Genomic DNA, 115,343 nt, shown 5'->3' with positions numbered 1-115,343 from the left:
GCGACGGTAACAACCTTTACTGTGAAGTGCCTATTTCCTTCGCCAAGGCAGCCCTGGGCGGAGAAATCGAAGTGCCGACTCTGGATGGCAAAGTCAGCCTGAAGATCCCGGCCGAAACCCAGACTGGTCGCATGTTCCGTCTGCGTGGCAAGGGTGTGAAATCGGTTCGCAGTCACGCCGTTGGTGACCTCCTGTGTAAGGTGGTGATGGAAACGCCGGTTAATCTGTCCGAGCGTCAAAAGGAACTGCTGCGCGAGTTTGAAGCCAGCCTCACTGGCGAGTCGAAAAAACACAGCCCAAAGGCTGAAGGCTTTTTCGATGGCGTGAAAAAGTTCTTTCAGGATCTGAATAACTGATCCCATCCTGACACTGAAAAGCCCGGCAAATGCCGGGCTTTTTATTACCTGTGTGCATCGCACTTTTAAACGGCAGCTTACAGAGGCAAGGGGGGCAGTTCGCCCATGGCCTGCAATCTGGCTATCGCCGGACGTGACACACAGCGCTTGAGATAAGGCAGAAGCTCAGGCTTCAGCGGTAAATCGGTTTTAAAATGCATGAGCAGCCCAACACAAATATGGATATCGGCGAGGCTGAAACCCGTTGGCAGCAGATAGTCCTGATGTTCCAGCGCCAAGGCCAGAATTCCCTGGGCGCGCTCGCTCTCCCATACCATGGTGCTTCGAAGCGCCTCTGGGTCCAGTCGTTGTTCTGATGGATAAATCAGCTGATTTTTCAGCAGCATCCAGGGGGCAACTTCCAGCTCTGACAGGGCAAAATCATTCCACTGACGTACCTTGGCCCTGGCCTTTACATCCTCCGGCAGTAAACCGGTTCCCAGCTCGGCGATGTAATGACAGATGGCGTTGGTTTCCAGCAGAGTCAGATCCCCATCCACCAACGCGGGCACCTTGCCGTTGGGGTTGATGGCAAGATACTCCGCTTGCCGGCATTCGCCCCCTTTAAGATCCATCTTGCGGTATTCATAGGCGATGCCTGTCTCTTCCAATGCCCAGAGTACGCGCACAGAGCGGGTATTGGGGGTGCCATAGAGGGTAATCATACAAACTCCTTGTTGATGGTTTCGCCCAGTGTAGTGCTTGCGCTGGCAGCGATTAATGGTCATATTTGCCCAAATAAATGCGAGAAGTGACAAATGCCCAAAATATTGCTGCTTGCCATGCCAGGCTGTATGGCGTCGTCGGTGCAGGTTGCACTGGATATGTTTTATGTGGCGAACCGCTGCCTCGAAAAACGCGTTGGCAGTGCGCTTATGGATAATGAGCATTTCATCGCTCAGGTCGTTTCTCCCGATGGCAGGGCTGTCCAGTCAGCATCCGGCCAATTAATACAGCCGGAGCTGGCCATGAATGAGGCGACGGCAGCTGATATCGTTCTGGTCACCAGTTTGTTTGCCGCATCAGCCTCCCACTCTGAAGTCGACAATTACCTCGCGGCGCAGCAAGAGGCCGCAGCCTGGCTTAAAGCCCAGTCGGATGCGGGCGCCCTGGTGGCCAGTGCCTGCAGCGGTACCTTTCTGCTGGCTGAAGCCGGGATAATGGATGGCCGTGAGGCGACCACCCATTGGTTACTCGAAGCCGTGTTCCGCCGTCGTTACCCCCGTGTTCGCTATCATGGCGAGCGGATGCTGCTCGAGTACGGCAATGTGATTTGCGGCGGCGCCTTTTTCGCCTTTACTGACATACTGCTCAAGTTGCTGGAGCGATATGGCGGACGGGAGCTGGCGCTGATGTGTGCCCGCGTGATGCTGCTTGAGCCCAATCGCGAGCTGCAACAACCCTTTATGCAGCCAAGTGGTAGAAACCATGAGGATGAGGCGATTCGCAAAGCCGAGCAGTGGCTCAAGCACCATTTTGATAAACAGATCAGCGTCGATTCGGCAGCCAACGCCATTTCCATGGGCACCCGCAATTTCAAACGGCGCTTCAAAGCGGCCACAGGCGTTACCCCCATCGAATACCTGCAACGATTGCGTGTGGACGCTGCCAAGCGCCAGCTGGAGCAGTCCAGCCGCGCCAGTACAGAGGTGATCTGGTCGGTGGGTTATGAGGATGCCAGTTCCTTCAGGCGATTGTTCAAGCGCCAAACCGGTGTAACCATGGAGCAATACCGGCGCCGCTTTGGCCCTGCCAGTGCCAGTGGATGAACCGGTGCGGTTGGCTTGGTGAGGTGCCGGGGGTAAAATGTGGAATAAACAGCGTTCTTCACGGCTTTAAAGGATTAATAAACATGAAAAAACTACTTGCTCCCCTGGTGTTGATCGGCCTGGTGAGTGGCTGTGTCACTACCCAATCTCCCACGGGGCGCAGCCAAACCTTATTGTTTTCGGCCGCAGAAATGAACCAGCTGGGCGCTGCCTCTTTTGAGGAAATGAAGAAACAGCAAAAAATCAGCAAAGACACCAAACTCAACGCCTATGTTTCCTGCGTTGCCATGCGGGTGACAGCGGCCCTGCCGGATCAGACTCAGGGATGGGAAGTGGTGGTGTTTGATTCGCCGCAGGTGAATGCCTTTGCGTTGCCGGGTGGCCACATTGGGGTGTATTCCGGCTTGCTGAAAGTCGCCGAAAACCAGGACCAACTGGCGGTGGTACTGGGTCATGAAGTGGCCCACGTGCTGGCGCAGCACAGCAACGAGCAGGTATCCCGCACTCAGCTGACCAACACCGGCTTGCAACTGGCCGATGTGGCACTGGGGGCCGGCGGCGTGTCCAATCGTAACCTCTATATGGCCGCACTCGGCCTTGGCACTCAGGTGGGCTACATACTGCCCTACGGCAGGGCTCAGGAATCTGAAGCCGATGTCATGGGGCTTGAGCTGATGGCTCGCGCCGGATTCGATCCCCGAGCCGGTACTCTGCTGTGGCAAAACATGGCCAAAGCCGGAGGTGACCAGGGGCCAGAGCTCTTGTCTACCCACCCATCCCACGGGACCCGAATTGCGGAATTGGCCCGGCTGGAACAAAAAGTAATGCCACTTTACGAGACAGCCAGGGCCTCCGGTGTGAAGAACTGTCAAATTACTAAATAAGCCAGACCTTTTTCGCCGCGTGGGCGCATTTTGTGATAGAATGCACGCCGATAATTTCACGTACGTTCAAGAGAAACCGAATTATGTCTGATAAATTCAGCACTGTTGAGCTGCAGGCGAGCTACGGCGTAGGCCGTCAGCTGGGCGAGCAGCTGGCTGCCAACTCCTTTGAAGGTCTGGATATTCCAGCCGTACAGGCCGGTTTGGCCGATGCATTCGATGGTAAAGAAAGCGCCGTTTCCATGCAGGAACTGCAAATCGCTTTCACCGAAATCAGCCGCCGCCTGCAAAAAGCGCAGGAAGAGGCCGCCGAAGCTTCTATCGCCGAAGGCGAGCAGTTTCTGGCTGACAACGCCAAGCGTGACGGCGTGTTTGTGACCGAATCCGGTCTGCAGTACGAAATTCTGACCGAAGGTAATGGCGACAAGCCAACCTACGAGTCAACTGTACGTACTCACTACCATGGCTCTTTCATCAGCGGTGATGTGTTCGACAGTTCTGTTCTGCGCGGTCAGCCTGCCGAGTTCCCGGTTTCAGGCGTTATCGCCGGTTGGACCGAAGCACTGCAACTGATGAATGTTGGTGCCAAGTACAAGCTGTACGTGCCTTTCCACCTGGCCTATGGCGAGCGTGGTGCCGGTGCCTCTATTCCTCCATACTCAACCCTGATCTTTGAGGTTGAGCTGCTGGATATCGTTTGATGTGAAACGCCTGAGCAATGCTCGGGCGTTTTTTTGCAATCAGGGAGCAAGAAATGACAGGACAAGTAAGGGTAGCCGTAATTGGTGCCAGCGGTCGTATGGGCCGTGCACTGCTTGAAGCTTGTGACAATCATGACGGCATCGTCCTTGGTGCCGCCATTGAGCGTGCCGGTTCGACCCTGGTTGGCGTCGACGCCGGTGAAATGGCTGGCATTGGCCACCTTGGTTTGGCACTGGTCGATAATCTTGATGTGGTTGCCGAGAAGTTTGATGTACTTATCGACTTCACTTCACCGGAAGGCACCTTGGCCAATCTCGAATGGTGTGCCCGGCAAGGAAAGGCGATAGTGATTGGTACCACCGGCTTTAACCATGCTCAAAAAGAGCAGGTAGTGGCTTTTGCCGAAGAAACGCCTGTGGTCATGGCGCCCAACATGTCTGTGGGTGTAAACCTGATGTGGAAGCTGCTGGAACTGGCGGCCAAAGTCATGGGTGATTACACCGATATCGAAATCATCGAAGGGCACCACAGACACAAGAAAGACGCGCCCTCCGGTACCGCACTCAAGATGGGTGAAGTGATTGCCCAGGCTCTGGGGCGCGATCTGGAAAAAGTGGCCGTCTATGGCCGTGAAGGCATTACCGGTGAGCGCGAACGCGACACTATTGGTTTTGCTACCATCCGCGCCGGCGATCTGGTGGGTGAGCACACCGCCATGTTTGCCGATATCGGTGAGCGACTGGAAATTACCCATAAAGCATCCAGCCGTATGACCTTTGCCAATGGCGCCATGCGTGCCGCCAAATGGCTTGCTGAACAAAAACCTGGTCTTTACGACATGCAACAGGTGTTGGGACTCAATTGATCGAAAAAACCGCCGTTAGGCGGTTTTTTTTAGGTTGGTTGCCCCGAATGTATAGACGAAATGCAGGTTTTCCTATAAAATCATCGGAATTTGTCAAAATTTCGTGTTTTAGCGGAAACTTGGTAATTTAATCGAAAAAAATCCACACATAACAATAACTTGGCTCTTTCGGAGGTCGCGTTGACAAAGTCTGCCTTACTCGTACTCGAAGATGGAACCCTGTTCTCAGGCACTGCAATCGGTGCTGATGGAATTGCTGTCGGAGAAGTCGTTTTTAACACTTCCATGACAGGCTATCAAGAGATATTGACGGATCCCTCTTATTCCCGCCAGATAGTCACACTGACTTATCCGCACATCGGTAATACAGGTACCAACGATGAAGACACTGAATCCAGTGCTGTTCATGCCTGTGGTCTCATCATTCGCGATCTTCCTTTAATCGCCAGCAGTTTCCGTTCCACCCAATCCTTAAGCGATTACCTGAAAGCCAACAACGTGGTGGGTATCGCCGACATCGACACCCGCAAGTTGACCCGTATTCTGCGTGAAAAGGGTGCTCAGGCCGGTTGTATTCTGGTGGGTGACCTGGACAGCGACAAGGCACTGGCTGCGGCCAAAGCCTTCCCTGGTTTGAAAGGCATGGATCTGGCGAAAGAAGTGACCACCGCCGAGCGCTACCAATGGCGCAGTGGCAGCTGGCGTCTGGAAGGCGGTCTGCCTTCAGATACCCCAGAATCTGAACTCAAGTTCAAAGTGGTTGCCTACGATTACGGCGTGAAAACCAACATCCTGCGCATGTTGGTAGACCGTGGTTGTGACGTGACTGTCGTGCCTGCCAAGACACCAGCCAGCGAAGTGCTGGCCATGAATCCGGACGGTGTATTCCTGTCAAACGGCCCTGGTGACCCAGAGCCATGTGACTATGCCATTGCCGCCATTCAGGAAATCCTCAAGACAGACATTCCTGTATTCGGTATCTGTCTGGGTCATCAGCTGCTTGGCCTCGCCAGCGGTGCCAAGACCCTGAAAATGAAGTTTGGCCACCACGGTGCCAACCACCCTGTGGGTGATGTGGAAAAGGGCACTGTGATGATCACCAGCCAGAACCATGGCTTTGCGGTTGATGAGGCGACTCTGCCTGCCAACCTTAAGGTGACCCACAAGTCACTGTTCGATGGTTCTTTGCAGGGCATTCATCGCACCGACAAGCCTGCGTTCAGCTTCCAGGGTCACCCTGAAGCCAGCCCAGGTCCACACGACTGTGCCCCGCTGTTCGACCATTTCATCGAACTGATTGAAGAGTATCGCAAGAACGCCAAGTAAGCCGAGCTGGAGAAGATAGAAACAATGCCAAAACGTACCGACATAAAAAGTATTCTGATCCTGGGTGCTGGCCCCATCGTTATCGGCCAGGCCTGTGAATTCGACTACTCTGGCGCCCAGGCCTGTAAAGCCCTGCGCGAAGAAGGCTACCGTGTCATCCTGGTGAACTCCAACCCGGCCACCATCATGACCGACCCTGAGATGGCCGATGCCACCTACATCGAGCCTATCCACTGGGAAGTGGTGCGCAACATCATCGCTAAAGAGCGTCCTGATGCGATTCTGCCCACCATGGGTGGCCAGACTGCACTGAACTGTGCCCTGGAGCTGGAAGCCAAAGGTGTTCTGAAAGAATTCAACGTTGAGATGATTGGCGCCACCGCCGATGCCATCGACAAGGCTGAAGACCGCGCCCGTTTCGACAAGGCCATGAAGAAGATTGGCCTGGAGTGTCCACGCGCCGGTATTGCTCACAGCATGGAAGAGGCCTACGCAGTACTCGACCAGGTGGGCTTCCCTTGTATTATCCGTCCATCCTTCACCATGGGTGGCTCCGGCGGCGGTATCGCTTACAACAAGGAAGAGTTCGAAGAAATCTGTTCTCAGGGCCTCGAACTGTCGCCTACCAATGAGCTGCTGATTGACGAGTCACTCATCGGCTGGAAAGAGTACGAGATGGAAGTGGTCCGTGACCGCAACGACAACTGCATCATCGTCTGCGCCATCGAAAACTTCGACGCCATGGGCGTGCACACAGGTGACTCCATCACTGTGGCTCCTGCCCAGACCCTCACCGACAAGGAATACCAAATCATGCGTAACGCCTCCATGGCGGTACTGCGTGAAATCGGTGTGGAAACCGGCGGCTCCAACGTACAGTTTGGTATCAGCCCGACAACCGGCCGTATGGTGGTTATCGAGATGAACCCCCGTGTATCCCGCTCTTCAGCACTGGCCTCCAAAGCAACCGGTTTCCCGATTGCCAAGGTTGCCGCCAAGCTGGCCGTGGGTTTCACCCTCGATGAGCTGATGAACGATATCACCGGTGGTCGCACTCCTGCGTCCTTCGAGCCGTCCATCGACTACGTGGTGACCAAGGTGCCACGCTTTAACTTCGAAAAATTTGCCGGCGCCAATGACCGTCTGACCACTCAGATGAAGTCAGTGGGTGAAGTGATGGCCATCGGCCGTACCTTCCAGGAGTCGGTGCAAAAGGCCCTGCGTGGCCTCGAAGTGAGCCGCAACGGATTCGATCCTATCGTTGACCTGAGCGATGCCGACGCACTGCAGAAAATCCGCCACGAGCTCAAAGAGCCGGGCGCAGATCGCATCTGGTACATAGGTGATGCCTTCCGTGCCGGCCTGTCGGTGGAGGATATCTTCGCTCTGACCAACATCGACCGCTGGTTCCTGGTGCAGATTGAAGAAATCATCCAGCTGGAAGCCAAAGTCAAAGAGCTGGGCGTAACCGGTATCGATGAAGATTTCCTGCGCAAGCTCAAGCGTAAAGGCTTCTCCGATGCCCGCATGAGCGCACTGCTGGGGATCAGCGAAGGCGAAATCCGCAAGCTGCGTGAGCGCTTCAACGTGTTCCCAGTGTACAAGCGCGTGGATACCTGCGCCGCCGAATTTGCCACCGACACTGCTTACATGTACTCCACCTATGAGGAAGAGTGCGAAGCCAATCCGTCTGACAAAGACAAGATCATGGTACTGGGCGGTGGTCCAAACCGTATCGGTCAGGGCATCGAGTTCGACTACTGCTGCGTACACGCAGCCCTGGCGCTGCGTGAAGACGGTTACGAGACCATCATGGTGAACTGTAACCCTGAGACTGTGTCTACCGACTATGACACTTCAGACCGTCTGTACTTCGAACCTGTGACTCTGGAAGACGTGCTGGAAATCGTCCGTATCGAGAAGCCAAAGGGCGTTATCGTGCACTACGGTGGCCAGACGCCACTGAAACTGGCCCGTGCCCTGGAAGCCGCCGGCGTACCTATTATCGGTACCAGCCCGGACGCCATCGACCGCGCCGAAGACCGTGAGCGTTTCCAGCAGGCCATCAAGCGCCTGAATATGAAGCAGCCGGAAAACGACACCGTGACCACAGTGGAAGGTGCTGTGATTGCCGCCGAGCGTATCGGTTACCCACTGGTGGTTCGTCCATCCTACGTACTGGGTGGCCGCGCCATGGAAATCGTTTATGACGAGCAGGACCTGCGCCGTTACTTCAACGAAGCCGTGAGCGTATCCAACGCCTCGCCAGTACTGCTGGACCGCTTCCTGGATGATGCCACCGAGGTGGATATCGATGCCGTGTGTGATGGTGAAACCGTGGTTATCGGTGCCATCATGGAGCACATCGAGCAAGCCGGTGTTCACTCTGGTGACTCTGCCTGTTCGCTGCCGCCATACACCCTGTCCAAGGCGATTCAGGACCAGATGCGTGAGCAGGTCAGCAAGCTCGCCTTCGAGCTTGGCGTAGTGGGTCTGATGAACGTGCAGTTTGCCGTGAAGGATAACGAAATCTACATGATTGAAGTTAACCCACGTGCCGCCCGTACCGTGCCATTCGTGTCCAAAGCCACCGGTGTGCCACTGGCCAAAATCGCTGCCCGTGTGATGGCAGGTCAAAGCCTGAAAGAGCAGAACTTTACCAAGGAAGTGATCCCACCTTTCTACTCAGTGAAAGAAGTGGTACTGCCTTTCAACAAGTTCCCGGGCGTTGACCCGCTGCTCGGCCCTGAAATGCGCTCTACCGGTGAGGTAATGGGTGTGGGCGATACCTTCGCCGAAGCCTATGCCAAGTCTGAACTGGGCTCTATCAAGGACGTACCACGCTCTGGCCGCGCCCTCTTGTCTGTGCGTAACAGCGACAAGAACAAGGTTGCCGACCTTGCAGCCAAGCTGCTGGAGCTGGGCTACGAGCTGGATGCTACCCACGGCACTGCGGTTATCCTCGGTGAAGCCGGTATCAACCCACGCCTGGTGAACAAGGTGCACGAAGGCCGTCCACACATTCTTGACCGCATCAAGAATGGTGAGTACGCCTATATCGTGAACACCACCGAAGGCCGTCAGGCCATCGAGGATTCACGTCAGCTGCGCCGCGCCGCGCTGCGTTACAAGGTGAACTACACCACCACCCTGAACGCTGCCTTCGCCAACTGCATGGCTCACAACGCCGATGACCGCAACAAGGTTGCGTCTGTGCAAGAGCTGCACGAACGCGTGAAGCAGTCTCAGGGCTGATAGCCAAGCGGTGATAAACCATTAAAAAAAGCCACCTCAGGGTGGCTTTTTTCTATTCGGTTTCTTGAGCTTTATTTAGGCTCTTGATGCCAGACTTCTCAAGCAAGGTCAGAGTTTCTATATCACACCTAAAGTGCCTGCAGGCCGCATATCTTCCCACGGGTTTTGTCACTTGGCTGAGTGAGGTCAGGCAGCTAAGTGGCGTTAATGTTGAGGAACAACTGAGCACGTATTATCTGGTGTATGTTTTCGCCTATGTTAGGGTGTTGATTTTATTTTACATCTGGTCAACTATATTGAAACGAGGATTGACGGGTTGTTGCGGTGCTGCGGCGGGCTTGGATGGTAAATTCTCTTTGTTGTGCAGTGCTTAACCAGTCCGGCTGTCAGGGAAGAATGTGCGGATTCTTATAACTCAAAAAACGGAGATCCCATATGTTTTCCAGCCTCAGGCTTTCTCAGCAACTCTATTATTCTTTCGGTGTCGTGATTGTTCTCTTATTGGTTGTCACTGTGGCCGGATATCGGGGATTGACTGAGGGTTTTAAAAACTTTACCGAATATCGGTTACTGGCCAGTAGCTCAAATGCAGCCAGTGAAGCTGAAACCACCTTACTCCGAGCTCAAGTCGACGTATTCAGATACCTTAATACACCCGATAACACGACATACCAGTCATTTCAGAAAAATATAGCTGAGCTTAATCAAGATATTACCCATGCCAAGGAGCTGGAGCTCGATGCCGGTCGAGATAGTCTTCTGGCGCAGGCTGATGGGCTGGTAAAAAACTATGCATCCACCTTTGAGGCCGTAACCGGCGATTTTGCCGCTCGCGACCAGGTGGTGCGGGATTTGCTGGACCCTGCCGGGCTGAGCATGCGCGAAAACGTAACCGATGTGATTACTGCCATGTATCAGGAAGGGGACCCTGACGGCTTGTTTGTCGCAGCAAGAAGCCAGGAAAAACTGATGCTTGCCCGGCTTTTTGCCTCCAATTTTTTGATTTCCAACAGAGAAGAAGACTATAAGCGGGCGTTGCAGGAACTCTCGGCCCTCGACGGCACCATTAATGGTCTGAAAAGTGTTGATAGCGCGGCTGTCATTGCTGACAAGGTGAAAGGTATTGATACAGGACGGACTCAATATCGTGATGCGCTCAAAGCGGTTTACGGCATTATTCAAAACCAGAACGGGCGCATTAATGAGGGGCTGAATGTTATCGGCCCCAAAGTGGCCGCTGTACTCCAGGAATACAATAAAGCGATTGAGCAGCAGCAGGATGAACTTGGGCTATACGCCCAGCAGAAAAGTGAAAACGCCATCGATACGGTTGTCGTGGTCGCCATAGCGGCGTTGCTGCTGGCTATTTGGCTGGCCATTACCGTAGTGCGCGCTATTCGTCGACCAGTAGGGGGGGAGCCCAGAGAAATGGCATCCATCGCCCGTGAGATTGCCGCTGGAAACCTGGGGCAGAATTTTCGACGTGAGGGCAGTACAGGTATTTATGCGGCCATGGCGGAGATGAATGACAATCTGCGTCGTATCGTTAGCGAGCTTAACGATGCATCCCGTACTCTGGGTGATTCCTCCAGTGGCATGCTCGGGGTAACCCAAGAGAGCCGGAGGAACTCAGAATCCCAAGCCGATCAGTTGGCGCACACCGCATCGGCTATGCAGGAGATGACACACACCGTAGATGACATTGCCCGAAACGCCCAACGCGCGTCTGAAATGGCATCTGAGGCCGATCACCACGCCCAGGAAGGCATGGGCGTGGTGGAAGATACCCGTCGCAGCATCATGGTGTTGGTGGATAACATCAGGGATGTGAGCGGTATTATTGAGAATCTCGAGAAAGAAACCGAAAACGTTGGCTCTATCCTGGACGTGATCCGGGGCATCGCCGAGCAAACCAACCTGCTGGCGCTTAATGCGGCTATCGAAGCGGCCCGGGCCGGTGAGCAGGGACGCGGCTTTGCGGTGGTAGCCGATGAAGTCCGTAATCTCGCCAGTCGTACCCAAAACAGCACCGAAGAAATCCAGGCACTCATTGGGCGCTTGCAGGGGGAATCTCGCCGTTCGGTTGAGTCCATGAAATTGAGTGTCACCGAGGCCACTCAAACGTCAGATAAGGCCAATAAGGCCATTGCCGCCCTTGGGGCGATTGCAGATTCAGTCATGGCCATTCGTGATATGAACCATCAGATTGCTGTGGCAGCTGAAGAGCAGGCAACCGTGGTGAGCACCATCAATATAAGTGTGGAAGAGATAAGTGGACTGGCCCGGATGAATGCCCAAGGTAGTGAACAGGTGCAAAATTCGGCCAATGGCATCAGCGGAATATCCAGTAAACTCAGTGGTATAGTAGGTCGATTCAAGCTCTGATTATCCAAGCTCCGACATTGTATGGCTGGTCTGTCCTTTGGGATATCGGGGCTTTTGTTATTGGCGCACTGCATTTGGCGTGCTATCAAAGCTCTGTTAATCACAAACATTATTGATTATTCACTGGCCGCAGGTTTTGCTTGGACCAAAGCAGTTTCTGGAGGAGCGTCGGCCCCTATAAACGGGTCCCACTGACAGGGATACCCAAGAAGAGGAATCGCCATGAGTCTCAGTAAACTTGCCGAAGCAAAGCATCTGCTTGAGCAGCCCATGACCCTGGGCAACTTGAAACGTTTTCAGGTGCTTTGCCAGGGCGCCGATGATGAAACCGCCGCTGTGCGGGAACTGCGTGAGCCATTGAAGGCTCGCCTTGCCGATGATGAAGACCTCTTTTTTACCGCGCTGGAGCAGGGGCTGCTCTAGCAGCTGAGATGTCTTGGCCTGCATCTGAATGTATTCAGTTGCAGGCTTGATTAATCCCACTTCGCCCCCATATCTGAGCCATGAGTGCCATTCACGCCGTGTTTAAATGGATGTTTTTATGCCTGCTTTTGTCGCTAAGCTGGGCATCGTTTACGCACGCGTCTGCGGTATCTGAGATGTTTGAGAGAGCGGAAGGCGTGATTGAGGCGAACCCGCCCATCATGGCTGAGCAGGTGTCGACCAGCAACGCGTTTAATCGAGCGCTAAACAGTGCGTCAATCAGCGCATCAAACAGTGCATCAGAGTGCGACTGTCCTGCCGACAATCAATCCCAGCTGCAGGCTTCCACGAGCCAGCCCATCAGCAAGCCCATGAGTCAGTTCATGAGCCCGGGTGAGCCAAACCCTTTGCACTCCTGGTCACAGGCTGGGGCCGATAGCAAGGCGTCGATTTCAACGGCTTTATCATCGGGTATACAGCCATCACCGCTCGATAATCATGTTTTCAATATCCCCCGGGGATACAGATGGCAGCTACTCTCGGCCCAGTGGCTCAGGGACTTTACCCCCGAATATGTGTTGGCGCTGGAACTTCCCCAGCCCGAGGTGCCCGCTCTCTTACCCAGAACCGATATAGATTTCCCGCCTCAGCTGGATTGGCCGTTGACCTATCAACGCGGCGCAAGCCTGCGTCCCGGTGGCTGGAAAGAGTCCAACCTGCGTTTTCGTTTTCTCCAAAGCCGCGACCTTTCTTTTCCTGTCATGGCCTGAGTGCCATAGCCGTCTGACCTGCAAAGGCGGACTGTAACTGAGCTTTTCCGGAAGAGAACATTATGCTGACAGATCAACTGCTTCACAGCGGGCGGCGTAGCAACGCCCGCAAAACCCTGAATCGTACTTCCCCCTGGCTGGCGCTGACCTTTTTGGTGGCGCTGATACTCCTGGCGCTTTCTGCACTGCCGAGCTTTTTTGGTGAAAAGGCGGCCCTGACTCTGGGTAAAGACGCCTGGATAGCGCCAGAGCAAGCCGGGCAAATCCTCACAGAGGCCCACATAGGCGTGGTTTCCATTAAGCCAGGTGACAAGGGCTTTCAAATCACCCTCAGCGATGAAAATCAGCAGATGGCGGCACGCCAGTTATTGGCAGAAGAAGCCCACGACCCCGCCTCCATTACGCTTTCTATGGTACCTGCGGCGCCCCAGTGGCTCGGCAGGCTGGGTTTATCCCCCATCAAGCTGGGGCTGGACTTGCGTGGTGGGGTGCAATTTTTGATGCAGGTCGATACGGCGCCAGTCTTCAAGGCGCAGGGCGATGCCCTGAGCGGGGCTATTCGCCAGGCAATCAGAGAAAAGGGGCTGAGATCGGTTGCCGTACTGAAAGACGAAAGCAAACTTGCTGCAAATCCCGAGGCCATTAAGTTATCCGGCGCCGAAAAGAGTATTGCTGAGCTTAAAAGCTACCTGGTGCGGAGTTATCCCCAGTGGCAGACCGAGTCTGTGGACGGCGCGCTTTTTTTGCGCCTGAAAGACACTGAACGGGCCGCTATGGTGTCGCAAACCCTTAAAGAAAATATCAGCATCATGCGCGGACGTATTCAGCAGCTTGGGATCACTGAGGCTGTCGTGCAGCGCCACGGGGAAAATCGCATTCTGGTAGAGTTGCCCGGCGTGCAGGACCCGGTTGCAGCCAAACGGGTCATAGGCGCTACGGCGAGCTTATCCTTCCATGAGCTCAGTGAGAGCGGCAATGCGCTGCAAACAGTCTTTGGAGAAGGTCGTATCGGGCTTAACCCTGCGCCGGTTCTCGGCGGTGAACACATAGCCGATGCCCGCTCCGGCAGTGATGAAATGGGGCGCCCTTCGGTGAATATTGTGCTGGATACCGAGGGTGGCAAACGCATCTCTGACTTTTCCCGCGGCCATATCGGTGAGCCAATGGCCACCCGTTACAGTGAGTACCGCGCCAGCGCCGAAGGCACGGTAAAAGACAGTCGGGTGATTTCAGTCGCCACCATCAACAGCCAACTGGGTAACCGTTTCTCCATCACTGGACTTGGCAGCCATGAAGAGGCGCAGGAACTTGCCATGCTGCTGCGGGCAGGGTCGATGACGGCGCCCGTAACCATTCAGAAGGAGCGTACCATAGGCCCAAGTCTCGGCGCCGAGAATATTCACAATGGCTTTGCTGCGCTGGCGCTGGGTATGGGGGCAACCCTGCTGTTTATGGCGCTTTGGTATCGCCGCCTCGGTTGGGTGGCCAATGTGGCGCTGCTGGCCAATCTGGTGATGCTGCTTGGGCTGCTGGCGCTTATTCCCGGCGCAGTGCTCACCCTGCCGGGTATTGCGGGTTTGGTGCTCACCGTTGGTATGGCAGTGGATACCAACGTCCTGATTTTTGAGCGTATCCGCGACAAGATGAAGGAGGGCAGAAGCCTGGCTCTGTCCATAGACAAGGGGTTTGCCAGTGCCTTTGGCACCATAATGGATGCCAACCTCACTACCATGATCACAGCACTGGTGCTGTACGCCATCGGTAACGGGCCCATTCAGGGATTTGCCCTGACGTTGGGGCTGGGGCTTATCACCTCGATGATCACAGGTATTTTTATGTCACGGCTCATCATCAATTGGGTTTATGGTCGCGACGAGCGTAAGGCAGTGAGGATATAACCATGAAAACATTGAATTTGACCCGGATGAGACACCTGATGAGCCTGATTTCCATCGTGGCCTTACTGCTGTCGGTGCTGGCGATATCCACCCGGGGATTTAACCTCGGGCTGGATTTTACCGGCGGCGCCTTTGCAGAAGTCGCCATGGCAACCGACACCCGCATTGACCAGGTCGAAACTGCCCTGGCACATCTTGGTGATGGCAGTATCTCTGTGGTCGCCACTGAGCCGGGGCGCTTTTTAATTCGCATGGGGGCCACCCTGGATACTCAGACCCTTGCCGACTTCAATCAATCTTTGTTGCAGCTCGACCCCACAATGCAGGTGCTTGACCGGGACTCAGTGTCACCCCAGGTAGGGCAGGAACTGTTTGAGCAGGGTGGACTTGCGCTCCTCATCGCCATGCTCTGTATCCTTGGCTATCTGTCGCTGCGCTTTGAGTGGCGCCTCGCGGCCGGGGCGCTCTTTGCACTGGTGCATGACGTGGTTCTGGTGCTGGGGGTATTTGCCCTGACGGGGATGGAATTCAATCTCACTGTGCTGGCGGCCGTGCTGGCGGTGCTGGGTTACTCCCTCAATGACTCAATCATTATCGCCGACCGGATAAGGGAGCTTTTGATAGCCAGGCCCAAATCCAGGCTCACCGAGGTTAACGATGCGGCCATAGTGCAGACTTTCTCCCGCACCATGGTGACATCGGGCACCACGCTTATCACAGTTGGCGCTTTGTGGCTGCTTGGCGGCGCGCCGCTGGAAGGCTTTGCGGTGGCCATGTTTGTTGGCATAGTCACTGGCACCTTCTCCTCTGTATCCGTGGGGACTGTATTGCCTGAGCTTTTGGGGTTGAGCCCTGCGCACTACCGCAAAACGCCCGATAGTGAGCTTTTGGCTGAAAATGCCAGCCAGCCCAGGCGCTGATTAGCTTTGTCTCTTAACGCCGGGCTCTGCCCGGCGTTCATTTGTGTGCGCTTGAGCCAGCAATTTAGTTGCCTGGAGCCGCTTTAACAGCATCCCGGTTGGCCAATTGACGATTTGCAATAGCCGATTTGTAATAGCCGAAATGTCGCTGGCTTACTCCTTCAGATTCACGCTGGCACCTTTGGAGCTTTCTCAATCTAATTGAGCTTTGATGATCGCTTTGCGCCGCTGTTTCGTAATCAGAGCTGACTGCCACGGCAACTGCGGCTTGTAACCATCATTCGCAGCAATGCATTCAAAGCGAATGTAGCCGTGGCCTTTCCCAGCCAGCCGGAATGAGCCATAACCTGATGTTACTCCAAAGCCCCAAGGGCGATTTTCAGTTCCATACACTGCGATTACTCCTTGGCGACCAGCTTAACAGCCAGCATTCCTGGTTCAGTGAGCGCGATGATGGCGTGCTCTATCTCATCGCTGAGCTGAAGCAGGAAAACAGATACGTCACCCATCATATCCAGAAGGTGTGCGCCTTTTTCGCGGCCATGGCGGACTTTGCCACAAGCCTTAAGGCAGGGGGGCATGAGTTGCTGCACCTTACCCTGGACGACACCTCCGATTTTGCCGACCTGCCAGCGCTCTTAAGTCATGTGCTGCAAATAACAGGCGCCGGCCGCTTTGAATATCAGCGCCCGGATGAATATCGGCTGCTTTCACAGTTAGGCAGCTTTCAGCCGACTGGGGTGCAAGTCGAGATGGTGGAGAGCGAGCACTTTTTACTGCCGTTCGATGAGATAAGTACGCTCTTTCCAAAAGGCAAACATATTCTTATGGAAAGCTTTTATCGGCGGATGCGAAAGCGATTTCACATACTGATGGATGGCGCCAGGCCAATGGGTGGCCAGTGGAATTTCGATGCCAGTAACCGCAATAAATTAAAAGCGGCGGATATTGCAAACTTGCCGCAGCCTTTGCTGTTTACAAATGATATCAGCGAGATAGTCTCGCGCCTGCAGCGCCACGGCATTGTTACCTTCGGTCATCTTGAGACCGGAGCGAAGCAAACCTTCGTAAAAGGAAGTGAGTTCTACGCCAGCGGTGGCCTCTTTGCCCCGTTAACTCAACCTGAACTTGAGCATGATATCGACAGTGCATCCCAGACCACAAAAAGCACACTTTTGTGGCCCATCAATCGCCAGCAGAGCTTGGCGCTGCTGGCCCATTTTTGTCGTCATTGCCTGCCGCTGTTCGGCCGCTTTCAGGATGCGATGACGGCAAACCACCCATCCGCCTGGAGCCTTTACCACAGCCGCTTATCCTTTTCGATAAACAGCAAAATACTGCATCCAGCCGAGGTGATAGAAGCTGCCATCAGCGCCTGTGAGGCCAGCGGCAAAGATGGAATAAGCAGCGCAATCGATATGGCGCAGGTAGAAGGATTTGTGCGGCAAATCCTTGGCTGGCGGGAATATGTGCGCGGCGTCTATTGGGCCAATATGCCGGATTACGCCGGCCTTAACGCCCTTGGCGCTCAAAAGCGGCTGCCGCACTATTTCTGGGGCGGTGATACCCGCATGAAGTGTATGAGCCGCGCCATAGGGCAGTCGCTGGATTACGCCTATGCCCATCATATCCAAAGGCTTATGATCACCGGCAACTTTTGCCTGCTCACCGACATCGACCCCGCACAGGTAGACGAGTGGTACCTTGGCATCTATGTGGATGCCATCGAGTGGGTCGAGATGCCCAACACCCGTGGCATGGCGCTGTTTGCCGATGGCGGTATTGTGGGCACCAAACCCTATGCCGCCAGCGGCGCCTATATCAACAAAATGAGTGACTACTGCCAGGGCTGCTATTACAACGTCAAGGCCAAAAGCGGTGCGGGTTCGTGCCCCTTTAACAGCCTGTATTGGCGCTTTATGCATAAACATAAAGAGCGCCTTGGTGCCAACCATCGGCTGGGGATGATTTTCGCCAGCTGGTACAAGCTGGCTGAGTCGCAGCGCAGCGCGATTCTGGCTACCGCCGAGCAGTATATTGCCGATTTGGAGCGGCTATGATGAAGATTCTGATAGTGGGTGGCAGCGGCGGTATCGGTAGCGCCATGGTCAAAGAGGCGTTGGCTAGTTTTCCCGATGCCGAAGTGCACGCAACCTTCTACACAAGAAACATCATGGCCAGCAGCGCACATATTCCCGGCGTCAGCTGGCACAGGCTCGATGTGACCGATGAGGCCGCGATAAAGGCATTAAGCGAAAGCTTCGAGAGTCTGGACTGGCTTATTAACTGCGTGGGCATGTTGCACACAGCCAGCAAGGGGCCGGAAAAATCCCTTTCGCAGTTTGATGGGGAGTTTTTCCTGCACAATATGAGGTTGAATACCTTGCCCACTTTGCTGCTCGCCAAACACTTCAGCGCCAAATTGAAGTCCAGCGCTTCGCCGCGACTTGCCGTGCTTTCTGCCCGGGTTGGCAGTATCAGTGATAACCGCCTGGGCGGCTGGTACAGCTACCGGGCGTCCAAGGCAGCCCTCAATATGCTGATTAAAACCCTGGCAGTGGAGTGGCAGCGCAGCCTGCAACGGGGCGTGGTGCTGGCCCTGCATCCCGGCACCACCAAGACCCGCTTATCTGCGCCGTTTCAGGCCAATGTGCCCGAAGATAAGCTGTTTTTACCCGAGCGGGTAGCCGCTGATTTAATGGGTATTATTGCTAGGGCAGAGGTAGGTGACAGTGGCAGCTTCCTTGCTTATGACGGCGCTACTATTTCCTGGTAAAACTTCCTGGTAAAACGCTGCCCTTGGTAACGCGCTGCCCTGGTGAACGGCACTGTGCAAAGGCTTCAAGGTCAGAGAAAGTCTTCAATAAACCAGGCGGCAAATCCGTGCCTGCCGACTACGCCGGCTTTTTTATAGATGGCAGAGGCCTGTTGGCGAATGGTCTTTTCGGCGGTGCCTCTGAGCAGGGCAATCTCTTTTAACGATAATCCTTTCAGCAGCAGCATGCCCACTTCTTTTTCGCTGGGTGAAAGCTCCCAGGTTTCAAACTGAATAGCCATCACATCAGCGAGGCGATGACGGGCTTCCAGCAGTGCCGCATCCGTAGGCTGAGCCTGATTGCGGGCTTCCAGCAACTCCTGAGACAACTCCTGTATCTGGCGCTTCTGGCGTTTGTAGCTCAGTGAAAACCAGCTCAGCAGCAGGGTTGCCAGGCCTAATACTATGGCTTCCTCAATCAGGTGCATCATGGATGCTCCCTGGCTCAGGTCCATATAAATATCGCTGCCGCTGGCAATAATCACGAGCAACAGCACGACTAAGGTAATAGTGTCCCGGTTCAAGGGGCCTCCGGATTTATTCAGAAAAACGGCTATTGGGCATATGTCCTAACACCATGTGTTTCAGGCGTTTGCCCACTTCTTCATAGCCTTGCACGCCCCATAATAGGCCTAAACCGGCGTAAGGCCAATCGATGGGGATGAAAGAGATGAATGGCAAAGTATATGTATGGGACAGGGTGGTTCGGGGTTTTCACTGGCTCTTGGTTGCAGCCTTTCTTACCAGCTACCTCAGCGGGGACGAATGGGAAAGCCTGCATGTATACAGCGGCTACCTGATAGTGACGCTGCTGCTGGTACGTATTCTGTGGGGCTTTATCGGCAGCAAGCATGCCAGATTCAGCGACTTTGTGCGCTCTCCTGCAACCGCCATCGCTTACCTCAAGGGATTGGCAGGTGGAAAGGCAACCCATTACCGCGGCCATAATCCCGCTGGTGGACTCATGGTGATAGCGCTGTTGTTAAGCATTGCCATGACTGGATTTTCCGGGCTTAAAACCTACGGTTTTGAAGGCAAAGGGCCGCTTGCCGTAGTTAGCCTGACCCAGGCCGAGTCTTTGCCTGCCGCGGGTTTGGAGGATGGCTACGACAACGAAAGCTCTCATGAAAAAGAGCATGGCAACAAGCATGAAAAAGAAAACCCGGATGAAGAGTTTTGGGAAGAAATTCATGAGTTTTTTGCCAACTTCACCGTCTTTCTGGTGCTGCTGCACATAGCCGGTGTAATTGTATCCTCCCGTGTGCACAGGGAAGATCTGGTCGGGGCCATGGTCACAGGCTACAAGGTTGAAAAGGAGTAATCTGTTATGGCGGCTGTATCTTCAAGCCGCCTTTAGTGCAGAGTCTTACTGGTCCTGAGCCTACCCAATTCCCGGTTTTGCAGACGGCGAAGAGTCGTTTGCAAACTGGCGAATCTACTACTTCAGACCTACCTTTAATCTGATTTAACGGAAGCTGATATAAATGGAGGTCAAAGATGAAAATGGCAAAACTGATGGGCTTGTCGGCGGCGATGATTTACGGATTGTCCGCCACCGCAGCGCTGGCTGAAGATTTTGATACCGAGGACTTTCCTCTGGTATTTCTGGAGATAAACACCACCAGTGCAGATAAGTACCTGCAGTACCACGGTAAGGCTCTCACCAAGATATCCTCGGGTGTTTATGAGGAATACCGCTGGGGTGGTGCGTCTTGCGGCAGTCGGGTATTGAATGATGATCAGGTTGCTGTGCTGCAAAGAGCCTTGGATAACCCGAATGTGAAGGTGGCATTCAGGTATCAGCCTGGCCAGGGGGAATTCACCAAGTGTGTGGTTGGTTTCTCTTTGGTGCGTAAAGGCTATACGGAGTAACAATCAAACAGGCGTGCCCCGACGTATGGGGCCGTATCGCCGACGGCAGGGCGGCTTTGTTTGCGGTTTCTTCTCTGCACTTACCTGCATTCATTCACGTTTCATTTCATCTGTTTTCCGTTCTCTCTTGTGTTCTGTGTATGCCCTACCTTTTCAATCGCATTGCTGCCAGAGCTTGCCGGTTATTTCGCCATGCTGTAGTGTGTCTTTAGCTTTATATTGCAAATTAAAACAATGGCTAAGGTGTTGCTTGTGTAATGCTTTTTCCACTGTGGCGTCAGTGGATTTGATGCGCGGCAGCAAGGGATTGCGGGCTTTTCTCCCATCCTTTCTTCCTCTGCAGAGTTTATCCAAGGCGTTGCCTTGAACCGGGTTTGGGTAGGAGACCCACGACCTTAAGTCGCTGGCAAAGCGACACTCTCAATAAAACCCGCAGGGTTTAAACTGAAAAATTCCGCAGGATTTCACCTGCATCCAAGTTCGCAGATAGCAAAAAGGCCCGTGAGGGCCCTTATTCGAGTGACACCATAGTGGAGATGGCATCAGGAAGGATGTTACCGATTCATCCCTGAATCATTCAGGTTTCGGTGGAACGTAACCTTCAATCTGCACATCCTTGCCTTCGAACAGGAACAGCTGCATTTGCTCTTCGAGCAGCTTGCGATGGTCCATGTTCATCATGTTCAATTTTTTCTCATTGATAAGCATGGTCTGCTTTTTCTGCCACTCGCCCCAGGCTTCTTTGCTGATGGTGTCGAAAATGCGCTTGCCGAGTTCGCCGGGGTAAAGCTGGAAATCCAGACCTTCGGCTTCTTTACCCAGATACACACACTGAACTGTACGGGCCATGTTTTACTCCTTGTGGGCGGCAGTGCTGCCGCCGGGTTCTTGCTTAAGTTCGCTTACAAGGCTTGCCAGAATGCGCTCGGTGGCGGCGGCAAGCCCAAGATTTTCGCCTTGGAGGAGGTTATACCAGAGACTCAGGTTATCTTCCATGATAAGCGCCTCTGTGTGTGTGCTGCCAAGGCGCAGTTTGACCGGCTGAATATCCAGATGGAAGTGGCTGAAGGTGTGACGAAAGCCATCCAGCAGGGTGAGATGTTCTGTATCCAAACCATTGGCTTCGACAAAGGCATGAAGCGCTTGCCGACTGTCAAACTGGGGGAAGCACCAGAGCCCGCCCCAGATGCCGCTGGGGGGGCGCTTGATAAGCTTGACCGTATCAGCTTGCTGCAAAATAAGCATCCAGCCTTCCCGGGCAGGAATGGTCTTTTTGGGCTTTTTACCGGGGAATTCGCTCTGACGCCCGGCAAGCTGAGCCTTACAGTCGATGGCAACCGGGCACTCGCCACACTTGGGGCGGCTGCGGGTGCAGATATTGGCCCCCATATCCATCATGGCCTGATTGTACTTTTGTATGTCTTCCCTGGGCGTGAGCGCTTCGGCGAGCTGCCACAGGGCGGTATCGACCCGTTTCTCACCGGGCCAGCCTTCAATGGCACCGTGGCGCGCCAGCACCCTTTTTACATTGCCATCGAGAATGGGATGATGCTGCCCCAGAGACAATGACAGTACAGCGCCCGCGGTGGAGCGACCAATGCCCGGCAGTGCCAGCACGGCGTTGAAGTCGGTCGGGAACTCGCCGCCGTGCTCGTCTCGGATGAGCTGTGCTGCCTTGTGCAGGTTACGTGCACGGGCATAGTAGCCAAGGCCGGTCCAGTGGTGCAGCACTTCATCTTCATGGGCGTTGGCAAGGTCGTTCACCGTGGGGAAGCTTGCCATAAAGCGCTCGAAGTAGGGGATAACGGTGGCTACCTGGGTTTGCTGCAGCATGATTTCCGACACCCATACCTTATATGGCGTCTTGTGTTGCTGCCACGGCAGGGTCTTGCGGCCGTGTTTGTCGTACCACTGGACGATGCGCTGACCAAAAGGAATGCGGGCTGTTTGCTCGGGCATGGAGAGAGTGAACCAATCTGAAACTGATGGCTCGGCAGTGTAGCCGTGAGTGATGGCAGTCACAAGGGTTGGCGCCAAGTTGCGCCATGACGCTGGCAGCTTGGGCTGCGACTGGTATACTTTTTCAGCTTCGGGGCTTGCGCTCAAAGAATAACTTTGGATAATGCCCCTTCTTTTTGATTTGTCTGTTTTTAGAAGCCTGCTTTTTGCGCCTGCGCGCAGCACAGTGGCGGGCCATGCGAGGCGAGAATGAGTGAAGTAACCACCGCAGAATTTAACGAGGATGGCGTTTATCTTCGCAAGGTACGCAGCTTTGTTCTGCGTGAAGGACGTCTTACTACCGGGCAAGCCAAGGCGCTGGAAAGCTTCTGGCCAACCATGGGTCTCGACTACAGCCCACAGGCGATTAATTTTACTGAAGTATTTGGCCGCGAAGCTGGTACAGTGCTTGAAATCGGCTTTGGCATGGGTGCCTCTCTGGTAGAAATGGCCGCCAATGCCCCTGAGCTCAACTTTATTGGGGTTGAGGTACACAAGCCGGGTGTGGGTGCCTGTTTGGGCGAGGCCGGAAACGCCGGGATCTCCAACCTGCGGGTTTACCACCACGATGCGGTTGAAGTGCTGGAAAACGCCATTCCCGATGGCTCTTTGGCGCGGGTGCAGCTGTTTTTCCCCGACCCATGGCATAAAAAGCGTCACCACAAGCGCCGTATAGTTCAGCCCGAGTTTGTTGAGCTTTTGCGCCGCAAGCTCAAGATTGGTGGTGTGTTCCATATGGCCACCGACTGGGAAAACTACGCCGAGCATATGCTTGAAGTGATGAGCGCTGCCCCGGGTTATAAGAATCAATCTGATACCCAAACCTATGTGCCACGCCCAGACCATCGTCCTCTGACCAAGTTTGAGAACCGTGGTCAGCGCCTCGGTCACGGTGTGTGGGATCTGATGTTTGAGCGTGTTGAATAATTTTATCCATCCATGAAAGAGGAAATAACCATGGCCAAAAACCGTAGCCGTCGTCTTCGTAAAAAGCTGCGTGTGGACGAGTTTCAGGAACTGGGTTTCGATGTACGCTGGGTGTTTGATGACAGTGTTGCTGAGGCTGAAATTGATGCCCTGGTGGATAAGTTTATCGACGAAGTGATTGAGCCCCGTAAACTGGGCTTCCACGGCGGCGGTCATAAGGATTGGGAAGGTATCATTGCCACCCAGTCACTGGGCAAGTGCACCGATGAAGACCGCGCCGCTGTGAAGGCATTCCTTGAAGGCCAGAAAGTGACCAAAGTGGAAGTATCCGACCTGTACGATCTGTGGTGGGATTAATCCATGCTTGAGCAGGCTCTGCTTGACGACCTGGTCGCCAAAGTTAGACCCTTGCTTGGACAGGGCAAGGTGGCGGATTACATTCCGGCCCTTGCCCGGGTCTCCCCCCATAAGTTGGGTATTGCGGTAACCACCATCGATGGTACCACTCTGGGGGCGGGCGACTGGCAAGAAGCCTTTTCCATTCAAAGTATTTCCAAAGTATTCAGCCTCACCGGCGCCATGATGCTCTATGAAGAGAGCGAGATCTGGTCCCGGGTTGGCAAAGAGCCGTCTGGCCACTCTTTTAACTCGCTGGTTCAGGTTGAGCTTGAGCGGGGCATTCCACGTAATCCCTTTATCAACGCCGGCGCGCTGGTCATAGCCGATTTGTTGCAAAGCCGCCTGGGTGCGCCTAAACAGCGGATGCTGGAAATAGTGCGTATGCTGAGCCAGAACCACAAGGTCTGTTACGACAAGGTGGTGGCAGACTCTGAATACCAGCACAGCGCCCGTAATGCGGCCATCGCCTTTTTGATGAAGTCCTTCGGCAATTTCCATAACGATGTGGACAAGGTGCTGCGAAGCTACTTCCATTACTGCTCGCTCTCCATGAGCTGTGCCGATCTTTCCCGTGCCATGGTGTATCTGGCCAATCAGGGAATAAGCCTGGATGGCACTGAGGTGGTATCGCCCACCCAAACGCGGCGTCTGAATGCGCTGCTGGCCACCTCAGGGCTCTATGATGGGGCAGGGGAGTTTGCCTACCGCGTGGGTATGCCGGGTAAAAGCGGTGTGGGTGGCGGCATTATTGCGGTGATCCCCGGCGATATGTCGGTATGTGTGTGGTCGCCAGCCCTCGATGCCAGTGGCAACAGCTTAGTGGGTACCCGTTTGCTTGAGTTGTTGGCGCAGGAACTTGGCCGTTCAATATTTTGATCTTGAAGCCTTTTTGATTTGCTCTATCCCCGTGGCCTTTCTGATATGAGGAAGGCCATTTCCTTATTTCGGCAACTTATCTCCCGCATTTCCAATCCTTCCCAACATCAATTGGTGAAAAGCTTCACTTTTTGGTGATATCTCACACTTTCAAGCCTGATGCTCCCCAGGTAAAACTACGTCTTTATCCGGTGATGGTATTTATTTTATTTTAAATTAATCACTTAGCAAAGTTGGCACATCCTTCGCAATATCAAGACATATAAATCAAGATGCAAGGATAGATGCGATGAAAACCAAAAACCTTATCACCGGTGTAGCCCTGGCCACTCTGATTGGCGTGACAGTAGCTGTTCCTGCAAAAGCGCAGGGGATCAGTACCGACAGCTGTGACGTTAACCTCAACTACGACATTGCTGTCGAGCCAAAAAAACTGGTGCTGAGCCAGAAAGGTGATGAGTTTTATCGCTTCGAGCCGGGCAAACTCTTTGTGGATGGCAAGGAGGTCAAACTCAATGCCGAGCAGCGTGCCCTGGTAGACAACTATGCCGACTCACTGGCCAATCAGGTGCCCGAATTTGTTGCCCTGGTGACCGATGCCATCACCCTTGCCAGCAACGCGGTAAATACAGCTCTTACACCGCTGCTGGGCGATGAGACCAGCGCCCGTGTGGCAGAGCTGATGGACAATGTGAACGAGCGCCTCGGCGAAGTTATGCATAAGGATGGCGACAGCTATTACGTTGGCGTAACCGACGGCTCCATCGATGAGGTGTTCGACAAGGAATTCGAGCGTGAAATTGAAAATCTGGTGCAGGACTCCGTGGGCACTCTGATGATTAAACTCGGTACCGAAATCCTGTCGTCAGAAGGCGATAGCTTTGAAGCCAAAATGGAAGCCTTTGGCAAGAAAATGGAAGCCATGGGCGAACAGATTGAGCGCGAAATGGAAAGTCAGTCAAAGACCCTGGAAGCGCGCGCCACCAAAGTATGTGACCAGTTTGAAACCTTGCTGGCACTGGAATCTGAACTTCGCACCAAGGTACCTGCGCTGTCAGAGCTTGAGATTTCTGACCGTAAAGAAGCTCAGCTTCGTGAGTAAGTAACACCCGGGCCTGCCTTTGGCTCACTCAAGGTAAATCAGGCCGCACCCATGCAACACCCAACCTACATCCCTTTGGTTCTTCCTTGAACGTTTGGCCCCATCCCCGGGGCCCTTTTTTTATTTGTAGTTTAATGAGCCGCCACATTAAGGCGAAACTGGAGACTCGGCGGCGATTTTTGTTATACTGCTAAAAAATAACAAAAAAACCAGACTCAAACTGGCTTCCTGACTCTACCCTAACGTGCTTTTTTGGTATATCTGATTGATTATCATTGGTTTGTCCCGTTTTCCTCCCTTGGCGAGGACAGGCTGAACATAGCTTAAGGCCACCTTCATGTTAGAACTGTTAGAACCCATTGCTATTTTTACCCATGTAGCCAGAGCCGGCAGCTTCAGCGCCGCGGCAAGAAAACTCGGGATTTCCAAATCCAAGGTGAGTACCCAGGTGGCCGATTTGGAACATAAACTGGGGGTTCAGCTTATTCAGCGTACTACCCGCAGTTTGAGCCTGACCGAGGCCGGACACCTGCTGTATGTACAGGGTGAAGAGTTGCTGCGCGATGCCGATCAGGCCGTTGCCAGCGTTCACAACCTCAATGATGCCACCCGTGGGGTGTTGAAAGTCGGTATCTCCCAATCCTTCGGCACCATGCACATTATTCCGGCCTTGCCCGAGTTTATGGCAAGACACCCGGAGCTTGAGCTGCAGGTGAGCCTGCTGGACCACAAAGTGGATGTGGTCAGTGAAGGCCTGGACTTGCTGCTGACCATGTCTGAGCAACTGCCCCTTGGTATGGTCGCCAGACCCCTGATGAAGTGTCAGTTCTTGCTGGTGGCTTCTCCCGAGTATATTGCCCGCCATGGCGAGCCAAGCCGCCCCGAGCAGCTGGTTGACCATAACTGTCTTGTGTATCACGGTGAGTGGCATGAACACAGCGTGTGGCAATTCAAGCGTGGTGACGATTACTGTGAAATCGGCGTCTCGGGTAATTTCCGGGTAGACAATGCGCCGGCGCTCAAGTCGGCAGCGGTCAGCGGGCTCGGCGTTGTGTATCTCGCCAGTTATCTGATGGAAGATGAAATCAATAAGGGCACTCTGGTGCCTCTGCTGCGTGATTGGCAGCTGACTCACCATCTGCCACTGCAGGCGGTTTACCCGCGCCGTAAACATCTGGCACCCAAGGTAAGCTCCTTTATCGACTTCATTAAAAATCACATAGGTACGCCGCCTTACTGGGATGCGCCTTATCAGTCTCTCTATGACGAGCGGCGATGATTTTAAAATTCATTGTTTGTGATAATGGATAATTGTGTGATCTCTGTATTGAAATTTGATATTTCATTTTTAAATTCAGTGCTTTAGAAATAATAAAAAACCGGCTGGAACAGCCGGTTTTTTAGTGCTTGCTTAAGCACTTTTTCTAAGCCTGCTTGAAGTCTGTTCGTAAATTCATACAATGGTCAGCAATTGGATTGAGATGATCTGAGTCCGTGTTGACAGGGGAAATGACCCCTTCCGCTGTTGATGCGCAGGTCTGCGAAGAGCAAGTCTCAAGACAATGCCGGCAGAGTTTATTATTAAAACCGGTCCGGCCTTGAAACCATCATCCTAGTTTTTTGGTTTACCCCGGACATAGTACCGGGGTGATTTTTTTGGATGAAAAAAAATTTCGGATGCCCTGTACCCTACATAAACCGCCATTAAATTACCAAGTGCGGTCTACAGGCAGCCAATTTGGGGAGAGCCCCAAGAAAAAAAGCCACAACCCCGAGGTTGTGGCTTTTTTTCGTCTTAAGCGAGTTACAGCCTGGCAGACTGCTGTTTGCTGTCTTTCACCCATTCCTGCACCTTGGACTCAAGCACGTCCAATGGCAGTGGGCCGTTTTTCAGCAGCAGGGTGTGGAATTCGCGAATATCAAAGGCGTCTCCCAAGGACTTCTGGGCATAGGCTCGCAGATCCAGAATTCGGTTCATACCTACCTTGTAGGCGGTCGCCTGGGAAGGCATCACAATATGGCGCTCGACCATTTTCACCGCATCTGATTCGGCGTTGGGGGTGTTGTCCTTGTAGTAGGCAATGCCCTGTTCGCGGGTCCACTTCTTGGCGTGGATACCCGTGTCCACTACCAGACGGCAGGCACGCCACAGCTCCATGGCCAGGCGGCCAAAGTTGGAGTATGGGTCGCGGTACAGGCCCATTTCCCTTGGGAAATATTCGGTATAGAGACCCCAGCCCTCAATGTAGGCGGTGTAACCACCGAAGCGGCGGAATTTGGGGATCCCTTCCAGCTCCTGGGCAATAGCAATCTGCATATGATGGCCGGGTAAGCCTTCATGGTATGCCAGTGCTTCCATCTGGTATTTGGGCATGGCCTTCATGCTGTACAGGTTGGCGTAGTAAGTGCCAGGGCGACTGCCATCCGGAGAAGGCTGATTGTAGAAGGCCTTGCCGGCGCTTTTCTCGCGGAAAGACTCAACAGGTTTAACGATTAACCCTGCCTTGGGCTTGATGGCGAAGACCTCATCCAGACGGGCAGACATATTGTCAATCAATGCCTTGGCATCGTTGATATAGGCAGCTTTACCATCGTCGGTGTCGGGGTAGTAAAACTGCTCATCGTTGCGCATAAAGATAAAGAAGTCGTTCAGGCTACCTTTGAAGCCCACTTCTTTCATGATGTCGCGCATTTCGTTATGAATGCGTGCCACTTCCTTCAAGCCCAGTTCATGGATGGCGATGGCATCCATGTTTGTGGTGGTGGTGCGCTTGAGGGCATTGTTGTAGTAGTCGTTGCCGTCGGGCAGTTTCCACACGCCATCACGGGTGTCGGCCTTTTGCTCCAGGGTATTGAGGTAAGCAATCAGGTCGTCGTAGGCGGGTTTGACTGCAGTGTTCAGAGCGGTTTTAGCTTCGCTGTACAGCCTCTCTTTGGTGGCTGAGTCCAAATTCAGGGCTTCGACTTTGCGCTTGAAATCTGCCCACAGGGTGCTGTCTTCACCGGCTTCAAAGGGCGCGCCCTTGATGATATTGCGGCTGTCGTTAATCACGTGGGGAAATACAAACTTGGGCGCAATAATGCCCTTGGCGACTCTGAGTTCCAGTGCGTCTTTCAGCTCCCTGAAACGCTTGGGTACGGCATTGAGGCGGCTGATATAGGCCTTGGCATCATCCAGATTATCAACGGTGTGCTGGTTGATAAGGATGGAGGCTGTCATCGAGTGGACGCCATACATCTGATTGACCGGGTAGCTGTGCAGGCGCCACTTGTGGTCGGCAATCTTATTTTCGAGGCGTTGCACTGCCAGTGTCAGGCTGAGCGCCGTTTGCGAATCCAGGGCACTGGCATCAATGGCCTTGAGCTCCACCAGGTGGCGTTTGGCACGGGCCAAATCCTCGGCATCGGCCGCCTCACTGATTTCATCCCATTTGCCATAGTCTTCGCCCTTAATACCCATCATGGTTTGGCTGATAGGGCTTGCCATGACGTTTTCCATAAACTGGGTCTCGAACAGGGCATTGGCTTTGGCGGATTCGCTCATCGTTTGCTGCGCAGTGTCTTGCTGGGCTGCGCCCAGAGGCTGTGCCTGTGCGGTAAAACCGGGGGCTACGCCCAGCGCAAGCAACAGGCTGGCCGCGATGAGAGAGGTTTTATTTTTCTTGTTATACGGATTTGGCATGACTTGGCTTCCTCGTGTTAATGGGAACATCCTAAAGAAGCCATGGTTAAATTTCAGAGTTTAGTGTTAGTAAATGTTTCCCGGCTTACACAGGCAGGCATTTATAGGCCTGCCTGTGGAACAATCCAGGTGATTGTGCGGATTAGAGGAAATGGGACAGTAAGTCGTTAACGAACATATGGCCCTTGGGGGTCAGGGTCCAGCTATCTTCACTATGCCTGATAAGGCCTTTTTCGCTGGCCTGCGCCATACCTTCATCGAGCAAGCTGGCATCAAGGCCTGTGCGGGACTCAAATTCGCCTTTGGCGATGGGAGTCATCAGCCTCAAACGGTTCATCAAAAATTCGAGTGGGCGGTCCTCTTCCTGCACTTCAGTCAGTTCAAACAGATAATCGCTGGCCGCCAGGTAGCCCTTGGGGTGCTTTATTTTAACCGTTCTCAGTATGCGGTTTTCAGCAGGAACCGTGACCTTGCCGTGTGCGCCGCAGCCAATGCCGAGGTAGTCACCAAACTGCCAGTAATTGAGATTGTGGCGGCATTGAAAGCCCGGTTTGGCGTAGGCCGAAATCTCATACTGCTCATAACCCAGGGCTGCGAGCTTTTTCTGGCCCTGCTCATAGATATGCCAGAGCGCTTCGTCGTCCGGCAGTTGCGGCGGACGGGAGTGGAACAGGGTATTTGGCTCGATGGTGAGCTGATACCAGGACAGATGGGGTGGGTTGAGACTCGCCGCCGTGTCTATGTCGGCCATTGCCTCATCAAACGACTGATTGGGCAGACCGTGCATCAAATCCAGGTTAAAGCTCTGATAGCCGGCGGCCGTGGCAAGCTCTGCGGCACGGGTTGCCTCATCGCGGCCGTGAATGCGGCCAAGGAGGTTAAGCTTGTCCCTGCTGAAGCTTTGCACACCCACCGACAGGCGGGTAACACCAGCCTCGCGATAAGCTTTGAAGTCATCATGCTCCAGGGTGCCCGGATTGGCCTCCATGGTGATTTCTATGTCATCACAAAAGGGGATGCGGGCCTTTACGCCTTCGAGGAGACGGCCAATGGCACTGGCATCAAACAGCGACGGGGTACCACCACCAATAAAGATGCTGTAAAGCGCGCGCCCCTGAACATAACGCAAATCGGCATCGAGATCGGCCTGCAGCGCATCCACGTAGGCTTCCTGGGGTAAATCGCCCTGTTTTCCATGGGAGTTAAAGTCGCAATAGGGGCATTTTTGTACACACCAGGGGATGTGGACATAAAGGCTCAGAGGAGGCAGTTCAAGCTTCACGGTCTTTCCTCAGATAATGCCTTTGTTTCTGAACTCAGCCAGCAGCGCGTTAAGCGCCTTGCCGCGGTGGCTCACGGCATTTTTCGCATCCGATGACATTTCAGCAGCGGTCAGCTCGCCGCCTTCGGCAATGAACACAGGGTCGTATCCATGGCCGTTATCGCCCCGGGCTTCGAGGCCGATACGTCCTTCCCAGGCGGCCTGGCAAATGATTGGGGTTGGGTCTTTGGCGTGGCGCATATATACGAGTACACACTGGAAGCGGGCACTGCGCTCTGTTTTGCCTTCGAGGGCACAGAGCAGCTTTTGCCAATTGTCTGTATCTTTGGCGCCGCTACCTGCGTAGCGGGCAGAGTAAATACCGGGAGCGCCTTCGAGGGCGTCTACTTCCAGCCCCGAGTCATCGGCAATGGCGGGTAAGCCGGTAATGGCCGCGGCGTGGCGGGCTTTGATGATGGCATTTTCAACAAAGGTGGTGCCTGTTTCTTCCACGTCCGGCACCTGAAACTCGCTCTGGGCCACTACCGAGAGTGAATATTCGGAAAACATCTCATTGAATTCTTTCAGTTTGCCCTTGTTGCCACTGGCGAGAACCACTTTCTTCATCATTACCCCCTGACCACTGTGCTGTTGGCGCACTGCGCCCTTTCAAAATCGGCGTCATGATACCCAAGGAAGCCTTGGAAAGACAGAAAAAACAAAGCCCGCAGATGCAGGCTTTGAAGAAGGTTTGCAAATTAATCGATGTAGAATTTTTGCTTGAATTTCAATGTGGTGTTTAGCTTGTTGCCACTTCTTAAGGCAATTTGGAAGTTTATCTCCTCATCGCTGCGGTAGGGCACCTCGGCGATGTAGTAGATGGCGGAACCTTCACGGATTTCACGGAACTTCAGCTCCACTTTGGCATCGAGCAGGTTATTGGCGATACCTGAAATTTCCACTGCCACAGCCGGATTACCTTCTTCAGCGGTGTCCAGCACGGCAATATTGACTATGCCTGTGTAGTTGGAGCGCTCTATGCCATAGCTTTTGGCTATCGCGGGTGTCAGAAAGGTACTTGGCAGTGCCATATAGTGGATGTCGAACTGACCTACCTGTTCTTTTTGCTCAGCGCTGGCGATGCCGCACAGGCTTGCTGTCAGCAGCAGCGCAGCAAAGAGTTGACGAAACATGTCCTTATCCTCCTCAAGGGAACTCGGTTATAAGTATAAACCCCATGGCCGTATTAGGCATTTTATCAAGATTGCCCTGGGCCTAGAGAAACTGTGCGAAATCGTCAGGGATTATTTCCGGCGCCTGAATACGCACCAATTTATGCCGTCCAAGCTCGCCCCGCTCGATAGACACCCTGCCTTTGGGCACCTTGAAGGCTTTTGCCAGCAGCTTACAGATATGGGCGTTGGCCTTGCCATCGACAGGCGGTGCTGTGATGGCAAGTTTAAGCTCTTCGCCGTGAAGACCAACCAGTTCATCCCGGCTGGCCTTGGGCTGCACATACAACGCCAGCAGTAAATCCTGGTCCTGGCGAGTGATGGCGCTCATCAGATAAACGCCCAGAAAGGCACGTATTGGGCGAGCAGCATGTTAATGAAGTTAAGGCCGATAAAGACCACCAGTACAGACAGGTCCAGGCCGCCAATGGGTGGAATAACGCGGCGAACCGGCGCCAGCACAGGCTCTGTCAGTTGGGCAATCACCATAATAAAGGGGTTATAACCCTGATTGAACCAGCTCAGGATGGCGCGGATAAGCAGCATCCAGAAGAAGAGCACACCGGCATTTTTAATTACGGCCACCACTGAGTATGCAGATATGGTGAGCAGGTCAACGGCGGCACCGGCTATCAGTGTCAGTACCAACATTTTCACTACCACCACCGCAAACGCCAGTACCAGCGAGGCGCTGTCCAGCTTGCCAATGGGAGGCAAAATGCGGCGCAGTGGCGCCACAATAGGGTGGGTCGCTTTAACGATAAACTGGCTGAAAGGATTATAAAAATCGGCTCTGACCAGTTGCAGCCAAATCCGTAAAATCACCACCATCAGATAGAGATCAAACAGGGTGTTTACTAAAAAAACCATCGCATTCATGAGGTTTGCCCTTAAATTGTCAACGAAGTACTGCCACTGTGTGGCTTAAAAATTCCGGGCCATCTCTTCGGCCCGCTTAATGCAGTTGCCCATGGCCTCTTTTACCAGAGAGCGGAGTCCGCCTGCTTCAAAGGTGGCGATGGCTTCGGCCGTGGTGCCCCCTTTGGATGTAACATTGGCCCTGAGCTCGGCCGGGGTTAGGCCCGGGTTTTGTTTTACCATGGCGGCGGCGCCCACGGCAGCTTGCTGCGCCAGGGTGCGGGCATCGGCCTCTGGCAGCCCCATTTCGACACCCGCTTCAATCATGGCCTCGATAAAGAGGAAAAAGTAGGCCGGTGAACTGCCTGCCAGTGCAATTACTTTATCAATACCCGATTCATCATCCACCCAGACGATATCACCACAGGCGCGCATCAGCGACCCGGCAAAGGCCTTGTCTTCCTCTGGCATGCCGGCAGGGGCATAAAGACCTGTCATGCCGAGCCCCAACTGCATGGGGGTGTTGGGCATGGTACGGATAAGTTTGACCTGCTTGGAGAAGTAATCATGGTAGCGGCTTTCGGGAATACCGGCAGCTATGGTAATCAGCAACTTGCCATCAACCACACCGGCGAGCGACTCACATACTGCCTGCATAAGCTGAGGCTTAACTGAAAGCACTATCACATCGGCAGCCGCGGCGCTTTGCACATTGTCCTGGGACGTATTGATGCCGTAGTCGGCGGCCAGGGCATCGAGTTTTGGCATGCTTGGGTTGGTTGCAGTGATAAGGCCGGCGCTGTAGCCGCTCTTGATTAGGCCGCCAATGATGGCGCGGCTCATGTTTCCGGCGCCGATAAAACAGATTTTTTTAGTTTGCATCTTTATTCCTGTTTGAATTTAAAGGCTTGGCGATACCGAGAATATGGGGGCGAAGCCGTGTAAATACAATGATTGCAGCAGTGCGTTGGCCTTAGCGACTGTAATCCCGCTCGCCAAAAATAGCGCTGCCGACCCGCACCAGGGTGCTGCCATTGTCGATGGCAAGCTCCAAATCACCGCTCATGCCCATCGACAGCGTATCTATTTGTCCGAGTGTACCGTGACTCTGTTGCAGGCTTTTAAATAGGCGTTGCATGCTGGCCAGCTCGCTTCTGGCTCTTTCCTGGTCATCGGTTGGCGCGGGAATGGCCATCAGTCCCCGAAGACGCAGGTGGGGCAGGCGGCAAACAGCATCGGCAAGGGCTGCAATATCCCCGGGTTGCACACCGGATTTACTCTCTTCGTCACTGATGTTGACCTGTATCAGCACATTGAGAGGCGCCAGTCGGGCAGGGCGCTGCTCGTTGAGTCTTAAGGCGAGTTTTTCCCGGTCCAAGGTGTGTAACCAGTCAAAATGCTCGGCAACGGGACGGCTCTTGTTGGACTGCAAGGGGCCGATAAAATGCCACTCGATGTCCGGGCAAGGGGAGATGAGATCAGTGATTTTTTGCACTCCCTCCTGAACATAGTTTTCACCGAACAAACGCTGACCCGCGTCGTAGGCCGCCTGAATGTCGCTGGCAGGCTTGGTTTTACTGACCGCAAGTAATTTGATTTCAGATGGGTTTCTTGAAGAAATTTGCGCCGCTTGGACGATTCGCTGCTGGGCGAGCGAGAGTCTGTCTGCTATTGTTGTCATCATGTAATCAATCGGTTGAATGGATATCCCATACCATGGAAATCACAGAGTTACTGGCGTTTAGTGTAAAGCACAAGGCCTCGGATCTACACCTCTCTGCCGGTGTTCCCCCCATGATCCGGGTGGACGGTGAAGTGCGTAAAATCAATCTGCCTGCACTCGATCATGCCGGCGTACACTCCTTGGTGTACGACATTATGAATGACAAGCAGCGCAAAGACTATGAAGAGCACCTGGAAATCGACTTTTCCTTTGAAGTGCCCAACCTTGCCCGTTTCCGTGTAAACGCCTTTAACCAATCCCGCGGCGCTGCTGCGGTGTTTCGTACCATTCCCAGCGAAATTCTGTCGCTGGAGCAACTGGGCGCCCCGGACATCTTCAAAAAAATCGCCAGTTTCCCCCGTGGTCTGGTGCTGGTGACCGGCCCAACCGGTTCCGGTAAGAGTACCACCCTGGCAGGCATGATTGACTACGTGAACGAAAACCGTCACGACCACATCCTGACCATCGAAGACCCTATCGAATTCGTGCACCAAAATAAGCAGTGTCTTATCAACCAGCGGGAAGTGCATCGTCATACCCACAGCTTTAACGCGGCCCTTCGCAGCGCACTGCGTGAAGACCCCGACGTTATTCTGGTGGGTGAGATGCGTGACCTTGAAACCATACGTCTGGCGATGACAGCGGCAGAAACCGGTCACCTGGTTTTCGGCACCCTGCACACCACCTCGGCGGCCAAGACCATCGACCGTGTGGTCGACGTATTCCCGGCCGGTGAAAAAGACATGGTGCGTACCATGTTGTCAGAATCCTTGCAGGCGGTAATTTCCCAGACGCTGATCAAGAAGATTGGCGGCGGCCGGGTAGCAGCCCACGAAATTATGATGGGTACCCCTGCGATTCGTAACCTTATCCGTGAGGACAAGGTGGCGCAGATGTATTCGGCCATTCAAACCGGTATGGCCCATGGCATGCAAACTCTCGAGCAGTGTCTGCAGAATCTGGTGAACCGTGGCCTCATCACCCGTGAAGACGCCATGGCCAAGAGTTCCAACAAACAGGCAAACTTTTAAGGATTGATGATGGATGTACGTCCCTTTCTGAAGGTGATGGTCGAGCGTAAAGCCTCGGATTTGTTCATCACCGCAGGTTTTCCTCCCAGCGCCAAAATCGATGGTGAGTTACGGCCTCTGGCGGAAAATGCCTTCAGCCCCGCCCAGTCACTGGACTTTGTTGAGTCCCTGATGTCGGATGCGCAAAAGAAGGAGTTTCACGAGAGCCGTGAGTGTAACTTCGCCTTTGCCGCCAAAGATCTGGGACGTTTCCGGGTCAGTGCCTTCTGGCAGCGGGAGTCTCCCGGCTGCGTAATGCGCCGTATCGAGACCAAAATCCCTGAGATGGAAGATCTTAAACTGCCTCCTGTGCTTAAAGATCTGGTGATGAGTAAGCGTGGTCTTATCATCATGGTGGGTGGTACAGGTACCGGTAAGTCGACGTCGCTGGCGGCCATGGTGGGGTATCGTAATGCCCATGAGCGAGGTCATATCCTGACCATCGAAGACCCGGTGGAATTTGTGCACGACCACCGCAAGAGCATCATCACTCAGCGGGAAGTGGGTATCGATACCGACTCCTTCGACGCGGCGCTGAAAAGCTCGCTGCGTCAGGCCCCGGACGTGATCCTTATCGGTGAAATTCGAAGCCAGGAGACCATGGAGTTTGCCCTGTCATTCGCCGAAACCGGTCACCTCTGTATGGCTACCCTGCACGCCAACAACGCCAACCAGGCGCTGGACCGCATCATGCACCTGGTGCCGGAGAGCAAGCACCAGCAGCTGTTGTTTGACCTGTCACTCAACCTGCGTGGCATTGTGGCGCAGCAACTGGTGCCCAAGGCCGATGGCACTGGGCGCCGTGCGGCCATTGAAATTCTGATTAACACCCCCCGTGTGTCGAGCATTATTCAGAAAAATGAGCTGCATTTGCTTAAAGACACCATGGCCAAGTCCAATGAGCAGGGAATGCAGACCTTTGACCAGGCGCTGTTCAAGCTCTATCAGGAAGGTGAAATCACCTACGCCGATGCCTTGCACCATGCCGACTCGCCAAACGATCTGCGTTTGATGATCAAGCTCGCAGGCTCCGAAAGCACGGGTTCCGGCTTCCTGGAAGGCGTGACTCTGGACATGGATTGACACTCAGTCATAAAGAAAAACCAGGCATATGCCTGGTTTTTTGATCGTATCGGCAACTTGTGGCGTAATTTGATGAGTAAGAATGCTTTCTCAATTTGGCCAATTGCGGACGGGGAAAGTCATTGAAGACAGAGATATTCAGGAGTCAGGATGCGTAGCTTATTGTGTTCATTACTACTGGTTGCCGGTGTTCATCCGGCAATGGCAGAAACTGTTGAGGTACAAAACGCCGCAGAGCACACTGCGGGCACTCAAGCTGCTTGTCCTTCGTATCTCAACCATGAGTTTCGCAAGCTGCACTCAAGTGAGTCGGTGAACCTTTGCGACATTGCCGCCGGCAAACTTGTGCTCTTTATCAATACCGCCAGTAACTGCGGCTTTACGCCACAGTTCAAGGCGCTTGAGCAGCTCAACAAGGAATATGGCCCCAGGGGGTTGGTGCTGGTGGGTTTTCCATCGGATGACTTCTTTCAGGAAGAAAACGATGAGAAGGATACTGCCAAGGTATGCTACCTCAACTACGGCGTGACCTTTACCATGCTGGCAACCTCGGCGGTGCGTGGCGGCGACGCCAATCCGGTCTTTGAGTATTTGGGCGAAAAAGCAGGTTCACCCAAGTGGAATTTCTACAAGTATCTGGTGTCAGCCGATGGCAATGAAGTGAAGGCTTTCAACTCACGGGTGAAGCCCGACAGCCTTGAGCTCAAGGCAGCCATCGAGGCCGCTCTGCCCAAAGCACTCTGAGTGTTTCAGGCAAAGGGAACAGAAATAAAAAACGCCGCAATTTGCGGCGTTTTTTATCATGGCACCATCAGGCGCCATATTGATTTTCAAAGTAGCTTTCGACAATCAATACTGCCGATACCGCATCCACCTGGCCCTTAGTGAGTGCTTTAAAACCGCCAAATTCAAATAATCTGGCCTTGGCATCGGCAGTGGTCAGCCTCTCATCCTGGGTGGCTATCTTTACCCCGAAACGGCCATTCAGACGGTTGGCAAACTTGCGTGCCCTCTGGGTCATCTCCTGCTCAGTGCCGTCCATGTTTAGCGGCAGGCCTATCACAAGCAGATCGGGTTTCCACTCGTTGATTAACTTACCTATGTCTTCCCAGTTGGGAATGCCGTCCACCGCCTTGACGGAGGTGAGCGGGTTGGCGCTGCCGGTTATCGACTGGCCAACGGCAATACCTATACTCTTGGTGCCAAAATCGAATCCCATCACTGTGCTCATCAGGCGTGCCCTGCCTGATTGGATACTTGCCACAGCTCGAAACCAAGGGCTTTACTGGCCTGATTCCAGCGGTCTTCGTGGGGAATGGCAAACAGGATTTCATCGCTGGCAGGAATGGTCAGCCAGCTGTTTTGTGCCAGCTCTTCCTCCAGCTGCCCGGCGCTCCAGCCGGCGTAGCCCAGAGCCACCATAAAGTGGCTGGGGGCTTTGCTGGTGCCTATGGCAGAGAGGATGTCTCGGGAGGTGGTGAGCATCAGCTCATCCGTCAGCCTGCTGGAGTTTACCCAGCCTTCCTGAGTGGTATGCAGCACAAAACCACGCTCCGGATTGACCGGGCCGCCCACCAGCACCTGATCGGCACTCTCTGCAAGCAATATGCCTTCGTCGGGCATTAAATCCAGTTGTGACAGGAGATCACGCACGCTCATGCCCACGGGGCGGTTAATAATCAGGCCCTTGGCGCCTTTGGCATCGTGCTCACAGAGGTAAACAACCGTCTTGTCAAAGAAGCCGTCATTAAGGCTTGGCATGGCAATCAGGAAATGATTTTTAAGGCTTTCCATCGACATGGTTATCCTCCCGCAAGCTTTACGGTAAATCCTTGTTTTTCCAGCAGACCCTTTAGCAGTTCACGGTTGTCGGTTTGGACTTCAATGTCGAAGTCCTTCACAGTTCCGCCGCAGCCACACTGCTTCTTCAGTTTTTGAGCCAGCTCCTTGAGTGCTGCCTGGTCGAGTCCCAGGCCGCTTATCACGCTGACACCCTTGCCCTTGCGGCCTTTGCTGTCTCTGTGGATGCGTACCACGCCGTCGCCTTTGGGCACTTCAACTTCAGGTGTGGGCTCATCGATTCTGCCCTTATCTGTGCTGTACACCAGTAATACGTTCGGATCGATTCTCATAGTTCACTCTGCCACAGTCTCTTTTAGTCAGTTTACCAGAGTCGGCAAATATATGTTGTGGCGATAAAAAACAAAACACCACCCTTAAGGTGGTGTTTTGTCTGGATAAGAGGTTAAAACATATTCAGAAAATTAAGGATAAGCAGAATGGTGGTAACAAGGGCGCAGGGAAGCAGCAACGACTGCAATTTGGTCACCAGTAAGGTCGCGCAGGTAGCGGTCAGTCCCAGCGTCAGGGCAACAGGCAACATTTTATCCGCTGAAGACTGGGTAAAAAGCAGCCACAGCGAAACCAGTACAGCCAGGAGTAACAGGCTGTAGTGGCTGCCTGAAATACCGACCTGTGTGGAATCTGCCTTTACCGGGCCTGTTGCGGGGACGGAGCGGGGACCAAATAGCGCGATAACGGATGCAATGACGGCGGCTGCAATAAACCAATACATAAGACTCCCTGCCTGAATGAAATTAAATCTAATTGATAATTATTATCAACAAGTGGTGGCAATGGGTCAAGATTCGATTTTGCATTTGTGGTAATTTCAGTTGTTAGTCACAAAAAGCACAGTTAAGCTGAACCTAATTGCCTCTTATCTGTCTGAAAGGGCAGAAGACTTTGCTTCGGAGAGACCCTTTATGAAAAAGATTGTAGTTGCGGCGGCCTTGCTGGCCCTCAGTGCCTGTTCCAGTATGAAAACCAGCTGGGACTTCGATCCCGGAGTGACTTTCAACCAATACAAAACCTATGCCTGGGTAGAAAAGAAAGACGATGAAGCCGGTTATCACCTCGATGGCCTGATGGATCAAAGGGTGCGTGATGCCATCGAGACTGAACTCGGTCAAAAGGGATTCAGTAAGTCAGAGGCCGCCGGTGCCGATCTGCTGGTGAACTACCTCACCAAGGTCGATAAGAAAATCAATGTCGACACCTTCAACACCAGCTATGGCTATAACCCATACTGGGGCCCGGGTTGGGGCTGGGGTGGTAATGTGCAGACTCAAACCACGGTGCGCGAGTATGAAGTTGGTACACTAATTATTGATTTAATTGATAATAAATCCGGTAAGTTGGTGTGGCGCGGCTCAGTGGCCGATACCATTCGCGACAGCAACACGCCACAGGAACGTGAAGCCAAGGTGCGTGAAGCCGTGGCCGGTGTGATGCTGAATTACCCGCCAAAACCCGACGCCAAGTAAGGCTCGGTGCAATAAAAAAGCGACCATGGGTCGCTTTTTTATTGCCGCTTTTTCAGCGCTTTTTTATCGCAATCATCGAACACCCTCATCCCTTACCAGAGCGCGGAGCTCTTTCCCGAGGGGCTGCATCGACAGACTCTGATGCTGAATAATATCCACGTTGGCGTGCCAGCCGAGGGCCTCAAAGTCCACCGGCAGAGGCATAAGGGTGGCTGACGCTAAACCGTCTCTTACCAGGTGACTCGGAAGCAGTGCCCAGCCAAACCCTTCCTGCACCATGGTCAAAAGCACGTGGTAATTATCGGCATACCAGACGTCAGGTGAGTGGGGAGCGCTGAAGACTGAATGCCCCATGGCTCTTGAGCCAATCACCAACTGCCGGTGCAACTTAAGTTCATCCACGTGGGTAAGGCGCATAGCGGCAAGCGGGTGGTGACTTGCCACAACGGGCTCAAAATGCACGCCACCAACGGATTCGAAATCCACTCCCTCGGGGTAGAGGGTTTCACTGAATACCAGTCCGGCATTGGCGCGCCCCTGCTGGACCATTTTAATAATGTCGCTGCTGGAAGCCGAAAGCAGCTCGATGCTGAGCCCAGGCTGCTTTTCGGCCAGTAACCTTAATATCATCAGCGTCTTATCTATCTCAATTCCTTCGTCGTGTGCCAGCGTCAATCGATTGGGGAGGGCCATATCGAGCAGCGTCAGTTGCCGTTCAAGCCGCTGCTGCTGACTGAGCACGGCACGGGCATAGGGTAGCAGTCGCTGGCCTGCCTCAGTCAGTGTGGGATAACGTCCGCTGCGCTCAAACAGACTGTGGCCGCAGTCAATCTCCATATTAATCACCTGTTGGCTCACAGCGGATTGCACTTTACTCAGTTTTCGGGCGGCCGCTGAAAAGGACCCTTCATCCACTGTGGTGACAAAACACAAGAGTTGTTCGTTCGATAACATATCGAATATCCAGATGGTAGCTAACTTTATTGCACATAATAGCAGATGGGTAATCCTGTGAGTGCCCTATTCATCACGAGGTTTTCCATGGGAAGTACAGTCATTAAAAGTCGCCGTGAAAGGCTGTTGCAGGCGTTACTGTTTGAGGGCATAGCACTGCTGCTGTTGGTGCCGCTGTCAACCTTGATTGGTGGACATCATCCCGGGGAAATGATGATTGTCGCGGCCTCGCTTAGCCTTTATGCCGTTTGCTGGAGCTATTTTTACAATCAGGGATTCGAGCGCTTTTGCCAACACTTTAGGCTGCGCAAAACCGCAGTACTCAGGGTTGGCCATATTCTGGGGTTCGAGCTGGGGCTGATGCTGGCGACCTTACCCTCGGTAGCCTGGTTTCTTGATATCAGCCTGTGGCAGGCGTTGCTGCTGGAGGCGGGCTTTTTGATGTTTTTTCTTCTCTATGGGCTCGTATTCTACTGGCTGTACGATGAAATAAGACACCGCTGGTTTGAGCATGAGATGGCCGTACGACCAAAGTAGAGAAGCCCGCAAGGCGCGCGGCTGATAAGCTTTGGCTCTGCCAAACTTTTACCTGGCCTGTGGCTTTTCGATAGGGAATAAGAAAAATATGCAGTCATTTCTGACCTCTTGGTTTACTGCCGAACAGCAGGCGCACGATGCTCACGGGGCGGGTGCATTTGAATTTGCTGAGCCTATGGCGAGCCATCAAGCCTACTGGGGCATGTTGCTTGAGCAGGCAAATCAGGGGGAGTTGGAACACTGGCAGGCAACGCCGCCCGGCACTCTGGCCCTTATCCTCCTTTATTCGGCGGTACCCGCTAAGCTGGGTTTACCCTATCAGGAACGTCGCCATTTCAAGGCCAGGGCCCTGTGCCTCAATGGCATTCGCCGTGGTTTTGATACCCAACTCGACCTGGGTGGCCGCCATGGTTTCTATACCCCGCTTTATCACTCCTGGCTCGACGAAGACAAGGCGCTGCTGGCGCGCCTGCTTGCCGGTATGAGGGCCCTCGCTGCCGATGAGGATCCTGACCGTTGCCGCCTGACTCTCTGGCAGCAGTGGCACAATCAGGCTATGCCGGTATCCGCTGCCGCAGAATCTCAGTCGATTGATTGAATTCCCGGGCAGTGCTGCTAGGCTTTTGGTTGACGTCGAACAAAATCCTTTTTCTTTGCAAATTAAGCAGTAAAATATCTCTCGTTGTTGATTGGGGTTGATAACCCCGACTGCCGGAATGTCCGGCGATGATTAACACATCCCGGGATTTCACTATGAACCCTTGGCTTTGCGTTGGTGTGCTGGCGGTACTCTTGAGTTCGTCTTTGCATGCGGTAAGCGACAAAGATGGAGATGGAGTACCTGATTTCAAGGATGCCTGTCCCGGTACGCCGGTGGGCAGCAGAGTGGGAGCCAACGGGTGTATTATTCCGGTCAGCGCGCCTGCTCCTGTGTGTCTGATGACGTCACAGATGTATCCATACCCATCCACTTGTCACCAAGGTGAAATCCTGTCGATCTATTTTGATTTTGGATCGGCGTTCGTGCCTTTTGAAGCTGCCGCCAAGCTGGCGTGGTTGGCAAAGAGTATCGAGGCAGACCCTGTCTCGTTGCTGCTTCAGGGACACACAGACGACATAGGAACTGATGCGGCCAATTATCGCTTGTCAGCCGAGCGGGCTGACAATGTTGCTGCCACTCTCGCCATGGATTTTGCTTTCCCTAAAGCGAGAATAACGACAGCATCCTTTGGGGAGTCAATGCCCGTTGCCCCCAATAACTCCGAGATTGGCCGACAACAAAACCGCCGTGTCGATATTTTGATACTCGTTGAATAGCACAGTGTTTTTAAGTTAAGGGAGTAATTTCATGGATAATATCCAAGGATTAATCGATCAGGCTCCAGAGCTGATCATGACCTACGGTCTGAAAGTCATTTTTGCCATTATCATTTTCCTGGTCGGTAAGTACTTCTCCAATTTAGTGAAGAAGTTAACCACCAAGATGCTGAACAACCGCAAGGTTGACCCCACTGTTACTTCTTTTGTGGCCAACCTGGCCTGGGCTGTGGTGTTTGTTTTCACCGTTATCGCCACCCTGGGGCAAATCGGAGTACAGACTGCCTCTCTGGTTGCCGTTATCGGTGCCGCCGGTCTGGCTGTTGGCTTGGCGCTGCAGGGCTCTTTGTCCAACTTCGCTGCCGGTGTCCTTATGGTGCTGTTCCGTCCATGCCGCGTGGGTGACTACATCGAAGCGGCTGGCATCGCCGGTACCGTGGATGAAATCACCATTTTCTCCACCAAGCTGCGTACGCCTGACAACAAGGTTATCGTTGCGCCCAACTCTGCCATCATGAATGGTACCATCACCAACTACTCTGCCATGGACAAGCGCCGTGTGGACATGGTGATTGGTGTTGCCTACGACGCCGATATCAAGCTGACCAAGAAAGTCCTGACCGACATTCTGGACAACAACCAGTACGTGCTTAAAGACCCGGCTTATACCGTTGCCCTGAGTGAACTGGGTGCCTCTTCCATTAACTTTGTGGTGCGTCCCTGGGTTAAGGGTGCTGATTTCTGGGCCGCCAAGTTTGAGCTGACCGAGCAAATCAAAAATGCCCTCGATGCCAATAACATTGGTATCCCATATCCTCAGATGGATATCCATGTGAAGGAATTGCCTGCGGCCAAGTAAGCTGCAGCAATGTAAAAAGCCGGCAATCGCCGGCTTTTTTATGCCAGGGCTGGCGGTATTGGCCACACTTTGCAACACTCAGCTATCGGTTGATGACAGGGAGAAAAACAATGTTCAAAAAGGCGTTATGCATAGGCTTGGTCCTGGTTGCTGCCCAGGGTATGGCCCAGGACAGAGACAGTGTCACCATGGGGGGCAAGCAGGTGATGTTGTCGGGAACCCTGCCGCAGGTGGGTGAAACCGCACCGGGGTTTAGGGTAGTCGATGCTTCATTTAAGCCGGTTGCTCTTAGCGATTTTAAAGGCAAAACGGTTCTTATCAGTGCCGTTCCCAGCCTGGATACCGGTGTGTGTGCGTTGCAAACCAAGCGCTTCAATGACGAAGTGGGTAAGTTTGATGGCAAGTCCGTGGTGATGCTGACCCTGAGCACCGACCTGCCTTTCGCGCAAAAGCGTTTTTGCAAGACTGAAGGGGTTGAGAATATTCAGGTATTGTCAGACTCAGTTTGGCGTAACTTTGCCGAGGAGTACGGCCTGTTGATAGAAGATAGAGGTTTGCTCGCCCGCAGCATCTTTATCGTGGATGCCGAGGGCACCTTAAGATACAAAGAGTTGGTTGGTGAAGTCAGTCATCATCCGGATTACGATGCGGCCCTCGCAGCCTTGAAAGACATCAGTCAGCAATAACGAAAACGCCGGCAATGCCGGCGTTTTTTATGTGGGACTCAGTGGTGAGCATCGCTCTGATAGTTAAAAGTGGGCATTGACCAGTGGTAACGGATGGCACACATGCGCAGCCCGAATCCCAGCATCAAACAGCCCAGCAGGCTTGGCCAGCCGCCAAAACCACTGAGCGCCAGCAGCACGTAAAGGCTGGCGGTAAGCAGTGACGCCAGAGCATAAAACTCCCGTCTGAAAATCAGTGGGATCTCATTGCATAAAATGTCTCTGAGCACACCGCCAAAGACGCCGGTGACCACCCCCATGGCCACAGCGACCACGGGGCTATAGCCCAACATCAGGGTTTTTTGGGCGCCGGTAATGGAAAACACCGCCAGGCCAAGGGCATCGATGGCCAGGAATAGACGGCCAAGATAGCGCATCAGCGGGGCGATAAGCACCGTCAGCAGCGAGGCTGCGGCAATGGCAATCAGGTAGTGCCAGTTGGCAATCCATATCAGCGGATAGTTGCCAAGGAGCATATCCCTCAGGGTGCCGCCACCGATGGCGGTCACCAGACCTATGATCACCACCCCAAAGAGATCCATCTGTTTGCGTCCGGCGGCAAGGGCGCCTGTCATGGCTTCGGCCAGTATACCGATGAGCCACAGCAGCATAATAAATTCTGTTTGTTCCAAAGGAAGACGTCTCTTGGGTAAAAGCCGCATTCTGCCCTAACTGCAGGGCTTTTCAATCAAGATTAACTTTCTGGAAGTATTAGTTTTTGTTATGTGTGAATGAGTTGTTTCAGCCGGTGTCAGCAGGGGACGGCACAAAGATGCTGGCCTTCAGGTGGTAAGGTCTGGATAATCGGCCAGTCAGTTGTATTACTACCCCGGGGGATTAGCATGAAGGCAGATTTCAGAAGCGATACAGTCACTCAGCCAACCGCAGCGATGCGCCAGGCTATGTCACAGGCCCAGGTGGGGGACGATGTGTATGGTGACGATCCTACGGTTAATCGTCTGGAGGCCATGGCGGCCGAGATGCTGGGGTTTGATGCTGCACTCTTTACCAGCTCCGGTACCCAGGCCAATCTGCTGGCACTGATGAGCCATTGTGAGCGTGGAGATGAGTATATCTGCGGTCAGGATGCCCACAACTACCGGTTTGAGGGGGGCGGCGCCGCCGTGCTTGGCAGCATTCAGCCCCAACCGCTGCTCAATCAGGCCGATGGCACCATCGCCCTTAGCGACATAGAAGCCGCCATTAAACCCGATGATGTGCACTATGCCCGTACACGATTGCTTAGCCTGGAAAACACCATAGGTGGCAAGGTGCTGCCTGTGGAGTATCTGGCCGATGCACAGGCGCTGGCCTTTAACCGGGGTCTTAAAATTCACCTCGATGGCGCCCGCCTTGCCAATGCGGCGGTGGCGGTTAACAGGCCAATGGCCGAGATTGCCGGGCACTTTGATTCTGTTTCCCTGTGTCTTTCCAAGGGACTGTGTGCGCCAGTGGGCTCTTTGCTGCTGGGGGATGACAGACTGATTAAAAAGGCACGTCGCTGGCGTAAAATGCTGGGCGGTGGCATGCGCCAGGCGGGGATTCTGGCCGCTGCGGGCATCATAGCGCTGGAGTCTCAGTGGCAAAGGCTGGCCGAGGATCACGACAATGCCGCGCTCCTTGGCCGTGAGTTGTCGATCATTGATGGTTTTGAGGTCAACACGGCTTCAATCCAGACCAATATGGTGTTCGCCAGGGTTGCCGAGCATATCGACATCAAGCGCATTGCCGCCGAGTTGGCGAGCCAGGGCTTTATTATCAGCCCTTCCCAAAATTTGCGTCTGGTCACCCACAATGACATCAGTCGCGACGCAGTTCTGGCCTTCGTGGCGGCGCTGAAAAACGCGCTCTGATTGCGCTGTTAATGTGCATGACGCGCATTCCTGGTGCAGAAATCAGTGATTTATAACAGGTGGTATTTTTAATTTATTGAAATATAAGATTTAAAATATTGGCTTAGAGGTTGCTTTAGTCATGGGGCCCACTATCACGGAGGACGCCCCATGAAATTCCTAAGCCGTCGTTTGGTTAAACCCGATCACCTGAATCCTGCCAACACCCTCTTTGGCGGCCAGCTGCTCAGCTGGCTCGATGAAGAAGCGGCCATCTTTGCTGCCTGTCAGATGAAGAGCGACCGGCATGTGACCAAAATCATCGCTGAAATCAATTTCATCACCCCGGCCAGAGCCGGTGATGTGTTGGAGTTTGGCTTTGAGCTGATCAGTGTCGGCCACAGCTCCATCGCGGTAAGGGCCATGGTGCGCAACAAGGTTTCCCAGTTGCCTGTGGTGACGGTGGAAAAGCTGGTGTTTGTGCACGTGAATGAGAAGGGACTGCCCGCACCTCATGGGATGCGGGCGGCAGCGGCCTGATCAGTTCTTTTCTTCGCTCAACTCTTCTTTAACTGAGTTGACTGCATCGCGGGAGGCATGGCCAACGGCCTTGGTTGCATCACGGGTGGCGTGACCTATGTCGCGGGTCACTTCTTTGGTGGTGTGGCCAACGGTCCGGCCAGCGTCTTTCAGCTCTGCGCAGCCGCCCAGCAGGGCAATGGCCGTCAATACGAGTAAGGCTTTCATGGTTGCTCCTTGGTTTAAGGCGCCCACTATAGCAGCAGGCGGCTTTCCTTGAAAAGTCACCGGTGCCCAATGGGGAGCTCCTGTGTTATTGTTCACAAAACAATAACAAGATGCCTTCAGGCAACGATATCCAATCATGACCAAGCCCCATCCCCAATTGATTATCCGTCAGATGCAGCCAGAGGACTTTGACGCCGTATTGGCCCTTGGCGAAGCCGTTCACGGCGACGGCTATCTCGATTTACCCCATTTGCAATCCCTCTGGCAAGCAGGTATCAAGGCTGGCATCAACGCGAGTTTTGTGGCGCTTGACCAAAACGGCCTGCTCGGCTTTCGCCTCACCCTGGCGGCGGGGCAGTGGCAACCCGACCGCTGGTGTTCGCCCTCATTGTGGGGAATCGCTCCTGACAGGGTGTGCTATTTCAAATCCAATACACTGGCCCCTGAGGCCAGAGGGAGAGGGCTTGGCGGCATCTTGCTGCAACATGCCGTCGATGCCGTGAAGGCCCAGGGGGCGCTTGGCGGTATTGCTCATCTATGGCAGGAAAGCCCCCATAATGCGGCGGTGCGTTATTTCACCAAGGCCGGTGGCAAACTCATCAAGGCCCACCCCGACCGTTGGAATCAGTCCCACGATAATCCGGATTACCTGTGCACCCTTTGTGGCAATGATTGCCACTGCACGGCGTGCGAGATGTTACTGGTGTTTCAGGAGTCTTAATTGTACGACCCATTAATCAGCGCCAATGCGGCGCAGCAAGCGTTGCCGTCCACCTTTTGGTCGGGTACCACTGAGCTGTTACCGGAGTCGCCGAGGCTACAGGGACATCTTAAAACCGATGTGGTGGTGATTGGCGGCGGTTTTACCGGACTTCTCACCGCCTATTATCTCGCCACCGAGTATGGCAGGCAGGTGACCTTACTCGAAGCCAACCGGATTGGATTTGGGGCCAGCGCTCGTAATGGTGGCTTTGTGCTCAAGGGTTCGGGTCGTTTGGGCTATGGTCAAATGGCCAAACGGTGGGATTTGGACACAGCAAAGGGGATTTATCAGGAGTTCTCGGAGGCGGTTGCCCGGGTGGAAGGGCTTATCCAGGATGGCAAGATTGACTGCAACCCCCAGGAAAAGGGCTATCTTAAGATTGCCCACAGTCCCAAGGCCATGCAAACCCTGCAGGCCGGTGCCGATTTTATTGCCCGCCATATGGGGCAGGGCGCCGAGTTTATCAGTCCATCGAGGCTCAGAAGCGATTATCTCAATCATCATCAGTCCTATGGGGCGCTGCGTCTTGCCGACGGATTTGGCCTGAATCCGCTGAAACTGTTGCTGGGCTATGCCCGTCTGGCGCGCGAAGCTGGCGTGCAAGTCTTTGAGCAAAGTACCGTGCTTACCAGTGTGCGCACCGCCAAAGGCTTCTGTCTGGAAACCCAAGCGGGGCGCATCGATGCCAATGCTCTGGTGTTTGCCGGCAATGCCTATACCCAGCCCGGTTTGACCGAGATCCTCAAGGGGCGCTTTTTGCCCATTCTCAGCAATGTGATAGTGACAGAGCCCCTGTCTGCGGCTGTGCTGGCAGAGGCTGGGCTACACAGCCGCCAGGTGGCCATGGACACCCGCATCCTCAAATACTATTACCGCTTGTTGCCGGAAAACCGCTTGCTCTTTGGCGGTCGCGGTGCCGTGTGGGGCCGTGATGCTGACAATCCTGTGTACCCGGCACGTTTGAAAGAAGCCATGGATAAGGCATTTCCGGCTCTGACAGGTGTGGGTTTAAGCTACACCTGGCACGGCTGGCTTGCGGCATCTCTCGATGATATGCCCCATGTCTATACCCGAAGTGGCGAAGGCTACAGTCTGGGATATTGCGGCGCAGGTGTGTCTTTCAGCAGCCAGGCGGCCTGGCGTCTTGCGGGCATGTTAAGTGGTAAGGCTGCGCCGTCATTGCCGCTTTATGGCACACCCTTGCCGGGTTTCCCCCTGGCACCACTCAGGCGTATGGGGCAGTGGGCCTTTTATCATTACGGCCGTCTTGTGGACTCTCTGAGCTGATCTTCAAGCCACCAAATAAAAACGCCCTTGAGAGGGCGTTTTTTGATGCTGCCGGATTAAAGGCCTTACGATAATCAGGCTTCGGCGCTTCTCGGCTCGTCGGCGCTGTCCAGCAGGTCAGATTCTTCCAGGGGCAGCAGCTTTATCTGGAAGTAGGCATAGCCTGCGCTGACCACGGGGCAGATAAGATTGAAGAAGGCAAAGGGCAGGTAGGCGATGGTGGCCACACCCAGGGTGCTCGCCATAAAGGCGCCGCAGGTGTTCCAGGGAACCAGAGGGCTGGTGACCGTGGCTGAGTCTTCCAGTGCACGCGACAGGTTAACCGGTGCCAGCTTGTGGCGGGTGTATTCCAGTTTCAGCATACGACCGGGCAGGATAATGGCAATAAACTGATCGGCGGTAATGACGTTGGCACCTATGGCGCAGCCCAGGGTGGTGATGACCAGACTGGAGGAGGTTTTCACCATGGACAACATGCTTTGCAGCAGACGGTTGAGCAGGCCGGTTGCCTCCATCACGCCGCCAAAGGCCATGGCCGACAGGATTAGCCAAACCGTGTTGACCATGCCCGACATGCCCCCGCGACTTAAGAGGCCATCAAGCATTTCATTGCCGGTGCTGGCGCTGTAGCCGTTGAACATGGCAATCCATAAGCCCTTAACCAGTGCCATGGCGGCGCCGAGGTTTGGGTCATCCGCAAGCTTCACCACACCATCAAACTGAAACAGCGCGGCGCTGAGCACCCCGGCCAGGGTTCCAAGAATCACCGTGGGGAAGGCGGGCATCTTGCGGTAAGCAAGGTAAATCACCACCACCAGCGGCAGCAGCAGGTGCGGGCCAATATGAAATTCATCTGACAGCAGTGTCAGGGTGGCATCCAGATTGGTGTCTATGCCGCTGCTGTCTGCCGATAACCCGATAACCAGAAAAATCAGCAGCGCAATGACTATGCTGGGCACCGTGGTCCAGGTCATGTGACGGATATGGCTGAAAATATCTGTACCTGCCACCGCGGGCGCCAGATTGGTGGTATCCGACATGGGGGACATCTTGTCGCCGAAGTAGGCGCCGCTGATGATGGCGCCGGCGGTAATTTCAACACTGAGGCCCACGGCCTGAGCAATACCGATAAGGGCAATACCCAGAGTGCCTGCTACCGTCCAGGAACTGCCGATGGACAGGGCCACCAGAGCGCACAGCAGGCAGCTGGCGGCATAAAAATAATCCGGGCTCAGCACCTGCATGCCGTAGTAAATCATGGCGGGCACGGTGCCGGAGAGGATCCAGGCGCCGATGAGTGAGCCGACGCTGAACAGGATAAGCAATGCCGGTGTGGCAACACCGATACTGCGAACCATGCCCTCTTCGATATCTTTCCAGCAATAGCCGTTTTTAATGCCCACCACCATGCCGATACAGGCGGCGAGTATGAGTGCGATTTGGTTGGCCCCTGAGGAGCTGTCGGAGGAGAACAAATAGACGGCGGCGGCGAGCATAGTGACCAGGGCCGCCACGGGGATGAGTGCATCCACCAGGCTGGGCTGTTTCTGAGAGGCCATATTTTTACATCCTGAACTTTATAATTTTTATTTCCGGCGGGGAGCCGGATGCCCGTTATGGGCTTTATTTTTGCTTGGTTTTTGCTTGTGCTTGGCCGGTTTAATCCCGTGAGTCACAGGGGAGAAAGCTGGCCGAAGCCAATCCTGACACACTTCAATGACAAAAGTCGATAACAAATCCATTACCTTTTTACCTGTATTTTTCAGTCGCCGAGTCGGTAAAAAAGTCTGTCTTACTGGGCCAAAGTCGCGGTGGGGCGTGATAGCGGATGCGGGAATTGGGTGGTTATGGGCTGGAGTTAACTGCGTGAGGGAGGAGGAAGGCGGTGGGCGCCGATAGCGGTTCGGCGCCCATCGAAGTCAGAGTTTGTCCAGACGTTGCTGATAGTCGCCTATCAAATGCTCGACTATGTCTTTCGGATCGGCCTCATCGCAGCATTCATCCAAAAACAGCTTAAAGGTTACCAGCGCATGGCCATCGTTTTTCAGTCTGGAGCTTTGTACTGAAAAATACGCCATTTCGTCACTGGCTTTACGCACCACGAAACCCTGGTCTTCAAATGCCAGTTCGCCGGACTCACTGTGCCATTTGGTGATACGTTTCAAGGCGATTTCGCTGGAGTGGTTCAGCTCGATATGATTCTTCCAGCTCACTTCATGCTGGGGATCCTGATAGTGGGGGCAGCGGACCGTGTAGTTGTATACGTGAGTAATGGCTGTCATAGCTTTCCTGCCTTATTTGCGCTGGGAGAAGGGTTACTTCTGTCGGTGCATTTGAAGCTGCAGCGACAATGTAACTTTCCTTTTTTGTAGCACGGCATTAGCAGCGAAGAAAGGGTGCGGGATCTCAGTTTGTGGCCGCTTGCTGCTTTTATCGCCGACCAGCATGCAAAAACAAGGCGAAAAAAATGGCCCGACATAGTGCCGGGCCTGTGTTTGCCTGTTCTTTGCAGGGAATAAGCGAACAAGCGAATTGTAAGACATTTGTATCAGGCTGTAACCTGAAAACTGTTAAAAAATTGTACTCTACGGGTCTTCGATAAGAGGATTTATCTGGCTTTGCGAGCAAGATCCCAAGCTTAGGTGTATGCATGCGCTAAAGGGCCCGTCAATGCCCGGATGATGGCTTCAACGGCTTGGCAAAAGGCAGGAACCGTCATTGAGCAAGGCTATGCCAGAGCGCGCTGCCAGGGCGTGAATTCTGAAACAGCAACAAAATAGCCCCCGGGGACGAACCGGGGGCCTGGTGTTGACTCGCGTCAGGGAAGATTACAGTGCGTTACGGAAAATCTGACAGATTTCCTCATGGGTGGCCTGTTTGGGGTTGGTAAAACCGCAGGCATCTTTCAGGGCGTTGTCGGCCAGCAGGGGAATATCTGCTTCTTTCACCCCCAACACAGTCAGGTTTTCCGGGATATTTACCGCCTTGGACAGCGCCTTGATGGCGTCGATGGCAGCCTTGGCCCCTTCCTGGTCATCAAGCGCGTCTATGGCAACACCCATGGCTTTGGCGACGTCTTTCAAACGGGCCGCCGCCACTGCCGCGTTGTATTCCTGCACGTAGGGCAGCAGCAGGGCATTACAGACACCGTGGGGCAGGTCGTAGAAACCACCGAGCTGGTGAGCCATGGCATGCACATAACCCAGGCTGGCGTTGTTAAAGGCCATACCGGCGAGGAACTGTGCATAGGCCATCTGCTCACGGGCCTGAATGTCCTGTCCCTGTTTTACCGCCCGCTCAAGGTATTGCTGAATAAGCTCAATGGCCTTGATGGCGCAGGCATCTGTGATGGGATTGGCGGCAACAGATACATAGGCCTCAACGGCGTGGGTCAGGGCATCCATCCCGGTGGCAGCGGTCAAGGCCGCTGGTTTTTTCACCATCAGCTCAGGATCGTTCACCGACAGAATGGGGGTGGTGTGCTTGTCGACAATGGCCATTTTGATATGGCGGGCTTCGTCGGTGATGATGCAAAAGCGGGTCATTTCGCTGGCGGTGCCCGCAGTGGTATTGATGGCAACCAGGGGCAACTGTGGCTTGGCCGATTTGTCGACCCCCTCGTAGTCTTTGATGCTACCGCCATTGGTGGCGACCAGGGCGATACCCTTGGCGCAGTCGTGTGGGGAGCCGCCGCCGAGGGAAATCACAAAGTCACAGCCATGGGCGTTGAGCAGTGCAAGGCCTGCCTCCACATTGGCTGTGGTGGGGTTGGGTTGCACACCATCAAACACGACGGCGGTGATGCCCCGCTCACCCAGCTTTTCCACCAGTTCCCCGGCAATACCTATTTGTACCAAAGGCTTATCTGTAACTATCAGGGCCTTTTTAAAACCCAGGGTGACTATGTCCCCGATTGCCTCGTCTACGGCGCCCTGGCCGAGCACGTTTACAGACGGGATAAAAAATTTCGCAGCCATAATATCTACCTCGTTGAGCTGAAATTGAATTTCTTCTGCCATTAACGATATCAGTCAGAATGGGGCCGAAGTGTGATCTCAGCCCACCTTCGCGCCCCAATAGTGGTAAATGAGTTCAAAAGTTGTAACCAGATAACAGTCTGCTGCGAAAATGTCGTTGCCGGGTCGCTTTTACCTGCAGGCTGACTGAACAACTTTTGTGCAAGCTGCACCTTGTTGGTGCTTTTTGTTGCACATCAATGGGCTGCAATCTATCGCACTGTGTTTCAAATCTGTGCCAAGTGAATCATTTTTAAGTTCATTTTGCTGAAACCAAAGTGAAGCAATCGACTGGCATGCTGTCTGCTCAGTGACCTCTATGGTCTGGACGGAGTGTGGCAGATGGGATTGGAAAAGCTCTTTTATCTGCAAGGTGTGGGAGACAGGTTCATCGACTGCGATGGCCGGGAGCAAGCCATACCCGAATCTGCGCGGCTGGCGATGCTCAAAGCCCTGATGGGCATCGAACGGGCCCCCGATGGGGTCGACATCGCCTTAAGAGTGGAAACCCTCGACAGCATCCCCTGGACTGAGCTGCTGCTGCCGCTGCAATGGTGTTTTGAAACCCGTCCGTCAGTTGAATGTCAGCTGCCTGAAAATCTCAAACAAGACATGGTGTTAACCCTGGTTTCAGAGCAGGGTGAACGCCGAGAGCTGACGCTTTTGTCAAAGGATGCCGAGACGATTGGTGATTATCAAAGGGCCGATGGCAGATACATTCGTTGTCGCTATCCGCTGCCGAATCTGGCCATGGGGGAGTATCAGCTGCAGCTGGCCCATCCTGTCCTTGGGCTGGGCAAGGGGGCCTTACTGATTATCCCAGAGCAGGCCTACGCAGGCCCACCGAGCCTTGGCAAGCGCCCGTGGGGCCTGGGTATCAGCCTCTTTACCCTGAGAAGCCAACGGCAGTGGGGCATGGGCGACCTGGCGGATTTGCAGACCCTGATAGAGCTTGCCGCAGAGGCTGGCTGCGATTTCATCACCCTGACGCCTCTGCATGCCCCTGACATTGCCAACCCCGGACTCGCAAGTCCTTACAGCCCCTGGGACAGACGCTTCCTCAATCCACTCTATATCGCCATCGATTTGGTGACCGAATACAGCCAATTGGCGCAGGAATTCAATGGCGGCGACTGGCGCCGTGAACGCCTTATTCTCAATCAGGCAAGCCAGATTGATTACCCCAAACTGGCACTGCTGAAGTATCGGGCACTGGCAAAGTTGTTCGCAGCCTTTGGGAAGCTGGATGAACTCAGCGGGCGGCGTGTGCGTTTCGAGCGCTTTGTGGCCGAGGGCGGGACGGCGCTGATGGATTTTTGCCTCGATTTAAGCCAAAGGGCATCGAGTCTTGAGCGAGAATGGCACCGGGAGCCAGTGCTGGCAGATTCGCTGCAATGCGCCGAATTCCATGCCTGGCTGCAGTTTGTCGCCGATGAGCAGTTGTCGCTGTGTCAGCTTCGCTGCCGTCAGGTGGGCATGTCCCTGGGTTTGGTGCGGGATTTGGCGGTGGGGGCTCTTGCCATCGGCAGTGAAGTGAGCCGCAGTGGCGTATTTTGCCTTAATGCCGATATCGGCGCGCCGCCAGATCCCTTCGCCCGCCAGGGGCAAAACTGGGGTATGCCACCGATGGACCCTGTTGCCCTGAAGGACTCCGGGCTCAGTCATCTCAAATCCCTTTATCGAAGCAACATGCAAAGCTGTGGCGCCCTCAGAATCGACCATGTAATGGCCCTGACCCGGTTGTGGTGCTGGCCAAAAGGCGATGACAACGGCTGTTACCTTTACTACCCCCAGGAGCTGATGCTGGCGGTCTTGTGCCTGGAGAGCCACAAAAACCGCTGTCTCCTGATTGGGGAGGACCTCGGCACAGTGCCGCCGCTGCTCAAGGGCTTGCTGCGGGAGCGGGGCATTCTCGGCAACGACGTATTTTACTTCTGCCGGGATGGCGGCGGATTTTCCGCGCCCCGGGAGCACAGAGCCGGCGCCATGTTGCAGCTTGGCAATCAGGATGTGCCGCCTTTCATGTCCTGGTGGCGCGGCATTGATCTCGGCTTACTGAATCAGCTTGGGTTTTTACCCTCACTGGAAGAGGCGCGGGCGAGCAGAGTCGCACAGTGCCACGGTTTGCTGCATAAGCTGGTGGAGGCCGGATGGCTGCGCCAGGAGGCCCTCACCTGGCAGCCCTGTGATGCACTGCTGCCTGTGTCAGCGCAAGCAGGCAATACATCAATAACGAACGCCGCCGACAGCATTCGTCAGGGGACGGCCGTTTTCGATGCCTTACTCAAGTGGCTGCCCGGCAGTCGTGCCAGATTGTTTTCCGTCAGCCTTTGGGATCTGGCCCTTGAGTCACAGCCCATCAATATTCCCGGCACCAGTTTTGAGTACCCCAATTGGCGTGCGCGCATGAGTCAGTCACTGGAGAGCCTGTGGCAAAGCCGCGAGTTCAGAGCCCGGCTGGAAGCGATTCGTACCGGGCGCAGTCAGCCTCAAGGGGGGCGCACCGGCCAGCCTGTTCGCGGCGAAGCCATGGCATCGGCCGATGACAATGAGCGCCAAAACTGAAGCCAGATAACCGGATTTGATATTCAACCAGACTTGGAGAACCCCATGACCAGCGTCCAGAGCCAAGACTCAAGCCTCATCAGTGAAGATGCCGCCCGCGCATTGGCCCGTGGCCAGTATGTGGATGTCTTCTCCTTGCTGGGCATGCACACCGACAATAACCAGCTGGTGGTGCGCTGTTTTCTGCCGGGGGCACTGGCGGTGGAGGTGCTCAGTGCCAAAGACGGTAAAAAAGTCGCCAGTCTCAGTGCCGAAGCCCGGGAAGGCATGTTTGCCGGGGTAATGGGGCGCAGGGTCAAGCCTTTTCCGTATCTGCTGCGGGTTGCCTACCCAAGCCATGTGGAAGATGTGTACGACCCCTACGGCTTTGAGAGCCTGCTGAGCGACTACGATCTCTACCTGTTCGGTGAGGGGCGTCAGCTGTATGCCCAGGACTTTTTGGGCGCCAATCCGAAAGAGGTTGAGGGTGTGGCCGGGGTGCTCTTTGGCGTATGGGCGCCCAATGCCAGCCGGGTGTCAGTGGTGGGGGATTTTAACCATTGGGATGGCCGTGTCCATGTGATGCGCTTTCATCCTGCCAGCGGTGTGTGGGACATCTTTATCCCAGGTGTTCATGCCCATGCCCACTATAAATTCGAAATATTGACCGCCGATGGCGAGCTGCTGATTAAGTCAGACCCCTTCGCCAAAACCATGGAAGCGGCCCCCAATAACGCATCCAGAGTCGCTCCCCAGTCCTCCTTTGTCTGGCAGGATGAGGACTGGATGCAGGCACGGGACAAAGACTGGCATCGCCAGGCCATGTCCATTTACGAGCTGCATCTGGGCTCATGGCGCCGTAAAGGTGAGGCGGGTGATACCTGGCTCACTTACCGCGAGCTTGCCGATGAATTGGTGCCCTATGTGAAGTCACTGGGCTTTACTCATATAGAGTTGATGCCCTTGTCGGAGTTTCCCTTCGATGGCTCCTGGGGCTATCAGCCGGTGGGGCTTTTCGCCCCGACACAGAGATTTGGCAGCAGTGACGACCTGAAATACCTGATTGATGCCTGCCACCGTGCCGGTATCGGTGTTCTGATGGATTGGGTTATCGCCCACTTTCCGGCGGACGCCCATGGCCTGGCACGTTTCGACGGCACCTGCCTCTTTGAGCACCAGGACCCCCGCCGTGGCCGTCACCCCGACTGGGATACCCTGATTTTCAACTATGGCCGCGCCGAGGTGCAGAGTTTTCTGTTATCGGCCGCCACCGTCTGGCTGCGGGATTTCCATATCGATGGACTGCGTCTGGATGCAGTCTCCTCTATGTTGTATCTCGACTACAGTCGCAACGAAGGCGAGTGGTTGCCCAACGCCGATGGCGGCCGGGAAAACCATGAGGCCATCGAGTGCCTCAAGCTGATAAACAGCCGTCTGTACGGCGAGTTTCCCGGTATCGTTATGATTGCCGAGGAGTCCACGGCCTGGGACGGCGTATGCCGTCCTGTCAGTGAAGGCGGACTGGGATTTGGCTTTAAGTGGAACATGGGCTGGATGAACGACACCCTGGCCTACCTGGGCAAAGACCCAATACATCGCCGCTGGCACCACCATCAACTCACCTTCGGCATCATGTATGCCCACAGCGAGCAGTTTATCCTGTCGTTAAGCCACGACGAGGTGGTCCACGGCAAGGCATCGCTGCTGTCGAAAATCCCCGGTGATGACTGGCAGAAGTTCGCCACCCTGCGTGCCTATTACGGGTACATGTGGGGCTTCCCCGGTAAGAAGCTGCTGTTTATGGGGGGCGAATTTGGCCAGCGGGATGAGTGGAACCACGACAAGAGCCTCGACTGGCACCTGTTGCAGTACGCTCCCCATCAGGGGCTGAGCCTGTGGCTGTCGGATCTCAATCGTCTCTATCAGAGCCACACAGTACTTGGGCAGACGGATCACGACCTGTCGCGCTTCTGCTGGCTTGATTGCGACAATGCCGAGCAGGGGATTTATGCCTTTGTCCGGGGCGAGGGTGACGATGCCCTGGTATTTGCGGTGAACATGACGCCCCAGCTGCAGCAGGGGTATCGCCTGGGATTGCCTGGCGAGGGTGACTGGCGCGAGCTGCTTAACAGCGATGCCAGCTGCTACGGTGGCTGTAACCAGGGCAATGGCGGCGTGATTGTGTGCACCCCAGAGCCCGCCAGCGGCAAGGCTCAAAGTGCGCTGATCACCATTCCGCCGCTGGGCTGTTTGGTGCTGGGGCTCAGCCGGGATAAATCACCCGCGATTTCGTCTGAGTCTTCAGCCGACAACGCGCTGCCCGTAAAAAAAGCCCCCGCCTCAACCAAGGCCAAGTCAGCCACCAAGGACAAGCCCGCGACCAAGTCCACTGCCAAGGCAAAGGCGTCTTCCACTGACAAAACGCCCGCCAAACCTAAGTCCGGCACCAAGCCCAGCACCAAGCCCAGCACCAAGCCCAGCACCAAGCCCAGCACCAAGCCCAGCACAAAGGCCAGTGCCAGGTCGGTGGCCAAAGCACCGTCCAAAGCGGCGGCAAAAACCAAAGCTGAGGATCCGGGCCTATGAGCAATTTGCACCGGCAATGCGGGGTTTGGCTCTTTAGCGAAGATGGCGTCAGCAAGGCGCACTTCGGGGTGTTCAGTCGCCATGCCAGCGCTGTGTTCCTGTGCCTTTTCGATGAAGAGGGGCGGGAGTTTTCCTATCCCATGAAACGCCGTGGTGACTTTTGGTCACTGACCCTTGACGGCATAGCTGAGGGGCAGGCCTATGGCTACCGCGCCGATGGCCCCTGGGCCCCGGCGGCGGGTCACAGGTTTGACCCGGCCAAATTGCTCCTGGACCCTTACGCTCTGGCCATTGATGGTTTGCCAAAGCTTGCTGTGGCACAGGCGGCGCAGGGCTCGGCCGGTCCACAGGACCCGCATTTTGCCCCGACCCCCGATGGGGAAGACAATGCCGCCCTGATGCCAAGGTGCCGGGTGGTGGATGTGGCAGCCTTGCCACCCTTTGTACATTCAAAGCCAGGCTACACCATGGAAGAGAGTGTGATTTACGAGCTCCATGTAAAGGGCTTTTCCATGGGCTTTCCCGGGGTGACGCCTGCGCACAGGGGCCGCTTTGCCGCGCTGGCCGCGCCTGACGTTATCCAATATCTGAAGCGGCTGGGGGTAACGGCGGTGGAGCTGATGCCCTGCCAGCAGTTTTTCGATGAGCCCTTTTTGCATGCCAAAGGCCTGTCCAATTATTGGGGCTATAACAGCATCGGCTTTTTTGCGCCCCACAATGCCTATGGTGACATCCGTGAATTCAGGGCCATGGTGGATGCCCTGCATGGCGCCGGTATCGAGGTCATTCTGGACGTGGTCTATAACCACAGCGCCGAAGGCAATGCCATGGGGCCAGTCTACAGCTTTAAGGGACTGGACAACGCCTGCTATTACCGCCTCACCGACAGCGGCCATTACATCAATGATACCGGCTGCGGCAACACCCTGGATCTGGGGCAACCCAGGGTGCTTGAGCTGGTGATGGACTCTTTGAGGTACTGGGCCCAGGTGGGCGGAGTCGACGGTTTCCGCTTTGATTTGGCCGCCTGCCTTGGCCGTATGCCCCACGGCTTTGATACCCACAGTGGCTTTTTTGCCGCGCTCGGGCAAGACCCTGTGCTTAAAGCGCTCAAGCTTATCGCCGAGCCCTGGGATGTGGGCCCCGGTGGTTATCGTCTCGGTGAATTCCCCGCCGCCTTTGCCGAGTGGAATGACAAGTACCGCGATGCCATGCGCAGGCTCTGGCGTGGCGATGAGCAAATTCTCGGTGAATTTGCCCGCCGTTTTCATGGCTCGGCGGATCTGTTTGAGCCCTCCCACCGTGGCCCCTGGGCCAGTCTGAATTTTATTGCCAGTCACGATGGTTTCACCCTGAGGGATCTGCTGAGTTACGAGCAGCGCCACAACCTTGCCAACGGTGAAGACAATCGCGATGGCCATCAGGAAAACCTGAGCCACAACTTCGGCGTGGAAGGAGAGGCCACCGAGCTGGTGGCGGCCCGAAAACACAAGGCCAGGGCGATGCTCGTTACCCTGTTTTTCTCCTTTGGGATACCCATGCTGCGGGCCGGAGATGAGCTGTGGCAAACCCAGCAGGGCAACAACAATGCCTACTGTCAGGACAATGCACTCACCTGGATTGATTGGGAAAGCGCCGACACTGAGCTCATCGACTTTGTGGCCGGGCTTATCCATATCCGGCGGAAGCTGCCGCTGCTCGCGGCCACCCGTTATATCCATGGCAATAACCCGGACGATGGTCGAAAGGGCCCGTTTCTGGCCTGGTTCAACGAGTCCGGCCTGCCCATGGCGGGCACCGACTGGCATCGCTGCGGCCCGCTTATCGCTGCGCTGGGTGAGCATCATCCACTGCGGGGATCTGAGCTGTTGCTGATGTTGATAAACCCCAGTCAGTCGGCGGTGGACATCAGTCTGCCCCTGTTTGCCGTGTGGGAGCAATTGCACAGCCTGTGCGGCAACAGCGACATGCCGGCGCGGATTGAGGCGGGCGACACCCTGACGCTGCCCGGCGTCAGTATCTGGATTTTTCACGGACACAGGGATGCCGACCCCGGCACTCAATAACGGAGACCACACCATGGCGACCAAACGACTGAAAGCGGCCGGACCCGAAACGGATACCGGCAGACCCCAGCCCTGTGAACCCTGCGATGCACTGCCGGCCTGTCTGGAGCGGCAGCTGAGATACAACCTGTGCCGGGAAGAGTCCCGCCATCAGGATTTGTTTCATGCACTGGCCCATGGCGTTAAGGAACAGCTGCTGGACAGCTGGCGTGAAACCCGCAAACGGGATGCCGCTGGTCAGCAACGTCAGGTGGCGTATTTGTCGCTGGAGTTCCTGATGGGTCGAACCCTGGGGAATGCGCTTCTGAGTCTGGGGATAAGCGATGATGCCCGCAAGGCGTTGCTGCCCTACAGCGTGACCCTGGAGGAGCTCGAGTCCGAAGAGCACGATGCCGGGCTGGGTAACGGTGGTCTTGGGCGTCTTGCGGCCTGCTTTCTCGATTCCTGCGCCAGTATGGACATTGCCGCCACCGGATATGGCATCCGCTATGAGTACGGCATGTTTGCCCAAAAAATTGTCGATGGCTATCAAATAGAAAGACCGGATCGCTGGCTCAAAGAAGGCAACCCCTGGGAGGTGCGTTTGCACGGACAGGCGGTGATGGTGCCTTTCTTTGGCCATACCCAGTCCTATGTAGACAGGGACGGCCGTCGTCATATGCAGTGGGTCGGTACCCAGGACGTGGTGGCTGTGCCCCACGACATGCCGGTGCCCGGTTATCGCAATGGCCGCATCAATACCCTGAGGCTTTGGAAAGCCGAGGCCACCGATGACTTTGATTTGGAAGAATTCAATCAGGGTGACTATGCCGAAGCGGTGGCCCGGAAAAATCTGGCCGAACAGATCACCATGGTGCTCTATCCCAACGACGCCAGCGAAAACGGTAAGGAGCTGAGGCTGCGCCAGCAGTACTTTTTGTCATCCGCCAGCCTGCAGGACTTGCTGCGCCGCCACTGTGCCCGCTTCGGCGACAACTTTGCCGACTTCCATCGCCACAATGTGATCCAGCTGAATGACACCCATCCCGCCATTGCCGTGCCCGAGCTGATGCGCCTCCTGCTCGATGTGTATTGTCTGGAGTGGGACGAGGCCTGGCATATCACCAGCCACACCATGGCCTACACCAACCACACCCTGCTGCCGGAAGCCCTGGAGTGCTGGAGCGTGCGCATGCTGGGGCACATGCTGCCGCGGGTGCTGGAAATTATTTATGAAATCAACGCCCGTCACCTGGATGAAGCGGCCCACCACTGGCCCGGAGACGGCGAGATGCTGGCGCGTATGTCCATCATCGAGGAAGGCGCTGAGCCTCGGGTACGCATGGCCTACCTGGCCATAGTGGCGAGCTTTTCGGTAAATGGGGTAGCGGCGCTGCACACCGAGCTTTTGCGCCGTGGACTCTTTAAAGACTTCCATGCCCTGTGGCCACACAAGTTCAACAACAAGACCAATGGCGTCACCCCGAGGCGCTGGCTGATGAATGCCAACCCACGTTTGTCGGCCCTGATTGACCGGCGTCTTGGCAACGCCTGGCGCGAAGACTTAAGTCGCCTGGAAAGCCTGAATGCCTTTACCTCAGATTCTGACTTTATCCATGCCTGGCGGGAGGTGAAGTCGGTCAACAAAGAGGCGCTGGCGGCCCTGGTTGAGTGTGAGTGTCATGTGCAGTTTGACACCGCCATGATGTTCGATGTGCAGGTGAAGCGCATTCATGAATACAAGCGCCAGCTGCTGAACATTCTGCATGTGATCCATCTCTACCAGCGCATTTTAAGCGGTGACACCCACGGCATGGTGCCCCGCTGCGTGCTGATTGGTGGCAAGGCGGCGCCCGGATACGCCATGGCCAAACTCATTATCAAGCTGGCGGGCAATGTGGCCCACATGGTCAACAGTGACCCCCATGTGACGCCCTGGCTGAGGTTTGCCTTTTTGCCCAACTACAACGTCAGCGCCATGGAAGTGATAGCACCGGGCACCGACCTGTCCGAGCAAATTTCCACCGCAGGCAAGGAGGCTTCGGGCACAGGCAATATGAAGTTCATGATGAACGGTGCCCTCACCATAGGCACCCTGGATGGGGCCAATATTGAAATTCTTGAAGCCGTTGGGCCGGATAACTTCTTCCTCTTTGGCCTCAATGCCGACGAGGTGGCGGCCTTGAAACCCCACTATCGCCCCGATGAGTACATTCGCCATTCGGTTGCACTGGAAGGCGTACTCGAACTTATCCGCAGCGGTCATTTCAGCTTGCAGGAGCCGGGCATCTTCGACCCCATTGTCAGTGCCATCGAAAGCCCATGGGATCAGTGGATGACTGCGGCCGACTTTGAGTCTTACCTCAGTGCCCAGCATCAGGCGGCGGCGCTTTATGCCAATAAGGACGCCTGGACCCTTTGCAGTATTCGTAACACCGCGGCCAGTGGCCGTTTTTCATCCGACGCCACCATAGCCCGCTACCGGGATGAGATCTGGACCGGTGCCTGAATTTGACGCAGCCAAGGAGCCTCTAATGCCCAATCACAGCCCTCGCTTCATCAGTAATCTGACCCGTGAAACCTATGCCCTGATCCTCGCAGGAGGTCGTGGCTCGCGCCTGTTTGAACTGACCGACTGGCGTGCCAAACCGGCGCTTTATTTCGGCGGTAAGTTCAGGGTCATCGACTTTCCCCTGTCCAATTGCGTGAACTCGGGCATACGCCGGATAGGGGTGGTGACCCAGTATCAGTCCCACTCGCTTATTCGCCATGTCATGCGCGGCTGGGGTCACTTTAAGCGTGAGCTTGGGGAGTCGGTGGAAATTCTGCCTGCCTCGCAGCGTTATTCGGAAAGTTGGTATCAGGGCACCGCAGATGCCGTGTTTCAAAACATTGATATCATCCGCCACGAGCTGCCAAGGTATGTGATGATCCTCTCCGGCGACCATGTGTACCGCATGGATTATGCGGGCATGCTCGCGGCCCATGCCCAGTCGGGCGCCGATATGACGGTGTGCTGTCAGGAAGTGCCTGTTGCCGAAGCGGCCGGGAGTTTTGGGGTGATGGAAGTGGCCGAGGATATGCGTGTGGTGGGGTTTGAAGAAAAACCGGCCAATCCTTCCTGTTTGCCACACGACCCGGAACGTTGCCTGGCGTCCATGGGCAACTATGTGTTCAATACCGAGTTTTTGTTCGACCAACTGAGAAAAGACGCGGAAAACGTGTCTTCAGAACGCGACTTTGGCAAGGACATCATTCCGTCCATCATCCGCGAGCACAAGGTGTTTGCCTATGCCTTCAAGAGCGGTCTGGGCGCGGGGCAGGATTACTGGCGTGATGTGGGTACCCTGGATACATTCTGGCAGGCCAATATGGAGCTGTTGTCCCCTGAGCCGCACCTGAACCTCTATGACGCCAAGTGGCCCATCTGGACCTATCAGGAGCAGTTGCCTCCGGCCAAGTTTGTGTTTGACGATGAAGACAGACGCGGCATGGCAACCGACTCCATTGTCTCCGGTGGCTGTATCATTTCGGGTGCCAAAGTGAAACGCAGCGTACTATTCAATGAGGTGCGGATTTGCTCCTATTCCGAGGTGGAAGGAGCGGTGATTTTGCCCGATGTGGTGGTGCTGCGTAATTGCCGTCTCAAGAACGTGATTATCGACCGCGGCTGCGTTATCCCGGAAGGCATGGTGATAGGCCACAATCACGACCACGACAGGGCCAGGGGTTTTCGGGTGACTGACAAGGGCGTGGTGCTGATCACCCGTGAGATGCTCGGCTTGCCCGTGGGCTTTGAATAAGGTGGAACTGCGTTGCAAATTTCAAATGCAATCAACACAGAAGCGTCAGCACACCCAGTGCAGGTACTGATGCTGTGCGCCGAACACGGCGCCCTCGCTGGAGCAAAAGTTGGCGGCATGGCCGACGTGCTGGCGGGTTTGCCGCCGGCGCTTAAGGCCAAAGGCGTACAGGCCAGTGTGGTTATGCCGGGTTATGGTTTTCTTGGATGTCAGGGCCATGGCACCGATGAGGCGCCGCGCCGCTTTTTCAGCGTGCCTTTTCGCCACGGTATGGTGCAGATAAGTCTGCAGCAGCTCCCCGACCCAAGGGATGAGGGCTTAAGCATTTATCTGCTCGACAATCCGGCGTGGCACACGGCGCCGGGTCAGCTCTATGTGGCCAGTGGTGATGGCCGTCCCTTTGCCGACGATGCCGACCGCTTCGCGCTTTTTGGTGTGGCGGTGGCCGAAGCGCTCTTGCAGGGGATAATTCCAAAACCACAGGTCCTGCATCTGCATGACTGGCATCAGGGCTTTTTTGCGCTGCTGCGCGGTATCGACCCTCGCTACGGGGAGCTTAAGGCCATCCCCTCGGTGCTCAGTATCCATAATCTGGCGCTGCAGGGTACCCGCCCCCTGGCTCAGGAGGCATCGTCCCTGGCCGCCTGGTACCCCTGGCTTGGGCAATATCCAGCACAGATACTGGACCGCCGCTATCCCAATTGCGTTAACCCTTTGCGGGCAGCCATTTGCCTGAGTGACAGGGTGCATCTGGTATCTCCCAACTATTGCCGTGAGGTGCTCAGGCCATCCGACCCCGCCACCGGGTTTGTGGGAGGGGAGGGGCTGGAAGAAGACCTTCAGCACTGTGATGGAAAACAGCAGTTGGTGGGGATCCTCAATGGTTGTGATTATCCCGATGAGCCGCAGGAAATAAGACCCTCGGTACAGCAACTGGTGCTGGGGTGTCACCGCACCCTGACGGCAGCTCAGGCCAACCGCGATACGGTCAGGGCGCTGGACTTTATCGCCGCGCAGCGATTGTGGCAACCCATGGACGAACATGCTTTTTTACTGACCTTTGTCGGTCGGCTCACCTCGCAAAAGGTGGAGCTGCTCAGGCACCGCCTGGATGGAAAGCGCGTGCTGGAGCAGATACTGCAGCGACTCGGGCTCTTCAGCCCTCTGGCGCGCTTTTTTATGCTCGGCAATGGCGATGACAGGATAGCAAGGGAGTTCCAGCAACTGGCAGCAAGGTATGATAATTTCATTTTTATCAATCATTTTGATGTGAAACTGTCGGAGCTGCTCTATCGGCGCGGGGATCTGTTTTTGATGCCAAGCAGCTTTGAGCCCTGCGGCATCAGCCAGATGCTGGCCATGCGCAGTGGCCAGCCCTGTCTGGTCTCAAGCGTGGGGGGATTGGTGGACACGGTGAAGGATGGCGAAAATGGCTGGCGCTTCGATGGGGATGACACAGACTCCCAGGCCAGGGCCTTGCTGAATAAGCTGGATTACCTGCTGCACACCACAGGCACTCCAGACTGGCAGCGGGTTGCAAAAGCGGCATTGGAGACGCGTTTTACCTGGGAAGAGGCCGCAGCTTCCTATCTGGATAAACTCTACCGGCCATTGCTCGGGACATACTGATACCCTCTGCTACAATTCTCTCATCACTGGGGCTTTTATCCTTTGTGTAACAAGGGCATGATGGAGAAAGTCTCAGGTATTCAAACCCGGGAGAGTACAGGCAGAAAATGACCCAGGGTATTTTTTTTCCGCTGGTCCAAAATGCCGCGCTGCTATTGGCGCTGGTGTACCTTTATGACGCCATCCCCTGGCTGAAACAGCAGCGGATCCGGTGGGTTTGGCACATCATGCTGGGATTGGTGATTGGCGCCATCGGCATGACCATCATGTCTGCCCGCTACGAATTTGCCGAGGGGATCTACTTTGATACCCGAGGTGTGCTGCTCAGTGTCAGCGGTCTCTATTTCGGCGCAGTTCCCACCCTGATTGCCTCAGCCATGATGGCCATCTATCGCTACGGTATGGGCGGTCCGGCCATGGTGGCCGGTATTGCCGGCATTGCCTTCGCCGCTGTCATGGGGATCCTGTGGCGCATCCCCTGGCAGAAAAATCTGATTGAGATAAGCACGGGGCCGTTATTGCTGCTTGGCGTGCTGGTTCACATTGGCAGCTTGCTGTGCTTCTTTATTATGCCCTTTGATCTGGCCTGGGAGCTGGTGTCTACCATAGGCACTACCGTAATGCTGGTATGTCCCCTGGCGACCTTGTTACTCGCCAGGCTGTTGGCCCGGCGGCTGGAGATTGAACGGGACGAAAAAATAAAGCTGCAGGATGATTTCCTGTTTCGCTCGCAATTCAATGTCGGCAACATCGGCATTGCCATCACCTCCGTTGACAAGCACTGGATTAAGGTTAACCCCAGGTTGTGCCAGATGCTCAAGTATTCTGAAAAAGAGCTGCTGTCGATGAACTGGGAGCAGATGTCCCACGAAGACGATATTTCCACGGATCTTGCCCAATTCAATAAGATGTTGGCGGGCACGATAGAACAGTACGAACTCAATAAACGCTTTTATGCCAAAGATGGCAGCATAGTCCACACCCATATGACGGTGGCCTGTAAGCGCAGTGCCGGCAGGGTACAGTTGGTGATTGCCGGTTTTATGGATATTTCGGCACAGACCCAATCAGAGATGTCAGTGCGCGCCAGTCGCGAACAGTTGTCCCTGGTGCTAGCCTCCGCCGAGCTGGGGTTTTGGGACTGGGATTTGAAAAGTGACCTGATTGACCGCAACGAGCGCTGCGCCGAAATGCTGGGATGCTCGGTGGATGAAATGCGTCAGAACCACAGGATTTGGATGGACTCCATTCATCCGGATGATCGCATGGCAGTGCTCAAGTCCATCGACCGACATTTGCAGGGCCACAGCGACAGTCACAATATGGAATATCGCATTATTCGTAAAAGCGGTGAGATACTGTGGATTAGGGACACAGGTCGGGTGATGCAAAAAGACAGCCGTGGTAAAGCGCTCAGGATGTGCGGTGTACATCTGGATATCACCCAGGTTCGCCACAACCAGGAGCAGATGGAGCTGGCAGCCTCTGTTTATAACAACTCCAGTGAAGCCATGAGCGTAATGGACCACAAGGGTAACATTATCACGGTCAACGCCGCCTTTGCCGATATCACCGGTTATTCGGCGAAGGAGGTGCAGGGCGCTCACATCAGCCAGTTTTATTGCTCACGAAACAAGCCAGCTTTTTATGATGAGGTTAATCAGGCCATTAAAGAAACCGGCCGTTGGCAGGGGGAAATGTGGCAACAGCACAAAAATGGTAAGGAATACCTTATTTGGCTTACCGTGAACACCATTTACGATGCTTACCACAGGCCCCATCGCCGGGTAGCACTGTTCTCTGATATCACAGAGAAAAAGGCCCAGGAGCAGATTATTTGGCAGCAGGCCAACTACGACCCCCTCACCAAGTTGCCCAACAGACGCATGTTGCTGGATTACCTCGACCGGGAGATTTCCCTGGCATCCCGGCAAAAAGTGCGCTTTGCACTGCTGTTTTTGGATTTGGATTTTTTCAAAGAGGTTAACGACACCCTGGGCCATGACATGGGGGACAAGCTCCTCATCGAGTGCGCTGACAGAATCAAAGCCTGTGTGCGTGACTCGGATGTGGTGGCTCGCCTTGGTGGTGACGAATTTACCGTAATGATCCGCGATATCCACGATGTGGGTGGGGTAGAGCGGGCGGCCAGCAAAATTCTCAAGGCCATTGCCGAGCCATTCCAGCTGGGGTCGGATTCGGCCTACATCAGTGTCAGTATCGGCATTACCCTGTTTCCCGAGGATGCCAGTACCCGGGAGGCGCTGCTGAAAAATGCCGATCAGGCCATGTATGCGGCCAAGGAGCAGGGGCGTAACCGCTTCAATTACTTCACGCCTTCAATGCAGGAGCAGGCCAGGTACCGGATGCGGCTTATTCAGGACTTACGCTTTGCGATTGAGCATCAGCAGTTCAGTCTGGTGTATCAGCCCATAGTGCATCTGCAAAGCGGCAAGGTGCACAAGGCAGAAGCCCTGCTGCGCTGGCATCATCCCGAGCGGGGGTATATCTCGCCGACCGAGTTTATTCCGGTTGCCGAAGACACAGGGCTGATTATGGAAATTGGCTCCTGGGTATTTGAGCATGCCGCGCGGCAATGCCGCGACTGGCACAGTGTGTATGGCACCAGCATACAATTGTCGGTGAACAAGTCGCCGGTGCAGTTTCGCGATGAAGGGGAAAACTTTGAGCGCTGGGTCGCCCTGCTTGAGGAGCTGGAACTGACTAACGGCGGGATCTGCATCGAAATTACCGAAGGCTTGTTACTGGATGCCTCCTCCGGGGTGGCTGAAAAACTGCTCACGTACAGGGACGCCGGCATTCAGGTGTCTTTGGACGATTTCGGCACAGGTTATTCTTCGCTGGCGTATCTGAAAAAATTTGATATCGACTACCTTAAAATCGACCAATCCTTTACCCGCAATCTGGAAGAGGACGCCAGCGACAGAACCCTGTGTGAGGCCATTATTGTGATGGCACAAAAACTCGGGATGAAGGTGATTGCCGAAGGAGTTGAAACCCTGAAACAGCAAGAGATCCTCACGGCCATGGGCTGTGATTATGCCCAGGGCTACCTGTATTCGGCGCCTGTCTCCCGGGCGGAATTCGAGGCGCGTTTTCTGGCTGAGGATCCCAATCATGCGCCGCCGCCCGATAAGCCTGAAACCAGCAAGGCCAGGCCCAAAGCCAAGGCAACCAAAAAGGCGCAGGATGCCTGAGTCACCCATTTCCATGCCTTGCTGATTAAACCCGTTTGACCTTGAGTGGTGCGCCGTTATACTGCGCTCTTTTTTGTTCACTGGCAGTGCTGAAAAACTCGCCACCACAGGAGACTTATGTCCTTCGATTCACTGGGATTGGCAGCACCTCTGCTGCAAACGCTGAAACAGTGCGGCTATCCTGCACCAACAGAAATTCAGGCCCAGAGTATCCCTGTGCTCCTCAGTGGCCGGGATTTGATTGCGGTAGCCCAAACCGGCAGCGGGAAAACGGCGGCCTTTGCTTTGCCGATATTGCAGCAGATCTCGAACAAGGGGCAGCGTGGCGGGATACAGGCGCTGGTATTGGTGCCAACCCGGGAACTGGCTGTGCAGGTAGCCGATGCCTTTACGCGCTACAGCGCCGGATTGGGGCTGACAGCACTCGCGGTTTACGGTGGGGTGAATATCCGTCCCCAACGTCAGGCGCTGGCCGCCGGAGTTGACATTCTGGTGGCGACCCCCGGGCGGCTTTTGGATTTGACCGGTCAATTTGGTCTGTCCCTTGCGAGTGTCAGCACCCTGGTGCTGGATGAAGCAGACCGCATGCTGGACATGGGCTTTGCCCCCGACATCGAAAAAATACGCCGCCAGCTCGGGCAGCACCAAAGCGCCATGTTTTCAGCGAGCTTTGCCGAGCGGGAGCGTGAGTTGGCAGGGCGCTGGCTCGCCAACGCGGTAAGCCTGGCCGCCAAAGACACAGGCCGTATCCCACAGCAGCTCGCCCTCGAAGTCTTTATGCTGGATAAGCCCCGATGGGCCGAATTTGTCGCCGAGCTGGTGGGAAAGCGCAACTGGCGTCAGGCACTGGTATTTGTCTCATCCCGGGAAGAATCCAATACCCTGGTGGCTGAGCTTGCCCTCGATGGGCTGCAGGCGGCCGCATTTCATGGTGAGAAAACCCAGGGCGCCAGACGGCGTGGCCTGGATGAGTTCAAATCCGGCAAACAGAGATTGCTGGTGGCAACCGACGTGGCGGCCAGGGGACTGGACATCGAAGACTTGCCCGTGGTGATAAGTCTGGGACTGCCCCACGGTGAAGAAGACCTGATACATCGTCTTGGCCGCAGTGCCAGGGCGGGGCGGGAAGGCCTGGCGGTGATAGTGCTGTCACCTGAGATGCGCGCCGATTTGCCCTTGCTGAAGGCACTTTGCCCGGCATTGCCTGAGGTAATAACTCCAGAGGGATACAGTGCGAAAGACCCCTTACCCCAGAGGTATCGCGACAGCGCTTTATCAACGTCGGGAAGTAAGCCTGCCAATAAGTCTGGCCGACATGCAGGGCATCGCCCCGGCAGCCGTGACGGCAATCGCAGTGGCAGCCGCACGGGAAGCCGAACAGCCGGTGGCCGGGCTGGCAGCAGTAATGGCTCACAGCGGCAATCAGGAAAGCCTGCCCGTCAGGGGAGCGGTCCAAAGCGGCAAGCACGGGACTGAGGGTGTCAGCGGCGGGGCTTTTAGGTACACTGACCGGATTTTAGCGTGCAGTCTTTTACCGCGTGATTCCACCGCGAGAGGCTACTCACCGAAAAAGGCAAAGGGCCAGTTGGGCCGAAGGAGTCTTGCCATGCTGCTTGGGAATATCCCCGTCAATGTCATCACAGGTTTTTTAGGCGCAGGTAAAACCAGTTTTATCAAACAATTACTGGCGCAAAAGCCTGAAGGAGAAACCTGGGCCGTTCTGGTTAATGAGTTTGGCGAAGTCGGCCTGGATGCCGCTTTGCTGGGCAGCCGCGAGGGTTTGGCTATCCGTGAAGTGCCCGGGGGCTGTATTTGCTGCGCCGCAGGGGTGCCCACCAGGGTGGCGGTGGCCCAGCTGCTCAGACAAGCCAGACCCAGCCGTCTCCTGATTGAGCCAACAGGCCTCGGCCATCCTGCCAATATTCTCAAAACCCTGATGGCACCGGAATATCAGGGGGTGTTATCCATCCAGCGCACCCTGTGTTTGGTGGACTCGCGAAACCTTAACGATACCCGTTATACCCAAAATGACATCTTCAATCAGCAGCTTGCGGTGGCCGATCTGGTGCTGGCCTGCAAGGCCGATATTCAGGCACCTGACTTTCTAGCTACCCTTGGCGCTTATGTCACAGACATCAATCCCGGCGCCCCTGTGCTGCCCTTTTCTGCACACGCACCCGTCTCTGGGCCCCTGCTTAAGGCCATGATGCAAGTATCGACCCGGGCGCCGCGGCTGATGTCCGCTCCCCGGGGCTTCTTTGCCACCAAGCCTGCGGCCGCCATGGGCCTCTTTGATGAGGAGGAAGCCCTGGAGGCTTTGGCATTCAACGACCAGGGCTTTATTCGTAAACCCCATCAGGCCGATGGCATCTTTGCCTGTGGCTGGTGTTTCAATGCCGGGTGGACATTTGACTTCGACGCCCTGATGGCGGTAGTCGAGGCCAACCCGAGTTTGAGACTCAAGGCGGTGATGATAACCCCGGATGGCATCCTGGCCATTAACCGGCTTGAAACTGAATTGAGTCTGGCGGAGCTGGATGATGCCATGGACTCCCGCATCGAATTTATTGCCACAGAGCCCCTCGACTGGGATGCCATTGAAGGCGCGCTGCTGGCCAGTGGCAGCACTGTAGGTGGCAGCCCTGTAGTTTGATAGATGGGGCGCACAGAGCCAAGCCCGGGATTCAGCGAAACCTTAGCGTCCTTTACATGGACTTTCGCCACTTTGTTACGGGACACTGGTTCCGCGGAGGCAGGCTCACGGGACACGGGCTCGCAAATCTGGAATTCGGGCACTGGCCGGGCGGGGGATAACTGGCTACAATCGGCCTTCTTTTGTTAAAAATAACAATCAAAAGTTCAGAATAAAAAACATGAACCATACCCAAGCTATGCTGGAAGCGCCAGTCTCAAGGCTCTTTTGGCGCTACACCCTGCCAACCATAGCGTCCATGCTGGTTACCGGGATTTATGTCACCATTGATGGCATGTTCGTCGGACATTTTCTCGGCGAAACAGGGCTTGCGGGCATTATGCTGGCCTATCCGGTGGGCGCCTTGCTGTATGCGGTCGGCGCCCTGATTGGCATGGGGGCCGGGGCACTGGTGTCCATCAAGCTGGGTGAGGGGAAAACGGCCAAGGCAAGGGAGCTCCTCGGTAACGCCTTCAGTCTGGTACTGCTGTCGGCGCTGTTTTTTACCCTGGTGGGCTCAATCAGCGCCAGACATATTCTTATTTGGCTCGGCGCCGAAGGGGAGGTGCTGGAAAGTGCCCATGACTACCTGTTCTGGTACTTTGCCCTGTGTATTTTCCCGCTGATCTCAATGGCGTTTTCAACGCTTTTGCGAAACGATGGCAAGCCGGCCTTTGTTACCTGGGTGCTGATCGCCGGTGGAGTGATAAATACCCTGCTGGATTACCTCTTTATTGTGGTGTGGGACTTTGGTCTGGCGGGGGCTTCCATCGCCACCATGCTGTCTCAGGCAGTGACGGGTCTTCTTTGTCTGCAGCATTTCTTCCGGGGCAAGACAGCGCTGCGAATCGACTTACAGCAGATGCGGCTTAAGTTGGACAACTGCTTGAATATTGCCCGGGTGGGACTGCCAAGCCTGCTGATGAACCTGTACCTGTCCATCGTGCTCACGCTGCACAACACTGCGCTTTTATGGGTGGGAACGCCGCTGCATGTGGCGGCTTATGGGGTCGTGAGTTACACAGAAGCGTTTTTCTATCTGATTTTTGAAGGTATCGCCCTTGGCTCTCAACCGGTACTCAGTTTTAACGCCGGTGCCGGCCGCATGGACAGGGTTCGCAAGACCCGCAATCTGGCGATGATGGTGACCTTGCTGACAGCAGGACTGGGGCTGCTGTTCATCTACGGCAAACCCGAGTGGGCCTTGTACATTTTCGCCGGAGACAATCCGGTGTTAAGCCCTGTGGCCATTGAGGGGATGCGGCTCTATTTCTGGGGGCTGCCCTTTGAGGGCCTGATTTTGGTGGGGGCGAGCTTTTTCCAGGCCATCAACCGGCCAAGAGAAGCCTCTATTCTGACCGGCACCAAATTACTGCTGATAGCGGCAGTGATTTACAGCTTTGCCTGGCTGTTTGGTGTTCCCGGCGTCTGGGTGTCGCTGGCCTGTGTCAGCAGCGTTCTCACCCTGTGGATGGTTTACAGCCTGGTCAGGATTGACGCAGCCTGAGCGTGTATCTGGTGTGGTTGCGACTGCCATTGCCAATAAAAAATGCCGCTTTTAAGCGGCGTTTTTTATCAATTTACTTTGCTATTTCAAAAGCCATCTTGACCGCTGTTTTTGCTTTTACCGGCTTGCCATCTTCAAACTTGGGTGCAAAACGCCAGGCACTCACAGCCTCCACAGCAGCAGCCTCAAAGGCCCGGCCACCTGATGATCTCGTTACTTTGGGGTCGCGAACCATACCCATCTCATCAACGGTAAAATGAACTTCAACCCAGCCGTCCTTACCTCGTTTGGCAAGATTTATGGGATATTTAGCTGGTTTACGAAACAGGGGTGTCTGCTCCTGATTGTCATCCCAGGGTGTCATGCTGCCAATGGCAATGCAATGCTTTGTCGCTTTATCACGCTCGCCTTCATGCTCATAGAGTTCAACCAGTCGACTGTGGGAAGACAGACTGTAGGGGTGAGTGAAATCCAGTACGTCATAGCCCTTTATCACCTCAAGATAGAGAGGCTCTGCTTTGGAATATTTCTTTTGGCCGTGATAGGCTCTGGCGAGCAAGTAAGTCGCCTCAAGGCGGTCGACTGCATTCGGAGGAAGGGAGTTAATGAAATATTCATGGGCATCCTCAAGGCCGGAAAACAACGAACGATCGTAAAACTCTGTGTGGGAAAGACGCTTGAACGCGCCCATTTGGGTCACAGCAAGGATATCAGGCTTACCCGAGTCCTCAGCAATCTCCAGTGCACTCTTATAGCTTTCGCGAGCCAATCTGTTGTCCTGCGTCACATCACCAACCACCATCAGGGGCTCAATCAATTCGGTGGCTGTCCCTTCGAAGTGCGTCCTGTAAATCGCCAGACTGTTTTTGGCAACTTCAGTCGCTTGAGTTTTTCTCTCTACGTACTTTTTGGATGAGTCATCTCGCAGGGCTTTGGCAAAATTTAACCCCAGATTCGCATAATTCAGGCTGTCTTTACCAAACTTGGCCTCCCCCAATTGATAAGCCTCTTCTGCAAACTTTCGCGCATCGCTCAGATTTCCAATCTCCAACGCATGCCTATAACTGTCATAAACCTGGGAAAACTCCCTCGCCATTGCCACCGGTAAAAAGCTGTTGAGTACGACCAGCAGAGGTAAAATCTTCCACGTTGATTGCATTATATTTATTCCTTTAATCACCCATTGATATCGCCTGAAAATTAACGCAATTATTACAAATTTGCAACCAATTCAACGACTCAGGCTATTGTTGGTTGGTAGCCGGTGGAGATTGTGATAGTTTCCAACGCTGTGTTGTAGTGAAACTGGTAAAAGGAAATTATTACAATGAAAACAATAGGGAAAATTGCCCCGCTTCTACTTGCCCTCCATGCTGTTTCGCCCCAGGTTTTAGCCGACGAGTTTTCTGATGTCTACCGCAGTTACCAACAGGCTTGGGAAAGCGGCAACCACATTGATGCGCGCAGTTTTGCCGACAAGGCCTATGTTCTTGGGGAGGCGAAATTTGGTAAAGACAGTGTGGATTACGCCAATCTGGGCCTCAATCTGGCCAAGGCGCTCAGAAAAGACAATTCGGGTGATTTTGCGGTCAATCGTCAGCGTGCCACTGAGATTGCGACACTCAGCCTGACGAGCTATGAAGCGCGATTTGGCGAGAATGCCGCAGATCTGATTGAGCCTCTCATTGTGCTTGGTGATGTGACTGAAGACAGTAAAACCGCAAAAAACGCCTATCAGCGTGCACTGAAGCTTGCCAAAGCGTCTGGAAAGGCGGATTTGCTTGCCTACACCCGCATGAACGCTTACAAGCGGCTGTCGAGAACTGAGTATTACACGTCAGCAGTGTATGGTTATATCCGTGATGCTCATGAATATTTTGTTGAAAACCACCCCGCCAACAGTGCCGTGCGCCTTGAAGCGACCTACATGCTGGCCGGTGCTCATATGGGCAATGGTAAATACCAAAAAGCCGAGCCTCTGTTTCTCGAAGTTATTGAGCAATATAAAATATTTGACTATGCCCATCCCTATGCCCTGGGCGCCCACAGTCGTCTGGTTGAGCTGTATGAGCGCATGGGCAAATCTGATCTTTCCACTGAGCATTGCATTGCCATTGGCAGCATGAAGCCCTGGGATGACAATCAAGAGCAGACGCCGCTGTTCCGTAAGAATCCTGAGTATCCAATGGAGCTTGTCAGACGCGGCAAGAGTGGCTGGGCTGAAATCAGCTTTACGGTAGATGAAATGGGTATGGTTCGCGATCCCAAGGTGCTCGACTCAGAAGGCGGCAAGGGTTTTGAGAAGGCCTCAATGGAGGCTCTCAGCGCCTGGCGTTATGCCCCCAAGTTTGAAGATGGCAAGCCGGTGAAAGCAGAAAGCTCAGTCAGGCTGGACTTTCGGGTAGAGCGATAACATCAATAAAAACGCCGCATAAAAGCGGCGTTTTTTATTGGCATAGGAAGTGGCCACTACACCAGGTAAAGGCTCAGGCTGCAGGCGCCGTGAGCACCCACTACCAGGGCCTGCTCAATGTCGGCCGTTTTGGAGGGACCGGCAATAAATACCCCAAACCCCAGGGATGCATCCAATTTGCCAAGATGGGTCATGGCCTCATGCATATTGGCGACTATGGCATCCTTTTCCACCACCAGCAGCAGGTTTTCGCAGATAAAGGGCGCGATACGCTGACTCAGCGCCGTTTCCGCTACCCAGACGGCGCCATTTTCGGCAACGGCGAACTCACCTTTTATCACGGCAAAGTCGACATCGGCGAGGCCGTGTGGGTCGTCGGCGCCCTTATGGTTACCCGGTATGTCTGCCAGGGTAGACAGTACCTTGTTACCGCCGGACATCAGCTCTTCAACCCGGGCATTCAGCGCGGCCATACCACCATCTTCCAGACGTCCGGCTACGGTAGCCAGACTCTGGGCCAGGTAGGCCTTAAGGTCGGTTGTTACCGGCGCTATGTCTATGGTTGGCATGGCCACTTTTTCCATGGCGGAGGATTTCAGGGCCTCGAGAATCGCTTGTTTGGACATCTTATTTCTCCCCCTTTGACTTCACCAACAGTTCGGGTCTGTTCTTTTTCACCCAGCCTTCGAAGCTGGAGCCGGGCGCAGCAGGCAGTTCGCGGTATTTACCCCATGCACCGCTCATGGGTTTAAGCAGGCTGTGTGGCAGAATTTTCAGTGCAACACGTGCCGCTGCCATGCCGGTATCCAGCAGCAAGGGACTGGCCATAAAGCGGCCCACCAGTGGCATATAACCTGACTTGCCATAGGGTAAACTCTTGCGCTCGGCGTAGAGCCTGCGGCGGTGGAAGATGATTTTATCCAGCGGCACCTTGGTGGGGCAGACAAAGCTGCAGGAGCCACACAGGGTACAGGCCCAGGGGCTGGAATGGGTGCTATCTTCGTCGGCGCCCACGGCAATGCCGATGGGACCGGGGATGGTATGGCCATAGCTGTAGCCGCCACTGCGACGATACACGGGGCAGGTATTGAGGCAACCACCACAGCGGATGCACTTGAGGGCTTCACCCAGCAGTTTGTCACGCATCATGTCGCTGCGGCCGTTATCCACAATGATGACGTGCATTTCGCCACCGGGCTTGGGAGTACGGTACAGGCTGGAATAAGTGGTGATGGGCTGACCGGTGGCATTGCGGGCCAGCATTCGCAGGAGCACGGCGGCACTGTCGAGATCCGGCACGATTTTATCTATGCCCATGGAATGCAACTGTAGCTTGGGCAGGTTGGCGCCCATGTCGGCGTTGCCCTCGTTGGTACAAACAATCACGGCCCCTTCACTGGCAACGGCCATGTTAACCCCTGTCATAGCAGCATCTGCGCTGAGGAATTGTTCACGCAGGTGCGCACGGGCGGCGCGGGTCAACCGGGTCGGGTCGCTCTCACCCTTTGGTGTGCCGAGCTTTTCGTGGAAGAGGTCACCCACTTCTTCTTTTTTCATGTGAATGGCGGGCACAACAATGTGGGAAGGCGGCTGGTGATTGAGCTGAATAATACGCTCACCCAAGTCCGTATCTATCACCTCAATGCCTTTTCCCTCAAGGAATGGATTGAGGTGGCACTCTTCGGTAAGCATGGACTTGGACTTCACCAGCTTTTTCACGCCATGGCGGGAGAGAATTTCGTGCACTATGCGATTGTGCTCGGCGCCATCTTTGGCCCAGTGCACCTGTACGCCCTGGGAGAGGCACTTGGCTTCAAAGGCCTCGAGATAGCTTGGCAGCTCCCTCAAGGTATGGAGTTTTATCTGGGAGCCAAGGGCGCGCAAGGTTTCCCATTCCGGCAGGCTGGAGGCGGCTCTGTCGCGTTTTTCCCTGAGTACCCACAGGGCTTTGGAGTGCCAATCTACGCGGCTTTCGTCGCGGCAAAAAATGTCGGCGGCTTTGGCATGGGTCTGAATGACTTTTTGCATGCGGTTTCCCCTGTTACAGAGCGTCGTTGAGAATTTGCGCCAGATGGCGGGTCTCGATGGGCAATTGTCTGCGGCGAATGGTACCGTCCAGGTGCATCAGGCAACTGGGGTCAAAACCCACCACATAGTCAGCTCCGGTGTTGGCGTGGGCCTGGGCCTTGTCTTTGCCCATTTTGGCCGATACAGCGCCTTCATCGACACTGAAAGTACCGCCAAAGCCACAGCATTCATCCAGACGCTCGGGGTAGCAAATCTTTACGCCGTCGATGCGCGACAGCAAGGCTTCCATCTTGTTGTAACGTGGGCCCATGTATTCACTCGGCGCCGCCAGATCCAGCATTCGGATGCCGTGGCAGGACAGTTGCAGGCTGAGTTTTTTGGGAACCGGACGGTTAAACTGCGTCACAGGGGCCACGTCGTGTAAAAACTCGGTCAGCTCGTAGAGCTTGTCGATAACGGCCTGGGCTTCGGGGCTCTTGTCGAACTCGTGAAAGTTTTCCTTGGCCGCCACCAGGCAGGAGGCTGCCGGGCAGACGATGGCATCACACTCCACGCCCTTGAAGGCATTGAGCAGTTTCAGGGTGGTGTTTTTGGCTTCGTTAAAGCAACCAGAGTTGGTCATTGGCTGACCGCAGCAGGTTTGCCCCTGGGGGAAGATGACCTGATGGCCGAGTTTTTCCAGCAGCGAGAGCGTGGCAATGGCCACCTCGGGCATCATCTGGTTTACCAGGCAAGGCGTGAAGAGGGCTATTTTCATCGTTGATTGTCCCATGTGTGCCGACATGCAAAGAATAGTATGCCTTTAAGGCATACCTGTTATGGCATTTCACTATAGGCCTAATGCCCCTAATAAAATAGTGGTAATTCAGTAAATGCGATGGCGCTTTTTTGCAAAAATGCAAATATTGCAACGTCATGTTATTTAAATAAAAAAGCCGTCGTATTGACGGCTTTTTGTAATGGAGATATTCAGATTTACCGCTGTTTATCCGCGGCTGCATTCTTCCAGCAGATACACCAGGTGGCGGTAAGAAATACCACTGTGTTTCGACAGGCCCACCTCGCACATACGGTTGGCATAGTAGCCTTCGGTGGCTGCAGCGGGCAGCAGCTTTTTGATGTTTCTCAGCGCCGATGCATTGATTTCAGGCTTGTAGAGGCCCTTTTCACCGGCATAGCCGCAACACTCAATACCTGCTGGTTTGTGCACCTCTTTGGCGCAGGTATCGGCAATGGCCTGCATCTTGGCTTCTACCTTGAGATGGCGGGCACTGCAACCCAGGTGCAGGGTGACCAGCGGCTTTTGGCGGATGCTCAGCCGTGACAGGACGTCATCGTGCAGGAACTCCACCAGATCGAGGATTTCCACGTCCGGATCGCCACCCAGAGTACGCTTGGTACAGGACAGGGCATCCACCACCACCTTGAGCTTACCGTTTTCCGACTTGGCCTTGAGCGCCTCAATGAGCTCCCGGCGTTTACCATCGGCATTCTTGAAATCGCCCTTGGATTCCCACATCTGGCCACAGCAGAGGCTGCGGGTATGTTCGGGGATCACCACGTTGTAGCCGGCGCGCTCGAGCACCTGCACCACAACCTCCGGCAGCGGACGCTTGTCCTTGTCCAGGGGCGTGGGGCCAAAGGTGCGGCCACCACAAGCCGGGAAGTACACCAGGGTTTCCTGGCCAACCTTGTGAGGTGGCAGTTTTGGCAAAGCCCCACCTTTGGGGAAACTCGGATCCCAGTAAGGCACTTCCTTGGACACCATGCGGCCCACTTTCATCAGTGCCGAGGTGACTGTATCGCCGGTGAGTTTGTGAATAACGCCCAGGGTATCAAAGCCTGTGCTTATTACCTGGTTAACGGCGCCAAAGTGCTTGGCCTGGAAGTCCAGCACCTTTTGCTCTGTGGTGCTGATATAGGGGGTTCTGAGCTTACGCACCAGTTGGCCCATGCTGTTGTCCACCGGGCAGGCGATGGTACATAGCTGACAGGCGGCGCAGGTGTCCACCACGTCGTACTTGGCGGCATCCCGCATGCGGCTGGCGGCTTCCTCATCTCCGCTGGCCTCGAGGCGACTGATTTCCCTCAGGGTAGCAATACGCTGTCTTGGGGTCAGGTTCAGTGCTGAGGTCGGGCAGGTTTTTTCGCAGAATCCACACTCGATACACTTGTCCACCAGGTCGTCTACCACGGGGCAGGGCTTGATGTTTTTCACGTGGACAGTGGCATCGTCGTTAAGGATCACGCCGGGGTTTAACAGGCCGCTTGGGTCAAACAGCGACTTGATGCTCTTCATCAGGGTGTAGGCTTCGCTGCCCCATTCCATTTCCACAAAGGGGGCTACCGCACGGCCTGTACCGTGCTCGGCCTTCATGGAGCCGTCGTACTTGTTGATCACCATTTCCGCCACCGCCTGCATAAAGCCGTGGAAGCGGTCGATATCGCCCTGGCTGGCAAAGGTGGGGGTGATGATAAAGTGGAAGTTACCTGCCAGAGCGTGACCGTAGATCACGCCTTCCGGATAGCCGTGCTCGTGGAACAGCGCAGTGAGGTCTTTGGCGGCTGCCGCCAGATGCTGCACCTCAAAGGCCACATCCTCAATGATGACGGAGCTGCCCTTTGGACGCTCGCCACCGATGATGGGAAAGAGCCCTGAGCGCATCGCCCAGTACTTGCTGTAGACGGCCGGATCGGTACTGAACACTATGGGGCGTTCGGTGGGGATATGGGCAATCTTGCCAATCACTTCTTCGGTATAGGCCTGAAGCGTATCTGCATCCGCAGCGCGGGATTCAATCAGCAAAATGGCTGCGCCTTCGGGCAGGCTTGAGAGCCAGTCCGGCATGCCTTTTTTCCCGGTGACGGCACGAATGGATGCCCAGTCAAGCAGCTCTGCAGCCGCCACGCTCTTGCCAATCAGGAAGGGAATGGCACTGGCCGCCTCTTCCATAGAGAAAAACACCGCCATGGCCGATGCTTTAAAGCGGGCCTCATCCACAGTGTGATAGGTGACCTGCTCGACAAAGCCCAGCGTACCCTCGCTGCCCACCATCAGGTGATTGATGATGTCGAAGGGGCAGCTGAAATCCACCAGGGCATTAAGGCTGTAACCTGTGGTGTTTTTGATGGCGTACTTTTTACGGATCCGCGCGGCCAGGCCGTGATTGGCTTTGACCATGGCGGCAAGGTTGCTCAGGTCGTTCAGCAGGGCGCCGTGGCTTTGCTCAAAGGCCTGCCTGGAGGCGTCAGAGCCCGTGTCCAGCACAGTGCCATCTGCCAACACCATGCGCAGAGAGTCTATAGTCTGATAACTGTTTTGTGCGGTGCCGCAGCACATGCCGGAGGCATTGTTATTGACGATGCCACCAATCATGGCCGATGCCAGGGTTGCCGGGTCCGGTCCGATTTTTTTGTTCAGTGCCTTCAGTGCGGCGTTGGCGTCGGCGCCAATCACAGCCGCGCCAAGGCTCACCTTGGTGCCATCGCTGCTGACGTTAAGCTGACGAAAGCCATCATGGCCGAGCATCAACAGTATGCCAGGGCCAATGGCCTGGCCAGACAGACTGGTACCGGCGGCGCGGAAGGTGACAGGAGCGCCATGGTCTCTGGCGATAGCCAGAGTCTGCTGTACCTCATCGAGGGAGTCGGCATGCACGACTACCTCGGGAACAATACGAAAATAGCTGGCGTCCGTTGACCAGGCGAAACGCCTGACGGGATCGTCACTGACTGCTTGGGGGCCCAAACGGCTTTTGAGCGCCTCGATAACCGCTTTGTAATCGACAGACATAGTTTGCTCTCTACACAGGTGACTCAAGTTGGAGTCGTCAATCCATTGGGCCAGCCAAACCAGGCTGGCCCCTTATGACTTCAGCGGGATTAGAATCCGCCCCAAAGGGTTGCTATGGTGCCGGCAAGCAGGGCATACCCAAGCGCAACCGGCATGGTTTTACGAATAATTTCTGACTCACGTCCGGCCATGCCCACCACAGTGGCGGCGGCGACCACGTTCATTACGCACATCATGTTACCGGCGTTGGCCCCTATGCCCTGCAGCGCCAGGGTCAGCGCGTGGTTGGCGCCGATGTTGTCGGCCACGCTGTACTGCAGGCCAGAGAACATCATGTTGGAGAAGGTAGCGCTACCGGACAGGAAGGCACCGAAGATACCGACCACTGGCGCCATCCAGTTCCAAACAGCGCCCATGGAGCCCGCGAGCATATCGGCCAGTGCCACAGGCATGGAGGCGAGTCCCGCCTCATTGGCGCCTGAGTTCAGGAAGATTTTCACCATGGGCACAGAGGCACCAAGAGAAATCACAGTTGGGATCATGGACTTGAGTGACACGGTCACAGAGTTGCGCATGGCATCAGAGCGCATTTTGAACAGCACAAAACCCAGCAGACACACCAGCACAAAGAAGGCGCCAGGTGCATAAAGGGTCGCAAAACTGGCTTTCAGATCTGTGCCCAACAAATGAGTCCAGCTGATGTTAAAGCTGCCAAGCCAGGCTTTGAGTGGCGCTATGGTGCGGCTGGCAACCAGCAGGGCGGCCATCACGAGGTAAGGCGTCCAGGCAGCCAGCTGACTGAAACGTACCTCGGTATGGGGGACATCGTTACCGTTCTCGGTGGTTTCTTCAAAATCGTGCCAGGAGGTTTTGGGCAGCAGCCAGCCTTTGCGGGCAACAGGGATGACCATCGCCATACCAATCAGGGCACCGATTACCGAAGGAAACTCGGGACCGGCGACAAAGTTGATGATCCACGCAGGCACAGTAAAGGCAAGGCCGGCAAAGATGGCAAATTTCCAGATGGCGAGGCCTTCGGCAAAGGACTTCTTACGACCAAAGAATCCTGTCAGAACACTGACCATGACCAGAGGGATCAGGGTTCCGGTAATGAGGTCGATGGTTATCATGTGCATGGCGATATAGCGGGCATAGTCGCTGAAGTGGCCGCCATGTTCGGCAATCTGGGCTGCCGCCATGCTGGTACCGCCTTCAATCAGGCCTTGCTCCATACCAAAGAGCACCGGCAAGCCGATGGCACCGAAAGACACACAGGCCGAGTCGGCAATCAGTGCCACCACGGCTGCGGCCACAGGTGGAATGCCCAGCAGCACCAACAAGGGCGCGCCAATGGCGGCGGGAGTACCAAAGCCAGCAGAACCTTCAATAAAGGCGCCGAACAGCCAGCAGATGATGATGACCTGTACCCGTGCATCGGCACTGATATTGGTAAAACCGGCGCGGATGGTATCCATGGCACCGGAATACTTGAGGGTGTTCAGCAGGAACACCGCCCCGAAGATGATGGACAGTGGGGTCAGGGCTGACAGCAGGCCCTCTACCACGGATGCGGCCAGCATTTGGGTATCCATTTGCCAGACAAGAATAGCGGCGAGCGCCGTGACCACCGCCGAAATGGGCATGGCCTTGGATGCAGGGAGCCTGAGCAGTACCAGGAACAGCATAACGCTGATCACAGGTGACAAGCTGGCGAGAAGTTGAACGAATGTCATGATTGCCTCTTCTTTGGTTGCGTGTTGTTGCCGACATCGCTGTCGACCCATCGCCCTGATTATTGTTTTGCGCGGCGATTTGCATGGCTAAATAAACGTTGTTTGGCCGATCAAAAACTTGATACAGATCATTGGTAACAACAAACCCCCGAGCAATATCAGGCATTGGGAGTTCGCTCCAGTCGTCTTTTGGCTGGAATGTGATCTCCGTCGGCTTTGTTTTGCCATCCTTTATCGCATTAGGTAATAAGAACCGGTGGTTCTATTTATTTATGTGCAAAAAAGCCCGCTATGATGGCATAAACGGAAAAATCTGATCTTATTATTTCAGCTGTGTAGTTTAACTCGTTATTAATCAGCTACTGCTAATGAGTGTTTCGTCACAAAATTTGGTAAGACCAATTTATTGAAAGCCATCAACTGATGTTAATTGTCTGATATTTAGTGTTATTTTTGCGTTTAAAATTCGACGCGTGGTTGAGCGCTGCCACTGCTGCAGGGTAGGGCTACACCGGCCAAAATCTTGTTGAGTTTCGGTTTTGAAACTGCGACTGGTTATATTTCAGGGGATAATCAGAAAAGTTTGCTGCCCCAGCCCAGTTTGTTTCTCAGCACGTGGAAGTAATTGTAGTTTTTGGGATGGATGAGGCGCAGGCGTTCACTGCTTTGGCGAATAAAAATCTCATCCCCGGGCAAGACCGCCAGGGTGACGTGACCATCGCAGCTCACTTCGAGGTTCTCACCGTTTTCCGGTGAGACCACCAGTTTGATGGTGGAATTGGCATCCACCACTATCGGGCGGCAGGAGAGGGTATGGGGGAACATGGGCACCAAAATCAGCGCCTGAAGGTTGGGCGTCAAAATGGCACCGCCCGCTGAAAGCGAGTAGGCCGTTGAGCCTGTGGGAGTGGAGACTATCATGCCGTCGGCACGCTGGGAGTACATAAACTGATTGTCGATATAGACTTCGTACTCAATCATATGGGCAATTTTGCCCGGGTGCAGTACGGCCTCGTTGACGGCGGTGTTGCTGGCTTTCATGGTGCCATGGCGGTGCACTTCTGCTTCAAGCAAAAATCTGTGCTCAGTGATGAACTCGCCATCGAGCACGGCCGCCAGACTTTCTTCGAAGCCGTCGGGTGGCAGGTCGGTTAGAAATCCCAGATTGCCGCGGTTAACCCCAATCACGCCCACATCGAAACGGGCCAGCACCCGAGCGGCGCCCAACATATTGCCATCGCCACCCACCACAATCGCCAAATCACAGCGATTACCGATGGCCAATAAATCGACCGCCTCCACCTTGGCGCCCAGCTCCCCAGCGACTCTTTCTTCCACAAGCACTTCATAGCCCTGACTGCCGAGCCAGTGATGTAAACGCTTGAGCGTCAGGTTGGTACCGTTGTGGTGGGGTTTGCCGATCAGGCCGATGGTGTGGAATTGGGATGTCATATCGCGGAAACTGCGCCTTCAAGGCCTTGAAACGCCAGAATTGATCCCCATAATATGCCCTGTGTATGCAGAAACAAAGCATTTTTAGCTTGGAGTAGAGATGAGCAACGAATCGACCAACCCCCAACAAGAGCCCCTGGAACAGGTACAGGACACCGATGTCGTCACTGATGAGGCGGCGCTGGTAGATGAGCTGACCCAGGCAAACTTCCGTATCGAGGAGTTGGAGCAGGCTCTGGCCGCTGCCGAAGCCAAGGTGGAAGAGCAAAAGGACTCTGTTGTCCGTGCCGCCGCCGAAGTGGATAACATCCGTCGCCGTGCCGCCATGGATGTGGAAAAGGCCAACAAGTTTGCCCTCGAAAAATTCGCCAACGAGCTGTTGCCGGTCCTGGATAACATGGAGCGCGCACTGGCAGGCACCAACGCCGAAGACGAAGCCACCAAGGCCATGTACGAAGGCGTGTCTCTGACCATGAAGACTCTGGTCAATGCCGTGGAAAAGTTTGGCGTGAAAGTGGTGGACCCCATGGGCCAGCCCTTTAACCCAGAACAGCATCAGGCCATTGGCATGCAGCCAAACCCCGAGGTGCCAGCCAATCATGTGATGGTGGTTTTGCAAAAAGGCTATGAGCTCAATGGCCGTTTGCTGCGTCCAGCCATGGTGATGGTATCTCAGGGCGGCGGTGTAGACACCCAGGCCTGATGAACTGTCAGATAACAAAAAGGACTGCCGAGGCAGTCCTTTTTTGGTCGCGGCTTAATATCAGCTCGCGGTAAATGCGCGGATTTGCCCCTCGATACCGGCCGCATCCAGACCCAGCTCGCTCAGGATTTCTTCCGGGCCACCGTGCTTGATAAATTCATCGGGTATACCGATTTGCAGCAGGGGCTTCAGGCGGTTCTTGCTTGCAAGGAACTCAAGCACACCTGAGCCGGCGCCGCCCATGATGGCGTTCTCTTCCACTGTCACCAGCACATCGTGGCTGGCGGCAAGCTCCAGCAGCAAGGCTTCATCCAGTGGTTTCACGAAGCGCATATCGGCCACTGTGGCATTGAGGGACTCTGCTGCCGTCAAGGCGGCGGCCAGGGTGGTGCCAAAGTTGAGGATGGCAATCTTCTCACCCTGACGACGCATCACCCCTTTGCCGATGGGCAGGGCTGTCATCTCTTCAATCTGCTCGGCACCTGTGGCGCTGCCCCTTGGGTAACGCACTGCGCTTGGACCGTCGTTGTAGCTGTAACCGGTGTAGAACATCTGGCGGCATTCGTTTTCATCGCTTGGCGCCATGATCACCATATTGGGGATGCAACGCATGTAGCTTAAATCGAAGGCGCCCTGATGGGTGGCCCCGTCGGCACCGACAATACCACCACGGTCGATGGCAAAGAGCACGGGCAGTCGTTGCAACGCCACATCGTGGATGAGCTGGTCGTAGCCGCGCTGCAGGAAGCTGGAGTAAATCGCCACCACGGCCTTGTAACCTTCACAGGCGAATCCGGCGCCCAATGTCACGGCATGCTGCTCTGCGATGGCCGCATCGAAATATTGCTGCGGGAAGCGCTGGGAGAATTCCACCATGCCAGAGCCTTCGCGCATGGCCGGGGTAATGGCGAGCACTTTCTCGTCCTTGGCGGCGATATCACACAGCCACTTGCCGAACACCTGGGAGAAGGTGGGTAAACCGGGCTTGGTCGCCGGCTTACGGAACTGGGTGGGGTCGAACTTGGGCACAGCGTGCCAGCCGATAGGATCTTTCTCGGCGGGTTCGTACCCCTTGCCCTTTTTGGTCATGATGTGCAGGAACTGCGGGCCCTTGAGGTCACGCATGTTACTCAGGGTTTCCACCAGTCCATTAACATCATGGCCGTCGATGGGACCTATGTAGTTAAAGCCAAGCTCTTCGAACAGGGTACCAGGTACTACCATACCCTTTAGGTGTTCTTCGGTACGCTTGGCCATTTCCTTAATCACAGGCATGCCCTTGAGTACCTTCTTGCCACCTTCGCGAATGGTGGTGTAGAGGCGTCCGGACATGAGTTTGGCCAGATGGTTATTCAGTGCGCCGACATTTTCAGAGATAGACATCTCATTGTCATTGAGCACCACTAACATGTCTTTGTGCAGATCACCTGCGTGATTCAGGGCCTCAAAAGCCATACCGCCGGTAATGGCGCCATCACCAATCACGGCAACCACTTTACGGCCCTGGGCTTCTTTCTCGGCGGTGACTGCCATGCCAAGGGCGGCAGAAATCGAGGTGCTGGAATGGCCAACACTGAAGGTGTCGTATTGACTCTCTTCGCGCCAGGGGAAAGGGTGCAGGCCATTCTTCTGGCGAATGGTGTGCATCTTGTCGCGGCGGCCGGTGAGGATTTTATGGGGATAGGCCTGATGGCCCACGTCCCAAATCAAACGGTCGAAGGGAGTGTTGTACACATAATGCAGCGCAACGGTCAGTTCGACCGTGCCGAGGCCAGAGGCGAAATGGCCGCTGGAGATGCCCACTGAGGTCAGCAAAAACTGCCTGAGTTCATCTGAAAGCTGTTTCAATGCCGACTGAGGCAGCTGGCGCAGCTCTTCCGGGGTGCTCGCCAGGGCAAGCAATGGATAATTCGAAATGTCCAAACTCATAGCGAGATTCTTTTCTTTCTTATACTCGTCGCGCGACGATATAACGGGCAAAGTCTGCAAGTAGCTGACTATTGTATGGCATTTTAGCCAGCGCTGATAGTGCGTCGGCTACCAGTGCATCGGCAGTTTGCCGGGCGCCATCGAGCCCCAGCAATTTAGGATACGTGCTCTTGTTGGCATCCAGATCAGACCCCTGCGGCTTACCGATTTCTTCGGTGGTTGCCGTGATATCCAGGATGTCGTCCTGTACCTGAAACGCCAGGCCAATGGCATCGGCATAGGCTCGAAGTGCAGTCGTGTCGGTGTCGGAGGCATCGGCGGCAATCAGCGCCAGCTCCACGGCGGCACGAATCAGGGCGCCGGTTTTCAGGTTGTGCAGCCGGGTCAGCTCGTCGAGGCTGATGCTCTTACCTTCACCGGCAAGATCCAATGCCTGTCCGCCACACATGCCCAGATATCCCGACGCCTTTGCCAGCGCCGCAATCATGGCGACCTGCGCTTTTGGGGCGAGGCCTGCATCGGCTTCGCTGATGATTTCAAAGGCCAGGGTTTGCAATGCATCACCGGCGAGTATTGCCGTGGCTTCATCGAAGGCAATATGCACCGTAGGCTTGCCACGGCGCAGGTTGTCGTCATCCATGGCGGGCAAATCATCATGGATAAGGGAATAGGCATGAACACATTCAACGGCGGCTGCCAGTCGGTCCAGCTTGGCTTTATCCACCCCGAGCAATTCACCCACGGCATACACAAGGAAGGGGCGTATACGTTTACCGCCAATCAGGGCACCATGGCGCATGGCGGCCTTCAACGCGGGTGCGGTTTGAGGCAATGCATCTATATGTGCGGCAAGGACAGCGTCGACCCGGGTCTGGCAGTCGGCGAGGGCAAGTTTGAGCATTATTCTCCCTCGGGTAAAAAGTCGTCGAGTGGTGCATCCGGGGCCTGGCTCAGCAGGATGGCCACTTTTTGTTGGGCTTGTTCCAGCTTGGCCTGACTGGCTCGCACCAGCCCGATACCCCGCTCGAATTGTTTCAACGCATCGTCCAATGAGACGTCGCCCTGCTCCAACTCAGTGACTATGCGTTCCAGCTCTGCCAAAGATGCTTCAAAACTCAAATTTTCCGGTTTTTTGGCCACGGTATTTTTTCCTGCTGTGTCGGCGTGCACAAGGTATCTCACGAGGCTGACAGGGTCAAATTATGCGGGGGAATATTTGCCTTGGAGCACGCTTTGTTGCTGAATTTTTGTTAGAAAAAATAAATTGGCGCTAAACTTGCCGAAGCGCTGTCCGATAAATGAGAATAGCGACAGGGTCTTTAACCTCCGTCCTTTGTTATAGGTTTTGACATAATACCTGAGAGTGACCCTGGATTTTTGGCTTGCCGTTGGTTTCCTTTGCCTTCGGTTCTCATGACTGCGTAATTAAGGAGCATCTGTGGATTTAGCAACCCTCATTGGTCTGTTGGGCGCTTTTGCCTTTGTGCTGATGGCGATGGTGACCGGCGGCGGTCTGGCCATCTTCGTGGATGTTCCTTCCGTATTTATCGTATTTGGTGGCTCTCTGTTTGTGGTGATGATGAAATTCAACCTCAAACAATTTTTCGGAGCAGTAAAGATTGCCGCCAAGGCGTTTATGTTCAAAATCGACAAGCCCGAAGAGCTGATTGAGCAGTCAGTTGCCATGGCCGATGCAGCCCGTAAAGGGGGCTTTCTGGCGTTGGAAGAGGCACAGATTTCCAACAGCTTTATGCAAAAGGCAGTCGATATGCTGGTGGATGGCCACGATGGCGATGTGGTGCGTGAGGCCCTGGAAAAGGACATTGCCCTCACCGAAGAACGCCACAGAACAGGTATCGGCATCTTCAGGGCTTTTGGTGATGTGGCTCCGGCGATGGGCATGATTGGTACCCTGATTGGTCTGGTGGCCATGCTCTCCAACATGGATGACCCCAAGTCCATTGGCCCCGCCATGGCGGTGGCGCTGTTAACGACCCTCTATGGTGCCATGTTGGCCAACATGGTTGCCATTCCGGTTGCGGATAAGCTGTCACTGCGTATGAGTGAAGAAATGCTTAACCGCAACCTTATTATGGATGCGGTGCTGGCGATTCAGGACGGTCAAAACCCCAGGGTAATTGAAGGCTTCCTGAAAAACTATCTGGCGGAAAAATCCCGCAAGATAGATACCACGGACGGAGAATAGCGCTATGGCCAAGGCCAAGTGCAACTGTCCTCCACCGGGAGCGCCTCTGTGGCTTGCCACTTTTGCCGACCTGATGTCGCTCTTGATGTGTTTTTTCGTGCTGCTGCTGGCATTTTCCGAAATGGATGTGATGAAATTCAAGCAGATAGCCGGTTCCATGAAGTATGCATTCGGGGTGCAGAATAAGGTTGAGGTAAAAGACATTCCCAAGGGTACCTCGGTGATTGCTCTGGAGTTTCGTCCCGGCAAACCCGAGCCCACCCCCATTGAAATCATCAATCAGCAAACCAACGAGATGACCGAACCCATCCTCGATTTCCAGGAAGGGGAGAGCGAGAGTGCCGGAGGCGTGCAGCAACAACAGGGCTCGCAGCGCGGCGGTGAAGCTTCATCGACAGCACAGGAAACCGCTGAAAGTACCCAGAGCGATTCCTCTTCATCCCAAGAGCTTATCAACCAGCAGGTGAAGAAAATGGCTGAGCAGCTCAATGAGGAAATTGTTGATGGTGCCATTGAAATTGAATCTCTTGGCCAACAAATCATTATTCGTATCCGCGAGAAAGGCGCATTCGGCTCTGGTTCGGGATTCCTGCAACCCAGGTTCAGACCCGTTATTCGCTCCGTGGGTGAATTGTTAAAGGATGTCCCCGGCATCATTACCGTGTCGGGCTACACCGATGACATGCAAATCAGCAACGAGCTTTACAGCTCAAACTGGGACCTCTCCAGTAAGCGCGCTGTGTCGGTTGCCCACGAGCTGGTAAAGGTAAAAGGCTTTGACCCATCCCGGATGAAGGTGGTGGGCATGGGGTCCAACAATCCGTTGGTACCCAATGAATCAGCCGAAAATCGGGCCCGCAACCGCCGGGTGGAGATTGCCATTGAGCAGGGCAAACCCAAAGAGTCCGATGAAATACAGGTTGGCACCGATAGCGGTAATTAACCTTCGCCCTCAAGGCCCGGCCACTGCGCCGGGCTTTTTATTTGTGTTTGTGTCCGGCGTTGAGGTGTCTATTTGATGGCGGGAGTTGGTGCCGGGCGTCATTTTCACTCTATCCAGGCGTGCAACTGAGCTGACAGTGATGGCTGCCTCTGCCCCTCGGGGCCGCTTTTTGATATACTCCCGCGATTATCTTTTAGTTTGAACTTTAACCCTCGGCGCAAGCCTGTTTTTTGGAAGTCCCATGAAGTTTATCGTTAAGCTGTATCCCGAAATCATGATCAAGAGCAAACCGGTAAGAATGCGTTTTACCAAGATGCTCGAGTCCAACATCCGCAACGTGCTGAAAAAAATCGATGAGGATGCCAAGGTACAGCGCCAATGGGACAAGATCATGGTCAAGGTACCCAAGGACAAGCCTGAACTCACAGCGCTTTTTGCCGAGCGTCTGGCCCATATCCCGGGTATTCATCATGTACTGCAGGTAGCCGAGTACGACTTTGAGACCGTGGATGATATCTATCAGCTCGCGCTGCCGGTGTATCGCGACATGCTCAAAGACAAAACCTTTTGTGTGCGGGTAAAGCGTTCAGGTCAACACGACTTCAATTCCATCGAGGTTGAGCGCTATGTTGGCGGTGGTTTGAACCAGTTTACCGAAGCCAAGGGCGTGCAGCTGAAGAACCCGGATGTGACCATTCAGCTTGAAATCGACCGCGACAAGCTTTACATGGTCAGCCAGCGCATCGAGGGTTTGGGGGGCTTCCCCATTGCCGCTCAGGAAGACGTGCTGTCATTGATTTCCGGCGGCTTTGACTCGGGCGTGGCCAGCTTCCAGTTTATTAAAAAGGGTTCCCGTACCCATTATTGCTTCTTCAACCTTGGTGGTGCCCAGCACGAAATTGGCGTGAAACAGGTGGCCTACCACCTGTGGAAGACCTACGGCGAGTCGCACAAGGTGAAGTTTGTCTCTGTGCCCTTCGAAGAAGTGGTAACAGAAATCCTCGAGCGCATTGAAAACGGTCAGATGGGTGTGGTTCTTAAGCGTATGATGATGCGCGCCGCCACCCGTGTGGCCGATCGCATGGGCATTCAGGCTCTCGTTACCGGTGAGAGCCTGGGCCAGGTGTCGAGTCAGACCCTGACCAACCTGAATGTGATTGACCGCTGCACCGATCTCTTGATCCTGCGTCCACTGATCAGCATGGATAAACCTGACATTATTCGCGAAGCCCGTCGCATCGGTACTGAAGATTTTGCGGCGTCCATGCCCGAGTATTGTGGTGTGATATCCCAGCGCCCTACGGTGAAAGCGGTACTCTCCAAGGTGGAAGCCGAAGAGCAGAAGTTCTCGGAAGACTTGCTCGATCGCGTGCTGGCGAAAGCCGAAGTCATTGATATCCGTGATATTGCCGTTGCAACCAGTGAGCGAGTGACCGAAACGGAAACCGTCTCCAGCGCGACCGGAAATGAAGTTATTATCGACATCCGAGCGCCGGAAGAAGAAGAGTCCAGACCCCTGGATGTGGACGGCGTTGAAGTGAAGGTGATCCCCTTCTTCAGGCTGGCCACCGCGTTTGCCGAGCTCGATAAAGACAAAACTTACCTGCTTTACTGCGAGCGTGGCGTGATGAGTAAACTGCAAGCTCTGTATTTGCAAGAGCAGGGCTACAGCAACGTGAAGGTATATCGTCCCTGAGCAGGCGCTGAACCTTCAGGCGGCATTACGCAAAGGGCACCGATAAAAATAGCAGTGTCCCGAACGACATGCCGCCAGCCTCAAGCTGATTGCTGGTCTCTAGCCGATTGCTGGTCTCAAGCCGACTGTTCGCCGCAAGACAGGCTTTCACAGTTCAGGGGCTAAATTCAGACAACAAAAAAGCCGCATTATTGCGGCTTTTTCTATTTACCAGTGTGTTCGTGTTAACCGGCAATCAATGCGATTTGTTACTCGGCCTTGGTCGCAGTGGCGTCGCTTTTGGCGTCTTCCTGATTGGCCAGCAGCAGGGTCGCGCCCTGGTTATCGGCGCGCAGCTCGTCCTGGATTTTGGCCATGCTCAGGGTCAGCTCAGAGGTGATGGACTCATGCAGGGCTTCAGTATCAAAGACAATGGCATCAGCGCTCAGCGTGGTGGTTTCTTGGTTGGCACTGGCGGTTGCACAAAAAGCAGCAAACAGCATCAGGGCAAAAGCGGATTTCAGGTTCATCATGGTAAGCGCCTCCGGGCGTATCAGTTGGGTCACCCCTTCGCTTCATCTTTCTGCGTATTCGGGGTCACTCGTCAGGCATGCTTACTCCGATTAAAAGCCGCCCGACCATCTCGTTTGTTGGCGCAAAATTTACGCAAAAAGCCTTTCATTAACAAACGATAAAATGTAACAATGCGGATTAGAAAAACTAATTAAAAAATGAGAGTGGGATCACCATGTCAAGACGACTTCCTCCGCTGAATGCCGTAAAGGCCTTTGAGGCCGCTGCACGGCACCTGAGTTTTACCCGCGCCGCCGAAGAGCTCTTTGTTACCCAGGCGGCGGTGAGCCATCAAATTAAGGCGCTGGAAGACTTTCTGGGATTAAAATTATTTCGGCGAAAGAACCGTTCTTTGCTGCTCACCGAAGAGGGGCAGAGCTACTTTCTCGACATCAAGGATATTTTTACCCAACTGTCCGACGCCACCGACCGTTTGCTGGCCCGCAGTGCCATTGGCTCGTTGACCGTGAGTATGTCGCCCAGTTTCGCGATTCAGTGGTTGGTGCCAAGACTTGCCAAATTCAGCGAGAAGAATCCCGACATCGACGTGCGTATCAAGGCGGTGGACAGCGAAGAGGGGTCTCTCACTGATGACGTGGATGTGGCCATCTATTATGGGCAGGGCAGTTGGCCAGGGCTCAGGGCCGATAAACTGCGTAACGAAGTACTTATCCCCGTGTGTTCCCCCATGCTTCTCAATGGCCCCAAGCCCCTTGAGAAGCCCGCAGATCTTAAGCATCACACCCTGCTGCACGACATGAGCCGTCACGACTGGCAGGCCTGGTTTCGCCAATGTGGCGTCACCGACGTGAACGTGAACCAGGGACCGATTTTCAGTCATTCGTCATTGGTATTACAGGCCGCTGCCCATGGTCAGGGTGTGGCGCTGGGGTACAGCGTGCTGGCCCGCCCGGACATCAAAGCCGGTCGCTTGGTAGTGCCTTTTCAGGAAGTGTTGGTGAGTAAAGATGCCTACTATCTGGTATGCCAGCAAAACCATGCCGAGCTTGGCAAAATAGTGGCGTTCCGTGAATGGATGCTGGACATGTTTGCTGAGGAGTCACGCAGTGAACTCTTGCCCGCCTGAAGCCCTTAACCAGACAAACACAGCGCTGCCATCCTGGCTTAAGCTCGATGGCGAGCCCGGGGATGTGATGGTGCTCTTTGCCCACGGCGCCGGTGCCGACATGGACTCGGACTTTATGGCGGCTATGGCTTCAAGGCTTGCCAGCCAGGGGGTAGCTGTGGTGCGTTTTAACTTTCCCTATATGGAGCAGCGCAAGCTTGACGGCAAGCGCCGTCCTCCCAACCGCGCCCCTGCGCTGCTCGAGTGCTTTCGCGAAGCCATTGCCATGGTTCAGACGACCTACGGGCCAAAACGATTGTTTCTGATGGGTAAATCCATGGGCGGGCGCATGGCTGCCATCCTGGGCGCTGAGTTTGATGTCGCGCAGATTGCAGGCATTCTTTGTTTGGGTTACCCCTTTTTGCCGCCCAAGGGGAAAGCAGTGCGCCTTGAGCCCTTGGCGAATTGCCAACTGCCACTTTTGATAGTGCAGGGTGAGCGCGACAGCTTTGGCACCAGGACGCAGGTTGCGGCCTGGGATGTGCCAACAGCCGTGAAATTCTGCTGGATTGCCGATGGCGATCACAGCCTGACACCACGCAAGTCGTCAGGGCTTACCGAAGCGGATAACCTGAAGGCTGCTGCTTCAGCCTGCCTTGAATTTATGGAGAAATGAATGAATAGGGGTTTGTTTTTATTCGCATCTGTGACCGGCTTTCTCGCCGTCGCCCTCGGTGCTTTTGGTGCCCATGGCCTTAAAAATCTGGTGAGTGCCGAGATGGTTTCAGTGTTTGAATTGGCGGTTGAATACCAGTTTTACCATACCTTTGCCTTGCTCGCCGTCGCACTCGCCTGGCCCCATATTGCCTCCCGATTACTGAGCTGGGCGGCCGGTTTTTTTATCGCTGGTATGGCGCTCTTTTCTGGCTCTTTGTATGCACTGGTCATGACGGGAGCCAAGTGGTGGGGGCCTGTTACCCCGCTGGGCGGAACCTGTTTGCTGCTGGGATGGTTGCTGCTCGGCGCGGCGGTATGGCGCAGCCGGGTCGTTGATGGCAAATAGCCAAGAGACGTTCGCGCTGTGATATACTCGGCGCCAATTTCTGTTTTTGCGGCCTGTGGGCCGCTTTATGTTAGCGCCAACGAAGAATCGCAATGAAAAACCTGTTCTTATATTGCCGTGCCGGTTACGAAAAAGACTGCGCGGCCGAAATTCAGCAGCGGGCCGCCGAGCTTGGTATTGGTGGTTTCGTCAAAGCCAATCGCGACGATGCCTATGTGGTGTTTCAGGGCTTCAGCCCCGATGATGGCGATCGTCTCGCCAAAGATCTGCCGCTGGACTCGCTGATTTTTGCGCGGCAGATGTTCGCCTGCGGCGATTTGCTCGATGACTTTTCACCGGAAGACAGGGTGACTCCTATCACTGAGAGTCTGGCGGAAATTGAACGTGCAGGGGAACTGCGGGTAGAAACCCCCGACACCAACGAAGCCAAAGAGCTGTCGGCCTTCTGCCGTAAATTCACCGTGCCCCTGCGTCAGGCGCTGAAAAAGCGTGGCGTGCTGCTGGAGAAAGAAAGCAGCCGTCGTCCCATAGTGCATGTGTGCTTTGTGGCGCCCAACAAGGCCTTTACCGGTTATTCGTTGTCAAACAACAGCTCTCCCCACTTTATGGGGATCCCGCGGCTCAAATTCCCGTCCGACGCCCCGAGCCGTTCGACGCTCAAGCTGGATGAAGCCTTTATCCACTTTATTCCCCGCGAGGAGCATGAAACCCGTCTTCGCAGTGGCCTCAATGCGGTGGATTTGGGCGCTTGTCCCGGTGGCTGGACCTATCAACTGGTACGCCGTGGCATGATGGTACATGCCATCGATAACGGCCCCATGAACCATGATCTGATGGAGTCAGGGCAGGTGACGCACCACCGCGCCGACGGTTTCAAGTTTGAGCCGGCTCGCCGCAATATCTATTGGTTGGTATGTGACATGGTGGAAAAGCCCGCCCGTGTGGCTGAGTTGATGGAATACTGGGCGATTCAGGGCTGGTTTAAAGAGGCGATTTTTAACCTCAAGCTGCCAATGAAGAGTCGCTACAAAGAGGTATCGCAGATCCTCGCCAATATGCATGTCATCCTTAAGGAAAACGGCATTCACGAGTTTCATCTGGCCTGTAAGCACCTCTACCACGATCGTGATGAAGTGACTGTACATCTGTGGCTAAGACCCAGCTCTCCCTGGATTTGATAGTCACCACAAGGCTTGCATGTCTAACAAAGGTGCCCTGAGGCGCCTTTGTTAATTTTGAGATGAAACACTGGCCAGTCAAACAGACCTTTTATAGCTTCTTTTCAAATAGCAGCAAGGCTCTGCCATTGTGCTCAACAACATCAAATTGCTGGTAACCCTGCTTTTTGTAGATGTGTATACCAGGTTCGTTCTCAGCGAATACATCCAGCCATATCCTGTCAGCCCCAAGATGTCGTAGGCAGTACTCCTCCATTGCCTGCATGGCTTGCTGTCCTGTGCCCAGCCCCTTGCGATGCACCACAATTCGCCTGAATTCCACACTGGAGCCCTCAATGGCCAGGATAATAAAGCCGGCAACCCGCTCCCGGTGATAGATAGTCAGGTAGCAAACCTCGTCTTTTACCATTTCGGCCAGGTGCTTCTCTCGGGTGTAGGGCAGCACGTACATTGCCGTGTCCGGGGTGCTTTCCATTGCTACGAATACGTCTACCTCGGTTACATTTGATTTGGCTAACTTAATCAAGGCGTTGTCCTTTGTGAATATCAGATCCCCCTGTGTGCTCAGTCAGATGAGTTCGCGCAAGGAGTGGCAGTGCTTTTTCATATCGGGGCAAGGATGGTTAACCGGGATACTTGCCCGGAACTCAGGTTGAGTGTGCTCAAGACTGAATAAAAAAGCCACCCTGAAGGGTGGCTCGGAATTGGCAGCTAACTGATCTTATCAGCTGGCAGGGCAATTCATCTCGGTTACCGATTCAATCACGACTTCATCCACAGGCACATCGCTGAAGCCGTTTACGTTGTGGACAGGGGCGATACTGATTTGGTCAACCACTTCCATTCCGGACAGTACCTTGCCAAATACCGCATAGCCATAGCTGCTGGCAGAATAATCAAGCTGGGGATTATCCAGTACGTTGATGAAAAACTGCGAGGTGGCCGTATCCGGTGCAGCAGTGCGAGCCATGGCCAGGGTGCCGCGATCGTTACTGAAGCCCACGCTGGCTTCGTTTTTAATCGCCGCATCCGTGTCTTTTGGCACGAGACCGCTGGTATATCCACCGCCCTGGATGACGAAGTTATTTACCGCGCGGTGGAACAGGGTGCCATCGTAAAAGCCTTTGTCGACATATTGTTTGAAGTTATTGCCGGTGATGGGGGTATTGGTCGTGTCGATGGCAAGTGTTATGTCACCAAGATTGGTGCTCATCAGATAACAGGCATCGGCTTTAAATACGACCGGGGTATCCGGTACTTCCGGCGCCGGGTCATCACTGCCACCGCCACAGGCGACCAGGTTCATGCCGATTAACAATCCTATGATTTTTTTCATCTTATATCCCTTACAGCACCTCAGGGTGCGACTGCTTTTATCTGTCTGCCGGGCACGTGGCAGGCAGGCATTGTGACCACAAATTGATGCGTGGGCAATTGCGATTGGTGGCTAAATAATGAATTGATACAAAGAGATACAGTGGCTTTTTGTTTGTTGCTGCAAGGCTTTGATGGGGATGGTGGGTTAAGTGGTTGTTACTTTAGTGGGTTTTAACTGGTGATGAAACCATGCTCAGCATGCAGCCTCGATATTGCCGGTGAGATGACGTCAGGCCATGAAGGGAGATGGCAACTGAGCTTAGGCTGAAATTTGGGTGAGCCTTGGGTATTGGCTCCAGCGGGGAATAAAAAAGGATGAGCCTGGGCTCATCCTTTTTTATGGTGTTTGCCGCGTCAGATGACGCCGGGCACTCAGGCGAGTCTGTCGAGGACCGCTTGAGTGAAGTCGGTGGTACCGTGGGTACCGCCGAGATCGCGGGTAGTACGGTCGCCTTCTTCAATCACAGCCGCAACGGCATTGCGGATAGCCGCAGCTTTGTCAGCCATGCCGAGATATTCCAGCATCTGTACAGAAGCCAGGATCACGGAAGTGGGGTTAGCCAGGTTTTTACCGGCAATGTCCGGAGCGCTGCCGTGTACGGCTTCAAAAATGGCCGCACTGGCACCGATGTTGGCTCCGGGCGCCATACCCAGACCACCCACAAGACCGGCACACAGATCTGACAGGATGTCACCAAACAGGTTGGTGGTTACAATCACGTCGAAGTTTTCTGGGTTCATCACCAGCTTCATGCAGGTGGCGTCCACGATCATTTCTTCGGTGGTGATGTCGGGATAGCGCTGGCTTACTTCACGGGCCACTTTCAGGAACAGGCCTGAGGTGGACTTCATGATGTTGGCCTTGTGCACTATGGTCACTTTCTTACGGCCTTCCTTGCGGGCCAGCTCGTAGGCAAAAGTGGTGATCTGCTCAGCACCCTGACGGGTGATAATGCTGGTGGCTTCGGCAGTACTGCCGTCATCTGATACTTTCTGGCCGTAACCGGAGTACATGCCTTCGGTATTTTCACGGACAGTGATGATGTCGATATTTTCGTATCTGGCCTGGGTTCCCTTGAAAGAGTTCACTGGGCGCACGTTGGCATACAGGCTGAACTTTTTACGCAGGGTAACGTTGATGGAGGTAAAGCCTTCACCAACGGGAGTGGTCAGTGGGCCTTTCAGGGTAATACGGTTCTTTTCGATAAGATCCAGCGTACGCTGAGGCAGCAGTTCACCATGCTTTTCCAGAGCCGTCAGGCCAGCATCGGCAAATTCATATTCGAAGTCGCAACCCGCCTTGTCGAGGATTTTCAGAGCGGAGTCGATGATGCTTGGGCCGATCCCATCACCTGGGATTACGGTAATCGTTCTTTTAGACATGGATATTCCTTCCACGGTTGGTGGTTACTGCAATTGTCGGCTTCCGCGAGCGGAAACAAGACTGGAATTATGTGATTTATGTCTCGGTTAGTTTAAACACTTTTATACACTTTTCACAGGAAAAGGTGAGCAAACACTCGGTTTTTTCTGTAGGCTAACATGCATAAATCAAGGCTAAGAAAGATGATTCAAAGCCTAAGCCTTAAAAAGTCTACTTTAGTCGAATAACAACTTATAAAGAGGACGACCTTTGAAGCCTTCCGCTCTATTTTGCGCTCTGGCAAGTGCCGCCAGTCTGAGCTTGCCTGCCCTGGCAGCGCCTTCGGGCAACATGCAAGTTCAGGACATCATGAAATTCGAATCTCTCAAAAAACCTGTGATTGCTGATAATGGCTCACTGGTGGCGGTGGAAGTTGCACCCGACAGAGGGGATAGCCATACCTTGCTGCGTTCAACCACAGGTAAACGCCAATTGAGCATTGCCGGTGCTTCAAAGCCTGCCGTCAGTGCCGATGGCCGGTATGTGGCCATGGTGCTGGAGCCTTCGCTGCTTGAAAAAGAAACCAGTGATGCCAAAGCCCGTAAAAAATTGAAGGACGGCATGGTATTGGTGGAAGTCGCCACCGGTAAAGAGCAGCGTTTTGCCCGGGTGAAGGAGTTTGCCTTCAACGATGCCGGTACTGTGCTCGCGGTCTGGTTTGATGCCGAGGAAGACAAAAAGGACAAGGCCGACGATAAGGCGGCAGATGCCTCTTCCGTGACCGAGACCAAAGCTCAAGCTGGTGAAGAGAGCGCCAAAAAGCCCAAGGTGGATAAGGCCGACAAGGGATCGCCACTGACGCTGATAGCCCTCGAGAGCGGCAAACAGCTCGAATTACAAGATGTCACTGCCTATACCTTTGACAAAAAAGGCAAAACTGCAGCGGTGTTGGTAAATGATGCTGCGCAGGGTAAGCATCAACTGCTGTCGGTTACCCTGAGTGACCTGAGCCAGCAGCAAAAGTACAGCGCCGAAACCGAGCAACTGGGGGCGCTCGCCATAAACCACGATGGCAGCCAGATTGCCTTCAGCGCCGGCGTGGCCGCCGACAAGGTGGATGAGCGTCAGTACCGTCTCGGACTTGTGAATGGCAAGGGGGACGTCAGCTTTGCCCTGCATCCCGATGCCTGGGTTCTGAACCAATATTCGCGGCTGTCGTTTTCCGATGACGGCGAGCGGCTGTATTTTGGCACTGTGCCTGAAGTCAGTAAGGTGCTTAGCCTGCAAAAGTTCAGTGATGAGGCGAGTCTGTATGACACTGCGACTATACGTGACAGCCGCGGTCTTAAGCTATGGCATGGCGATGACCCGCGGATTAAGCCCCATGAAATCAAGACCTATGACAAGCTGAAGAAGCAGACACTACTGGCCGTATGGCACCTGGCGCGCAATCAGGTTGTGCAACTTGCCACCCCTGAAGTGCCGGAAGCCAAATCCATAGAGTACGGCCGCTTTGTGCTGGGCAGCTCCAGTGAACCTTACCTGAAAGAAATCACCTGGGCGGGGTTTTACAGCGATTTTTACCTTATCGATACCCTGAGCGGGGAGCGCACGGCGGTGGCGCTGCGTCAGCCGTCAAACAGCGAGCCCAGCATTTCGCCACATGGTCGCTACGCCGCGTATTTCCGTGAGGGGCAGGTACAGCTCCTGGATGTGGCTTCAAAGCAGCTTAGGGCGTTGAATGCCAATCTTGACGTGCCATTTGCCGATGAAGACCACGACTATCCCTCCGATGCGCCGGGTTATGGTTTCGGCCCCTGGCTGGCTGATGAAAGTGGCCTGTTGGTATACGACAAATACGATATCTGGCAATTTGCTGCGGCAGATGCCAAGGCGCTTAAGCTGACTTCGGGAAGAGACAAAGGCATCAGCTACCGGGTTGAAGGTCTGTATCAGGACAAAGACCAGGCGCCTGCCACCGCGAGTGCCAGTCAGAGTCTGCTCGTGAAAGGCTACAACGAGCGCACCAAGGCCGATGGTTTCTACCGGATCACCCTGGGCAAAGAAGGCCTTAAAACCCTGCATGCCAAAGAGGAAAAACTCAGCGTACTGGCACGCGCCAGGCACGCCGATACCCTGGTATTCAGCCGTGAACGTTACGACCGTTTCCCGGACCTTTACAGCGCCAATGTGCTGGAGGTGGATGATGCCCGCCGTTTAACTGAGCTTGACGCGCAGCGCAGCCAGTTTGGCTGGGGTAAGGCCGAACTGGTGCACTGGACCAATACCGACGGTGAGCCGCTCGATGGTGTTCTTATCAAACCCGCAGGTTACGAGGCTGGTAAGCGTTACCCTGTGCTGGTGTATTTCTATCGCTTTATGAGCGACCGTTTGCATGCCTTCCCGGCGATGAACATCAACCACAGACCCAACTTTGCCTGGTACGCCAACCAGGGCTATGCCATCTTCCTGCCGGACATTCGTTTTGAGGTGGGCTATCCGGGTAACAGCTCGGTGCAGGCGTTGACCTCTGGCGTGCAAAAGCTGATTGAAATGGGGATTGCCGATCCCAAAGCCGTGGGTATTCAGGGCCACTCCTGGGGCGGTTATCAAACGGCCTTTGCCGTGACCCAGACCCACATCTTTGCCGCTGCCGTAACAGGGGCTCCCGTTGGCAACATGACCAGTGCCTACAGTGGCATTCGTCATGGCACCGGCCTTGCCCGTCAATTCCAGTATGAAACCGGCCAGAGCCGTATCGGTGAGAGTCTGATGCAGGCGCCGCTGAAATACGTGGAAAACTCGCCGGTGTTTTATGCTGACCGTATCAAGACGCCCATGATGATCATGTTCGGTGACAAGGATGATGCGGTGCCATGGGAGCAAGGGGTTGAGTTGTATCTGGCCATGCGCCGTGCCGGTAAGGATGTGGTGTTGCTGCAATACGAGGGTGAGCCTCACCATCTTAAGCAATACGGCAACAAGCTTGACTACAGTATTCGGATGAAGGAATACTTCGACCATTACCTGAAAGGTGCCAGGGCGCCAGCGTGGTTGGAGCAGGGCGAACCCTATCGCGAGTACGCCAAAGAAGACTGAAAGGCGTGATTGCTTAAACACGTCCAGCAATAAAAAAGCCGCCCAGAGGCGGCTTTTTTATTAACGCTATTACTGTGTCAGATGCCCGATGGGGCCTCATCCAGATATTGCTTGTAAGTATCTGAGCCCCAGGCAACCAGCAAATTATCTTTGAATAACAGTGGTGTGCACTCATTCTTGGTGGTCACGCCATCTGATTTTTCATGGTGGGTGCGATAAAAGAGCACCTGCAGAGCACTGTCTTTGATTGATTTGGCTTCGCTGAAGTCCGGCGCACCGAGCAGTTGGCGCACAGAGCCAATGTCCTGTCCTATCACCAGTTCGGCCAGTGCCTTGTTGTTGTATACCTGCCTGTCTTCCCAATCCATATTCTCAGGTGTTGGCTCGTACCCTATTGCCACCACAGCCACAAACGCCAGGTAGGCCGCAAATACGGAGCCTATCACCACGGGAGCCTTGCTTTTCATATCCCTTTTCCTCATTACTGCTTTCGGCTTGCGCCGAAGATGCGGATAAAGATACTGCAAGGCGTGAAGGCGGTAAATAAGTTGTGTTATTTGTTACAAAATTGCCTGTAACGCAGAGATGACTGGTGGGACAAGGCCAGCCAAATCGAATGGTGCCATCAGGATGGATTGACCCTGAGATCGCTCAGTTTGAGGTGCAGCGGCAGTTCGGTTTGCAGTTTTGCCAACTTGTAGCTGAGGCGTGCCATATCACGGCCTTCGCGTAACTTATTGGCCTGCCTGCTGCCGAGGGTGCCGAGGGAATGGTAGAGATTGGCGAGGCTGCGATAGGTGCGCAGCAATTCGCTGGCCGACTTGGGACCTATACCGGGGATACCGGGAATTTTATTGCCGCTGTCACCGCACAGGGCAATGTAATCGAGCAGTTGATGGCGCTCGATACCCAATTTGGATTCAAAAGCCTCGATATCAAAATACTGGCCGGCGAAATGATCCCACTGCCTGATATGGGGGGACATCAGTTGCAACAGCCCCTTGTCGGTCGACACGATAATAGCTTCACCGCCATTGGCCGCCAGCTTGCAGGCAAGAGTGGCTATAACATCGTCTGCCTCGGATTCGGCGTTAACCGAGTGCACATTCAATGCCTCAAGTTTGGTTTTTAATGCCGGCAACCCCTTGGCGAGAGCGTCGGGCATGGGTTTGCGGCCTTTTTTATAATCTTCGTACAGATGCTTGCGCCATGAGATGGCATCGCCATCCCAGACGATGGCGCAGTGGGTGGGCTGGTGGCCCCGCAGTAATTTACGGCAGGCCTGGGCAACCCTTTCATACAGGGTATCCATGTCGCCCTCATCGGGCAGGGCGGCATGAATACGGCGGATCAGATTCAATCCATCTATGATGAGCAGGCGATTCATTTGACTATCTTGTAGCAGGGTTCATAGGCGCTGCCCGGCAGCTTCATGCGCTGCTGATGGACAAATGCCTGCAGCAAATCGTCCATTAACGACATCAACCTGGGATCGCCCCGTAATTCAAAGGGACCATGGCGTTTGATGAGACGAATGGTTTCACCTTTCACGTTGCCGGCAACAATGCCTGAAAACGCCCGGCGCAGGTTAGCGGCAAGTTCTGCCTTATTGTGTTGAAAATACAGATGCAGGTTGGCCATCACTTCGTGTGTGGGGACAAAGGGCAGCTGAAACTCAGGTTCGATACGCAGTGACCACTGGTAGGGGTAGGCGTCGCCATTGGTCTTGCGAAACACCTTAACCTGCTCCATCCCTTCACGCATCACCCGCGCCACTTCATCGGGGTTATCGATAATGATGTGGTATTTACTGCGGGCTTCCTCCCCCAGAGTCGCAGCAACAAATTCATCAATTTTAATGAAGTAGTCGGCGCTTTCTCTGGGGCCGGTTAATACCAATGGAAAGGGTATGTGCTCGTTTGCCTTGTTCAGCAGGATACCCAGCAGATACAAGAGCTCCTCGGCGGTGCCCGCCCCGCCGGGGAAAATCACTATGCCATGCCCCAGGCGCACAAAGGCTTCCAGCCGTTTTTCGATATCCGGCAATATCACCAATTCGTTGACGATTTGATTGGGGGGCTCGGCGGCGATAATACTGGGCTCGGTGAGGCCAATATATCGGGCGTTGCAAATACGCTGTTTGGCGTGACCTATGGCCGCCCCCTTCATGGGGCCTTCCATGGCGCCGGGGCCACAGCCGGTGCAGATATCCAGCTTCCTCAAGCCCAACTGATAACCAACTTCACGGGTGTACTGGTACTCGATGGCATTGATACTGTGGCCGCCCCAGCACACCACCACATTGGGATCGTTCTTGGTGGGCAAGGCCCGGGCGTTTCTGAGGATATCAAACACCACGTTGGTGATGTGACTGGCATTGGTGAGGTTGATGTGTTTGAGGTTATCGTACTTGTCGGCGATGTAGAGAATGTCTCTGAGCACTGAGAACAAATGCTCCTGAATACCGGCGATGATCTGGCCATCGACAAAGGCTTGTTCAGGCGGGTTGATAAGTTCGAGTTTTACCCCGCGCTCGCGCTGCAGGATATTGATTTCAAAATCTTTGTATTTATCGAACAGCTCAGACGAACTGTCGCTTTTCAGGCCTGAGGCCAATACGGCCAGTGAACAGTTGCGATAGAGTTGATAGAGGGGACTTTTGGCACTTTGCTTGAGACGATCGACTTCCAGCTGGGAAAGCTGATCCATGCTACCACGGGGACTGACTTTCACTATCATAGCAACTCCTTGTGCGTCGACAGGAGTTGCTTACTCCCCACCGGGGCTAGCAGTCGATAATCACCCTGTCTCTGCTCTCATGTTTGGCTTTGTAGAGGGCCGCGTCAGCTCGCTCGAAGGTTTCGTGAATGAGCTCATTATCCATTACCCGTGCGGCCCCTATGGATACTGTAACTGTAATTCTCTGATTTTTAAATTTAAATGGAATATTTTTTACTTTCTCACGCACCCGGTTCAGCAGTTGCACTATGTCAGTATCTGATACTTCTGGGATGAGCAGTACAAATTCTTCACCACCGTAGCGGGCCACGAACTCAGTATCCCGCAGCGAATTCTTCAGCGCCATGGCTATCACCTGCAGAGTCTTATCGCCGGTGCTGTGGCCAAAGTTATCGTTGATGGACTTGAAGTGGTCTATGTCGGCCACCGCTACCCACAGGGGATGCTTATGGCGCTGGAAGCTCCTGAATTCCTGCTCCATACGCTCTTCCAGCGCAGCCCGATTGGGCAATTGGGTCAGGGTATCCAGCAGATTCAGCTTTTGCTGTTCAAACAAACGCTCTTTATAGTTGCTGGCTTCTTCGGCAAGTTCATTGAGTTCTTTGCGCATGGTCTCCATCGACTTGCGCAGCAACGCCTGTTCTCTTTGTTCCAGGGCTTCTTTGCGGGACAGCGCCGAGCGCAGGCTGGAGAGCTGCTCGGTAATTTGAAACTTGAGCGTAGTGATATCTTCGATATCCACTATGGCTTCGCCCACGTTATCGACCCGGGAGTTAATCTCGCGATTGAGCTGATGCTTGAGCTGATGACTGCGCTGGGTATGGTTATAAGAGTCTGAAACGACTTCGCGCACCGCAGACAAGGCATCATTCAGGGCGTAGAGGAATTCCTGAGAGGCACTTTTCTCACGGGCGATATTATCAACCAGCAGCGACAGTATGGTTTGATAGGCATCCATCAGCCCCTCAACATCTATCTCGCCGGCCAACATTTCTTTGATCACCAGCACCTGATCGCGCTGGTCTTTGCGAAACTCGATTTCGGAGATGATCTGGGCCAGCTCATGGGCCAGTTGACGGTGTTTCGGCAGCACTGCCAAAGGTTCACCGGACTTAAACTGTGCCGACAGTATCTCTTCGTAAAACGCCATCAACTTTTCGACCTTGGGGATATATTCCCACACGGTGTGCAGAGGCTTGGAGAGATCCTGTTTAAAGTAGGCGACTTCTTTTTTGAGTTTGTCGGGTGCGGACTCGACACGCTGAATTTGGCGTACGACCCGACCAAGGCCCGCGCGGCTGTCTTCGAGCTGTGCCATTACATGGTGATATTGGCCCTTGAGCAAGCGCTCAACTTCGACAATATCCGGCAGCGCATCGTCGAGCTTTTCGTAGGTGGTCAGTTGATGGCGTAATTTGGCAAGTCGGTTATCCAACTCGAGATTCTGCCCTTTGCAGGCCAGGCTCAGATTGGAAATGAACTGCAGCAAGGTTTGCAACTTTGCGTTGCGATCTTCATTGAGCTCATCCAACGCCACCTTTGCAGAATGGAGTTTCTGTTTGAGTAGCGTGATTTGCGAAATCGCTTCGTTGGCGTCCTTCATGCAGAATGCTTTCCTGGCTGAATAAACTGACTGTGTTTTCTCATACTGAACCGGTATTTTGACCACTGGATTAATGGTATCGCAATCAACCCAGAGTGCAAACGTAAGCCACATCCCGTTGCAGAATATTTGACTGAAATCATCAATTAATTAATGGATCATCCGCTGTCGCAGGTGTCTGCCATTGGGGCCAGGCTATTTTATCTTTGTCGCCGTTGGTTTCCACCCTAATCAGGCCGCGGCCGATGCTTTTTTCCAGATGCAAATACAGCGGATGGCTGAAAACCGCTGAGGGCGTAAAGTCCAGCGCCCATAAGGTGACGTATAGATCTTTGTCTTCATCCAGTGACAAGGCCCCGGCCATTGCCAATTCAAGCACTTCTATATGATTGTTATCCGGTATAAAAAGTTCCGGATTCGGCAGCAACGGCAGGTTAATAAAGCTAAGCCGCAGCCTGCCTTCGATATGGGGGAGTTGGTTTCTGAGGTTAAAGAGCAGCGCGTCCGCCGCCTGGATGGGTTCATCAAAACTTAAGCCGACAAGACCCGGGCGTATGACATAGGTTTTGATACCAGGCAGTTTTTCAATGGCGTTTGCTGTTTCTTTTGCTGCTTCCACCATGCGCTTATGGCCAAGTTTGATATCAGATTCACATAAGCTGTCTATTCGCAGCAGTGCCACTGCCTTGGTCTTTGGGCTTTTAATCGCACTGCGAAGGGCCGGAAAACCCGGGTGTGCCGTGGCTCCGTCCAGAGGCAGCTTATGCTTTAACGAGGCGATTTTGGCCTTAAGCTCCCGGCGTGAGCGACGATAGTGCCAAACCATGGTTGCCAGCGTGAGCACCAGCATCAGGCTGCCGGCCAGCAGTATAGTGCGCTCCCTGAGATGGGCATGGCTCTCTTGCAGCTGCTCATTCTTTTGGTGTAAATCCAGCCTCAGTTTTTGTTCGGTCAGTGCCGATGTGCTCGGGTTGGCAGCAATCTGAGGGGCGGCTTCTTCTTGTTGCAGGCTGATGATTTGCTGCTGGAAATCCAGCGCATCCTGCAAGTCGGCCAGGGCTTTGGCAGCAATTACTTTTTGGCTGAGCGACTCGATAAGTACATCATTGAGGGACTGCTGACGGGCGAGGTTGTATGCAATGTCTGCATGCTCACGGCAGGGCTGCCATTGGGATAACTTACAGAAGGTTTCGGCAATCAAGACTTCGTTATACACCAAAAAGTGCTTCATTTTCCGCTCGGCAAACATCTGATTGGCCTGCTGCAGATAATTCAGCGCCAGTTCGAGTTCACCCAGCTCCCCATAGGCTTCACCCAGGTTGTGGAAGTTACGGGCAAGTGCGGAATAATTGCCACTGCGTCTGTCGACCTGAAGGGCATTGAGGTAATAGTCGATTGCCTTGTTCCACTCGTTATTACCTGCATGGGTCATGGCGATGACGGTCAGGGTGGCCGACAGGTAGTTTTCACTGCCTATCTGGCCAAAGGTTTCGGCAGCATCGTGGGCATGGCTCAGGGCTTCGCTGTGTTGCCCTAAATCACGATATACCTTGGCCAGCTGCATCTGGAGAAACGCGCGTTGGAAAGGATGATGTTCCTGATCCGACAGCCGCAAAGCCTCGCTGTAATGCTGCAACGCCTTGGTCAGTTCCTGTTTTTTGTTGTAGTACTTGCCAAGCTCGGCTTCGGCATTGGCTATCAGATAGTCATCGCGAAGTTGATAGGCCTGGTCCCGGAACTTCTGCAGATGTACCAGAGCGGTCACGTCCTGATTGATCATCAGATACATACTACCGAGCTGCTCATGCAGGTTGAGTCTCAGCACCTGCGAGGTCAGACTCTGGCTCTCCTGATCCTGAGTGAGCGCCTGAATGAAATAGCCGGCCGCTTCTTCAAACTTGAGTTCAAGCCTGCCCAGCATCCGACCTCTGAGCATCAGGGCCATGGCTTTTTCGTAGGGTGTAGCCGCCGATTTTTCCAGCGAGCTGACAATCAGCTCAAGGTCCTGGGCTTTGTTGGCATTTTCAACATTGGGTTGCAAGTTGGCACGGGCAATCAGGGCCAGCAGTTCGGCGAGTTCTTCTACCGATAAGCCTTGCTCTCTGGCGTAAGCACTGAATGCGGCACGGGTTTCAAGCACTGATGGGGGCAGCGGAAGCGACGCATTGACACGATTAAAAATCTGCTGCGGTGACTCTCTAAGTTCAACTTCTTCCGACTTGAGGTCTCTTGCGAATGCAAGATGGGATAAACACAGAATTAACAGCGATAAAGCCAATAAAATAAATCGCATAAATTATCCGTCGCTCAAGTCTGCCCCTGCAAAAATCAGGAAATTGTCAGCATTTGTGACATCAGGATGAGGGGAGATGAATGTCTTGTTATACTCAAGCCCTATTATTGGATTCCATCATACCTATAAGGACAACAGAGTGGAACAAAAGTTAACTGCCTTTTTACCCTTGTCACTGTTTATTTCGACTTGCGCATTTGCCGGTGTGGATTATCACATCGATCTTTCTTCTCCGACCCATCATCTGGCCAAAGTTGAAGTACATTTTCCCAAGGTGGAGGCCGGAGACTTTCCGGTGAATTTACCCGTGTGGCGTACCGGTAAATATCAGGTATTGCCACTGGCTGACGGCGTGCGCGCCTTCCAGGCCATGGATGCCAATGGCAATGCTGTGCCCTGGCGGCGAAGCGCCAGTGGCGAGTGGGTATTGAGCCTGCCCGAGGCATCAGAAGTGACTGTATCCTATCAGCTCTATGCCGATGAACTTGGGCTCAGAACCCGTCATATCGATGCTTCCCATGCTTATCTGGATGCCAGCAGCGTATTTATGTACAGCCCGCAGTTTCGGGACCAGGAACTCAGTGTCAGTCTCAAGGTTCCGGAAGGCTGGCAAAGCTATTCGGGCATGAGTAAGGGCGATGGCGCCCACAGTTTTGTGGCGCCCAACTACGATGTGCTGGTGGACTCGCCCATTGAAACCGGCATCAGCCATCATCGCAGTTTTTCGTCCGCCAAACGTGACTATGAGTTGGTTGTGTGGGGTGAGGGCAATTATGACCTGGATAAAATGGTCACCGATTTGACCAAGCTTGGCACCCAGGCCAGCGCCATCTGGGACGGTTTTCCCTTCGAACGTTATGTCTATATGGTTCACGCCACCAGTGGTGCCCGCGGTGCCACCGAGCATCTCAATTCCACCGTTATCCAGCTGCCGCGTTTTATGTTCCGCGAGCGCAAGGATTACCTGAGATTTATCTCCACCGCCTCCCACGAGTTTATCCATACCTGGAACGTGAAGGCCTATCGTCCGGCCGGTCTTGTGCCCTATGACTATCAGCACGAAGGACTGACTTCTTTACTGTGGATAGCCGAAGGCTCCACCAGTTATTTTCAGCATCAGCTGCTTGCACGGGCCGGTGTTATCACCGCCAAAGAGCTGCTCGAAGATATCGCCGGGCGTATTGACCGTCATCAGCAAACCCCGGGCCGTGAAATCCAATCGGTGGCCGAGGCCAGTCTCGGGGAGTGGGTCGCCCAGGGGGGTGATTATGCCCATAACCACAGCGTAAACATTTACTCGGAGGGGTATATGGCGTCGATGGCGCTGGACATGGCTATCCTCTCTGACACCAAGCTTAAACACTCGTATCGTGATGTGCACCGGGTCTTGTACCGCGACTTCGCGGTGCCAAAGAGCTACCGCGTCGAGGATGTCAAAGGCATTCTGACCCAACTGACCGGCAAGGACTATGGCCCCTGGTGGCACAGTCATATCGACTCCCCCATGGCGCTGGATTTTGATGAGCTGCTGTCCCGTGCCGGTTTGAGACTGGTTTATGGCAAAGACGACAGCGACGGCAAAGCCAAAGTCTATCCGGGCTTCAGTCTGGTATCCGGCAGCCTAAAGCTGCAAACCCTCGATAGGGGTGGCAAGGCATGGGAAGCTGGATTGGTTGCCGGTAACGAGCTGGTTGCCATCAATGGCCTCAAGGTTACCGCCGAGGGTTTTGAGAAACGTCTGGCCGATTTCAAGGCAGGCGACAGTATCACTGTGTCCTATTTTGCCGATGACAGCCTCAGGCAAACCACTCTGGAGCTTGGCGAAAGACCCGAAGGTAAAGCCGCGCTCAAGCCGCTGGCGAAGGTGTCAGACAAGCAAAAGGCCTTCTTCAAGGCCTGGCTTGGCATTGACTGGCCGTTCGACAAGAAAGGTGAGTTTAAAAAGAGTTGATGAAAGGCCGGCGCAAGCCGGCTTTTTTATCCCCGAGGCCATCGCCGGTCTTTGCAAAAGCAGGAGAGGGCTACACAAGACACATTTGCTAAAACTTCTGTGGCCTAATTCAGCTGACGGGGCCACTTCGCTTTGATAGTGTCTGGGCTTGCATTTATGTCCGGTACAGACTCCTTTCAACATTACCAAAAAAAACGACAGGATAACCACCCAATGAAACTTCGCCTCTCCGTTGCCGGCTGCCTGCTGGCCCTGGGAACCTTAGGCCTGCCAGCCCACGGCAGCGACGGTTATTACCGCTTCCCCGAACTGCATGACGATACCCTGGTGTTTACTGCCGAAGGAGACCTTTGGCTAAACCGTCTCGGCCAGACCCAGGCCAGCCGTCTGACCAGCCAAAGCGCCGAGGAGTCTCAGGCCCGCATTTCCCCGGACGGGACCCAGGTTGCCTTTGTGGCCAACTACGATGGCACAGATGAAGTGTATCTGATGCCCATCGGCGGTGGAGAAGCCAAGCGGGTAAGCTTTGAAAACAGTCGGGTGAGGTTGCAGGGCTGGAGTCAGGACGGACGGGTTCTCTATGCCACTGACAACGCATTTGGTCCGGCCAACTACTGGGTACTGCGCCTGGTCGACCCCAAGACTCTCAAGACCGAAGATTTGCCGCTTGCCGATGCCATTGAAGGCGCCATGGACGACAAGGGGCAGTATCTGTATTTCGTCCGTTTTGGTCTGCAGGCCACCGGGGATAACGCCAAGGTGTATCGCGGTGGTGCACGGGGCGAGTTGTGGCGTTATGAACTTGGCAGCAATAAAGAAGCCGAGCGTTTGCTGGAAGGCCACCCTGGTTCGCTGCGCCAGCCCATGCCATGGCAGGGGCGTCTTTACTTTATCAGCGACGCCGATGGCAACGATAACCTCTATTCGGTAATGCCCAAGGGCGATGATCTGCGTCAGCACAGCCAGTACAAGGATTTCCAAATCCGCGCCGCCCGCATCAACAACGGCAAGCTGGTATTCCAGATGGGTGCCGATATTCGGGTACTGGATATCGCCAGCGGCAAAGATGAGGTTCTGCCGCTGTCACTCACATCTGACTTCACCGCCCGCCGCGCACGCTGGGTCAATAACCCCATGGATTATGTGTCGGATGTGCGCTTGGCGCCGTCCGGCGACAAGGCGGTGATTACCGCCCGCAGCAAGGTAGCTATTGCCGCTACCGACGGGCGCCGTCTGGTGCAGGTTGGCGTGCCTGCCGATAGCCGTATCCGCAATGCCGTGCTCAGTCATGATGGTCAGTCGGTATTTGGGATCAGTGATGCCAGTGGCGAGCAAGAGCTGTGGCGGTTCCCCGCCGATGGCAGTGATGGCGGTGTGCAGTTGACTCAGGATGCAAGTGCCATGCGTATGAGCCTGGTATTGTCTCCCGATGGCCATTATCTGGCCCATGATGACTACGACGGCAACCTGTACCTGTACGACATTAAAAAGGGCACCAACAGTCGCATTGTGACCGGCCATCAGGGCCTGGGGCCCTACGGCGACATTATTTGGTCCCCCGATAGCCGCTTTTTGGCGCTGGGGATGAATGTTATTGGGCAAAACCGCAGCCAGATTGTGCTCTACAGCCTGGAAGAGAAGCGTCAGGCAAGCCTGACCAGCGACAAATACGAGTCTTTCTCACCGGCCTTCAGCCGTGATGGTGAATGGTTGTATTTCCTGTCCAACCGTGAATTCAATGCCACCCCCGGCTCGCCATGGGGTGACCGCAACATGGGGCCTGTATTCGATAAGCGCACCGGCGTGTTTGCCCTGGCGCTGAGACAGGATGCCCGCTTTGCCTTTGAGCGTCCCACCGAACTTACGGCAAGTCCCAAGGCGGCTGACGGCGACAAGCCAGTGACCCTCAAGGTTGACTGGCAGGGACTGGCAGGGCGTCTGTGGCAAGTGCCTGTGGGCACGGGCAACTTCAGTAACCTGACCCTGGGCGCCGACCGCCTGTACCTGCTCGATGGCGATATCGCCGGGAATCAATCGGCGTTGAAGGTGGCCAAGTTCGATGGTCTGGCACCCAAGCTGGATACCTTCGGCGACGATATCGGCAGTTATGTATTATCGATGGATGGGAAAAAGCTGCTGCTGTCGAAAAAGAGTAATCCCAACGAACTCCTGATAGTGGATGCCGGTGACAAGCTGCCGGGCGACCTTGCCAACGCCAGGGTGCGTACCCAGGACTGGCAGCTGGAGCTCAATCCCAAAGCCGAATGGCAGCAGATGTTCGATGATGCCTGGCTGATGCACAGGGATTCTTTCTTTGACAAGAATATGCGCGGCGTAGATTGGAAAGCCATGCGTGCCCGTTACCTGCCCCTGGTTGACCGGGTAACCGACCGTCACGAACTGAACGACATCTTTATGCAGATGATGGGCGAGCTGGATGCGCTGCACTCCCAGGTGCGTGGCGGCGATATGCCAAAGGATCCAAACCGTCCTCAGCCAGCCGGTCTCGGCGCCCGTTTTGCCCAGCGCGACAGCGGTGTGGTGATTGAAAGCATCATGAAGACCGACCCTGAATTACCATCAAAGGCGGCGCCTTTGGCCCGTCCCGGGGTGGATGCCCGCGAAGGGGACTTTATCACTGCAATCAATGGCCGCAAGGTAGCCACAGTGGCCGATGTGGCCAGTCTGCTGCGTAATCAGGGCGGCAAACAGGTGCTGCTGACGCTCAAGCGCGGCAATAAGACACATCAGACAGTGGTCTTGCCGGTTTCCGCGCAGGATGAAGCTGGTCTGAGGTATCAGGACTGGGTAAATCACAATGCCGCCGAAGTGGCCAATGCCAGCAGTGGCAAGATTGGCTACCTGCACCTCTATGCCATGGGCGCCGGTGACATCGCCAGCTTTGCCCGCGAATTTTACGCCAACTTCGATAAAGAAGGTCTGATTATCGATGTACGCCGCAACCGGGGTGGCAATATCGACAGCTGGGTGATTGAAAAGCTACTGCGCAAAGCCTGGGCATTCTGGCAACCCACCCATGGGGATGCCAACAGCAACATGCAGCAGGCTTTCCGTGGCCATTTGGTGGTACTGACCGATCAGCTGACTTACTCCGACGGTGAAACCTTTTCTGCCGGTATCAAGGCGCTGGGACTGGCGCCCCTGGTGGGCAAGCAAACTGCCGGTGCCGGTGTGTGGCTCTCTGGCCGTAATGCCCTGACCGACAAGGGTATGGCGAGAGTTGCCGAATATCCTCAGTATGCCATCGATGGCCGCTGGGTGTTGGAAGGCCGTGGGGTGAGCCCGGATATCGAAGTCGATAACCTGCCGGTTGCCACCTTCAAGGGTGAAGATGCGCAGCTCGCCAAGGGGATAAGTCTGCTCAAGGCGAAGATTGCCGCCGAGCCGGTGCCTGAGTTCAAAGCCAAGCCCATGCCGCAAAGGGGCGAGGCCGACGATATCAAGTAAGGGATAAACACCCAAGGGATAAAACACAGGGCGACAGATGTCGCCCCCAGGTTCAGGGCTGTACCGGCAACGTAGTTCCCAGTCGGTACGGCCCGTTTTTTTATGGCCGCTTAAAAGCGGATTTCCACTTCACAATCGAGACTGTTGGCGATAAAGCAGTTGGCATGGGCTTTTTCGTGCATTTTTTCCAGGGTTTCGCGGTTTACCTCCACCCCATCCATAAATTCCACGGTGGGATTGAGCTGCATATAGGTCACTGCCAGCTTGCCATTGTCGCGTTTCCCCAGTTCTGCCGAGGCACTGTCTTCATAGCTTTTTACCGGCAGTCGTTTAAGGTGCGCAATCGCCAGGAAGGTGAGCATATGGCAGGAAGACAAGGCCGCCAGCAGGCTTTCCTCCGGGTTCACCATGGCGGGATTCCCCTTGTATTCCGGTGCTGATGAAGCCTCGATTGTCTGGCCGCTGCCAAAGGTGATGTGATGATCGCGGCTGAATTCGCCATCGGGGGTATCGCTGGCCTGCCAGCGGGTTTGCAAACGAAAACTCAAGGTAATCTCCTTATTCGACTTGGGATGTGCGGCTATGGGCAGGTGATGCTGTCGCAGCCTGAGGTACTGTGCCTCGCCACTCATATCCTTAAAGATACGCGACCCGGTGCCATGGGGTAAAGGCGCCGGATACAGCTGCTTTGACAAAGTACGCAATGGGAGCCTGGCAAGGTATGCACAGGCGTTAGTGGTAATAACTGCCCCGGTTGTTATTCCAGACGGGATTATTTCCGGCAGCAAGTTCGGTCTGCTCAGATGAATTATTTCTATTCATCAGTCAAAAGTTGTCGTTCTCGCGGCTTCTGCCTATAAGTGAAGCTATAGCCTGTGTGAAAGTGTGGACGCTGAGGACCAATCAGGGAGTGAAACGGGCAGGGCATCAATAGATTAAAGGGAGCAGGGCATGCATTCATACAACTTGTCTTTGTCTTCACTGCTGGTTTGCTTATTGTCTGGCTTGAGTTTGGGCGCCATCGGTGCGGCGCCGGATGAAGCGTCACGGGTTATTGTGAAATTTAAACCGGGAATGGCACCCGCAGCCAAAGCCAGTATCCATGCGGCAGGTGGAACTTTGATGTTGGATCTCAGCCGTCACGATGCCGCCGCCTTTTTACTGCCTGCCAGCGCTGTACAAGGACTGTCGCATAACCCCCTTATCGAGTATCTCGAAGCCGATGTGCTGCGTTATCCCCTCTCACAATCTGAGCCTTATGGTATTGCCATGGTGCAGGCCAACCTGTTGTTGCCTCAGGTGAACAGCGCAGCCAACCGCACTGTGTGCATCATAGACTCGGGCATCGACATGGGGCATGAAGATCTTCCCAATAATCGACTCACCGGCAGCTACGATGTTGGCACCGGCGATTGGGGCAGCGATGAAAATCACCACGGCACCCATGTGGCGGGCACCATAGCAGCGGTGAATAATGACCTTGGGGTGATAGGTGTGCATTCAGGCAGTGCCCTGAATCTGCACATCATTAAAGTCTTTGACGCCAATGGCTGGGCGTACTCTTCAAGTTTGGTGGCCGCACTCGACAAGTGCATCGACGCCGGTGCCCATGTAATCAATATGAGTTTGGGCGGTCCCCTTAAAAGCCGCACCGAAGACAGGGCATTCGCAGACGCCGAGACCCTGGGAGTACTCAGCGTGGCTGCCGCCGGAAACGACGGCAACACGCGGCATTCCTATCCGGCTTCCTACAATGCCGTGGTTTCGGTTGCGGCCCTCGATGAAAACAAGCTGGTCGCGGATTTTTCCCAGCGTACC

The 115,343-nt window shown here is 54.5% G+C and carries 99 protein-coding genes (2 of these 99 only partly in view); 57 read left to right on the top strand and 42 right to left on the bottom strand.

Annotated elements, in window-relative coordinates; translation table 11 throughout:
• Positions 1 to 356 carry the 3' end of a molecular chaperone DnaJ gene (gene dnaJ / locus K0H63_RS13935; protein ID WP_011760619.1) on the top strand. 775 nt of this gene lie to the left of the window's left edge, so 356 of the gene's 1,131 nt are visible here — the last part of the coding sequence; its start codon lies beyond the left edge, outside the window; the stop codon is at positions 354 to 356.
• A 77-nt stretch (positions 357 to 433) separates the two neighbouring features.
• Here the strand turns inward: dnaJ and K0H63_RS13930 are convergent, their stop codons facing one another.
• A complete protein-coding gene (locus K0H63_RS13930) occupies positions 434 to 1,060 on the bottom strand; it encodes a glutathione S-transferase family protein (RefSeq protein WP_220065202.1) in 627 nt (208 codons plus the stop codon).
• A gap of 93 nt (positions 1,061 to 1,153) precedes the next feature.
• On the opposite strand from K0H63_RS13930, the gene K0H63_RS13925 reads away from it, so the two are divergent.
• The 13 genes from K0H63_RS13925 (at position 1,154) to K0H63_RS13865 (ending at position 18,368) form a co-directional block, all read left to right on the top strand.
• The gene (locus K0H63_RS13925; RefSeq protein WP_220065201.1) at positions 1,154 to 2,164 is read left to right on the top strand and encodes a GlxA family transcriptional regulator; all 1,011 of its coding nucleotides are present in this window, start codon (positions 1,154 to 1,156) and stop codon (positions 2,162 to 2,164) included.
• 83 nt (positions 2,165 to 2,247) lie between these two features.
• Complete coding sequence (locus K0H63_RS13920; protein ID WP_220065200.1) at positions 2,248 to 3,048, top strand: M48 family metallopeptidase; 801 nt, start codon at positions 2,248 to 2,250, stop codon at positions 3,046 to 3,048.
• Between the two features lie 83 nt (positions 3,049 to 3,131).
• A complete protein-coding gene (gene bamJ, locus K0H63_RS13915) occupies positions 3,132 to 3,749 on the top strand; it encodes a BamJ family beta-barrel-assembly machinery protein (protein WP_220065199.1) in 618 nt (205 codons plus the stop codon).
• 53 nt (positions 3,750 to 3,802) lie between these two features.
• Positions 3,803 to 4,615, top strand: coding sequence for a 4-hydroxy-tetrahydrodipicolinate reductase (gene dapB, locus K0H63_RS13910; RefSeq protein ID WP_220065198.1), 813 nt, complete (start codon positions 3,803 to 3,805; stop codon positions 4,613 to 4,615).
• A gap of 180 nt (positions 4,616 to 4,795) precedes the next feature.
• Entirely contained in the window at positions 4,796 to 5,941 is a 1,146-nt protein-coding gene (gene carA / locus K0H63_RS13905; RefSeq protein WP_203324497.1) for a glutamine-hydrolyzing carbamoyl-phosphate synthase small subunit, read from the top strand.
• A gap of 24 nt (positions 5,942 to 5,965) precedes the next feature.
• Positions 5,966 to 9,196, top strand: a complete 3,231-nt coding sequence (carB, locus tag K0H63_RS13900) for a carbamoyl-phosphate synthase large subunit (RefSeq protein WP_220065197.1) — start codon at positions 5,966 to 5,968, stop codon at positions 9,194 to 9,196.
• Between the two features lie 435 nt (positions 9,197 to 9,631).
• Positions 9,632 to 11,581, top strand: a complete 1,950-nt coding sequence (locus tag K0H63_RS13895; protein ID WP_220065196.1) for a methyl-accepting chemotaxis protein — start codon at positions 9,632 to 9,634, stop codon at positions 11,579 to 11,581.
• A 222-nt stretch (positions 11,582 to 11,803) separates the two neighbouring features.
• Positions 11,804 to 12,004 carry a hypothetical protein gene (locus K0H63_RS13890; protein ID WP_220065195.1) on the top strand — a complete coding sequence of 67 codons (201 nt, stop codon included), beginning with the start codon at positions 11,804 to 11,806 and terminating at the stop codon, positions 12,002 to 12,004.
• 176 nt (positions 12,005 to 12,180) lie between these two features.
• On the top strand, positions 12,181 to 12,774 hold the full coding sequence (locus K0H63_RS13885) for a hypothetical protein (RefSeq protein ID WP_220065194.1): 594 nt from the start codon (positions 12,181 to 12,183) through the stop codon (positions 12,772 to 12,774).
• Between the two features lie 62 nt (positions 12,775 to 12,836).
• Positions 12,837 to 14,672: a protein translocase subunit SecD gene (gene secD, locus K0H63_RS13880; protein WP_220065193.1), complete on the top strand. Its 1,836-nt coding sequence runs from the start codon at positions 12,837 to 12,839 to the stop codon at positions 14,670 to 14,672.
• Between the two features lie 2 nt (positions 14,673 to 14,674).
• Positions 14,675 to 15,592, top strand: a complete 918-nt coding sequence (secF, locus tag K0H63_RS13875) for a protein translocase subunit SecF (RefSeq protein WP_220065192.1) — start codon at positions 14,675 to 14,677, stop codon at positions 15,590 to 15,592.
• Positions 15,593 to 15,927: 335 nt separating this feature from the next.
• Positions 15,928 to 17,652: a cryptochrome/photolyase family protein gene (locus K0H63_RS13870; protein WP_220065191.1), complete on the top strand. Its 1,725-nt coding sequence runs from the start codon at positions 15,928 to 15,930 to the stop codon at positions 17,650 to 17,652.
• Positions 17,652 to 18,368: an SDR family oxidoreductase gene (locus K0H63_RS13865; RefSeq protein ID WP_220067909.1), complete on the top strand. Its 717-nt coding sequence runs from the start codon at positions 17,652 to 17,654 to the stop codon at positions 18,366 to 18,368. Before K0H63_RS13870 ends, K0H63_RS13865 begins: the two co-directional genes overlap by 1 nt.
• Before the next feature lie 71 nt (positions 18,369 to 18,439).
• Here K0H63_RS13865 and K0H63_RS13860 read toward each other — a convergent pair whose 3' ends face one another.
• Complete coding sequence (locus K0H63_RS13860) at positions 18,440 to 18,931, bottom strand: helix-turn-helix transcriptional regulator (protein WP_220065190.1); 492 nt, start codon at positions 18,929 to 18,931, stop codon at positions 18,440 to 18,442.
• 146 nt (positions 18,932 to 19,077) lie between these two features.
• Between K0H63_RS13860 and K0H63_RS13855 the strand changes: the two genes are divergently transcribed.
• On the top strand, positions 19,078 to 19,728 hold the full coding sequence (locus K0H63_RS13855) for a cytochrome b/b6 domain-containing protein (RefSeq protein WP_220065189.1): 651 nt from the start codon (positions 19,078 to 19,080) through the stop codon (positions 19,726 to 19,728).
• 176 nt (positions 19,729 to 19,904) lie between these two features.
• Positions 19,905 to 20,279: a hypothetical protein gene (locus K0H63_RS13850; RefSeq protein WP_220065188.1), complete on the top strand. Its 375-nt coding sequence runs from the start codon at positions 19,905 to 19,907 to the stop codon at positions 20,277 to 20,279.
• A 573-nt stretch (positions 20,280 to 20,852) separates the two neighbouring features.
• On the opposite strand, the gene K0H63_RS13845 is transcribed toward K0H63_RS13850, so the two are convergent.
• Positions 20,853 to 21,128 carry an oxidative damage protection protein gene (locus tag K0H63_RS13845; protein ID WP_011760601.1) on the bottom strand — a complete coding sequence of 92 codons (276 nt, stop codon included), beginning with the start codon at positions 21,126 to 21,128 and terminating at the stop codon, positions 20,853 to 20,855.
• Between the two features lie 3 nt (positions 21,129 to 21,131).
• Positions 21,132 to 22,238 carry an A/G-specific adenine glycosylase gene (mutY, locus tag K0H63_RS13840; protein WP_220067908.1) on the bottom strand — a complete coding sequence of 369 codons (1,107 nt, stop codon included), beginning with the start codon at positions 22,236 to 22,238 and terminating at the stop codon, positions 21,132 to 21,134.
• A gap of 249 nt (positions 22,239 to 22,487) precedes the next feature.
• On the opposite strand from mutY, the gene trmB reads away from it, so the two are divergent.
• From trmB to K0H63_RS13815, 5 genes are all read left to right on the top strand, one after another.
• A complete protein-coding gene (gene trmB / locus K0H63_RS13835; protein ID WP_220065187.1) occupies positions 22,488 to 23,204 on the top strand; it encodes a tRNA (guanosine(46)-N7)-methyltransferase TrmB in 717 nt (238 codons plus the stop codon).
• 30 nt (positions 23,205 to 23,234) lie between these two features.
• Positions 23,235 to 23,561, top strand: coding sequence for a YggL family protein (locus K0H63_RS13830; protein ID WP_220065186.1), 327 nt, complete (start codon positions 23,235 to 23,237; stop codon positions 23,559 to 23,561).
• Positions 23,562 to 23,564: 3 nt separating this feature from the next.
• On the top strand, positions 23,565 to 24,479 hold the full coding sequence (glsB, locus tag K0H63_RS13825; protein ID WP_220065185.1) for a glutaminase B: 915 nt from the start codon (positions 23,565 to 23,567) through the stop codon (positions 24,477 to 24,479).
• A gap of 289 nt (positions 24,480 to 24,768) precedes the next feature.
• Positions 24,769 to 25,581 (top strand): YggN family protein, encoded by an 813-nt coding sequence (locus K0H63_RS13820; RefSeq protein WP_220065184.1) that lies wholly within the window; start codon positions 24,769 to 24,771, stop codon positions 25,579 to 25,581.
• 337 nt (positions 25,582 to 25,918) lie between these two features.
• Positions 25,919 to 26,860 carry a LysR family transcriptional regulator gene (locus K0H63_RS13815; protein ID WP_011760595.1) on the top strand — a complete coding sequence of 314 codons (942 nt, stop codon included), beginning with the start codon at positions 25,919 to 25,921 and terminating at the stop codon, positions 26,858 to 26,860.
• Positions 26,861 to 27,385: 525 nt separating this feature from the next.
• Here the strand turns inward: K0H63_RS13815 and K0H63_RS13810 are convergent.
• The 8 genes from K0H63_RS13810 to K0H63_RS13775 all read right to left on the bottom strand — a co-directional run bounded on the left by K0H63_RS13810 (position 27,386) and on the right by K0H63_RS13775 (position 34,295).
• A complete protein-coding gene (locus tag K0H63_RS13810) occupies positions 27,386 to 29,263 on the bottom strand; it encodes a DUF885 domain-containing protein (RefSeq protein ID WP_220065183.1) in 1,878 nt (625 codons plus the stop codon).
• Positions 29,264 to 29,405: 142 nt separating this feature from the next.
• A complete protein-coding gene (gene hemW / locus K0H63_RS13805) occupies positions 29,406 to 30,545 on the bottom strand; it encodes a radical SAM family heme chaperone HemW (RefSeq protein WP_220065182.1) in 1,140 nt (379 codons plus the stop codon).
• 9 nt (positions 30,546 to 30,554) lie between these two features.
• Positions 30,555 to 31,151, bottom strand: a complete 597-nt coding sequence (gene rdgB / locus K0H63_RS13800; RefSeq protein ID WP_220065181.1) for an RdgB/HAM1 family non-canonical purine NTP pyrophosphatase — start codon at positions 31,149 to 31,151, stop codon at positions 30,555 to 30,557.
• Between the two features lie 131 nt (positions 31,152 to 31,282).
• Complete coding sequence (locus K0H63_RS13795) at positions 31,283 to 31,717, bottom strand: DUF4426 domain-containing protein (RefSeq protein WP_220065180.1); 435 nt, start codon at positions 31,715 to 31,717, stop codon at positions 31,283 to 31,285.
• Between the two features lie 82 nt (positions 31,718 to 31,799).
• A complete protein-coding gene (yggU, locus tag K0H63_RS13790; RefSeq protein WP_220065179.1) occupies positions 31,800 to 32,087 on the bottom strand; it encodes a DUF167 family protein YggU in 288 nt (95 codons plus the stop codon).
• Positions 32,087 to 32,635, bottom strand: coding sequence for a YggT family protein (locus K0H63_RS13785; protein WP_220065178.1), 549 nt, complete (start codon positions 32,633 to 32,635; stop codon positions 32,087 to 32,089). Before K0H63_RS13785 ends, yggU begins: the two co-directional genes overlap by 1 nt.
• Before the next feature lie 45 nt (positions 32,636 to 32,680).
• Positions 32,681 to 33,496, bottom strand: coding sequence for a pyrroline-5-carboxylate reductase (proC, locus tag K0H63_RS13780; RefSeq protein ID WP_220065177.1), 816 nt, complete (start codon positions 33,494 to 33,496; stop codon positions 32,681 to 32,683).
• A 91-nt stretch (positions 33,497 to 33,587) separates the two neighbouring features.
• Positions 33,588 to 34,295, bottom strand: a complete 708-nt coding sequence (locus K0H63_RS13775; protein ID WP_220065176.1) for a YggS family pyridoxal phosphate-dependent enzyme — start codon at positions 34,293 to 34,295, stop codon at positions 33,588 to 33,590.
• 35 nt (positions 34,296 to 34,330) lie between these two features.
• On the opposite strand from K0H63_RS13775, the gene K0H63_RS13770 reads away from it, so the two are divergent.
• The 3 genes from K0H63_RS13770 to K0H63_RS13760 all read left to right on the top strand — a co-directional run bounded on the left by K0H63_RS13770 (position 34,331) and on the right by K0H63_RS13760 (position 37,234).
• A complete protein-coding gene (locus K0H63_RS13770; RefSeq protein ID WP_220065175.1) occupies positions 34,331 to 35,368 on the top strand; it encodes a type IV pilus twitching motility protein PilT in 1,038 nt (345 codons plus the stop codon).
• Positions 35,369 to 35,377: 9 nt separating this feature from the next.
• Positions 35,378 to 36,490, top strand: coding sequence for a PilT/PilU family type 4a pilus ATPase (locus K0H63_RS13765; RefSeq protein WP_220065174.1), 1,113 nt, complete (start codon positions 35,378 to 35,380; stop codon positions 36,488 to 36,490).
• A 201-nt stretch (positions 36,491 to 36,691) separates the two neighbouring features.
• A complete protein-coding gene (locus K0H63_RS13760; RefSeq protein WP_220067907.1) occupies positions 36,692 to 37,234 on the top strand; it encodes a glutathione peroxidase in 543 nt (180 codons plus the stop codon).
• Positions 37,235 to 37,301: 67 nt separating this feature from the next.
• On the opposite strand, the gene ruvX is transcribed toward K0H63_RS13760, so the two are convergent.
• The 4 genes from ruvX to K0H63_RS13740 form a co-directional block, all read right to left on the bottom strand.
• Positions 37,302 to 37,721 (bottom strand): Holliday junction resolvase RuvX, encoded by a 420-nt coding sequence (ruvX, locus tag K0H63_RS13755; protein ID WP_220065173.1) that lies wholly within the window; start codon positions 37,719 to 37,721, stop codon positions 37,302 to 37,304.
• The gene (locus K0H63_RS13750; RefSeq protein WP_220067906.1) at positions 37,721 to 38,284 is read right to left on the bottom strand and encodes a YqgE/AlgH family protein; all 564 of its coding nucleotides are present in this window, start codon (positions 38,282 to 38,284) and stop codon (positions 37,721 to 37,723) included. Before K0H63_RS13750 ends, ruvX begins: the two co-directional genes overlap by 1 nt.
• 8 nt (positions 38,285 to 38,292) lie before the next feature.
• Positions 38,293 to 38,622 carry a stress response translation initiation inhibitor YciH gene (gene yciH / locus K0H63_RS13745; RefSeq protein ID WP_220065172.1) on the bottom strand — a complete coding sequence of 110 codons (330 nt, stop codon included), beginning with the start codon at positions 38,620 to 38,622 and terminating at the stop codon, positions 38,293 to 38,295.
• A gap of 113 nt (positions 38,623 to 38,735) precedes the next feature.
• Positions 38,736 to 39,065: a hypothetical protein gene (locus K0H63_RS13740; RefSeq protein WP_220065171.1), complete on the bottom strand. Its 330-nt coding sequence runs from the start codon at positions 39,063 to 39,065 to the stop codon at positions 38,736 to 38,738.
• Positions 39,066 to 39,255: 190 nt separating this feature from the next.
• Here K0H63_RS13740 and K0H63_RS13735 point away from each other — a divergent pair, with 190 nt between their 5' ends.
• On the top strand, positions 39,256 to 39,816 hold the full coding sequence (locus K0H63_RS13735; RefSeq protein WP_220065170.1) for a DUF4136 domain-containing protein: 561 nt from the start codon (positions 39,256 to 39,258) through the stop codon (positions 39,814 to 39,816).
• Between the two features lie 72 nt (positions 39,817 to 39,888).
• Here K0H63_RS13735 and K0H63_RS13730 read toward each other — a convergent pair whose 3' ends face one another.
• Complete coding sequence (locus tag K0H63_RS13730; RefSeq protein ID WP_220065169.1) at positions 39,889 to 40,770, bottom strand: LysR family transcriptional regulator; 882 nt, start codon at positions 40,768 to 40,770, stop codon at positions 39,889 to 39,891.
• Between the two features lie 87 nt (positions 40,771 to 40,857).
• Between K0H63_RS13730 and K0H63_RS13725 the strand changes: the two genes are divergently transcribed.
• From K0H63_RS13725 to tpx, 5 genes are all read left to right on the top strand, one after another.
• On the top strand, positions 40,858 to 41,307 hold the full coding sequence (locus K0H63_RS13725; protein ID WP_220065168.1) for a PACE efflux transporter: 450 nt from the start codon (positions 40,858 to 40,860) through the stop codon (positions 41,305 to 41,307).
• Between the two features lie 88 nt (positions 41,308 to 41,395).
• A complete protein-coding gene (locus K0H63_RS13720; protein WP_220065167.1) occupies positions 41,396 to 41,905 on the top strand; it encodes a DUF924 family protein in 510 nt (169 codons plus the stop codon).
• Positions 41,906 to 42,060: 155 nt separating this feature from the next.
• A complete protein-coding gene (locus K0H63_RS13715; RefSeq protein WP_220065166.1) occupies positions 42,061 to 42,624 on the top strand; it encodes an OmpA family protein in 564 nt (187 codons plus the stop codon).
• 31 nt (positions 42,625 to 42,655) lie between these two features.
• Positions 42,656 to 43,483, top strand: a complete 828-nt coding sequence (locus tag K0H63_RS13710; protein ID WP_220065165.1) for a mechanosensitive ion channel family protein — start codon at positions 42,656 to 42,658, stop codon at positions 43,481 to 43,483.
• A 110-nt stretch (positions 43,484 to 43,593) separates the two neighbouring features.
• Positions 43,594 to 44,169: a thiol peroxidase gene (tpx, locus tag K0H63_RS13705; RefSeq protein WP_220065164.1), complete on the top strand. Its 576-nt coding sequence runs from the start codon at positions 43,594 to 43,596 to the stop codon at positions 44,167 to 44,169.
• A 38-nt stretch (positions 44,170 to 44,207) separates the two neighbouring features.
• On the opposite strand, the gene K0H63_RS13700 is transcribed toward tpx, so the two are convergent.
• Complete coding sequence (locus tag K0H63_RS13700) at positions 44,208 to 44,819, bottom strand: trimeric intracellular cation channel family protein (RefSeq protein WP_434086769.1); 612 nt, start codon at positions 44,817 to 44,819, stop codon at positions 44,208 to 44,210.
• A gap of 231 nt (positions 44,820 to 45,050) precedes the next feature.
• Between K0H63_RS13700 and ltaE the strand changes: the two genes are divergently transcribed.
• Together ltaE and K0H63_RS13690 are read left to right on the top strand one after the other, a co-directional pair.
• On the top strand, positions 45,051 to 46,061 hold the full coding sequence (gene ltaE / locus K0H63_RS13695) for a low-specificity L-threonine aldolase (RefSeq protein WP_220065162.1): 1,011 nt from the start codon (positions 45,051 to 45,053) through the stop codon (positions 46,059 to 46,061).
• A gap of 150 nt (positions 46,062 to 46,211) precedes the next feature.
• The gene (locus tag K0H63_RS13690; protein WP_011760572.1) at positions 46,212 to 46,580 is read left to right on the top strand and encodes an acyl-CoA thioesterase; all 369 of its coding nucleotides are present in this window, start codon (positions 46,212 to 46,214) and stop codon (positions 46,578 to 46,580) included.
• Here the strand turns inward: K0H63_RS13690 and K0H63_RS13685 are convergent, their stop codons facing one another.
• Positions 46,581 to 46,787: a hypothetical protein gene (locus K0H63_RS13685; RefSeq protein ID WP_220065161.1), complete on the bottom strand. Its 207-nt coding sequence runs from the start codon at positions 46,785 to 46,787 to the stop codon at positions 46,581 to 46,583.
• Between the two features lie 136 nt (positions 46,788 to 46,923).
• Between K0H63_RS13685 and K0H63_RS13680 the strand changes: the two genes are divergently transcribed.
• Together K0H63_RS13680 and K0H63_RS13675 are read left to right on the top strand one after the other, a co-directional pair.
• On the top strand, positions 46,924 to 47,508 hold the full coding sequence (locus K0H63_RS13680) for a GNAT family N-acetyltransferase (RefSeq protein ID WP_220065160.1): 585 nt from the start codon (positions 46,924 to 46,926) through the stop codon (positions 47,506 to 47,508).
• Positions 47,509 to 48,837 carry an NAD(P)/FAD-dependent oxidoreductase gene (locus K0H63_RS13675; protein WP_220065159.1) on the top strand — a complete coding sequence of 443 codons (1,329 nt, stop codon included), beginning with the start codon at positions 47,509 to 47,511 and terminating at the stop codon, positions 48,835 to 48,837.
• A gap of 74 nt (positions 48,838 to 48,911) precedes the next feature.
• Here the strand turns inward: K0H63_RS13675 and nhaC are convergent, their stop codons facing one another.
• The 3 genes from nhaC to yiaY all read right to left on the bottom strand — a co-directional run bounded on the left by nhaC (position 48,912) and on the right by yiaY (position 52,814).
• The gene (nhaC, locus tag K0H63_RS13670) at positions 48,912 to 50,396 is read right to left on the bottom strand and encodes a Na+/H+ antiporter NhaC (RefSeq protein WP_220065158.1); all 1,485 of its coding nucleotides are present in this window, start codon (positions 50,394 to 50,396) and stop codon (positions 48,912 to 48,914) included.
• 360 nt (positions 50,397 to 50,756) lie between these two features.
• Entirely contained in the window at positions 50,757 to 51,119 is a 363-nt protein-coding gene (locus tag K0H63_RS13665; protein ID WP_011760567.1) for a hypothetical protein, read from the bottom strand.
• Positions 51,120 to 51,665: 546 nt separating this feature from the next.
• Positions 51,666 to 52,814, bottom strand: coding sequence for an L-threonine dehydrogenase (yiaY, locus tag K0H63_RS13660; RefSeq protein WP_220065157.1), 1,149 nt, complete (start codon positions 52,812 to 52,814; stop codon positions 51,666 to 51,668).
• Between the two features lie 381 nt (positions 52,815 to 53,195).
• Here yiaY and malQ point away from each other — a divergent pair, with 381 nt between their 5' ends.
• The 10 genes from malQ (at position 53,196) to K0H63_RS13610 (ending at position 72,877) form a co-directional block, all read left to right on the top strand.
• Positions 53,196 to 55,418, top strand: coding sequence for a 4-alpha-glucanotransferase (malQ, locus tag K0H63_RS13655; RefSeq protein WP_220065156.1), 2,223 nt, complete (start codon positions 53,196 to 53,198; stop codon positions 55,416 to 55,418).
• Between the two features lie 45 nt (positions 55,419 to 55,463).
• Entirely contained in the window at positions 55,464 to 57,983 is a 2,520-nt protein-coding gene (gene glgB / locus K0H63_RS13650; RefSeq protein WP_220065155.1) for a 1,4-alpha-glucan branching protein GlgB, read from the top strand.
• Positions 57,980 to 60,049 (top strand): glycogen debranching protein GlgX, encoded by a 2,070-nt coding sequence (gene glgX / locus K0H63_RS13645; RefSeq protein ID WP_220065154.1) that lies wholly within the window; start codon positions 57,980 to 57,982, stop codon positions 60,047 to 60,049. The genes glgB and glgX overlap by 4 nt, the downstream gene beginning before the upstream one ends.
• Positions 60,050 to 60,062: 13 nt before the next feature.
• On the top strand, positions 60,063 to 62,537 hold the full coding sequence (locus tag K0H63_RS13640) for a glycogen/starch/alpha-glucan phosphorylase (protein ID WP_220065153.1): 2,475 nt from the start codon (positions 60,063 to 60,065) through the stop codon (positions 62,535 to 62,537).
• 25 nt (positions 62,538 to 62,562) lie between these two features.
• A complete protein-coding gene (gene glgC, locus K0H63_RS13635; RefSeq protein ID WP_011760561.1) occupies positions 62,563 to 63,831 on the top strand; it encodes a glucose-1-phosphate adenylyltransferase in 1,269 nt (422 codons plus the stop codon).
• Positions 63,832 to 63,843: 12 nt separating this feature from the next.
• Complete coding sequence (locus K0H63_RS13630) at positions 63,844 to 65,460, top strand: glycogen synthase (protein ID WP_258405583.1); 1,617 nt, start codon at positions 63,844 to 63,846, stop codon at positions 65,458 to 65,460.
• 107 nt (positions 65,461 to 65,567) lie between these two features.
• Positions 65,568 to 68,678 (top strand): EAL domain-containing protein, encoded by a 3,111-nt coding sequence (locus tag K0H63_RS13625; RefSeq protein WP_220065152.1) that lies wholly within the window; start codon positions 65,568 to 65,570, stop codon positions 68,676 to 68,678.
• A 117-nt stretch (positions 68,679 to 68,795) separates the two neighbouring features.
• Positions 68,796 to 70,154, top strand: coding sequence for a DEAD/DEAH box helicase (locus K0H63_RS13620; RefSeq protein WP_220065151.1), 1,359 nt, complete (start codon positions 68,796 to 68,798; stop codon positions 70,152 to 70,154).
• Between the two features lie 130 nt (positions 70,155 to 70,284).
• Positions 70,285 to 71,331, top strand: coding sequence for a CobW family GTP-binding protein (locus K0H63_RS13615; protein WP_220065150.1), 1,047 nt, complete (start codon positions 70,285 to 70,287; stop codon positions 71,329 to 71,331).
• Between the two features lie 220 nt (positions 71,332 to 71,551).
• Complete coding sequence (locus tag K0H63_RS13610) at positions 71,552 to 72,877, top strand: MATE family efflux transporter (RefSeq protein WP_220065149.1); 1,326 nt, start codon at positions 71,552 to 71,554, stop codon at positions 72,875 to 72,877.
• A gap of 73 nt (positions 72,878 to 72,950) precedes the next feature.
• On the opposite strand, the gene K0H63_RS13605 is transcribed toward K0H63_RS13610, so the two are convergent.
• Positions 72,951 to 74,057, bottom strand: a complete 1,107-nt coding sequence (locus K0H63_RS13605; RefSeq protein WP_220065148.1) for a TonB family protein — start codon at positions 74,055 to 74,057, stop codon at positions 72,951 to 72,953.
• A 147-nt stretch (positions 74,058 to 74,204) separates the two neighbouring features.
• On the opposite strand from K0H63_RS13605, the gene K0H63_RS13600 reads away from it, so the two are divergent.
• Positions 74,205 to 75,290, top strand: a complete 1,086-nt coding sequence (locus K0H63_RS13600) for a TonB family protein (RefSeq protein ID WP_220065147.1) — start codon at positions 74,205 to 74,207, stop codon at positions 75,288 to 75,290.
• A 56-nt stretch (positions 75,291 to 75,346) separates the two neighbouring features.
• On the opposite strand, the gene K0H63_RS13595 is transcribed toward K0H63_RS13600, so the two are convergent.
• The 6 genes from K0H63_RS13595 to nadK all read right to left on the bottom strand — a co-directional run bounded on the left by K0H63_RS13595 (position 75,347) and on the right by nadK (position 84,296).
• Positions 75,347 to 75,916 (bottom strand): LutC/YkgG family protein, encoded by a 570-nt coding sequence (locus K0H63_RS13595; protein WP_220065146.1) that lies wholly within the window; start codon positions 75,914 to 75,916, stop codon positions 75,347 to 75,349.
• 1 nt (position 75,917) lies between these two features.
• On the bottom strand, positions 75,918 to 77,318 hold the full coding sequence (locus K0H63_RS13590; RefSeq protein ID WP_220065145.1) for a lactate utilization protein B: 1,401 nt from the start codon (positions 77,316 to 77,318) through the stop codon (positions 75,918 to 75,920).
• A 13-nt stretch (positions 77,319 to 77,331) separates the two neighbouring features.
• Positions 77,332 to 78,075, bottom strand: a complete 744-nt coding sequence (locus K0H63_RS13585) for a (Fe-S)-binding protein (RefSeq protein ID WP_220065144.1) — start codon at positions 78,073 to 78,075, stop codon at positions 77,332 to 77,334.
• A 228-nt stretch (positions 78,076 to 78,303) separates the two neighbouring features.
• The gene (locus K0H63_RS13580) at positions 78,304 to 81,111 is read right to left on the bottom strand and encodes an FAD-binding and (Fe-S)-binding domain-containing protein (protein WP_220065143.1); all 2,808 of its coding nucleotides are present in this window, start codon (positions 81,109 to 81,111) and stop codon (positions 78,304 to 78,306) included.
• Between the two features lie 89 nt (positions 81,112 to 81,200).
• The gene (locus tag K0H63_RS13575) at positions 81,201 to 82,844 is read right to left on the bottom strand and encodes an L-lactate permease (RefSeq protein WP_220065142.1); all 1,644 of its coding nucleotides are present in this window, start codon (positions 82,842 to 82,844) and stop codon (positions 81,201 to 81,203) included.
• 573 nt (positions 82,845 to 83,417) lie between these two features.
• The gene (gene nadK / locus K0H63_RS13570; RefSeq protein WP_011760549.1) at positions 83,418 to 84,296 is read right to left on the bottom strand and encodes an NAD(+) kinase; all 879 of its coding nucleotides are present in this window, start codon (positions 84,294 to 84,296) and stop codon (positions 83,418 to 83,420) included.
• Positions 84,297 to 84,396: 100 nt separating this feature from the next.
• Here nadK and grpE point away from each other — a divergent pair, with 100 nt between their 5' ends.
• Positions 84,397 to 84,999 carry a nucleotide exchange factor GrpE gene (grpE, locus tag K0H63_RS13565; RefSeq protein WP_220065141.1) on the top strand — a complete coding sequence of 201 codons (603 nt, stop codon included), beginning with the start codon at positions 84,397 to 84,399 and terminating at the stop codon, positions 84,997 to 84,999.
• Between the two features lie 60 nt (positions 85,000 to 85,059).
• Here grpE and dxs read toward each other — a convergent pair whose 3' ends face one another.
• The 3 genes from dxs to xseB are packed head-to-tail and all read right to left on the bottom strand — an operon-like array spanning position 85,060 to position 88,068.
• A complete protein-coding gene (gene dxs, locus K0H63_RS13560; RefSeq protein ID WP_220065140.1) occupies positions 85,060 to 86,928 on the bottom strand; it encodes a 1-deoxy-D-xylulose-5-phosphate synthase in 1,869 nt (622 codons plus the stop codon).
• Positions 86,929 to 86,947: 19 nt separating this feature from the next.
• Positions 86,948 to 87,829 carry a (2E,6E)-farnesyl diphosphate synthase gene (gene ispA, locus K0H63_RS13555; RefSeq protein ID WP_220065139.1) on the bottom strand — a complete coding sequence of 294 codons (882 nt, stop codon included), beginning with the start codon at positions 87,827 to 87,829 and terminating at the stop codon, positions 86,948 to 86,950.
• Entirely contained in the window at positions 87,829 to 88,068 is a 240-nt protein-coding gene (xseB, locus tag K0H63_RS13550) for an exodeoxyribonuclease VII small subunit (protein WP_220065138.1), read from the bottom strand. The genes ispA and xseB overlap by 1 nt, the downstream gene beginning before the upstream one ends.
• A gap of 298 nt (positions 88,069 to 88,366) precedes the next feature.
• Between xseB and pomA the strand changes: the two genes are divergently transcribed.
• From pomA to thiI, 3 genes are all read left to right on the top strand, one after another.
• Positions 88,367 to 89,134, top strand: coding sequence for a flagellar motor protein PomA (pomA, locus tag K0H63_RS13545; protein ID WP_220065137.1), 768 nt, complete (start codon positions 88,367 to 88,369; stop codon positions 89,132 to 89,134).
• Positions 89,135 to 89,138: 4 nt separating this feature from the next.
• Positions 89,139 to 90,077: a flagellar motor protein MotB gene (locus K0H63_RS13540; RefSeq protein WP_220065136.1), complete on the top strand. Its 939-nt coding sequence runs from the start codon at positions 89,139 to 89,141 to the stop codon at positions 90,075 to 90,077.
• A 241-nt stretch (positions 90,078 to 90,318) separates the two neighbouring features.
• Positions 90,319 to 91,773, top strand: coding sequence for a tRNA uracil 4-sulfurtransferase ThiI (gene thiI, locus K0H63_RS13535; RefSeq protein WP_220065135.1), 1,455 nt, complete (start codon positions 90,319 to 90,321; stop codon positions 91,771 to 91,773).
• A gap of 248 nt (positions 91,774 to 92,021) precedes the next feature.
• Here thiI and K0H63_RS13530 read toward each other — a convergent pair whose 3' ends face one another.
• The gene (locus K0H63_RS13530) at positions 92,022 to 92,318 is read right to left on the bottom strand and encodes a hypothetical protein (RefSeq protein ID WP_220065134.1); all 297 of its coding nucleotides are present in this window, start codon (positions 92,316 to 92,318) and stop codon (positions 92,022 to 92,024) included.
• Between the two features lie 182 nt (positions 92,319 to 92,500).
• Between K0H63_RS13530 and K0H63_RS13525 the strand changes: the two genes are divergently transcribed.
• The 4 genes from K0H63_RS13525 (at position 92,501) to rlmM (ending at position 95,632) form a co-directional block, all read left to right on the top strand.
• Positions 92,501 to 93,412 carry a transcriptional regulator GcvA gene (locus K0H63_RS13525; protein WP_220065133.1) on the top strand — a complete coding sequence of 304 codons (912 nt, stop codon included), beginning with the start codon at positions 92,501 to 92,503 and terminating at the stop codon, positions 93,410 to 93,412.
• Positions 93,393 to 94,067 carry an alpha/beta fold hydrolase gene (locus K0H63_RS13520; RefSeq protein ID WP_220065132.1) on the top strand — a complete coding sequence of 225 codons (675 nt, stop codon included), beginning with the start codon at positions 93,393 to 93,395 and terminating at the stop codon, positions 94,065 to 94,067. Before K0H63_RS13525 ends, K0H63_RS13520 begins: the two co-directional genes overlap by 20 nt.
• The gene (locus tag K0H63_RS13515) at positions 94,068 to 94,454 is read left to right on the top strand and encodes a DUF423 domain-containing protein (protein ID WP_220065131.1); all 387 of its coding nucleotides are present in this window, start codon (positions 94,068 to 94,070) and stop codon (positions 94,452 to 94,454) included. It abuts the gene before it with no gap.
• A gap of 92 nt (positions 94,455 to 94,546) precedes the next feature.
• Positions 94,547 to 95,632, top strand: a complete 1,086-nt coding sequence (rlmM, locus tag K0H63_RS13510; RefSeq protein ID WP_220065130.1) for a 23S rRNA (cytidine(2498)-2'-O)-methyltransferase RlmM — start codon at positions 94,547 to 94,549, stop codon at positions 95,630 to 95,632.
• Between the two features lie 91 nt (positions 95,633 to 95,723).
• On the opposite strand, the gene K0H63_RS13505 is transcribed toward rlmM, so the two are convergent.
• The 3 genes from K0H63_RS13505 to K0H63_RS13495 form a co-directional block, all read right to left on the bottom strand.
• A complete protein-coding gene (locus K0H63_RS13505) occupies positions 95,724 to 96,158 on the bottom strand; it encodes a GNAT family N-acetyltransferase (protein WP_220065129.1) in 435 nt (144 codons plus the stop codon).
• 198 nt (positions 96,159 to 96,356) lie between these two features.
• Positions 96,357 to 96,968, bottom strand: a complete 612-nt coding sequence (locus K0H63_RS13500; RefSeq protein ID WP_220065128.1) for a peptidylprolyl isomerase — start codon at positions 96,966 to 96,968, stop codon at positions 96,357 to 96,359.
• A gap of 413 nt (positions 96,969 to 97,381) precedes the next feature.
• Entirely contained in the window at positions 97,382 to 98,392 is a 1,011-nt protein-coding gene (locus tag K0H63_RS13495) for an isocitrate dehydrogenase (protein ID WP_011760534.1), read from the bottom strand.
• A 331-nt stretch (positions 98,393 to 98,723) separates the two neighbouring features.
• Between K0H63_RS13495 and K0H63_RS13490 the strand changes: the two genes are divergently transcribed.
• Positions 98,724 to 101,471, top strand: a complete 2,748-nt coding sequence (locus K0H63_RS13490) for an alpha/beta hydrolase family protein (RefSeq protein ID WP_434086768.1) — start codon at positions 98,724 to 98,726, stop codon at positions 101,469 to 101,471.
• Between the two features lie 77 nt (positions 101,472 to 101,548).
• Here K0H63_RS13490 and K0H63_RS13485 read toward each other — a convergent pair whose 3' ends face one another.
• The 5 genes from K0H63_RS13485 to K0H63_RS13465 all read right to left on the bottom strand — a co-directional run bounded on the left by K0H63_RS13485 (position 101,549) and on the right by K0H63_RS13465 (position 108,106).
• The gene (locus K0H63_RS13485; RefSeq protein ID WP_220065126.1) at positions 101,549 to 101,938 is read right to left on the bottom strand and encodes a DUF3192 domain-containing protein; all 390 of its coding nucleotides are present in this window, start codon (positions 101,936 to 101,938) and stop codon (positions 101,549 to 101,551) included.
• 158 nt (positions 101,939 to 102,096) lie between these two features.
• Positions 102,097 to 102,858 (bottom strand): flap endonuclease Xni, encoded by a 762-nt coding sequence (xni, locus tag K0H63_RS13480; RefSeq protein WP_220065125.1) that lies wholly within the window; start codon positions 102,856 to 102,858, stop codon positions 102,097 to 102,099.
• The gene (ppnN, locus tag K0H63_RS13475) at positions 102,855 to 104,210 is read right to left on the bottom strand and encodes a nucleotide 5'-monophosphate nucleosidase PpnN (RefSeq protein WP_220065124.1); all 1,356 of its coding nucleotides are present in this window, start codon (positions 104,208 to 104,210) and stop codon (positions 102,855 to 102,857) included. The genes xni and ppnN overlap by 4 nt, the downstream gene beginning before the upstream one ends.
• 46 nt (positions 104,211 to 104,256) lie before the next feature.
• The gene (locus K0H63_RS13470; RefSeq protein WP_220065123.1) at positions 104,257 to 105,813 is read right to left on the bottom strand and encodes a GGDEF domain-containing protein; all 1,557 of its coding nucleotides are present in this window, start codon (positions 105,811 to 105,813) and stop codon (positions 104,257 to 104,259) included.
• 142 nt (positions 105,814 to 105,955) lie between these two features.
• Positions 105,956 to 108,106: a tetratricopeptide repeat protein gene (locus K0H63_RS13465; protein ID WP_220065122.1), complete on the bottom strand. Its 2,151-nt coding sequence runs from the start codon at positions 108,104 to 108,106 to the stop codon at positions 105,956 to 105,958.
• Between the two features lie 139 nt (positions 108,107 to 108,245).
• Between K0H63_RS13465 and K0H63_RS13460 the strand changes: the two genes are divergently transcribed.
• Both K0H63_RS13460 and K0H63_RS13455 read left to right on the top strand, forming a co-directional pair.
• Positions 108,246 to 110,057, top strand: a complete 1,812-nt coding sequence (locus K0H63_RS13460) for a M61 family metallopeptidase (RefSeq protein WP_220065121.1) — start codon at positions 108,246 to 108,248, stop codon at positions 110,055 to 110,057.
• A 213-nt stretch (positions 110,058 to 110,270) separates the two neighbouring features.
• Positions 110,271 to 113,525 (top strand): S41 family peptidase, encoded by a 3,255-nt coding sequence (locus tag K0H63_RS13455; RefSeq protein WP_220065120.1) that lies wholly within the window; start codon positions 110,271 to 110,273, stop codon positions 113,523 to 113,525.
• A 110-nt stretch (positions 113,526 to 113,635) separates the two neighbouring features.
• On the opposite strand, the gene K0H63_RS13450 is transcribed toward K0H63_RS13455, so the two are convergent.
• Positions 113,636 to 114,073, bottom strand: coding sequence for an OsmC family protein (locus K0H63_RS13450; protein WP_220065119.1), 438 nt, complete (start codon positions 114,071 to 114,073; stop codon positions 113,636 to 113,638).
• 403 nt (positions 114,074 to 114,476) lie between these two features.
• Between K0H63_RS13450 and K0H63_RS13445 the strand changes: the two genes are divergently transcribed.
• On the top strand, positions 114,477 to 115,343 hold the 5' portion of the coding sequence (locus tag K0H63_RS13445; RefSeq protein WP_220065118.1) for a S8 family serine peptidase. Its footprint extends 714 nt past the window's final position; the window shows 867 of its 1,581 coding nt (coding positions 1-867); it begins with the start codon at positions 114,477 to 114,479; its stop codon lies off the right edge, out of view.

Source organism: Shewanella zhangzhouensis, assembly GCF_019457615.1.
In the GTDB taxonomy this organism is placed as follows: Bacteria; Pseudomonadota; Gammaproteobacteria; order Enterobacterales; family Shewanellaceae; genus Shewanella; species Shewanella zhangzhouensis.
This window is presented reverse-complemented; position numbering and strand designations above follow the sequence as displayed.

What these genes read in the sequence shown, in the direction of transcription:
- K0H63_RS13930 (WP_220065202.1), bottom strand. Translation starts at nt 1,060, where the DNA reads ATGATTACCCTCTATGGCACCCCCAATACCCGCTCTGTGCGCGTACTC.
- K0H63_RS13925 (WP_220065201.1), top strand. Translation starts at nt 1,154, where the DNA reads ATGCCCAAAATATTGCTGCTTGCCATGCCAGGCTGTATGGCGTCGTCG.
- K0H63_RS13920 (WP_220065200.1), top strand. Translation starts at nt 2,248, where the DNA reads ATGAAAAAACTACTTGCTCCCCTGGTGTTGATCGGCCTGGTGAGTGGC.
- bamJ (WP_220065199.1), top strand. Translation starts at nt 3,132, where the DNA reads ATGTCTGATAAATTCAGCACTGTTGAGCTGCAGGCGAGCTACGGCGTA.
- dapB (WP_220065198.1), top strand. Translation starts at nt 3,803, where the DNA reads ATGACAGGACAAGTAAGGGTAGCCGTAATTGGTGCCAGCGGTCGTATG.
- carB (WP_220065197.1), top strand. Translation starts at nt 5,966, where the DNA reads ATGCCAAAACGTACCGACATAAAAAGTATTCTGATCCTGGGTGCTGGC.
- K0H63_RS13895 (WP_220065196.1), top strand. Translation starts at nt 9,632, where the DNA reads ATGTTTTCCAGCCTCAGGCTTTCTCAGCAACTCTATTATTCTTTCGGT.
- K0H63_RS13890 (WP_220065195.1), top strand. Translation starts at nt 11,804, where the DNA reads ATGAGTCTCAGTAAACTTGCCGAAGCAAAGCATCTGCTTGAGCAGCCC.
- K0H63_RS13885 (WP_220065194.1), top strand. Translation starts at nt 12,181, where the DNA reads ATGTTTGAGAGAGCGGAAGGCGTGATTGAGGCGAACCCGCCCATCATG.
- secD (WP_220065193.1), top strand. Translation starts at nt 12,837, where the DNA reads ATGCTGACAGATCAACTGCTTCACAGCGGGCGGCGTAGCAACGCCCGC.
- secF (WP_220065192.1), top strand. Translation starts at nt 14,675, where the DNA reads ATGAAAACATTGAATTTGACCCGGATGAGACACCTGATGAGCCTGATT.
- K0H63_RS13870 (WP_220065191.1), top strand. Translation starts at nt 15,928, where the DNA reads ATGAGCCATAACCTGATGTTACTCCAAAGCCCCAAGGGCGATTTTCAG.
- K0H63_RS13865 (WP_220067909.1), top strand. Translation starts at nt 17,652, where the DNA reads ATGAAGATTCTGATAGTGGGTGGCAGCGGCGGTATCGGTAGCGCCATG.
- K0H63_RS13855 (WP_220065189.1), top strand. Translation starts at nt 19,078, where the DNA reads ATGAATGGCAAAGTATATGTATGGGACAGGGTGGTTCGGGGTTTTCAC.
- K0H63_RS13850 (WP_220065188.1), top strand. Translation starts at nt 19,905, where the DNA reads ATGAAAATGGCAAAACTGATGGGCTTGTCGGCGGCGATGATTTACGGA.
- K0H63_RS13845 (WP_011760601.1), bottom strand. Translation starts at nt 21,128, where the DNA reads ATGGCCCGTACAGTTCAGTGTGTGTATCTGGGTAAAGAAGCCGAAGGT.
- mutY (WP_220067908.1), bottom strand. Translation starts at nt 22,238, where the DNA reads ATGCCCGAGCAAACAGCCCGCATTCCTTTTGGTCAGCGCATCGTCCAG.
- trmB (WP_220065187.1), top strand. Translation starts at nt 22,488, where the DNA reads ATGAGTGAAGTAACCACCGCAGAATTTAACGAGGATGGCGTTTATCTT.
- K0H63_RS13830 (WP_220065186.1), top strand. Translation starts at nt 23,235, where the DNA reads ATGGCCAAAAACCGTAGCCGTCGTCTTCGTAAAAAGCTGCGTGTGGAC.
- glsB (WP_220065185.1), top strand. Translation starts at nt 23,565, where the DNA reads ATGCTTGAGCAGGCTCTGCTTGACGACCTGGTCGCCAAAGTTAGACCC.
- K0H63_RS13820 (WP_220065184.1), top strand. Translation starts at nt 24,769, where the DNA reads ATGAAAACCAAAAACCTTATCACCGGTGTAGCCCTGGCCACTCTGATT.
- K0H63_RS13815 (WP_011760595.1), top strand. Translation starts at nt 25,919, where the DNA reads ATGTTAGAACTGTTAGAACCCATTGCTATTTTTACCCATGTAGCCAGA.
- K0H63_RS13810 (WP_220065183.1), bottom strand. Translation starts at nt 29,263, where the DNA reads ATGCCAAATCCGTATAACAAGAAAAATAAAACCTCTCTCATCGCGGCC.
- rdgB (WP_220065181.1), bottom strand. Translation starts at nt 31,151, where the DNA reads ATGAAGAAAGTGGTTCTCGCCAGTGGCAACAAGGGCAAACTGAAAGAA.
- K0H63_RS13795 (WP_220065180.1), bottom strand. Translation starts at nt 31,717, where the DNA reads ATGTTTCGTCAACTCTTTGCTGCGCTGCTGCTGACAGCAAGCCTGTGC.
- yggU (WP_220065179.1), bottom strand. Translation starts at nt 32,087, where the DNA reads ATGAGCGCCATCACTCGCCAGGACCAGGATTTACTGCTGGCGTTGTAT.
- K0H63_RS13785 (WP_220065178.1), bottom strand. Translation starts at nt 32,635, where the DNA reads ATGAATGCGATGGTTTTTTTAGTAAACACCCTGTTTGATCTCTATCTG.
- proC (WP_220065177.1), bottom strand. Translation starts at nt 33,496, where the DNA reads ATGCAAACTAAAAAAATCTGTTTTATCGGCGCCGGAAACATGAGCCGC.
- K0H63_RS13775 (WP_220065176.1), bottom strand. Translation starts at nt 34,295, where the DNA reads ATGACAACAATAGCAGACAGACTCTCGCTCGCCCAGCAGCGAATCGTC.
- K0H63_RS13770 (WP_220065175.1), top strand. Translation starts at nt 34,331, where the DNA reads ATGGAAATCACAGAGTTACTGGCGTTTAGTGTAAAGCACAAGGCCTCG.
- K0H63_RS13765 (WP_220065174.1), top strand. Translation starts at nt 35,378, where the DNA reads ATGGATGTACGTCCCTTTCTGAAGGTGATGGTCGAGCGTAAAGCCTCG.
- K0H63_RS13760 (WP_220067907.1), top strand. Translation starts at nt 36,692, where the DNA reads ATGGCAGAAACTGTTGAGGTACAAAACGCCGCAGAGCACACTGCGGGC.
- ruvX (WP_220065173.1), bottom strand. Translation starts at nt 37,721, where the DNA reads ATGAGCACAGTGATGGGATTCGATTTTGGCACCAAGAGTATAGGTATT.
- K0H63_RS13750 (WP_220067906.1), bottom strand. Translation starts at nt 38,284, where the DNA reads ATGGAAAGCCTTAAAAATCATTTCCTGATTGCCATGCCAAGCCTTAAT.
- yciH (WP_220065172.1), bottom strand. Translation starts at nt 38,622, where the DNA reads ATGAGAATCGATCCGAACGTATTACTGGTGTACAGCACAGATAAGGGC.
- K0H63_RS13740 (WP_220065171.1), bottom strand. Translation starts at nt 39,065, where the DNA reads ATGTATTGGTTTATTGCAGCCGCCGTCATTGCATCCGTTATCGCGCTA.
- K0H63_RS13735 (WP_220065170.1), top strand. Translation starts at nt 39,256, where the DNA reads ATGAAAAAGATTGTAGTTGCGGCGGCCTTGCTGGCCCTCAGTGCCTGT.
- K0H63_RS13730 (WP_220065169.1), bottom strand. Translation starts at nt 40,770, where the DNA reads ATGTTATCGAACGAACAACTCTTGTGTTTTGTCACCACAGTGGATGAA.
- K0H63_RS13725 (WP_220065168.1), top strand. Translation starts at nt 40,858, where the DNA reads ATGGGAAGTACAGTCATTAAAAGTCGCCGTGAAAGGCTGTTGCAGGCG.
- K0H63_RS13720 (WP_220065167.1), top strand. Translation starts at nt 41,396, where the DNA reads ATGCAGTCATTTCTGACCTCTTGGTTTACTGCCGAACAGCAGGCGCAC.
- K0H63_RS13715 (WP_220065166.1), top strand. Translation starts at nt 42,061, where the DNA reads ATGAACCCTTGGCTTTGCGTTGGTGTGCTGGCGGTACTCTTGAGTTCG.
- K0H63_RS13710 (WP_220065165.1), top strand. Translation starts at nt 42,656, where the DNA reads ATGGATAATATCCAAGGATTAATCGATCAGGCTCCAGAGCTGATCATG.
- tpx (WP_220065164.1), top strand. Translation starts at nt 43,594, where the DNA reads ATGTTCAAAAAGGCGTTATGCATAGGCTTGGTCCTGGTTGCTGCCCAG.
- K0H63_RS13700 (WP_434086769.1), bottom strand. Translation starts at nt 44,819, where the DNA reads ATGCTGCTGTGGCTCATCGGTATACTGGCCGAAGCCATGACAGGCGCC.
- ltaE (WP_220065162.1), top strand. Translation starts at nt 45,051, where the DNA reads ATGAAGGCAGATTTCAGAAGCGATACAGTCACTCAGCCAACCGCAGCG.
- K0H63_RS13690 (WP_011760572.1), top strand. Translation starts at nt 46,212, where the DNA reads ATGAAATTCCTAAGCCGTCGTTTGGTTAAACCCGATCACCTGAATCCT.
- K0H63_RS13685 (WP_220065161.1), bottom strand. Translation starts at nt 46,787, where the DNA reads ATGAAAGCCTTACTCGTATTGACGGCCATTGCCCTGCTGGGCGGCTGC.
- K0H63_RS13680 (WP_220065160.1), top strand. Translation starts at nt 46,924, where the DNA reads ATGACCAAGCCCCATCCCCAATTGATTATCCGTCAGATGCAGCCAGAG.
- nhaC (WP_220065158.1), bottom strand. Translation starts at nt 50,396, where the DNA reads ATGGCCTCTCAGAAACAGCCCAGCCTGGTGGATGCACTCATCCCCGTG.
- K0H63_RS13665 (WP_011760567.1), bottom strand. Translation starts at nt 51,119, where the DNA reads ATGACAGCCATTACTCACGTATACAACTACACGGTCCGCTGCCCCCAC.
- yiaY (WP_220065157.1), bottom strand. Translation starts at nt 52,814, where the DNA reads ATGGCTGCGAAATTTTTTATCCCGTCTGTAAACGTGCTCGGCCAGGGC.
- malQ (WP_220065156.1), top strand. Translation starts at nt 53,196, where the DNA reads ATGGGATTGGAAAAGCTCTTTTATCTGCAAGGTGTGGGAGACAGGTTC.
- glgB (WP_220065155.1), top strand. Translation starts at nt 55,464, where the DNA reads ATGACCAGCGTCCAGAGCCAAGACTCAAGCCTCATCAGTGAAGATGCC.
- glgX (WP_220065154.1), top strand. Translation starts at nt 57,980, where the DNA reads ATGAGCAATTTGCACCGGCAATGCGGGGTTTGGCTCTTTAGCGAAGAT.
- K0H63_RS13640 (WP_220065153.1), top strand. Translation starts at nt 60,063, where the DNA reads ATGGCGACCAAACGACTGAAAGCGGCCGGACCCGAAACGGATACCGGC.
- glgC (WP_011760561.1), top strand. Translation starts at nt 62,563, where the DNA reads ATGCCCAATCACAGCCCTCGCTTCATCAGTAATCTGACCCGTGAAACC.
- K0H63_RS13625 (WP_220065152.1), top strand. Translation starts at nt 65,568, where the DNA reads ATGACCCAGGGTATTTTTTTTCCGCTGGTCCAAAATGCCGCGCTGCTA.
- K0H63_RS13620 (WP_220065151.1), top strand. Translation starts at nt 68,796, where the DNA reads ATGTCCTTCGATTCACTGGGATTGGCAGCACCTCTGCTGCAAACGCTG.
- K0H63_RS13615 (WP_220065150.1), top strand. Translation starts at nt 70,285, where the DNA reads ATGCTGCTTGGGAATATCCCCGTCAATGTCATCACAGGTTTTTTAGGC.
- K0H63_RS13610 (WP_220065149.1), top strand. Translation starts at nt 71,552, where the DNA reads ATGAACCATACCCAAGCTATGCTGGAAGCGCCAGTCTCAAGGCTCTTT.
- K0H63_RS13600 (WP_220065147.1), top strand. Translation starts at nt 74,205, where the DNA reads ATGAAAACAATAGGGAAAATTGCCCCGCTTCTACTTGCCCTCCATGCT.
- K0H63_RS13595 (WP_220065146.1), bottom strand. Translation starts at nt 75,916, where the DNA reads ATGTCCAAACAAGCGATTCTCGAGGCCCTGAAATCCTCCGCCATGGAA.
- K0H63_RS13590 (WP_220065145.1), bottom strand. Translation starts at nt 77,318, where the DNA reads ATGCAAAAAGTCATTCAGACCCATGCCAAAGCCGCCGACATTTTTTGC.
- K0H63_RS13585 (WP_220065144.1), bottom strand. Translation starts at nt 78,075, where the DNA reads ATGAAAATAGCCCTCTTCACGCCTTGCCTGGTAAACCAGATGATGCCC.
- K0H63_RS13580 (WP_220065143.1), bottom strand. Translation starts at nt 81,111, where the DNA reads ATGTCTGTCGATTACAAAGCGGTTATCGAGGCGCTCAAAAGCCGTTTG.
- K0H63_RS13575 (WP_220065142.1), bottom strand. Translation starts at nt 82,844, where the DNA reads ATGACATTCGTTCAACTTCTCGCCAGCTTGTCACCTGTGATCAGCGTT.
- nadK (WP_011760549.1), bottom strand. Translation starts at nt 84,296, where the DNA reads ATGACATCCCAATTCCACACCATCGGCCTGATCGGCAAACCCCACCAC.
- grpE (WP_220065141.1), top strand. Translation starts at nt 84,397, where the DNA reads ATGAGCAACGAATCGACCAACCCCCAACAAGAGCCCCTGGAACAGGTA.
- dxs (WP_220065140.1), bottom strand. Translation starts at nt 86,928, where the DNA reads ATGAGTTTGGACATTTCGAATTATCCATTGCTTGCCCTGGCGAGCACC.
- ispA (WP_220065139.1), bottom strand. Translation starts at nt 87,829, where the DNA reads ATGCTCAAACTTGCCCTCGCCGACTGCCAGACCCGGGTCGACGCTGTC.
- K0H63_RS13540 (WP_220065136.1), top strand. Translation starts at nt 89,139, where the DNA reads ATGGCCAAGGCCAAGTGCAACTGTCCTCCACCGGGAGCGCCTCTGTGG.
- thiI (WP_220065135.1), top strand. Translation starts at nt 90,319, where the DNA reads ATGAAGTTTATCGTTAAGCTGTATCCCGAAATCATGATCAAGAGCAAA.
- K0H63_RS13525 (WP_220065133.1), top strand. Translation starts at nt 92,501, where the DNA reads ATGTCAAGACGACTTCCTCCGCTGAATGCCGTAAAGGCCTTTGAGGCC.
- K0H63_RS13515 (WP_220065131.1), top strand. Translation starts at nt 94,068, where the DNA reads ATGAATAGGGGTTTGTTTTTATTCGCATCTGTGACCGGCTTTCTCGCC.
- rlmM (WP_220065130.1), top strand. Translation starts at nt 94,547, where the DNA reads ATGAAAAACCTGTTCTTATATTGCCGTGCCGGTTACGAAAAAGACTGC.
- K0H63_RS13500 (WP_220065128.1), bottom strand. Translation starts at nt 96,968, where the DNA reads ATGAAAAAAATCATAGGATTGTTAATCGGCATGAACCTGGTCGCCTGT.
- K0H63_RS13495 (WP_011760534.1), bottom strand. Translation starts at nt 98,392, where the DNA reads ATGTCTAAAAGAACGATTACCGTAATCCCAGGTGATGGGATCGGCCCA.
- K0H63_RS13490 (WP_434086768.1), top strand. Translation starts at nt 98,724, where the DNA reads ATGCAAGTTCAGGACATCATGAAATTCGAATCTCTCAAAAAACCTGTG.
- K0H63_RS13485 (WP_220065126.1), bottom strand. Translation starts at nt 101,938, where the DNA reads ATGAAAAGCAAGGCTCCCGTGGTGATAGGCTCCGTATTTGCGGCCTAC.
- xni (WP_220065125.1), bottom strand. Translation starts at nt 102,858, where the DNA reads ATGAATCGCCTGCTCATCATAGATGGATTGAATCTGATCCGCCGTATT.
- ppnN (WP_220065124.1), bottom strand. Translation starts at nt 104,210, where the DNA reads ATGATAGTGAAAGTCAGTCCCCGTGGTAGCATGGATCAGCTTTCCCAG.
- K0H63_RS13470 (WP_220065123.1), bottom strand. Translation starts at nt 105,813, where the DNA reads ATGAAGGACGCCAACGAAGCGATTTCGCAAATCACGCTACTCAAACAG.
- K0H63_RS13465 (WP_220065122.1), bottom strand. Translation starts at nt 108,106, where the DNA reads ATGCGATTTATTTTATTGGCTTTATCGCTGTTAATTCTGTGTTTATCC.
- K0H63_RS13455 (WP_220065120.1), top strand. Translation starts at nt 110,271, where the DNA reads ATGAAACTTCGCCTCTCCGTTGCCGGCTGCCTGCTGGCCCTGGGAACC.